Origin of the sequence: Pantoea sp. XY16, assembly GCF_025153065.1 — a bacterium.
Classification (GTDB): domain Bacteria; phylum Pseudomonadota; class Gammaproteobacteria; order Enterobacterales; family Enterobacteriaceae; genus Pantoea; species Pantoea alfalfae.
In genome coordinates, this window is record NZ_JANZNP010000016.1 from 1 (window position 1) to 115343 (window position 115343).

At 54.4% G+C, this 115343-nt stretch carries 107 protein-coding genes and 1 riboswitch (1 of these 108 running past the window's edge); of the genes, 62 read left to right on the forward strand and 45 right to left on the reverse strand.

What is annotated here, in order from left to right:
- Nucleotides 1-307: 307 nt before the first annotated feature.
- A complete protein-coding gene (gene murI / locus N1689_RS19635; RefSeq protein ID WP_161733040.1) occupies nucleotides 308-1159 on the reverse strand; it encodes a glutamate racemase in 852 nt (283 codons plus the stop codon).
- Nucleotides 1104-2981, reverse strand: coding sequence for a TonB-dependent vitamin B12 receptor BtuB (btuB, locus tag N1689_RS19640; protein WP_222924847.1), 1878 nt, complete (start codon nucleotides 2979-2981; stop codon nucleotides 1104-1106). The genes murI and btuB overlap by 56 nt, the downstream gene beginning before the upstream one ends.
- A 69-nt stretch (nucleotides 2982-3050) precedes the next feature.
- A riboswitch (cobalamin riboswitch) is annotated at nucleotides 3051-3234 on the reverse strand.
- Nucleotides 3235-3344: 110 nt separating this feature from the next.
- On the opposite strand from btuB, the gene trmA reads away from it, so the two are divergent.
- Nucleotides 3345-4448 (forward strand): tRNA (uridine(54)-C5)-methyltransferase TrmA, encoded by a 1104-nt coding sequence (gene trmA / locus N1689_RS19645; RefSeq protein ID WP_222924846.1) that lies wholly within the window; start codon nucleotides 3345-3347, stop codon nucleotides 4446-4448.
- 40 nt (nucleotides 4449-4488) lie between these two features.
- Here the strand turns inward: trmA and N1689_RS19650 are convergent, their stop codons facing one another.
- Together N1689_RS19650 and fabR are read right to left on the reverse strand one after the other, a co-directional pair.
- On the reverse strand, nucleotides 4489-4842 hold the full coding sequence (locus N1689_RS19650) for a YijD family membrane protein (protein WP_161733034.1): 354 nt from the start codon (nucleotides 4840-4842) through the stop codon (nucleotides 4489-4491).
- Between the two features lie 14 nt (nucleotides 4843-4856).
- Nucleotides 4857-5504, reverse strand: coding sequence for an HTH-type transcriptional repressor FabR (gene fabR / locus N1689_RS19655; protein WP_013359449.1), 648 nt, complete (start codon nucleotides 5502-5504; stop codon nucleotides 4857-4859).
- Nucleotides 5505-5696: 192 nt separating this feature from the next.
- Here fabR and sthA point away from each other — a divergent pair, with 192 nt between their 5' ends.
- Nucleotides 5697-7097: a Si-specific NAD(P)(+) transhydrogenase gene (gene sthA, locus N1689_RS19660; RefSeq protein ID WP_013359450.1), complete on the forward strand. Its 1401-nt coding sequence runs from the start codon at nucleotides 5697-5699 to the stop codon at nucleotides 7095-7097.
- Here the strand turns inward: sthA and oxyR are convergent.
- On the reverse strand, nucleotides 7080-7997 hold the full coding sequence (gene oxyR / locus N1689_RS19665; protein WP_260059990.1) for a DNA-binding transcriptional regulator OxyR: 918 nt from the start codon (nucleotides 7995-7997) through the stop codon (nucleotides 7080-7082). The two genes, sthA and oxyR, sit on opposite strands and share 18 nt — an antisense overlap.
- 124 nt (nucleotides 7998-8121) lie before the next feature.
- Here oxyR and N1689_RS19670 point away from each other — a divergent pair, with 124 nt between their 5' ends.
- From N1689_RS19670 to N1689_RS19680, 3 genes are all read left to right on the forward strand, one after another.
- Nucleotides 8122-8856, forward strand: coding sequence for a glutathione peroxidase (locus tag N1689_RS19670; RefSeq protein ID WP_161733032.1), 735 nt, complete (start codon nucleotides 8122-8124; stop codon nucleotides 8854-8856).
- Between the two features lie 531 nt (nucleotides 8857-9387).
- On the forward strand, nucleotides 9388-9693 hold the full coding sequence (locus N1689_RS19675; RefSeq protein ID WP_161733030.1) for a hypothetical protein: 306 nt from the start codon (nucleotides 9388-9390) through the stop codon (nucleotides 9691-9693).
- Nucleotides 9694-9787: 94 nt separating this feature from the next.
- On the forward strand, nucleotides 9788-10093 hold the full coding sequence (locus tag N1689_RS19680; protein ID WP_260059993.1) for a hypothetical protein: 306 nt from the start codon (nucleotides 9788-9790) through the stop codon (nucleotides 10091-10093).
- Nucleotides 10094-10270: 177 nt separating this feature from the next.
- Here N1689_RS19680 and argH read toward each other — a convergent pair whose 3' ends face one another.
- The 4 genes from argH to argC all read right to left on the reverse strand — a co-directional run bounded on the left by argH (nucleotide 10271) and on the right by argC (nucleotide 14772).
- Complete coding sequence (gene argH / locus N1689_RS19685) at nucleotides 10271-11644, reverse strand: argininosuccinate lyase (protein ID WP_260059995.1); 1374 nt, start codon at nucleotides 11642-11644, stop codon at nucleotides 10271-10273.
- Between the two features lie 90 nt (nucleotides 11645-11734).
- Nucleotides 11735-12952 carry an argininosuccinate synthase gene (locus N1689_RS19690; protein ID WP_253420441.1) on the reverse strand — a complete coding sequence of 406 codons (1218 nt, stop codon included), beginning with the start codon at nucleotides 12950-12952 and terminating at the stop codon, nucleotides 11735-11737.
- Nucleotides 12953-12976: 24 nt separating this feature from the next.
- The gene (gene argB, locus N1689_RS19695; RefSeq protein ID WP_161733024.1) at nucleotides 12977-13753 is read right to left on the reverse strand and encodes an acetylglutamate kinase; all 777 of its coding nucleotides are present in this window, start codon (nucleotides 13751-13753) and stop codon (nucleotides 12977-12979) included.
- A gap of 14 nt (nucleotides 13754-13767) precedes the next feature.
- Complete coding sequence (argC, locus tag N1689_RS19700) at nucleotides 13768-14772, reverse strand: N-acetyl-gamma-glutamyl-phosphate reductase (protein ID WP_161733022.1); 1005 nt, start codon at nucleotides 14770-14772, stop codon at nucleotides 13768-13770.
- A gap of 167 nt (nucleotides 14773-14939) precedes the next feature.
- Here argC and argE point away from each other — a divergent pair, with 167 nt between their 5' ends.
- Both argE and ppc read left to right on the forward strand, forming a co-directional pair.
- Complete coding sequence (gene argE / locus N1689_RS19705) at nucleotides 14940-16088, forward strand: acetylornithine deacetylase (RefSeq protein ID WP_253420448.1); 1149 nt, start codon at nucleotides 14940-14942, stop codon at nucleotides 16086-16088.
- A 352-nt stretch (nucleotides 16089-16440) separates the two neighbouring features.
- On the forward strand, nucleotides 16441-19092 hold the full coding sequence (gene ppc, locus N1689_RS19710) for a phosphoenolpyruvate carboxylase (protein ID WP_161733018.1): 2652 nt from the start codon (nucleotides 16441-16443) through the stop codon (nucleotides 19090-19092).
- 95 nt (nucleotides 19093-19187) lie between these two features.
- On the opposite strand, the gene metF is transcribed toward ppc, so the two are convergent.
- The 3 genes from metF to metB all read right to left on the reverse strand — a co-directional run bounded on the left by metF (nucleotide 19188) and on the right by metB (nucleotide 23888).
- On the reverse strand, nucleotides 19188-20087 hold the full coding sequence (gene metF, locus N1689_RS19715) for a methylenetetrahydrofolate reductase (RefSeq protein WP_161733016.1): 900 nt from the start codon (nucleotides 20085-20087) through the stop codon (nucleotides 19188-19190).
- A 202-nt stretch (nucleotides 20088-20289) separates the two neighbouring features.
- The gene (locus N1689_RS19720; protein WP_161733014.1) at nucleotides 20290-22725 is read right to left on the reverse strand and encodes a bifunctional aspartate kinase/homoserine dehydrogenase II; all 2436 of its coding nucleotides are present in this window, start codon (nucleotides 22723-22725) and stop codon (nucleotides 20290-20292) included.
- Nucleotides 22726-22727: 2 nt separating this feature from the next.
- Nucleotides 22728-23888: a cystathionine gamma-synthase gene (metB, locus tag N1689_RS19725; protein ID WP_161733011.1), complete on the reverse strand. Its 1161-nt coding sequence runs from the start codon at nucleotides 23886-23888 to the stop codon at nucleotides 22728-22730.
- A 273-nt stretch (nucleotides 23889-24161) separates the two neighbouring features.
- Here metB and metJ point away from each other — a divergent pair, with 273 nt between their 5' ends.
- The 3 genes from metJ (at nucleotide 24162) to N1689_RS19740 (ending at nucleotide 28152) form a co-directional block, all read left to right on the forward strand.
- Nucleotides 24162-24479: a met regulon transcriptional regulator MetJ gene (gene metJ / locus N1689_RS19730; RefSeq protein WP_009088019.1), complete on the forward strand. Its 318-nt coding sequence runs from the start codon at nucleotides 24162-24164 to the stop codon at nucleotides 24477-24479.
- Between the two features lie 286 nt (nucleotides 24480-24765).
- On the forward strand, nucleotides 24766-26481 hold the full coding sequence (locus tag N1689_RS19735; protein WP_260060000.1) for a ShlB/FhaC/HecB family hemolysin secretion/activation protein: 1716 nt from the start codon (nucleotides 24766-24768) through the stop codon (nucleotides 26479-26481).
- Between the two features lie 66 nt (nucleotides 26482-26547).
- Entirely contained in the window at nucleotides 26548-28152 is a 1605-nt protein-coding gene (locus N1689_RS19740) for a filamentous hemagglutinin N-terminal domain-containing protein (protein ID WP_253420455.1), read from the forward strand.
- A gap of 75 nt (nucleotides 28153-28227) precedes the next feature.
- On the opposite strand, the gene rpmE is transcribed toward N1689_RS19740, so the two are convergent.
- Nucleotides 28228-28443, reverse strand: a complete 216-nt coding sequence (gene rpmE / locus N1689_RS19745; RefSeq protein ID WP_003851227.1) for a 50S ribosomal protein L31 — start codon at nucleotides 28441-28443, stop codon at nucleotides 28228-28230.
- A 225-nt stretch (nucleotides 28444-28668) separates the two neighbouring features.
- Here rpmE and priA point away from each other — a divergent pair, with 225 nt between their 5' ends.
- The 6 genes from priA (at nucleotide 28669) to rraA (ending at nucleotide 35816) form a co-directional block, all read left to right on the forward strand.
- Nucleotides 28669-30864 (forward strand): primosomal protein N', encoded by a 2196-nt coding sequence (gene priA / locus N1689_RS19750; protein ID WP_161733005.1) that lies wholly within the window; start codon nucleotides 28669-28671, stop codon nucleotides 30862-30864.
- 164 nt (nucleotides 30865-31028) lie between these two features.
- Nucleotides 31029-32066, forward strand: coding sequence for a DNA-binding transcriptional regulator CytR (cytR, locus tag N1689_RS19755; protein WP_260060001.1), 1038 nt, complete (start codon nucleotides 31029-31031; stop codon nucleotides 32064-32066).
- 152 nt (nucleotides 32067-32218) lie between these two features.
- A complete protein-coding gene (ftsN, locus tag N1689_RS19760; RefSeq protein ID WP_260060002.1) occupies nucleotides 32219-33205 on the forward strand; it encodes a cell division protein FtsN in 987 nt (328 codons plus the stop codon).
- A gap of 88 nt (nucleotides 33206-33293) precedes the next feature.
- Complete coding sequence (gene hslV / locus N1689_RS19765; RefSeq protein WP_003851234.1) at nucleotides 33294-33824, forward strand: ATP-dependent protease subunit HslV; 531 nt, start codon at nucleotides 33294-33296, stop codon at nucleotides 33822-33824.
- 10 nt (nucleotides 33825-33834) lie between these two features.
- Entirely contained in the window at nucleotides 33835-35172 is a 1338-nt protein-coding gene (gene hslU / locus N1689_RS19770; RefSeq protein WP_260060003.1) for an HslU--HslV peptidase ATPase subunit, read from the forward strand.
- A 158-nt stretch (nucleotides 35173-35330) separates the two neighbouring features.
- Complete coding sequence (gene rraA, locus N1689_RS19775; RefSeq protein WP_009088032.1) at nucleotides 35331-35816, forward strand: ribonuclease E activity regulator RraA; 486 nt, start codon at nucleotides 35331-35333, stop codon at nucleotides 35814-35816.
- 53 nt (nucleotides 35817-35869) lie between these two features.
- On the opposite strand, the gene zapB is transcribed toward rraA, so the two are convergent.
- Nucleotides 35870-36109 (reverse strand): cell division protein ZapB, encoded by a 240-nt coding sequence (gene zapB, locus N1689_RS19780; RefSeq protein ID WP_003851242.1) that lies wholly within the window; start codon nucleotides 36107-36109, stop codon nucleotides 35870-35872.
- A 405-nt stretch (nucleotides 36110-36514) separates the two neighbouring features.
- Between zapB and N1689_RS19785 the strand changes: the two genes are divergently transcribed.
- The 3 genes from N1689_RS19785 (at nucleotide 36515) to glpX (ending at nucleotide 40018) form a co-directional block, all read left to right on the forward strand.
- Nucleotides 36515-37369 carry an MIP/aquaporin family protein gene (locus tag N1689_RS19785; protein ID WP_010258182.1) on the forward strand — a complete coding sequence of 285 codons (855 nt, stop codon included), beginning with the start codon at nucleotides 36515-36517 and terminating at the stop codon, nucleotides 37367-37369.
- Between the two features lie 30 nt (nucleotides 37370-37399).
- The gene (gene glpK, locus N1689_RS19790) at nucleotides 37400-38911 is read left to right on the forward strand and encodes a glycerol kinase GlpK (protein ID WP_033734465.1); all 1512 of its coding nucleotides are present in this window, start codon (nucleotides 37400-37402) and stop codon (nucleotides 38909-38911) included.
- A 96-nt stretch (nucleotides 38912-39007) separates the two neighbouring features.
- Nucleotides 39008-40018: a class II fructose-bisphosphatase gene (gene glpX, locus N1689_RS19795; RefSeq protein ID WP_161732999.1), complete on the forward strand. Its 1011-nt coding sequence runs from the start codon at nucleotides 39008-39010 to the stop codon at nucleotides 40016-40018.
- Here the strand turns inward: glpX and emrD are convergent.
- Complete coding sequence (gene emrD, locus N1689_RS19800) at nucleotides 40008-41201, reverse strand: multidrug efflux MFS transporter EmrD (protein WP_013359474.1); 1194 nt, start codon at nucleotides 41199-41201, stop codon at nucleotides 40008-40010. The genes glpX and emrD overlap by 11 nt on opposite strands.
- A 273-nt stretch (nucleotides 41202-41474) precedes the next feature.
- Here emrD and fpr point away from each other — a divergent pair, with 273 nt between their 5' ends.
- On the forward strand, nucleotides 41475-42221 hold the full coding sequence (gene fpr, locus N1689_RS19805; RefSeq protein WP_260060007.1) for a ferredoxin--NADP(+) reductase: 747 nt from the start codon (nucleotides 41475-41477) through the stop codon (nucleotides 42219-42221).
- Here the strand turns inward: fpr and N1689_RS19810 are convergent.
- Entirely contained in the window at nucleotides 42212-42646 is a 435-nt protein-coding gene (locus N1689_RS19810; protein WP_260060009.1) for a DUF805 domain-containing protein, read from the reverse strand. The two genes, fpr and N1689_RS19810, sit on opposite strands and share 10 nt — an antisense overlap.
- Nucleotides 42647-42744: 98 nt before the next feature.
- Here N1689_RS19810 and N1689_RS19815 point away from each other — a divergent pair, with 98 nt between their 5' ends.
- Entirely contained in the window at nucleotides 42745-43335 is a 591-nt protein-coding gene (locus tag N1689_RS19815) for a DUF1454 family protein (protein WP_161732993.1), read from the forward strand.
- 120 nt (nucleotides 43336-43455) lie between these two features.
- Nucleotides 43456-44223: a triose-phosphate isomerase gene (gene tpiA, locus N1689_RS19820; RefSeq protein ID WP_222924836.1), complete on the forward strand. Its 768-nt coding sequence runs from the start codon at nucleotides 43456-43458 to the stop codon at nucleotides 44221-44223.
- Nucleotides 44224-44251: 28 nt separating this feature from the next.
- Here the strand turns inward: tpiA and N1689_RS19825 are convergent, their stop codons facing one another.
- From N1689_RS19825 to cpxP, 6 genes are all read right to left on the reverse strand, one after another.
- Complete coding sequence (locus N1689_RS19825) at nucleotides 44252-45025, reverse strand: CDP-diacylglycerol diphosphatase (RefSeq protein ID WP_260060011.1); 774 nt, start codon at nucleotides 45023-45025, stop codon at nucleotides 44252-44254.
- A 160-nt stretch (nucleotides 45026-45185) separates the two neighbouring features.
- Nucleotides 45186-46175 (reverse strand): sulfate ABC transporter substrate-binding protein, encoded by a 990-nt coding sequence (locus N1689_RS19830; protein WP_161732987.1) that lies wholly within the window; start codon nucleotides 46173-46175, stop codon nucleotides 45186-45188.
- A gap of 142 nt (nucleotides 46176-46317) precedes the next feature.
- Nucleotides 46318-47280: a 6-phosphofructokinase gene (pfkA, locus tag N1689_RS19835; protein ID WP_003851263.1), complete on the reverse strand. Its 963-nt coding sequence runs from the start codon at nucleotides 47278-47280 to the stop codon at nucleotides 46318-46320.
- Between the two features lie 207 nt (nucleotides 47281-47487).
- Nucleotides 47488-48390: a CDF family cation-efflux transporter FieF gene (fieF, locus tag N1689_RS19840; RefSeq protein ID WP_161732985.1), complete on the reverse strand. Its 903-nt coding sequence runs from the start codon at nucleotides 48388-48390 to the stop codon at nucleotides 47488-47490.
- 237 nt (nucleotides 48391-48627) lie between these two features.
- Nucleotides 48628-48783, reverse strand: coding sequence for a general stress protein (locus tag N1689_RS19845; protein WP_010258211.1), 156 nt, complete (start codon nucleotides 48781-48783; stop codon nucleotides 48628-48630).
- 455 nt (nucleotides 48784-49238) lie between these two features.
- Nucleotides 49239-49748, reverse strand: coding sequence for a cell-envelope stress modulator CpxP (gene cpxP / locus N1689_RS19850; RefSeq protein ID WP_260060012.1), 510 nt, complete (start codon nucleotides 49746-49748; stop codon nucleotides 49239-49241).
- A gap of 148 nt (nucleotides 49749-49896) precedes the next feature.
- Between cpxP and cpxR the strand changes: the two genes are divergently transcribed.
- The 3 genes from cpxR to trmL are packed head-to-tail and all read left to right on the forward strand — an operon-like array spanning nucleotide 49897 to nucleotide 52480.
- Nucleotides 49897-50595 (forward strand): envelope stress response regulator transcription factor CpxR, encoded by a 699-nt coding sequence (gene cpxR, locus N1689_RS19855; protein WP_009088062.1) that lies wholly within the window; start codon nucleotides 49897-49899, stop codon nucleotides 50593-50595.
- Nucleotides 50592-51971 (forward strand): envelope stress sensor histidine kinase CpxA, encoded by a 1380-nt coding sequence (gene cpxA / locus N1689_RS19860; protein ID WP_013359484.1) that lies wholly within the window; start codon nucleotides 50592-50594, stop codon nucleotides 51969-51971. Before cpxR ends, cpxA begins: the two co-directional genes overlap by 4 nt.
- Before the next feature lie 35 nt (nucleotides 51972-52006).
- The gene (gene trmL, locus N1689_RS19865; protein WP_161732982.1) at nucleotides 52007-52480 is read left to right on the forward strand and encodes a tRNA (uridine(34)/cytosine(34)/5-carboxymethylaminomethyluridine(34)-2'-O)-methyltransferase TrmL; all 474 of its coding nucleotides are present in this window, start codon (nucleotides 52007-52009) and stop codon (nucleotides 52478-52480) included.
- On the opposite strand, the gene cysE is transcribed toward trmL, so the two are convergent.
- The 5 genes from cysE to N1689_RS19890 form a co-directional block, all read right to left on the reverse strand.
- Nucleotides 52477-53298, reverse strand: a complete 822-nt coding sequence (gene cysE, locus N1689_RS19870; RefSeq protein WP_090967199.1) for a serine O-acetyltransferase — start codon at nucleotides 53296-53298, stop codon at nucleotides 52477-52479. The genes trmL and cysE overlap by 4 nt on opposite strands.
- A gap of 68 nt (nucleotides 53299-53366) precedes the next feature.
- Nucleotides 53367-54383, reverse strand: a complete 1017-nt coding sequence (gene gpsA / locus N1689_RS19875) for an NAD(P)H-dependent glycerol-3-phosphate dehydrogenase (RefSeq protein WP_197061506.1) — start codon at nucleotides 54381-54383, stop codon at nucleotides 53367-53369.
- Nucleotides 54383-54853 carry a protein-export chaperone SecB gene (secB, locus tag N1689_RS19880; RefSeq protein ID WP_161732980.1) on the reverse strand — a complete coding sequence of 157 codons (471 nt, stop codon included), beginning with the start codon at nucleotides 54851-54853 and terminating at the stop codon, nucleotides 54383-54385. Before secB ends, gpsA begins: the two co-directional genes overlap by 1 nt.
- Before the next feature lie 38 nt (nucleotides 54854-54891).
- On the reverse strand, nucleotides 54892-55146 hold the full coding sequence (gene grxC, locus N1689_RS19885; protein WP_008926942.1) for a glutaredoxin 3: 255 nt from the start codon (nucleotides 55144-55146) through the stop codon (nucleotides 54892-54894).
- Between the two features lie 19 nt (nucleotides 55147-55165).
- Nucleotides 55166-55597 (reverse strand): rhodanese-like domain-containing protein, encoded by a 432-nt coding sequence (locus N1689_RS19890; RefSeq protein WP_161732978.1) that lies wholly within the window; start codon nucleotides 55595-55597, stop codon nucleotides 55166-55168.
- A gap of 252 nt (nucleotides 55598-55849) precedes the next feature.
- Between N1689_RS19890 and envC the strand changes: the two genes are divergently transcribed.
- The 4 genes from envC (at nucleotide 55850) to N1689_RS19910 (ending at nucleotide 60294) form a co-directional block, all read left to right on the forward strand.
- Entirely contained in the window at nucleotides 55850-57151 is a 1302-nt protein-coding gene (envC, locus tag N1689_RS19895) for a murein hydrolase activator EnvC (protein ID WP_161732976.1), read from the forward strand.
- Nucleotides 57152-57154: 3 nt separating this feature from the next.
- On the forward strand, nucleotides 57155-58057 hold the full coding sequence (locus tag N1689_RS19900; protein ID WP_161732975.1) for a divergent polysaccharide deacetylase family protein: 903 nt from the start codon (nucleotides 57155-57157) through the stop codon (nucleotides 58055-58057).
- Between the two features lie 103 nt (nucleotides 58058-58160).
- Entirely contained in the window at nucleotides 58161-59390 is a 1230-nt protein-coding gene (locus N1689_RS19905; RefSeq protein WP_161732973.1) for a glycosyltransferase, read from the forward strand.
- Nucleotides 59383-60294: a hypothetical protein gene (locus tag N1689_RS19910; protein ID WP_161732971.1), complete on the forward strand. Its 912-nt coding sequence runs from the start codon at nucleotides 59383-59385 to the stop codon at nucleotides 60292-60294. Before N1689_RS19905 ends, N1689_RS19910 begins: the two co-directional genes overlap by 8 nt.
- Nucleotides 60295-60325: 31 nt before the next feature.
- On the opposite strand, the gene tdh is transcribed toward N1689_RS19910, so the two are convergent.
- Nucleotides 60326-61354 (reverse strand): L-threonine 3-dehydrogenase, encoded by a 1029-nt coding sequence (gene tdh / locus N1689_RS19915; protein ID WP_161732969.1) that lies wholly within the window; start codon nucleotides 61352-61354, stop codon nucleotides 60326-60328.
- Between the two features lie 10 nt (nucleotides 61355-61364).
- Nucleotides 61365-62561 carry a glycine C-acetyltransferase gene (locus N1689_RS19920; RefSeq protein ID WP_260060037.1) on the reverse strand — a complete coding sequence of 399 codons (1197 nt, stop codon included), beginning with the start codon at nucleotides 62559-62561 and terminating at the stop codon, nucleotides 61365-61367.
- A 230-nt stretch (nucleotides 62562-62791) separates the two neighbouring features.
- Between N1689_RS19920 and rfaD the strand changes: the two genes are divergently transcribed.
- From rfaD to coaD, 11 genes are all read left to right on the forward strand, one after another.
- Nucleotides 62792-63724, forward strand: a complete 933-nt coding sequence (gene rfaD, locus N1689_RS19925; protein ID WP_161732967.1) for an ADP-glyceromanno-heptose 6-epimerase — start codon at nucleotides 62792-62794, stop codon at nucleotides 63722-63724.
- 17 nt (nucleotides 63725-63741) lie between these two features.
- Complete coding sequence (gene rfaF, locus N1689_RS19930) at nucleotides 63742-64797, forward strand: ADP-heptose--LPS heptosyltransferase RfaF (RefSeq protein WP_222924832.1); 1056 nt, start codon at nucleotides 63742-63744, stop codon at nucleotides 64795-64797.
- The gene (rfaC, locus tag N1689_RS19935) at nucleotides 64785-65762 is read left to right on the forward strand and encodes a lipopolysaccharide heptosyltransferase RfaC (protein WP_260060017.1); all 978 of its coding nucleotides are present in this window, start codon (nucleotides 64785-64787) and stop codon (nucleotides 65760-65762) included. The genes rfaF and rfaC overlap by 13 nt, the downstream gene beginning before the upstream one ends.
- Complete coding sequence (locus tag N1689_RS19940; RefSeq protein ID WP_161732961.1) at nucleotides 65759-66835, forward strand: glycosyltransferase family 9 protein; 1077 nt, start codon at nucleotides 65759-65761, stop codon at nucleotides 66833-66835. Before rfaC ends, N1689_RS19940 begins: the two co-directional genes overlap by 4 nt.
- A 9-nt stretch (nucleotides 66836-66844) precedes the next feature.
- On the forward strand, nucleotides 66845-67849 hold the full coding sequence (locus N1689_RS19945; protein ID WP_161732959.1) for a glycosyltransferase family 8 protein: 1005 nt from the start codon (nucleotides 66845-66847) through the stop codon (nucleotides 67847-67849).
- A 327-nt stretch (nucleotides 67850-68176) separates the two neighbouring features.
- On the forward strand, nucleotides 68177-69163 hold the full coding sequence (locus N1689_RS19950; protein ID WP_311202151.1) for a glycosyltransferase: 987 nt from the start codon (nucleotides 68177-68179) through the stop codon (nucleotides 69161-69163).
- 73 nt (nucleotides 69164-69236) lie between these two features.
- Nucleotides 69237-70313, forward strand: a complete 1077-nt coding sequence (rfaQ, locus tag N1689_RS19955) for a putative lipopolysaccharide heptosyltransferase III (protein WP_161732955.1) — start codon at nucleotides 69237-69239, stop codon at nucleotides 70311-70313.
- A complete protein-coding gene (locus N1689_RS19960) occupies nucleotides 70306-71439 on the forward strand; it encodes a glycosyltransferase family 4 protein (RefSeq protein ID WP_260060018.1) in 1134 nt (377 codons plus the stop codon). Before rfaQ ends, N1689_RS19960 begins: the two co-directional genes overlap by 8 nt.
- Nucleotides 71440-71531: 92 nt before the next feature.
- A complete protein-coding gene (waaA, locus tag N1689_RS19965; protein WP_013359504.1) occupies nucleotides 71532-72806 on the forward strand; it encodes a lipid IV(A) 3-deoxy-D-manno-octulosonic acid transferase in 1275 nt (424 codons plus the stop codon).
- Complete coding sequence (locus N1689_RS19970) at nucleotides 72806-73582, forward strand: glycosyltransferase family 2 protein (protein WP_253420500.1); 777 nt, start codon at nucleotides 72806-72808, stop codon at nucleotides 73580-73582. Before waaA ends, N1689_RS19970 begins: the two co-directional genes overlap by 1 nt.
- Nucleotides 73579-74058 carry a pantetheine-phosphate adenylyltransferase gene (gene coaD / locus N1689_RS19975; protein WP_161732949.1) on the forward strand — a complete coding sequence of 160 codons (480 nt, stop codon included), beginning with the start codon at nucleotides 73579-73581 and terminating at the stop codon, nucleotides 74056-74058. Before N1689_RS19970 ends, coaD begins: the two co-directional genes overlap by 4 nt.
- Here the strand turns inward: coaD and mutM are convergent.
- The 4 genes from mutM to radC form a co-directional block, all read right to left on the reverse strand.
- On the reverse strand, nucleotides 74055-74864 hold the full coding sequence (gene mutM / locus N1689_RS19980) for a bifunctional DNA-formamidopyrimidine glycosylase/DNA-(apurinic or apyrimidinic site) lyase (protein ID WP_161732947.1): 810 nt from the start codon (nucleotides 74862-74864) through the stop codon (nucleotides 74055-74057). The two genes, coaD and mutM, sit on opposite strands and share 4 nt — an antisense overlap.
- Before the next feature lie 69 nt (nucleotides 74865-74933).
- Nucleotides 74934-75101 (reverse strand): 50S ribosomal protein L33, encoded by a 168-nt coding sequence (rpmG, locus tag N1689_RS19985; RefSeq protein WP_001051798.1) that lies wholly within the window; start codon nucleotides 75099-75101, stop codon nucleotides 74934-74936.
- A gap of 19 nt (nucleotides 75102-75120) precedes the next feature.
- Nucleotides 75121-75357, reverse strand: coding sequence for a 50S ribosomal protein L28 (gene rpmB / locus N1689_RS19990; RefSeq protein ID WP_013359508.1), 237 nt, complete (start codon nucleotides 75355-75357; stop codon nucleotides 75121-75123).
- A 241-nt stretch (nucleotides 75358-75598) separates the two neighbouring features.
- Nucleotides 75599-76255, reverse strand: coding sequence for a DNA repair protein RadC (gene radC, locus N1689_RS19995; RefSeq protein ID WP_161732945.1), 657 nt, complete (start codon nucleotides 76253-76255; stop codon nucleotides 75599-75601).
- A gap of 180 nt (nucleotides 76256-76435) precedes the next feature.
- On the opposite strand from radC, the gene coaBC reads away from it, so the two are divergent.
- From coaBC to slmA, 3 genes are all read left to right on the forward strand, one after another.
- Nucleotides 76436-77656, forward strand: a complete 1221-nt coding sequence (gene coaBC, locus N1689_RS20000; protein WP_222924828.1) for a bifunctional phosphopantothenoylcysteine decarboxylase/phosphopantothenate--cysteine ligase CoaBC — start codon at nucleotides 76436-76438, stop codon at nucleotides 77654-77656.
- Complete coding sequence (gene dut, locus N1689_RS20005; protein WP_161732941.1) at nucleotides 77634-78092, forward strand: dUTP diphosphatase; 459 nt, start codon at nucleotides 77634-77636, stop codon at nucleotides 78090-78092. The genes coaBC and dut overlap by 23 nt, the downstream gene beginning before the upstream one ends.
- Nucleotides 78093-78211: 119 nt before the next feature.
- Nucleotides 78212-78808 carry a nucleoid occlusion factor SlmA gene (slmA, locus tag N1689_RS20010; protein ID WP_010258372.1) on the forward strand — a complete coding sequence of 199 codons (597 nt, stop codon included), beginning with the start codon at nucleotides 78212-78214 and terminating at the stop codon, nucleotides 78806-78808.
- 35 nt (nucleotides 78809-78843) lie between these two features.
- Here slmA and pyrE read toward each other — a convergent pair whose 3' ends face one another.
- Nucleotides 78844-79485 (reverse strand): orotate phosphoribosyltransferase, encoded by a 642-nt coding sequence (gene pyrE, locus N1689_RS20015; protein ID WP_003851333.1) that lies wholly within the window; start codon nucleotides 79483-79485, stop codon nucleotides 78844-78846.
- A gap of 49 nt (nucleotides 79486-79534) precedes the next feature.
- Complete coding sequence (gene rph / locus N1689_RS20020; protein ID WP_003851334.1) at nucleotides 79535-80251, reverse strand: ribonuclease PH; 717 nt, start codon at nucleotides 80249-80251, stop codon at nucleotides 79535-79537.
- A 151-nt stretch (nucleotides 80252-80402) separates the two neighbouring features.
- Between rph and N1689_RS20025 the strand changes: the two genes are divergently transcribed.
- Nucleotides 80403-81587 carry a NupC/NupG family nucleoside CNT transporter gene (locus N1689_RS20025; protein ID WP_260060026.1) on the forward strand — a complete coding sequence of 395 codons (1185 nt, stop codon included), beginning with the start codon at nucleotides 80403-80405 and terminating at the stop codon, nucleotides 81585-81587.
- 38 nt (nucleotides 81588-81625) lie between these two features.
- On the opposite strand, the gene N1689_RS20030 is transcribed toward N1689_RS20025, so the two are convergent.
- Complete coding sequence (locus tag N1689_RS20030; protein ID WP_161732939.1) at nucleotides 81626-82051, reverse strand: DUF3574 domain-containing protein; 426 nt, start codon at nucleotides 82049-82051, stop codon at nucleotides 81626-81628.
- 155 nt (nucleotides 82052-82206) lie between these two features.
- Between N1689_RS20030 and N1689_RS20035 the strand changes: the two genes are divergently transcribed.
- The 7 genes from N1689_RS20035 to N1689_RS20065 all read left to right on the forward strand — a co-directional run bounded on the left by N1689_RS20035 (nucleotide 82207) and on the right by N1689_RS20065 (nucleotide 88792).
- Entirely contained in the window at nucleotides 82207-83070 is an 864-nt protein-coding gene (locus N1689_RS20035; RefSeq protein WP_161732937.1) for a YicC/YloC family endoribonuclease, read from the forward strand.
- Nucleotides 83071-83494: 424 nt separating this feature from the next.
- On the forward strand, nucleotides 83495-84418 hold the full coding sequence (gene lpxP / locus N1689_RS20040) for a kdo(2)-lipid IV(A) palmitoleoyltransferase (protein WP_033734527.1): 924 nt from the start codon (nucleotides 83495-83497) through the stop codon (nucleotides 84416-84418).
- Between the two features lie 220 nt (nucleotides 84419-84638).
- Nucleotides 84639-85781 (forward strand): alanine racemase, encoded by a 1143-nt coding sequence (locus N1689_RS20045; RefSeq protein WP_260060029.1) that lies wholly within the window; start codon nucleotides 84639-84641, stop codon nucleotides 85779-85781.
- A 136-nt stretch (nucleotides 85782-85917) separates the two neighbouring features.
- Nucleotides 85918-86313 (forward strand): polyketide cyclase, encoded by a 396-nt coding sequence (locus N1689_RS20050; RefSeq protein ID WP_222924825.1) that lies wholly within the window; start codon nucleotides 85918-85920, stop codon nucleotides 86311-86313.
- Nucleotides 86314-86745: 432 nt separating this feature from the next.
- Nucleotides 86746-87012, forward strand: a complete 267-nt coding sequence (locus N1689_RS20055) for a hypothetical protein (protein WP_161732931.1) — start codon at nucleotides 86746-86748, stop codon at nucleotides 87010-87012.
- An 82-nt stretch (nucleotides 87013-87094) separates the two neighbouring features.
- Entirely contained in the window at nucleotides 87095-87739 is a 645-nt protein-coding gene (locus N1689_RS20060; protein ID WP_260060030.1) for an oligosaccharide flippase family protein, read from the forward strand.
- 435 nt (nucleotides 87740-88174) lie between these two features.
- Nucleotides 88175-88792, forward strand: coding sequence for a trimeric intracellular cation channel family protein (locus N1689_RS20065; RefSeq protein ID WP_161732927.1), 618 nt, complete (start codon nucleotides 88175-88177; stop codon nucleotides 88790-88792).
- Here the strand turns inward: N1689_RS20065 and ligB are convergent.
- On the reverse strand, nucleotides 88730-90481 hold the full coding sequence (ligB, locus tag N1689_RS20070) for an NAD-dependent DNA ligase LigB (protein ID WP_161732925.1): 1752 nt from the start codon (nucleotides 90479-90481) through the stop codon (nucleotides 88730-88732). The genes N1689_RS20065 and ligB overlap by 63 nt on opposite strands.
- A gap of 239 nt (nucleotides 90482-90720) precedes the next feature.
- Between ligB and gmk the strand changes: the two genes are divergently transcribed.
- From gmk to N1689_RS20105, 7 genes are all read left to right on the forward strand, one after another.
- The gene (gene gmk, locus N1689_RS20075; protein ID WP_161732923.1) at nucleotides 90721-91344 is read left to right on the forward strand and encodes a guanylate kinase; all 624 of its coding nucleotides are present in this window, start codon (nucleotides 90721-90723) and stop codon (nucleotides 91342-91344) included.
- 54 nt (nucleotides 91345-91398) lie between these two features.
- On the forward strand, nucleotides 91399-91674 hold the full coding sequence (gene rpoZ, locus N1689_RS20080) for a DNA-directed RNA polymerase subunit omega (RefSeq protein ID WP_003851346.1): 276 nt from the start codon (nucleotides 91399-91401) through the stop codon (nucleotides 91672-91674).
- Nucleotides 91675-91694: 20 nt separating this feature from the next.
- A complete protein-coding gene (spoT, locus tag N1689_RS20085) occupies nucleotides 91695-93803 on the forward strand; it encodes a bifunctional GTP diphosphokinase/guanosine-3',5'-bis pyrophosphate 3'-pyrophosphohydrolase (RefSeq protein ID WP_161732921.1) in 2109 nt (702 codons plus the stop codon).
- Between the two features lie 2 nt (nucleotides 93804-93805).
- Nucleotides 93806-94504: a tRNA (guanosine(18)-2'-O)-methyltransferase TrmH gene (gene trmH, locus N1689_RS20090; RefSeq protein ID WP_260060032.1), complete on the forward strand. Its 699-nt coding sequence runs from the start codon at nucleotides 93806-93808 to the stop codon at nucleotides 94502-94504.
- Nucleotides 94501-96579: an ATP-dependent DNA helicase RecG gene (gene recG / locus N1689_RS20095; RefSeq protein WP_161732917.1), complete on the forward strand. Its 2079-nt coding sequence runs from the start codon at nucleotides 94501-94503 to the stop codon at nucleotides 96577-96579. Before trmH ends, recG begins: the two co-directional genes overlap by 4 nt.
- Before the next feature lie 106 nt (nucleotides 96580-96685).
- A complete protein-coding gene (locus tag N1689_RS20100) occupies nucleotides 96686-98059 on the forward strand; it encodes an NCS2 family protein (RefSeq protein WP_161732915.1) in 1374 nt (457 codons plus the stop codon).
- 118 nt (nucleotides 98060-98177) lie between these two features.
- A complete protein-coding gene (locus tag N1689_RS20105; RefSeq protein ID WP_260060033.1) occupies nucleotides 98178-99857 on the forward strand; it encodes an AsmA family protein in 1680 nt (559 codons plus the stop codon).
- A 32-nt stretch (nucleotides 99858-99889) separates the two neighbouring features.
- Here N1689_RS20105 and fabY read toward each other — a convergent pair whose 3' ends face one another.
- The 5 genes from fabY to typA form a co-directional block, all read right to left on the reverse strand.
- Nucleotides 99890-100837 (reverse strand): fatty acid biosynthesis protein FabY, encoded by a 948-nt coding sequence (gene fabY / locus N1689_RS20110; RefSeq protein WP_013359528.1) that lies wholly within the window; start codon nucleotides 100835-100837, stop codon nucleotides 99890-99892.
- Nucleotides 100838-100893: 56 nt separating this feature from the next.
- Nucleotides 100894-101331 (reverse strand): D-aminoacyl-tRNA deacylase, encoded by a 438-nt coding sequence (dtd, locus tag N1689_RS20115; RefSeq protein ID WP_260060034.1) that lies wholly within the window; start codon nucleotides 101329-101331, stop codon nucleotides 100894-100896.
- A complete protein-coding gene (locus tag N1689_RS20120; RefSeq protein WP_161732909.1) occupies nucleotides 101328-102197 on the reverse strand; it encodes a virulence factor BrkB family protein in 870 nt (289 codons plus the stop codon). The genes dtd and N1689_RS20120 overlap by 4 nt, the downstream gene beginning before the upstream one ends.
- Before the next feature lie 3 nt (nucleotides 102198-102200).
- Nucleotides 102201-102797 carry a glucose-1-phosphatase gene (yihX, locus tag N1689_RS20125; RefSeq protein WP_161732907.1) on the reverse strand — a complete coding sequence of 199 codons (597 nt, stop codon included), beginning with the start codon at nucleotides 102795-102797 and terminating at the stop codon, nucleotides 102201-102203.
- Nucleotides 102798-102995: 198 nt separating this feature from the next.
- A complete protein-coding gene (typA, locus tag N1689_RS20130; RefSeq protein WP_033734551.1) occupies nucleotides 102996-104819 on the reverse strand; it encodes a ribosome-dependent GTPase TypA in 1824 nt (607 codons plus the stop codon).
- Between the two features lie 437 nt (nucleotides 104820-105256).
- On the opposite strand from typA, the gene glnA reads away from it, so the two are divergent.
- From glnA to glnG, 3 genes are all read left to right on the forward strand, one after another.
- A complete protein-coding gene (glnA, locus tag N1689_RS20135; protein ID WP_013359533.1) occupies nucleotides 105257-106666 on the forward strand; it encodes a glutamate--ammonia ligase in 1410 nt (469 codons plus the stop codon).
- Nucleotides 106667-106804: 138 nt separating this feature from the next.
- Complete coding sequence (glnL, locus tag N1689_RS20140; protein WP_013359534.1) at nucleotides 106805-107854, forward strand: nitrogen regulation protein NR(II); 1050 nt, start codon at nucleotides 106805-106807, stop codon at nucleotides 107852-107854.
- 7 nt (nucleotides 107855-107861) lie between these two features.
- Nucleotides 107862-109271, forward strand: a complete 1410-nt coding sequence (gene glnG / locus N1689_RS20145) for a nitrogen regulation protein NR(I) (RefSeq protein ID WP_010258440.1) — start codon at nucleotides 107862-107864, stop codon at nucleotides 109269-109271.
- Nucleotides 109272-109311: 40 nt separating this feature from the next.
- On the opposite strand, the gene hemN is transcribed toward glnG, so the two are convergent.
- Together hemN and yihI are read right to left on the reverse strand one after the other, a co-directional pair.
- Entirely contained in the window at nucleotides 109312-110685 is a 1374-nt protein-coding gene (gene hemN / locus N1689_RS20150) for an oxygen-independent coproporphyrinogen III oxidase (protein ID WP_222924818.1), read from the reverse strand.
- A gap of 233 nt (nucleotides 110686-110918) precedes the next feature.
- Nucleotides 110919-111443: a Der GTPase-activating protein YihI gene (yihI, locus tag N1689_RS20155; RefSeq protein WP_260060035.1), complete on the reverse strand. Its 525-nt coding sequence runs from the start codon at nucleotides 111441-111443 to the stop codon at nucleotides 110919-110921.
- 549 nt (nucleotides 111444-111992) lie between these two features.
- Between yihI and yihA the strand changes: the two genes are divergently transcribed.
- Entirely contained in the window at nucleotides 111993-112628 is a 636-nt protein-coding gene (gene yihA, locus N1689_RS20160) for a ribosome biogenesis GTP-binding protein YihA/YsxC (protein WP_161732902.1), read from the forward strand.
- A 417-nt stretch (nucleotides 112629-113045) separates the two neighbouring features.
- Here the strand turns inward: yihA and polA are convergent, their stop codons facing one another.
- Nucleotides 113046-115343: the 3' portion of a DNA polymerase I gene (polA, locus tag N1689_RS20165; protein WP_222924817.1), read on the reverse strand. It continues 489 nt past the right edge of the window; 2298 of the gene's 2787 nt are visible here — the last part of the coding sequence; the start codon falls outside the window, past its right edge — the gene reads right to left on this strand; it ends in the stop codon at nucleotides 113046-113048.

Consider the following 115343-nt stretch of genomic DNA (forward strand, 5'->3'; position numbering starts at 1 on the left):
ATTTTTGTGCGTCCAAAGACGCTGATATCAATCCTGCGAGTGCCCACACAGATTGTCTGATAAATTGTTAAAGAGCATGCCGCGATTTACTGCGGCGCGGGCTGCGTATATTACGCTTTCCGCATTGTCAGTCAAGCATTTATTTTCGCTTAACTCACTGGTTCGTATGATTTCGAACCTACTCAACCCGGCGCTTCGTAAGCCGTTGTGCCGTGTCAGTGGAGGCGCATTATAGGGAGTTCTCGGAGGCTGACAAGTGCTAATTTCAAATAAAATTCCGAGTGCTGATTTTTTCAGCTAAAAGCCGCTAAAGCGCCAGTTTTTCGAGCAACGGGAAGCCATAACGCTGCAAAACGGGTGATAATTGTACTGCTTCGCCATCCAGCGCCGTACAGAATGCAACATTCTGCTGCGAGGAGTGCACCTCAGGCGCTTCATGCTCAAGCAGCCAGACGGTACGTCGGGCAATTGCCGCACCGGAATCAATCAGACGCGTCCCTTCAGGCAACACCTGCTGCAGCTCTTCGCGCAGTAAAGGAAAGTGTGTACAGCCTAAAACGACCGTATCCGGTGGCTCAGCCATCCTCAGCCACGGCTGAACAATCCGGCGTACCTCATCCAGTGACACTTCCTCACCGTGGAGCTTCGCTTCTGCCAGCTCTACCAGCTCGGCCGATCCCAGCATCTCGATATTGCAGGAACCCGCAAACTGCGCCACCAGCTCATGCGTATAAGGACGGCGCACCGTAGCCCGCGTAGCCAGTAATCCCACAACGCCATTACGCGTCAGGCGCGCGGCCGGTTTAATTGCCGGCACCACTCCTACGACAGGAAATGCAAAGCGTTCACGTAAAGCGGGTAATGAAACCGTGCTGGCCGTATTACAGGCGATGATGACCAATGAGAGAGGATAGCGCTGCGTAATAGCCTCAACGATAGCGACCACCCGCTCCACGATGAAGGTTTCGCTTTTCTCACCGTAAGGGAAGCCTGCGTTATCGAAGGCATAGAGATAATGCAGGTCCGGCAACAGCTGACGGACCTCATCATAGACAGAAAGCCCACCGACGCCGGAATCAAACACCAGCACGGTAGGGCGCAAATCAGAAGTTGTAGCTGCCGCTGAGGTAATACTCTCGTCCTGGAGTCTGATAGCCATACACTGTCTCGTAATCTTTATCGAACAGGTTGGCAATTCTACCACGAACCGTGAGTTGTGAAGTGACCGGATATGAGACAGCGAGATCCCACAGGCTCACTCCCCCTAGCTTCACGCGTCGGCTGGGCGAACTGTTAAAGTCGGTATCATAACGGTCCCCCAGATAATGGTAGGTGATTGACCAGTCAAACTCATACAGCGTCCAGTCGAGCTGATACTTCACCTGCTGCTTAGCCCGGCGAACAAGCGGCTGATCGGTGCTGCCATCCCGCGCATCAACATAATCATAGGAGAGCAGATGCGCCAGCGGCCCGGTATTAAATCCGGCGGTGGCTTCAACGCCTTTAATGCGGGCCTGCTTAATGTTGTAGTAACGGAAAGTCGCCGGATCACTATCAATCAGATTATCGATGTCGTTGCGATAGCCCGACACACGCCAGTTCACCGGTCCGCTCAGCCCTTCAAAGCCGCCTTCCCACTGCTTACTTTTTTCCGGATCGAGGTCACGATTACCATAAAACGGACTGTAAACCTGCGACAGATTCGGTGCTTTAAAAGCAGTGCCATAAGAGGCGAACGCGCGATAGCCGGAGATAAACTCCCATGACACTGCCGTCTGCCAGGTGTTATGCCAGCCGAACTGATTGTTGTCATCACTGCGTACCGCACCTTCAAGGGTAACGCTGCCAAACTGCTGCTGGCCAGTCAGGTAGAGACCGGTATTTCGCTGCTCATAGCCCTCTGATAAATAGTTCGTGCCAGGCTCGGTCGTCTCTTTCTGCCAGTCGACACCGGCGCTGATCGCCCCCTGCCCCACCTGCACGGTGTTGCCCCACTGCAGATTGTACTGGGTGACATCATCAAAGGTGGATGCAGCGCCATAGCGACCATTGCGCGGATCGTAGTTAATGTCTTTGGTATGACCGTAACTGGCGATGAGCTGAGTAGAGTAAATGTCACGGTTGAAGCGTAACCCGGTGTCCCAGGTCTGGCTGTAGAGCTGACGGGTATCCGCCAGCCCGATAATATTGGAATTATTATCGTAGGTATATGAACCGTCGTAGGCGGTGCGGTTATCAAACCCGTAGCCGCGCACAAAACCACTGAGCTCATCGCTGAACTGATGCTCAAGGTTGCCATACAGAGTTTTACTCATGAAGCCGTCGCGATCGTGCTGTGCCGGACCATAGTCATTGGGGTAGCCCGCCACCACATCATACCCTTTGGTATAGGTGTAGTTGCCAGCCAGGGTAAGCTTTGTTGCGTCGCCCAGCATCTGCTGGGTTGACCCGTCATACGATTGATAGCCGCTGGACCCGACGCCCGCCGTCAGCGTGGTGCCGGGTTGCGATCGACCCGTAATGATATTCACCACGCCGCCAATCGCATCAGAACCGTAAACCGCAGACCGCGAGCCGCGAACATATTCGATGCGCTGCACCAGCGACAGAGGGATCTGGCTGAGATCAGACGAACCGCTGATGCCCGCCTGATTAAGCCGGATACCATCAATCAGGATCAGCACATGTCGGGACTCGGTTCCCCGGATAAACAGTGAACTTTGCTGCCCCAATCCACCATTCTGCGCGACATCGACACCTGGCAGACGCCGCATCACATCCGTCAGGCTTTTGGCCTGCCAGCGATCAATCTCATCACGCGTGACGACGGTGGTCGGTGCCAGCACACCTGAAACGGGTTCTGCAAAACGGTTGGCGGTAACGATTTGCGTATCATCATTTCCCTCCGCAAAACTGTTTTGCGCCCAGAGGGAAATCGCCGTTGCGCTCAGCGCGAACAGCGATGCGGTTTTTTTAGTCATTTTTAATCGCATCCATAAGACGAAGCAGGATGCCGCGGGCCGACAATCAATAGAACGCGATGATTGAACGAGTAGCGACGTTACACCGGCAGGTCTTCGGGCTGGGAACCATAAGTGATGATGACTTCCCATCCCAGAGGACAGTGTCTGCAATTGCACTCATCACGACATTCCTTACCGCTGCGCGTCAGCTCCAGATTCACACTGGATTCCCTATTAACTCGGGCTTGAGGCCGGCGTCTGCAGTCTACGGAGTGGAGATACGGAAGTCCAGACTGCTAAATATCTTCTCGCTGCAGGACTGGACATCAGCAAGTGAATGCCTACAATCGCCCGCTGGTAAGCTATTAATCAGGATTGCTCATGACACCCGAACATCTCCCCATTGAAGAGTATGACGCACAGCTGGCGGAAAAAGTCAGTCGTTTAGAGACGATGATGACGCCGTTTGCTGCGCCCGACGTGGAGGTGTTCCGTTCGCCGGTCAGCCACTATCGGATGCGCGCCGAATTTCGCCTGTGGCACGACGGCGATGATATCTATCACATCATCTTTGATCAGCAGACACGCGAGCGGATCCGTGTTGATCAGTTCCCGGCGGCCAGCCAGCTGATCAACCAGCTGATGCCAAAGATGATCGCCGCGATCCGTGATAACCGCACCCTGCGCCATAAACTGTTTCAGATCGACTATCTGTCGACCCTGAGCAATCAGATTGTGATTTCACTGCTCTATCACCGCAAGCTGGATGATGAGTGGCAGCAGGCAGCGGCGGCGCTGCGTGACCAGCTGCGCGCTGAAGGGCTGGATGTGCAGCTGATTGGCCGTGCGACCAAAACCAAAATCTGTCTGGATCGCGACTATGTAGACGAGCGTCTGCCGGTGGCGGGTCGTGAGATTATCTATCGTCAGGTCGAGAACAGTTTTACCCAGCCCAATGCGGCGATGAATATTCAGATGCTGGAGTGGGCGCTGGATGTGACGCAGGATTCACAGGGTGATCTGCTGGAGCTTTATTGCGGCAATGGTAACTTCTCACTGGCACTGGCGCGCAATTTCCGCCGCGTGCTGGCGACTGAAATCGCCAAACCCTCTGTTGCCTCGGCGCAATACAACATTGCAGTGAACCAGATTGATAACGTGCAGATTATTCGCATGGCAGCGGAAGAGTTTACGCAGGCGATGAATGGCGTACGCAGCTTTAATCGTCTGGAAGGGATTGACCTGACCAGCTACGAATGCGAGACAATTTTTGTCGATCCGCCGCGCAGCGGACTGGATGAAGAGACGGTGAAAATGGTGCAGGCGTACCCGCGCATCCTTTACATCTCCTGTAACCCGCAAACTCTGAGCGACAATCTGCAGACGCTGTCAGAAACGCATGAGGTAACGCGGCTGGCGCTGTTTGATCAGTTCCCCTATACCCACCATATGGAATGCGGCGTTTTGCTGACGCGTAAAGCGTAAACAAAAACGGGAACCCTGAGGTTCCCGTTTTCATTCATAACTACTGATTGCGCTTGCGCTTAAATCGCGTCGCAATCCAGAACACCAGCGCCACCATCAGAACGGTGGGAACAAAGTTAGATCCAATGTCCGGGTATTCCGCCCGCACCAGCGCGCTATACACCAGAATCCCCAGCAGGAAAAACGCCGCCGCCAGACCTGGCATGCCGTCCGGCATGTTGGTGTTGAGGTAACGCTGATGCAGACACCAGGCCGCCAGACCCAGCGCAATCAGCGGAAAAATCGAAAAGGGAACAAAAGCGCTGAACAGCACAGAAAACGAGCCGTTAATCGCTAAGCCGGTAATAAAAGCCAGTGCCAGAGTGCTTTTATCGCGAATACCTGGTTGGGTCATGGACGGATCCTTACTCATTGCTCTTCGGGTTTTTCCAGGGTAACCGCCAGTCGTTCCTGCTCACGGCGATACCAGTAATAAGCGCCTTTGGCGATCATACGCAGCTGCAGTACCAGCCGATCCTCAAGCTTCCGTCGCTGCTCAGCATCAACATCCAGTGCTTCTGCACCGGCGCTGAAAACAATGGTCACCATCGCTTCCGCCTGCGCTTCGGTAAAACTACGCGGCATGCGATTTTCGACCTCAAGATAATCGGCCAGTTCAGCGATAAAGTGCTGAATTTCACGCGCCACGGCGGCACGAAAAGCGGCGGAGGTACCGGAACGTTCACGCAGTAACAGGCGGAAAGCGTTGGGATTGTTGCCGATGAACTCCATAAAGGTCGCCACCGACGTTTTAATGATGCTGCCGCCTTTGGCGATACGCTGGCGCGCCTGACGCATCAGCTGTCGCAGCATCAGCCCGCTTTCATCCACCATCGTCAGACCAAGCTCATCAACATCCTTAAAATGACGATAAAAAGAGGTGGGTGCTATCCCCGCTTCACGGGCAACTTCCCGCAAACTCAGACTGGTAAAACTGCGTTCGGCGCTGAGCTGACTGAAAGCTGCTTCAATCAGTGTACGCCGTGTACGTTCTTTTTGTTGCGCTCTGACGCCCATGCTCTCTGCCTTTAGCGGTAATGAGTAGGCACTATAACAAAATTTTCAGCGTACAGATTGGCAATCTTTGTCACCGCCTGTGAACCTCACTCTTTGTCAAAATGTGATGAAAATCGCTGATAGAATTCAGAAGTGCGCGACGAGATGTTAGAATCTCGTTGTAAAAATGTATAAATAATAGGACGTATCGGTATGCAAAAGTCTTACGATTACGATGCCATTGTGATTGGCTCAGGGCCCGGCGGTGAAGGGGCGGCGATGGGGCTGGTAAAACAGGGAGCGCGCATCGCCGTGATCGAACGCTACCACAACATCGGCGGCGGTTGTACGCACTGGGGCACCATCCCTTCTAAAGCCCTTCGCCACGCCGTCAGTCGCATTATTGAATTTAACCAGAACCCACTCTACAGCGATCATACCCGACTGCTTCGCTCCTCTTTTGCCGACATTCTCAATCACACAGAAAATGTTATCAGCCAGCAGACAGCCATGCGTCAGGGCTTCTACGAGCGTAACCGCTGTGAACTTTATCAGGGTGATGCGCATTTTGTTGATGCTAATACCATTGAGATTGAGCAACCTGATGGCACGCGTGAGACGCTGACGGCAGAGAAGTTTGTTATCGCCTGCGGTTCACGACCTTACCATCCTGACGATGTCGACTTTACCCACCCCCGCGTTTATGACTCTGACTCTATCCTCAACCTGCACCACGAACCAGGTCACGTCATTATTTATGGCGCGGGTGTAATTGGCTGTGAATATGCGTCCATTTTCCGTGGCCTGAACGTCAAAGTTGATCTGATTAACACCCGCGATCGCCTGCTGGCATTCCTTGATCAGGAGATGTCTGACTCCCTCTCTTACCACTTCTGGAACAGCGGCGTAGTCATTCGTCACAACGAAGAGTTTGAGAAGATCGAAGGCGTGGAAGATGGCGTGATCATGCATCTGAAGTCCGGCAAGAAAGTGAAAGCAGACTGTCTGCTTTACGCCAATGGCCGTACCGGTAACACTGATTCGCTGTCGCTGGAAAATGTCGGTCTGGAAGCGGATGGTCGTGGCCTGCTGAAAGTGAACAGCATGTATCAGACCGCTCAGCCACACATCTATGCCGTGGGTGACGTGATTGGCTATCCCAGCCTGGCCTCTGCTGCCTACGATCAGGGCCGTATTGCCGCGCAGGCGATTATCAAAGGAGAAGCGTCAGCGCACCTGATTGAAGATATCCCGACCGGCATCTACACCATTCCGGAAATCAGCTCTGTAGGTAAAACCGAGCAGCAGCTGACGGCCATGAAGGTGCCTTACGAAGTGGGCCGCGCGCAGTTCAAACATCTGGCGCGGGCGCAGATCGTCGGCATGAACGTTGGCAGTCTGAAAATTCTGTTCCATCGCGAAACGAAAGAGATTCTGGGGATCCACTGTTTTGGTGAGCGTGCCGCCGAGATTATTCACATCGGTCAGGCGATCATGGAGCAAAAAAATGGTGGTAACACGATTGAGTACTTCGTGAATACTACCTTTAATTATCCGACCATGGCTGAAGCCTATCGCGTTGCCGCGTTAAACGGCTTAAACCGCCTGTTTTAAGGCAGCGTCGAAATAGTGCGCCATGTGGGTTTTAATCGCCTCTGCCAGCTGTTCATAACGGCTGCGCAGAGGTGACCCCGGGCGATAGACCAGCGCAATTGTACGCTGTGGCACCGGTTTGTAGCAGGGAAGATAGCAGACGCCATCGCGGACGCGTTCCGACGGGACGGCAAGCGCCGGTAACAGCGTAATCCCGCTGCCAGCCGCCACCATATTGCGCAGCGTCTCAAGACTGGTTGCGCGGAAGTGGGTATCTTCATCCGCACCCGCCTCAAAGCAGAAACCCATCGCCTGGTCACGCAGACAGTGCCCGTCTTCCAGCATCAGCAACTTCTCGCCAGCCAGATCAGACATCGGTACGCGATCGCGGTCGCACCACGGATGATCGGCATAGACTGCCAGCTTCATCGGCTCATCAAATAACGGCACTTCGATAAAAGCCTGACTCTCTTTGACCAGCGCGATAATCGCGCAGTCCAGCTTGCCGCTGTCGAGCTGAGACAACAACTGTTGCGTCTGCGCTTCGTGCAGGTACATCTCCAGTTTCGGGAATGTCTGGTGCAGCGTAGGGATAATCTGTGGCAATAAATAGGGCGCGGTGGTCGGAATGAGGCCGATATGCAGCGGACCTGACATCGCTTCCCCTTGCTGACTGGCCATCTCTTTCAGCACTTTCACTTCACGCAGTACCGTTCGCGCCTGATCCACCAGCAGCAGACCTGCCTGTGTGAACAGCACTTTGCGGCTGGTGCGCTCCAGCAGCATCACACCCAGCTCATCTTCCAGCTTACGGATCTGCCCGCTTAATGTTGGCTGACTGACATGACACGCATCCGCGGCACGGCGGAAATGACGGTGTTCAGCAAGCGAAACCAGATATTCAAGATCACGAATATTCATTATTACCCTCCAAACCACGATAGCCCGTGGCGATAGATAGAATAGCAATGAACGATTGGCCCTATCAAGGGTGGTTGGGAATAATGCGCGCATCAAATGGAACGCGGCAGGTCAGGAGCAAAAAATGTTTGCAAGTCAGGAAGGTAACGCTATTCCGTCAGTCACTTTTCACACACGTCAGGGCGATCGCTGGGTTGATGTCACCACAGAAGCGCTGTTTAAAGACAAAACGGTGATCGTTTTTTCACTGCCGGGAGCCTTTACACCCACCTGCTCCTCCAGCCATCTGCCGCGTTACAACGAATTAGCGGGTCTGTTTGCCCAACATGGGGTGGACAGCATTCTGTGCGTTTCAGTGAATGACACCTTTGTGATGAACGCCTGGAAAGCCGAACAGCGCGCAGACAACATTACTTTTATTCCCGATGGCAACGGCGAGTTCACGCGTGGCATGGAGATGCTGGTTGAGAAAGCCGATCTCGGTTTTGGCCCGCGTTCATGGCGTTACTCGATGCTGGTGCGTAACGGCATGGTCGAGAAAATGTTCGTTGAGCCGAACAAACCTGGTGACCCGTTTGAGGTCTCCGATGCTGACACCATGCTGCGCTATCTGGCGCCGGAGTGTAAAGCCCAGGAGTCGGTCTCCATATTCACTAAACCTGGCTGCACCTTCTGCACTCAGGCAAAACAGATGCTGATGGATCACGGTATTCAGTACGAAGAAATTGTGCTGGGGCAGGATGCGACAACCGTAAGTCTGCGTGCCGTATCAGGCCGGGCGACGGTGCCGCAGATCTTCATGGGCGGTCGTCACATTGGCGGCAGTGAGGATCTGCAACAATATTTGCTGTCAGCGTAAGAGAATCTGAGCGTCGGCCGGGAGAGCGGGCGCTTTGATGATGTGCCTATAAAAAAGTAGTAATTCTGAAGCTAGAGGTTGGCGGGCATTTAATATGCCCGCTTTTTTTACCTGCTAAGCAGCTGACAACCACTTTTTCAGATCTCGCAATTATTACACGGAAAATAGTCAGATTAACTGGAGGACCTATAATAATGCCAGATAATAGGTAAGAACCCGCAACTTACACATACTCAACTCTCTGGGAAATTCTCTTCAGAAAAAACCTCACCCACGAAATAAGATAAACAACGTTAATTCGTTAAAATTACCATACTGCAACCCATGTAAAAATACGCACAGTGGATATAATTTGAAATTATTCATACTGAAATCCGCATAACAAAAATAAAATAATACCAGTGCGTAAAATGGAAATTATGCTATATACCATCTCCCATCACTCGGTTATTTTTGACTTCGTCGAATACCTTTATATGTTCAGACGAAAATCCTGGTCTATTTAGAAACAACTTTTTGATGGATATAATTATGCGTACTTTATCTTATGAAGAAACAAATGCAGTGAGTGGTGCTGACCTGCAAGGTGCACTCATCGGCATGGTAGATGGTGCAGCAACAGGTATGGCGATTGGGGGTAAATGGGGGGGAGCAGGTGGCTTCGGTTTCGGCGCCATAGCCCAGCTTGTTGGCCTGATTATTCCAACTATCATGGGTGGTGTCGCAGGCTTAGTTGTCGGCGCTGCCACCGATACCGCTTCAGTGCAAAGCCTGATTGCAGATTATCGTACCGCTTTCGGTCCAGGTAACGTTGATCATGGCGGCACGATCGGTTAATCCTCGCGACTAGTGACTCCAGGGGGCGATACAGTGTCTGAGAAACTTATCACTGCGCCCTTTTTTCTTCTGCAGAATAAAAATGGAATCTCGCATGAGAATGTTATCGATTAATGAATTTCAATATGTCAGTGGTGCGGCGGTAATTACTACTGAAACCTGGGCTTATATGGATCAGGTGCTGAGTAATACCTTAGATGGCGCATCTACTGGCATGGCGATTGGTGGAAAATGGGGAGGCGCAGGCGGCATTATATTTGGCGCTACATCTCAACTAGTCGGTCTTATTGTCCCCGCAATAATGGGCGGCATATTGGGCATGGTATCCAGCATTACGATAGGTTACGAGGCGACAGGGCTGTTACTAAATGATTATCGGGAAAAATTCGGCACTGCTTAATTTTTTCAAAAAAACAAACTAAAGACTACCGGTAATAGCAACTGATGTTGGTTTTCGCCCAAAGTTTTAGTACGATCGAATAATCAGCACACCCAGTGGTTAATAATTTCGCAAAGGTAATGCCCTTTACCTGACATTATAATAACGGGCAAAGCATTAACTCTGCCCGCTTCTCAATCACGCCAGACGCTGCTTAGCATCACCGATGGCACGCGCAACCTGCTGTGGCGAGACACCGCCCTGCGCATTACGCTTATCCAGACAGGATTGTAGCGCCAGAATCGGATAAACATCCTCGCCAATCACCGAGCTGAACTGCTGCAACTGCGCCAGCGACAACGCTTCCAGCGCCACGCCCTGCCCGATGGCAGCAACCACCACTTCCCCGACGATATGGTGTGCTTCACGGAATGGCACACCTTTAGCGACCAGATAGTCAGCCAGTTCGGTGGAGTTTGCGTAACCCTGTTCCGCCGCTTCCTGGCAGCGCGGACGCTTAACCTGCAGGCCATCCAGCACCAGTACGGACATATGCAGACAGTCGAGCCAGGTGTCGAGCGCGTCAAACAGCCCCTCTTTGTCTTCCTGCATATCTTTGTTGTAGGCAAGTGGCAAACCTTTCAGCGTCATCATCATGCCGGTCAGTGCGCCCTGCACCCGACCACACTTGCCGCGAATCAGCTCCAGCGCATCCGGGTTTTTCTTCTGCGGCATCAGCGATGAGCCAGAAGTGACTTTATCTGACAGCTCAATAAAGCCCGCTTCGCCGGTATTGAAGAAGATCATATCTTCAGCAAAACGCGACAGATGCACCATGCCAATGGCCGCATCAGACAGCAGCTCCAGCACGTGATCGCGATCTGATACCGTATCCAGACTATTGCGCGTTGCAGAAGCAAAGCCCAGCCAGCCAGCCAGTTGCTGACGATCGATCTCGTAAGCGGTACCAGCCAGAGCGCCACAGCCCAGCGGGCTGACATCAAGCCGCTTCAGGGTATCCTGCAGACGGCTCTCGTCACGCGCCAGCATTTCAACGTAGGCCAGACACCAGTGCGCAAATGTCACCGGCTGCGCACGCTGCAGGTGGGTGTAGCCAGGCATCACCGCATCCTGATTCACTTCCGCGGTGACCACCAGTGCCTGCTGAAGATCACGCGTGGCTCCCAGCAGCGCCTCAATCTGCACCTTGCACCACAGTTTCAGATCGGTCGCGACCTGATCGTTACGGCTACGGCCGGTATGCAGCTTTTTACCCAGCGCACCGACTTTGTCGATCAGCTTGCCTTCAACCCAGCTGTGGATATCTTCGGCGTCGCTCTGCAGGATCTGTTCAGGATTCTCACGCACGTCATCCAGTAACGCATTCAGCGCGACTTCCAGCTGCTGCTGCTCATCCTGAGTCAGAACATTGACCGTCACCAGCGCTTTGGACCAGGCAACAGAGCCAATGATGTCCTGCTCTGCCAGGCGGTAATCGAAGCGCAGCGAGTCATTGAACTGTTTAAAACGTTGATCCGCTGCCTGAGTAAACCGTCCACCCCAAAGTGCCATGTGAAAACTCCTCTGAATCGTTAAACAAGAGGCGGCATAAATGCCGCCCCTGAATGAAAACTGTGAGGCGAGGCGCACCCCGCCTGAAAATTACTTCTTCTGCTCGTTCAGGGCGCGGATACGCGAAGAGAGCGAGAACAGACGGATAAAGCCGCCCGCATGGCGGTGATCGTAGACCTCATCTTCACCAAAGGTGGCGAACTCTTCTGAGTAGAGGCTGTTCGCGGAACGCTTCTGGGTGGCTGTCGCCTGGCCTTTATAAAGCTGCAGCACCACTTCACCGTTAACGTCTTCCGCCAGCGATTCAGCAGCAGCCTGAATTGACTTACGCAGCGGTGCGAACCAGCGGCCGTCATAAACCACGTAAGACATCTCGTGACCCAGCTGCTCACGCCATTTGAAGCTATCGCGATCCAGCACCAGCTGCTCAACCGCACGCAGCGCATTCACCATGATGGTGCCGCCCGGGGTTTCGTAGCAGCCGCGGGATTTAATGCCCACCAGACGGTTTTCAACGATATCGATACGGCCAACGCCATGCTTTGCGCCCAGCACGTTGAGTTTTTCCAGACACTGGAACGGACTCAGTTTTTCGCCGTTAACCGCCACAACCCGACCTTTTTCCACGGTTACGGTCACTTCTTCAGGCTGGTCAGGGGCGTCCAGCGGATCGACAGTCCAGACCCAGCAATCTTTATTCGGTGCATTGGCCGGGCTTTCCAGCACGCCGCCTTCGGTGGAGATGTGCCAGGCGTTTTCGTCACGGCTGTAGATTTTTTCCAGCGACGCGGTGGTCGGGATGTTGCGCTCTTTCAGGTAGTCCAGCAGCGCTTCACGTGAACGCAGGTTCCATTCACGCCACGGTGCCACCACTTTGAGCTGCGGTGCCAGCGCGGTGTAGGTGGTTTCGAAACGCACCTGGTCATTCCCTTTACCGGTTGCGCCGTGACACAGCGCATCTGCGCCCACTTTCAGCGCCAGCTCAACCTGGGCTTTAGCGATGATAGGACGCGCCATTGAGGTGCCCAGCAGATAGGTGCCTTCATACAGCGCACCGGTCTGCAGCACCGGATAGACGTAGTCGCTGATAAACTCTTCACGCAGGTCAACCACGTGGCATTCAGATGCGCCGGACTGCAGGGCTTTCTTCTCTACACCTTCCAGATCGCCGCGCTCCTGACCGATGTCCGCTACGAAAGCGACCACTTCACAGCCGCCGTAGTTCTCTTTCAGCCATGGAATAATGGCTGACGTATCAAGACCACCGGAGTAAGCCAGAACGATTTTTTTGATGTTTTGCGTTTGCATTTCGTAATCCTTGAATCAGAGTCGTTAAGCGAGAATCCGGGTGCCAATAGACACGCCGTTAAACAGGTCAGGCAGCCGCTCAGCGTGACGCCAGCTGGCAATATCCACCGGACGGCCCAGCGTACGCGCCGCATCAAGCGCAGCGTGCACTTTAACAATCATGCCGTCAGTAATAATGCCCTGGGTAATCAGCTGCTCAGCTTTGTCGGCGGTCATCTCTTCGATGCGCTGACCTTTGCCGTCGAGAATACCACTGACGTCTGACAACAGAACCAGATCGGCGCCCAGCGTTGAGGCCAGTGCGGTCGCCGCCTGGTCAGCGTTGACGTTCATCAGGTCGCCGCTGTCAGTAATGCCAATGGAGCTCACCACCGGCATATAACCGGCCGCCAGCAGGGTGTTCAGCAAGGCCGGATCTCCCGGCATTGCATGGCCAACATGGCCGAGTTCTTCATCAAACGGGGCGACATTGACGATGCCCGCATCGCCCAGGCAGAGGCCGACCGCGTTGATGCCCGATTTTTTCGCCCAGGCCAGCAGCGTTTTATTCGCGGTTCCCGCCAGCGCACCGGTAATAATGTCAATCTGATCGGCCGGGGTGACGCGCAGGCCATTTTTCTTCATCACCGGCAGCGCCAGCTTTTTCATCAGCTCATCCACCAGGCAGCCGCCGCCGTGGACGATGATCAGCGGACGCTGATGAGCGCTACGATAGTTAAGCAGTGCTTCAAACAAGCGCGCCAGCGCTTCTTCGCTGTCTAACAGCACACCGCCCAGCTTAATAATCAATGGATTAGTCATGGTTTAGTTATCCGTTAAATCAGTGACTGCGTTTCAGGGAAGCCGAACCGGATGTTCAGGCACTGTACTGCCTGCGATGCCGCCCCTTTCAGCAGATTATCTTCGGCTGCTACAACAATCAGATGTTCGTCCTGCACTTCAAAACCGATATCGCAGTAAGGCAGGCCGACAACGGCTTTCAGCGCCGGTACGCCCTTATCGTAGAGGCGCACCAGCGGCTTGTCGTCATAGGCACGATGGAAGACGGCAGCGATATCTTCGCGGCTGACACCCGCTTTCAGACGGCAGGTGATGGTCGCCAGGATACCGCGCGGGAAGCTCCCCAGGTGCGGTGTAAAGATCACTGGCGTACCGAGGTGCGCGACAATTTCCGGGTGGTGACGATGATTAAACAGACCATAAGGCTGCAGGCTCACTTCGCAGAAGCTGGTCCCGACACTGGCTTTACGTCCGGCACCGCTCACGCCGCTGGTGGCGTTAATAACCGGCCACTGCGCATCGTTTAACAGTCCCGCATCCACCAGAGGTTTCAGTGCCAGCTGAGCCGCGGTCGGGTAGCAACCGGGTACCGCCACCAGTTGCGCCTGCTGAATTTTCTCATGCTGATATTCCGCCAGGCCGTAAACGGCTTTATCGAGCCAGTCGCCATGCTGATGCGTGAAACCGTAGAAACGGGTGTAAAAATCAGCGTCGTTAACGCGGAACGCACCCGACAGGTCGAATACCACACAGCCAGCCTTGAGAAATTCCGGGGCCAGGTCGTGGCTGACTTCGTGGGCCGTCGCCAGGAACACGACATCCACTTTGTCTGCCCACTCCTCCGCGCTGCTCAGCGGCTGCAGCGGTAAATCCACCACGCCTTTCAGCTGCGGATGGAGATCGGACAGGCGCTTGCCGGCATCAGGGCTTTGCGCCGAAACCGCCAAAGCGGTTATGTTGATATGTGGATGGCGATTCAGGAAGGTGGCAAGCTCAACACCAGCATAACCACTGGCACCAACGATCAGCGTATTCAACATCAGGCTGTAACCCTTTTTACAGTCGCACGTTCCGGGTCGCGGCCTTGCCCCGTTACCCACCCTGTCATCTGCAGTGATTTAAGGTTCCCTTGCAGAGGACGTTAATGTATTTTTATTCACTATTACTGCATGAATATGGATACATCCTAACCCAAGGACCGCCAACAGTGAAGACAAAATTACCGCCTTTTATTGAACTGTACAGCCAGTTAATCGCCACACCGTCGATCAGTGCAACCGATGCCGCACTGGATCAGAGTAATGAAACTTTAATCAATTTGCTGGCCGGCTGGTTCCGCGACCTTGGCTTCAGCGTTGAAGTGCAACCGGTGCCCGGCACCCGCAATAAATTTAACATGCTGGCGCGAACCGGCAACGGAGCGGGCGGCCTGCTGTTAGCGGGTCATACGGATACCGTTCCCTTTGACGATGGCCGCTGGACGCGCGATCCCTTTACCCTGACCGAGCACGACAACAAGCTCTATGGTCTGGGCACGGCAGACATGAAAGGCTTCTTCGCCTTTATTCTCGATACGCTGCGCGATGTGGATGTCAGCACGCTGAGTAAGCCGCTCTATATCCTCGCCACAGCCGATGAAGAGACCACCATGGCGGGTGCCAAATATTTTTCGGAATCAACGCAACTGCGTCCCGACTGCGCCATCATCGGTGAACCGACCTCGCTGAAACCGGTGCGCGCGCACAAGGGCCATCTGTCCAACGTGATTCGTATTGAAGGGAAATCGGGCCATTCCAGCGATCCGGCGCGTGGCGTCAATGCCATTGAACTGATGCATGAGTCGATCACCCATCTGATGCAACTGCGTCACACGCTGCAGGAGCGTTATCACCATGACGGCTTTGCTATTCCCTATCCCACCATGAATTTCGGCCATATTCATGGCGGCGACGCCGCTAACCGTATTTGCGCCTGCTGTGAACTGCATATGGATATCCGTCCGCTGCCAGGCCTGTCGCTGAGCGATCTGGATGGGTTACTGAACGAGGCGCTGGCACCCGTGAGTGCACGCTGGCCGGGCCGTGTCACGGTGGCCGAACTGCATCCGCCGATTCCGGGCTATGAGTGTCCGGCAAACCATGAGTTAGTGAGCGTGGTAGAGAAATTGCTGGGTACGCCAACCGAGGTGGTGAACTACTGCACCGAAGCGCCGTTTATTCAACAGCTCTGCCCGACGCTGGTCCTGGGTCCAGGTTCGATTAATCAGGCACACCAGCCAGATGAATTTATCGATACGGCATTTATTAAGCCGACCCGGGCGCTTATCAGTCAGGTTGTGCAGCATTTTTGTCACTGATTGACAGTAAATGGGGCATTTCACTGTATTAACAGCAAAATGCCCCCTCATTCTGCGGGAATTAACAATAAGAATAACTTATCCCGCTTCCTTCCCGATAAATTCTGTGAATTTCCGTTAGTTAGCGCCATCTTCAGCGCACTTTAACGCATTTGACGAACGCAACATTACGTGGCTAGATAAAAGACGATGTTATGCCCACCGGGTGATTATCCAGAACGTTTCAGAATGCGGACAGGCGGCAACGGAGCCGGTTCCCTTTAGAGTATCGGGAACACGATGTTGCTGATTTTTTGCTGCCTGAAAGGTCGGGTGTAGAAGTTTTTAAAGACGATAAGGGTGTCAGGGTCCAATGAACGAACAATATTCCGCAATGCGAAGTAATGTCAGTATGCTCGGCAAACTGCTCGGGGATACGATTAAGGATGCACTGGGAGAGAACATCCTCGACCAGGTGGAAACCATCCGTAAGCTCTCCAAGTCATCCCGTGCAGGCAATGATACTCATCGTAAAGAGCTGCTCAATACGCTGCAGAACCTCTCCAACGAGGAGCTTCTGCCGGTTGCACGCGCATTCAGCCAGTTTCTGAACCTCACCAACGTGGCTGAGCAGTATCAGACCATCTCGCAGAGCGGCGAAGGTGAGAACCATCCTGAACTGCTGAAAAAGACCTTTGATACCCTGAAGCAGCAGAAAGATATCAGCGAAACCGACATTCTGGCGGCCATTGAGTCGCTGTCGCTGGAGCTGGTGCTGACTGCGCACCCGACCGAAATCACCCGCCGTACGCTGATTCACAAGCTGGTTGAAGTGAACAGCTGTCTGAAACAGCTCGACCACAGCGACGTCTCCGACTACGAGCGTAACCAGATTATGCGCCGTCTGCGTCAGCTGGTGGCACAGGCGTGGCACACCGATGAGATCCGCAAATATCGTCCGACCCCTGTCGACGAAGCCAAATGGGGCTTTGCCGTCGTGGAAAACAGCCTGTGGGAAGGCGTTCCGGCCTTCCTGCGTGAGCTGAATGAGCAGGTCGAAGAGGCCTTTGGCATTAAGCTGCCGGTCGATTTCGTGCCGGTTCAGTTCACCTCCTGGATGGGTGGCGACCGCGACGGTAACCCGAACGTCACGGCATCGATCACCCGCCATGTGATGCAGCTAAGCCGCTGGAAAGCCACAGACCTGTTCCTGCGTGATATCGGCGTATTGATTTCCGAGCTGTCGATGTCCGAGTGCAGCGAAGAGATCCGCGAGCTCAGCGGCGATCCGGAAGCGCTGGAACCTTATCGCGTAATCCTGAAACGCCTGCGCAGCCAGTTAATGTCTACCCAGTCATTCCTGGAACGCCGCCTGAAAGGTGAGCGTCTGCCGCGTCCGGCCGATTTGCTGGTCTCAAACGATCAGCTGTGGGACCCGTTGTATGCCATCTATCAGTCACTGCAACAGTGCGGCATGGGCATTATTGCCAACGGTCAGTTGCTCGATACGCTGCGCCGCGTGAAATGCTTCGGCGTGCCGCTGGTGCGTATCGATCTGCGTCAGGAAAGTACCCGCCATACAGAGGCGATTGCTGAAGTCACCCGTTACCTGGGCCTCGGCGATTATGAAAGCTGGTCCGAAGCAGACAAACAGGCCTTCCTGATCCGTGAACTGAACTCCAAACGCCCATTGCTGCCACGCAGCTGGGAACCCAGCGATGAGACGCGTGAAGTGCTGGAGACCTGTCGCGTTGCGGCTGAAGCCCCACAAGGCTCTATCGCCGCTTATGTTATTTCGATGGCGAAAACCCCGTCCGACGTGCTGGCCGTGCATCTGCTGCTGAAAGAAGCAGGTATCGGCTATGCCATGCCGGTTGCACCGCTGTTTGAAACACTGGATGACTTGAACAACGCAAACGACGTGATGAGCCAGTTACTGAGCATCGACTGGTATCGCGGCTTTATTCAGGGCAAACAGATGGTGATGATTGGCTATTCTGACTCGGCGAAAGATGCCGGTGTGATGGCCGCCAGCTGGGCGCAGTATCAGGCACAGGATGCGCTGATTAAAACCTGCGAAAAAGCCGGGATTTCACTGACGCTGTTCCACGGACGCGGCGGCAGCATTGGCCGTGGCGGCGCACCTGCCCATGCTGCGCTGCTGTCACAACCGCCAGGCAGCCTGCGCGGCGGTCTGCGTGTGACCGAACAGGGCGAGATGATCCGCTTTAAATATGGTTTACCAGCCGTGACGATCGCCAGCCTGTCGCTCTACACCGGCGCGATTCTGGAAGCGAACCTGATGCCACCACCGGAGCCAAAACGCGAATGGCGCGACATCATGGATCAGCTCTCTGCTGACTCCTGCGCAATGTATCGCGGGTATGTGCGTGAAAATGCAGACTTCGTCCCCTACTTCCGTTCGGCGACGCCGGAGCAGGAACTGGGTAAATTACCGCTCGGCTCACGTCCGGCTAAACGCCGTCCTACCGGTGGCGTGGAGTCGCTACGTGCGATCCCGTGGATTTTTGCCTGGACGCAGAACCGCCTGATGCTGCCTGCCTGGCTCGGTGCCGGTGCTGCCCTGCAGCAGGCGATGGCGGCCGGTCATCAGGATCAGCTGGAAGCGATGTGCCGCGACTGGCCGTTCTTCTCAACCCGTCTGGGCATGCTGGAGATGGTGTTCTCGAAAGCGGACCTGTGGCTGGCGGAATATTACGATCAGCGTCTGGTCGACAAATCACTCTGGCCGCTGGGCAAACAGCTACGCGATCAGCTTGATGCCGATATTAAAGCGGTACTGACCATCGCCAACGACTCGCACCTGATGGCTGACCAGCCGTGGATTGCCGAGTCGATTGCGCTGCGTAACGTCTATACCGATCCGCTCAACGTACTCCAGGCAGAACTGCTGCATCGTTCCCGTGCGCAGGAAGCGCGGGGTGAAGAACCGGATGCCCGCGTTGAGCAGGCTCTGATGGTGACGATTGCGGGTGTCGCAGCAGGCATGCGCAATACCGGTTAATCCTGATCAGGCGCGGCCCCCACTCCGCGCCGCCGGAGAGCAGCAATAGAAAAGTCGGGAATTTCCCGACTTTTTTACGGGATCAGGCAGAGCGGTTAAGCCGCCGCCGCAACCGGACGAACCCCTAACGTGTGGCAGATGGCGTAACTCATTTCGGCACGGTTCAGCGTGTAAAAATGGAAATCTTTCACCCCTTCGCGTGACAGGATTTTCACCATATCCATCGCGATATTCGCTCCCACCATTTTGCGCGTTTCCGGATCGTCATCCAGACCGGCAAACATCGCGCTCATCCAGCCCGGCACACGCACATTGGTCAGCGTGGCAAAGCGTTGCAATTGCTTAAAGTTAGAGACCGGCAGGATACCCGGCACAATTTCCACATCAATGCCGGTGGCAACACAGCGATCGCGGAAACGCAGATAGCTTTCGACGTCGAAGAAAAACTGGGTAATAGCCCGATTTGCGCCTGCATCGATTTTTCGTTTGAGATTAATCAGGTCGGCCTGGGCGCTTTTCGCTTCAGGATGGACTTCCGGATAGGCGGCGACGGAAATATCAAAATCGCCAACCTCTTTCAGCAGCGAAACCAGATCGCTGCCATACATCTCTGGCTTGCCGCTACCAGGCGGCAGATCGCCACGCAGCGCCACAATATGGCGGATGCCGTTGTTCCAGTAATCCTGAGCGATGGTGCGCAGTTCATCGCGCGTCGCATCAACACAGGTCAGATGGGGTGCGGCTTCCAGGCCGCTGCGATCTTTAATGTCTTTGATAATGCTGTGGGTGCGATCACGTTCACCTGAGTTCGCACCGTAAGTGACAGAAACGAATTTCGGTTTCAGACTGCTCAGGCGGTCAATTGAGGTCCACAGAGTCTCTTCCATTTCGCTGGTGCGCGGCGGAAAGAACTCAAACGACACATTAATTTGCCCGTTCAGTTCAGCCAGACTCTGGTTTAGCGCTTCGCGCTGATTGGCATGAAAGAAACTCATCCTGCACCCTCACTGATTAATAATCGGCCTGAAAACATCTACACGTTTAGACGTCCAGATGTTCAAAATGACGCAATCTCAGTGTGCCGTCAACGTAAAAATGGTCAACTGACGTGATCAATTTTCAATCAACATGAAGGGATTTCAACAGGAAGGAGATAACGCTTTGAAAACAGGCGCCGAAGCGCCTGATGAGGAGGGATTACAGCAGTTGTGCGAGGCGATTAATATCTGACTGAATAGCGCCGGCGGTGACATCCCGGCCTGCGCCCGGCCCGCGGATCACCAGCGGATTATCGCGATACCAGCGGCTCTCAATGGCAAAGACGTTGTCGCACGGCAGCAGCGCGGCCAGCGGGTGCTCCGGTCGCACCGCTTCAACACCTACGCGCGCCTTGCCGTTAGCATCAAAACGGGCAACGTAGCGCAGCACCAGGTCCATCTCCCGCGCGGCTTCCAGCCGCTGCAGCATCTGCTCGTTCAGCTCTTCGCCATTTTCAAAGAAGTGGTCCACAGATCCCTGCTGACAGTTGTTCGGCACCAGCGATTCAACCCGCACCTGATCCGGCTCGATGTTGTAGCCCGCCTCACGGGCAAGGATCACCAGTTTGCGCATCACATCCTGACCCGAGAGATCGGCGCGCGGATCAGGCTCGGTTAACCCCTGCTGCCACGCCTGATCCACCAGCTCGGTAAACGGCACCGTGCCATCAAACTGCAGGAACAGCCACGACAGCGTACCGGAGAAGATCCCGCTAATCGCCAGAATGGTATCGCCGCTGTCGCGCAGATCGCGCACCGTATAGTTAATCGGCAGACCAGCACCAACAGTGGCGTTATAGAGCCAGTGACGCCCGGTTTTGGTAAAGGCATCGCGAATCTGCCGCCAGGTCTGGCTGTCAGACGCACCCGCAACCTTGTTGGCGCTGATCACATGAAAACCGTGGCTGGCAAAGTCAAGATACTGCTGCGCCAGGGGTGTACTGGCAGTGACATCCAGTACCACCAGGTCATCGAACGGGTGAGCACGCATCCACAGGAACAGCGACTCTTCATCGCGCTCCACCGCCTCATCATCAAAGAAGGCGAGTGCACGACTGGCATCCAGCCCGTCATAGCTCAGCAGGCTGCGGCTGCTGTCCGCGACGCCCGCCAGCACAAATTCAAAGCCGGTGCGCGCTGACAGCGTTTCCTGATCGCGGGCAAACAGTTCCAGCCAGCGTGAACCGATATTGCCTTTGCCAAACAGCATCAGACCGATGCGCTTTTCTGCGCGGAACAGTGACTGATGCAGTCCCTGAATCAGGTGCTGGGTCGGCCCGACGCGCAGCACCGCCACCACGCTGATGTGATCTTCTGACTGCCAGATGAATTCAACAGGCTGATCTTTTAACTGCTGCCAGAAGCGATGAGTATGCAGCGGGTTACGGGTAACGCCTGCTCCCACTAGCGCTACCAGCGCCAGGCCGTCGCGCAGCTGCAGATGACCCGGTAAACCGGCGTCCTGTAGCAACGTGAAGGCGCTGTTGACCACTTCGGAGGTATAACAGAGTTGCAGCAGCTGACGATCAGGATGGACGCCAAACGCCAGCGGGCGCAGTTGCGCGCGCTTCAGCAGCAGATCGATCTCTTTGTGCAGGATAGCGAAGTCATGCTGCTCTGGCAGCTGAATCTCAATCAGGCAAACATCATCGTGGCTGGTTACGATGCGCGCCCCGGTCCCCGAAGCCAGCACACGCTCGATGCGGGTTGAGCCCTGCTCTGGCTGATAGCTGCAGCGCAGTTGCAGGTCGATATCGCTGCCAGAAACCGGCTGCAGCGTGCGGGTATGCAGCACCGGAGCAGCCAGGCGAGCCAGCTCACTGGCTTCATCCAGCCTTAACAGCGGCAGCAGACAGGCATCAGAAACTTTGCGGGGATCGGCGCTGTAAACGCCCGCGACATCGCTCCAGATGGTCACGCGTCCTACACCCGCCAGCGCGCCAATCTGCGTGGCGGAATAGTCGGAGCCGTTGCGGCCAAGCAGGACGGTTTCACCGGCATCGTTGCGGCTGATAAAGCCGGTTACCACGATGCGCTTTTGCGGATGCTGCGCCAGCAAAGTCTGCAGCAGGGGCCAGGATTTACCCTCATCCACCTGCGGCTGAGCAGCACGTTCAGCACGCAGAAACTCACGCGCATCCAGCCAGCAGGCCTGCAGATCACGCTGGCTCAGTACCGCTGACATCAGGCGTGCCGACCATATTTCACCGTGCCCGACCACGTCGGCATAGACCGCATCGGTGATCGGCGCATCCAGCAGTACGGCCAGCTTTTCCAGATCGCGGATAAATGCAGTGATTAAGGGTTCGGCGATCTCAGCAGGCAGCAGCGCACCGATTAGCTCGCTCTGGTAGCGCCGTAAAGCCTGTTGCACCTGATGCGCAGAGAGCCGATCGTTCTGGCTCAGCTTCAGCCAGCTAATCAGCTGGTTGGTGGTTGAACCTGCCGCGGAGACCACCATCAGATCGCCCGGCTGGCTGTAGTCCGCCATAATGCTGGCAACGCGCTGATAGCAGCGCGCATCGGCCAGGCTGCTGCCGCCAAACTTGTGCAACTGCCTGATGTTCGGCGTTCCCGCGCCTGCTGAAATCGTCATGCTTAATCCTCGGCTGCGATCCGGAATGCATTATCCAGATCGGCAATTAAATCTTCGTGATCTTCAATACCAACAGAAACCCGTAGCAGCGTATCGGAAATGCCTGCTGCCGCGCGTGCTTCTGCCGACATCCCCGCGTGCGTCATGGTGGCGGTATGGGAGATCAGACTCTCTACGCCGCCCAGCGATTCCGCCAGCGTAAATAACCGCAACGCTTTCAGGAAGCGACGCAGCAGCGCCTCATCACCGTCGACCTCGAAACTCAGCATGGCGCCAAAGCCACGCTGCTGACGTACAGCATGTTCGTGTCCGGCGTTTTCCGGCAGCGAAGGATGATACAACTTTTTCACCCGCTTTTGCTGCTTCAGATAGTCCACAATCGCGAGTGCGTTGCGTTGAGCAGCGGCGATGCGCGGTGACAGCGTACGAATCCCGCGAAGCAGCAGATAACTGTCAAATGCCGCGCCGGTCACGCCAATGTTATTTGCCCACCAGGCCAGGTCGGTCGCCAGTTGCGGATCTTTGGCAATCACCGCGCCCGCCACCACATCGGAGTGACCATTGAGGTATTTGGTACAGGAGTGGATCACCAGGTCCGCACCCAGCGCGAGAGGATTCTGCAGCGCCGGACTCATAAAGGTGTTGTCTACTACGCTGACGGCACCCGCCGCGCGTGCGGCGGCGCAAATCGCGCTGATATCCACGACGCGCAACAGCGGATTACTGGGACTTTCAATCAGCACCAGTTTGGGGTTTTCATCCAGCGCCGCCTGCAGCGCCACCGGGTCGCCCTGATCGACAAATTTCACCCGATACGCGCCGCGTTTGCTCAGGCTGTCAAATAACCGATAGCTGCCGCCATAACAGTCGTGTGGCGCAACCAGCAGATCGCCAGGCTTCAGGAACACCGTCGTGACCAGGTGAATAGCCGACATGCCGGTATTGGTTAATACCGCACCCGCCCCGCCTTCCAGTTCCGCCAGCGTACGCTGTACGACATCACGCGTGGGGTTACCACGACGGGAATAGTCATGTGCACGAGGCTCATTGAAATCCAGGAAGTTATAGGTTGTAGAGAGGTGGATGGGCGGGACAACGCAGCCATATTGCTCGTCATCATTCAAACCGCTGCGCACTGCGATGGTTGCCGGTTTACGCGTCATGAGCGAATTGTTCCTGAAGAGTTAAAAAAATGTAGTCCACAGAATATCACCCTCTAATTAGACGTCAATACATCTGGACATCTAAATGTCTTTGCGTATAGATTGAGCACAAACGCAATAACCGCTAAAATTATGCGTCATCGCCTGGCGTTCCCCTCTGTAATGCAGAAGCGGCGAACGAAGAAAACCCGCCATATGAGGGGTCAGGCAGGAAAAAATCAGGCATAATCCGCTGATTTCCTCACATTTAACGTTTATTAATTAAGGTAACCCATGGCTGAATGGAACGGCGAATATATCAGCCCATACGCTGAGCACGGTAAGAAGAGCGAGCAGGTCAAGAAGATTACAGTTTCTATCCCATTGAGCGTGCTGAAGATTTTAACGGATGAGCGTACCCGTCGTCAGGTGAATAACCTGCGTCACGCTACCAACAGCGAGCTGCTTTGCGAAGCCTTTTTACATGCCTTTACGGGTCAACCGCTGCCGGATGATGTCGACCTGCGTAAAGAGCGTAGTGATGAGATTCCGGAAGAAGCAAAAGCAATCATGCGCCAGATGGGTGTCGACCCGGATACCTGGGAATATTAATTCCCGGGGCCGGTTTCGCTTAACCCCGCTTCAGAGGAGCAGGCTCCGCTCAGGGAGCCGCTTTCTGATCCGATGTGAAATGACCTTCCTGCTTTCCGTAATCTGACAGACCCTTCTGAATATTGCCCGCCAGACTTATCATAAAACTCCAGCCTGTTCTCCTATTATTCCGTTATTTCTGTTGCAATAAGAATGTCTTTTTATTCCGACAATAGAATAATTACTATTGTTCACTATTATCTGCATCCGTAAAATTTTGCCAGAGCGACTATTTCACGGAAAGAAAATGAGCATTAAATATAAAATAACGTCATCTGCATCCGCTTATCTTCTTATTTTTTTCGCTGCAGTAACCTTTTCCTTTCCTGATCAGGCGAAAGCTGCACCCGCTCTCACAGAGTCAAATGGGAATATCAATGCACTGCAACAGGATCGGGTACGCAAAGCGCAACTGATGCCTGAACCGCAGCGGGCAGCGTCTGAACAACAGCGCTTCCGGGCAGAAGAGATTCCCTTTCCGCATGAAGAAAAATGTTATCTTATCGATAAGGTCTCTTTAAAGCAGGATAACAAAAAAATTCACCTCGAAAAATTAAGGTATTTTACTTCTCAGGCAGAAGGAAAATGTCTGGGTATCGCGGGTATAAAACTGCTGGCAAAAACTCTGCAAAATGAAATCATCCGGGCGGGATATATCACCACACGTGTTAATTTACCGGAGCAGAACCTGTCAGGTGGTGAATTAAAATTTGATATTAATGCCGGTAAAGTGGGAAAAATCGTTCTTAATAAATCCGGAGACGACTATATCAATTTAACCAGCACATTACCGTTCAAAGCGGGTGATGTGCTTGAACTCAGCGACCTTGAACAGGGTAGTCTTAATCTTCAGCGAGTACCGGGATCGCAGGTTAACGTCAATCTTGTGCCTGGCAGTGGCAAAGGTGAAAGCGACATTTATATCCAGCGCAGGCAGGATAAATACTGGCAGGTGGGTGCATGGCTCAATGATGCTGGCTCGGTTGCAACAGGCCGATATCAGGGTGGTGCAGCGCTCTATCTGAATAATATTACCTCACTCAGTGACACCCTTTATGTCTCTTATGGCCACGATATTGCCCCGAAGCACACGATAAAAGGTAACAGTAATAAATCGATAGGTTATTCAATCCCCTGGGGATACTGGTGGCTCGATCTCTACGCCAGTCACAGTGACTACCGACAATTTATGACCGGAAACTGGGCAAAATGGACGCTGAATAATAAGAACCATTATTACAGTGCGCAACTCAATCGGCTGATTTCACGAACCGTGCATCAGACCAGCACGGTTGGCCTGCAAATATTTGATACGGAATCGCGTTACTCTCTGGATGATTTTGACCTTGTCAGCATGCATAAAAGAAGTGCGGGCTGGAAAGCGGTGCTGCAACATCAAATCAATGTTGATAATGCAGGTCTCGCAACCACGCTAAGTTACCAAAGAAAGATGCCCTGGTTTAACAGCAGTAATACTGTTGAGCAGGAGTATGGACTCATTGATAAGCAAGGTCGGATTGTCACTTTAGATCTTGAGGGTTCCGTCAACTTTCGTGTCTATGAAAACTGGCTGAATTACTTCCCTCATATCAGCCTGCAATATTCGCCCGATAGCCTCTCGTCACTTAACCGCTTTTCGCTGGCAAACCGCTGGACGGTGCGCGGTTTCGATGGTGAATATTCTCTTCAGGACAATAAGGGAGGGTACTGGCGCAACGATCTTAGCTGGATAATCCCCGGCCAACCGATTCAGCCCTATATCGGTGTTGATGCAGGCCAGGTCTATGGCAATTACAACCAGCTGTATTATAAAGGAAAAACCGTCATAGGCAGCGTTGTCGGCCTGCGGGGAAAACTTCTGCAAACACGCTTTGATCTTTTTGCCGGTACCCCGCTAAAAAAACCACAAGCCTTTCACACTGATCCACTTACGCTGGGTTTTTCATTGCAATGGAAATATTAAAAAAGATGGACATTTTTTAATAAAAAAAACTTTAAAAAACACTCACACAGAAAAAGGATAGAAATAATGAAGAAGCATAAGTTTAACCTGTTATTCCTGGCTACCGTGGCCACATTGTGCAGCCAGCCTGCGCTGGCTGCACTCAATACTTACACTCATGCAAATGGATCGACAGTTGTTAATATTAATCAGGCTGATGCAAATGGTCTTTCTCATAATATGTATCAGAATTTTAACGTCACCAGTGATGGAATGGTCCTGAATAATAGCACGACAGATTTAGTGCGTGACAAAGGTGATCTTGCGCGAAACAGCAATCTGGATAAGTCAGCCAGCCTTATCCTGAATGAAGTTATCTCAAAAAGCTCATCTTCACTGAATGGCTATATTGAAGTCGCCGGTCAAAAAGCGGATGTCATTATCGCCAACCCGAATGGTATTACCTGCTCTGGCTGTAGCTTTATTAACACCGGACGCGCCACGCTGACCACCGGAACGCCCACCTTTACCGAGGGTGCATTGACTGGTTTCAATGTGGCGAAAGGCACGATTACGGTTAATGGTAATGGCCTGAAAGGTGCCGATTACACCGACCTTCTGGCGCAGAAAATTAATATTCAGGGACAGATCGCTACTACTCAATTACAAGCGATTGCTGGTATCTATGATTACAATATCGCTTCCGGTTCGGCGACAGCGACTGGAACGGCCAAAGCCTACGGCAACACCATTGATGTCAGCGCGCTGGGTGGGGCAACTGCGGGAATTATTCAGCTGCAGACTACTGATGCCGGAGCGGGTGTCAATAATAGCGGCATACTGAATGCGACTAATCTCTACATTGCAGCTAATGGCACATTAACCAATAGCGGCACGATTGAAACCGGACTGCTTAGCGCCACCGCAGGTGGCAGCATAACGAACAGAGGAACACTGTCTGCCAGCCAGGCTGTTCTGCAGACAACGGACGCGTTCACCAATAACGGCACCATTAAAACGACGGATTACGCCACCATCGTCAGCCTGGGAAAAATTTCTAACAACAATAATGCGCAAATTGATGCTGCTGGTGCTGTAAATATTGTTTCTCTGGCCGGTAATATTGAGAACAGAGGAACAATCACGACGCCAAAAACGTTGGCCATGCAGACCGGTTATAATACGGTTGACGGCGTCGTCACGGCTGTCGCCAACACCAGCCTGCTCAATTCAGGGGCAATTCAGGCTGGAAACCTGAGTATGAATGCCGTTAAAGAGGTCAGCCTCCTGTCTGGCGGAGACGTGACTTCACAGGGGACAGCCTATGTTTCTGCGATAAAGGTCTCTAACGCGGCGACTCTGACCGCTCAGAGTGCCTCTGTTATGGCGAATGAGGTCAGCAATCAGGGCGTCATGCAGGCAACCGGACTGTTAAACGTGTCGGGCAAAAACGGCATATCTAATAGCGGTACCATGAAGGCGGAAACGCTGACACTGGCGACAGACAAGAAAATCAGTAACTCATCCTGTTTACTCTGGGTGCTGTGCAGTAAAGGTACGATGTCAGCCGATAAAATCTCGATTACCGCACCGAAGATCGCCGCGATTGGTGATTTAGATGGTACTTATACGACGCAGGTACTTGAACTGAATAAGCCTGCGGCGACCCCGGGAACGGACACCAGCCTGTAACAGCCATAAAAAAAACCCAGCCGAAGCTGGGTTTTTTCTTGCCGCCGAACCCGCAGGTTCAGGTGCCTTTTAATCTTATTTTTTAGCGCCTGGCACGCTGAAACGCTTGTTAAAGCGGTCAACACGGCCACCAGTTGCCACTTCACGCTGCTTACCGGTATAGAACGGGTGGCATTTGCCACAAACGTCCAGGTTCAGTTCGTGAGTCAGTGTTGAACGGGTGTGGATCTCGTTGCCGCAGGTACATTTGATAGTAACTGCTTCGTATTTCGGGTGAATACCTTGTTTCATGGGAAACCTCATAGAAGGCCGTGTCGCTCTCCGTGCCAGGCGTTAACCTGCACAGCACCACACGCGGTTGAACATTATAGGGTGTACTCCGGCCAGATTTTCTCACCGAAGGGGGCATATTATACAGGTAAGTCTGGATTGCTGCAAATATATGCTGAGATACCCGCCACAGGGGGTCAGCGTGTACACTAGCTTCCCCGATGATTGAGCCGGAAAGAGAGAGTTATGCCCGTTGTTCAGGTTGCCCTGCCCGTCCCCTTGCCCCGCCTGTTTGATTATCTGCCGCCTCAGGGTGTGCAGCCGGTCATTGGCGGGCGCGTGAGTGTGCCCTTTGGCAATCGCAGAATGATCGGGATTGTGGTCGCCTTTCGTGACAGCAGCGATCTGCCGGAAGCACAGCTCAAGCGCGTGGTTGAGGTGCTGGACAGTGAGTCTCTCTATCCCCCGTCGCTGTGGCGCATCCTGAACTGGGCCGCCAGCTACTACCACTCGCCGCAGGGTGAAGTGCTGAGCCACGCGATTCCGGTGCTACTGCGCCAGGGCAAAGCGGCGCAGGACAATCCCCTGTGGCGCTGGGAAATTACCGAGCAGGGCCGTGAAACCGCGCCGGAAAGTTTAAAGCGCGCCCCGAAACAGCAGCAGGCGCTGGCAGCACTGCGTCAGCAACCGCTCTATCGGCATCAGGTCAGTGAACACGATCTTACCGAGGCAACATTACAGGCATTGCGGGCTAAAGGATTATGCGAACTGCATGAGCATCAGCCGCAGATGCACGACTGGCGCACCACTTATGCTGTAAAAGGCGAACGGCTGCGACTGAATACCGATCAGGCGATGGCCGTGGGTGCGATTCGGGCAGATGATGAACACTATGCCGCCTGGCTGCTGGCGGGCATCACCGGCTCCGGCAAAACTGAGGTTTACCTCAGCGTGCTGGAAAATGTGCTGGCACGTGGTAAACAGGCGCTGGTGCTGGTGCCGGAGATTGGCTTAACCCCACAAACGATTGCCCGTTTTCGGGAACGTTTTGATGCGCCCATCGATGTGCTGCACTCTGCATTAAATGACAGTGAACGGCTGGCGGTCTGGTTACGTGCCCGGCGCGGCGAAACGGCGATTGTGATTGGTACCCGCTCGGCGCTGTTTACGCCGCTGGCTCGTCCTGGCGTCATCATTATTGATGAAGAGCATGACAGCTCCTACAAACAGCAGGAAGGCTGGCGCTATCAGGCGCGCGATCTGGCTGTGTTCCGTGCCCATGAAGAGGATATCCCGATTGTCATGGGCTCGGCGACACCGGCTCTGGAGACGCTGCACAATGTCCGCAGCGGCAAGTATCGCCAGCTCGACCTGACAAAGCGCGCCGGCAACGCCCGACCGGCGCTGCAACAGCTTATCGATTTAAAAGGCGTGCAGCTGATCGGCGGCCTGGCACCGGGTCTGATTGGTAAAATGCGCCAGCATCTGCAGGCCGACAATCAGGTGTTGCTGTTTCTTAACCGCCGCGGCTTTTCACCCGCCCTGCTCTGTCACGACTGCGGCTGGATTGCCGAGTGTACCCGCTGTGACCGCTACTACACCCTGCATCAGCACCACCGTCAGCTACGCTGCCATCATTGCGACAGCCAGCGTCCGCTACCTAATCAGTGCCCGCAGTGTGGCTCAACCCATCTGCTGCCGGTCGGCGTCGGTACTGAGCAGCTGGAGCAGCAGCTCGGCACACTCTTCCCTGGCGTGCCGGTGTCGCGCATCGATCGCGATACCACCAGCCGCAAAGGTGCCCTGGAGCAGCATCTGGCTGACGTCCATCGTGGCGGCGCACGTATCCTGGTCGGCACCCAGATGCTGGCCAAGGGCCACCACTTCCCCGATGTCACACTGGTCTCGCTGCTGGATGTTGATGGTGCCCTGTTCTCAGCCGATTTCCGTGCGGCGGAGCGCTTTGCTCAGCTCTACACCCAGGTCGCCGGCCGTGCTGGCCGTGCCGGAAAGCAGGGTGAGGTGATGCTGCAGACTCACCATCCGGAACACCCCTTACTGCAGACACTGCTGCATCAGGGTTATTCAGCCTTTGCCCAGCAGGCGCTGCTGGAGCGACAGGCGGTTCACCTGCCACCCTGGAGCCGCCATGCGCTGTTCCGCGCGGAAGATATGGATAACCAGCAGGCAGCCGAATTTTTGCAACAACTTCGTAACCTGCTGGAGGCGAGCCCGCTGAATGACAAGGCGATGTGGTTTATGGGTCCGTTGCCCGCTTTGCAGCCCAAACGCAGTGGACGCTGGCGCTGGCAACTTCTGTTGCAGCATCCTTCCCGGCAACGTCTGCAACAGTTACTGAGCAGTTCGTTGCCGCTGGTTTCAACGCTCCCCGCTGCGCGCAAAGTGAAATGGACGCTGGATATCGACCCGACCGAGAGCTGATTTTTACTGACACTGCGAGCCAGATCGAAAAACGTCGCATAAGTCACAATTTTTATGCAAATTAAGTAACAACCAGCCGGGCAATCGTTAACAATGTTGCCCGGATTGCTTTCAGGTCAGGCAAAAACAGAATCGAACGCGCCATAACGCGTCAGGAGCATGTGTTGGAGCAGAATCAACAACCGCCCGCCGCCACGATGAAGGATGTCGCGGAGCATGCGGGCGTCTCAACCGCCACCGTATCGCGTGCGCTCATGAATCCGGAGAAGGTTTCTGCGGCGACCCGCCAGAAAGTCGAGCAGGCCGTTGCCGCCGTCGGCTATGCAGCACATGGCCCAACGCGCAACGCACGGCGTAACGAAACGCGAACCATCCTGGTTATTGTCCCTGACATCTGCGATCCCTTCTTTAGTGAAATCATTCGTGGCGTCGAAGTCACGGCAGCCGAAGAAGGCTATCTGGTCCTGATTGGTGACTGTGCTCATCAGAATCAGCAGGAGCGAACCTTTCTCAATCTGATGGTCACACGACAGATCGATGGCATGGTGCTGCTCGGGTCACAGTTGCCCTTTGATGCCAGCATTGATGAGCAACGTAACCTGCCGCCCATGGTGATGGCGAATGAGTTTGCGCCGGAAATGTCGCTGCCCACAGTTCACATCGATAACCTGACCGCCGCATTTGAAGCGGTGAATCATTTACTGCAGTTAGGCCACTCGCAGATCGCCTGTATCGCCGGGCCGGAAGAGATGCCGCTCTGTCAGTATCGGTTGCAGGGCTATGTACAGGCGATGCGTCGCAGCGGGCTGACGGTCGATCCCACCTATATTGTGCGCGGTGATTTTACGTTTGAAGCAGGCGTGGCCGCCATGAATCAGCTGATGACCCTGCCGCAACCGCCGCGCGCCCTGTTCTGCCACAGCGATATTATGGCGCTGGGGGCGATGAATCAGGCCAGACGCTGTGGACTGCGGATACCGGACGACCTCTCTGTGGTCGGATTCGATGACATTGAGCTATCACGTTACTGCGAGCCGCCGTTGACCACGGTCACGCAGCCACGTTACCAGATAGGCCGGGAGGCGATGCTTCTGCTGCTGGATGAGTTAAATGGCAAACGGGTCATCAGCGGATCGCGGCTGCTGGATGCCGGTTTAACCATTCGTGGCAGCACGGCGCGAGCAAAAAAGCGTGAAAAATAAGCGTATTTGTCTGATTTTTTCAGTAGATTCTTAAGGCGAACACTGCTGGTCAAAGTTCCGACCCTTGAGTAACATGGCGGACTCCTTGCCGGGCGCGTAAAAATCATCATTTCGCCCAACTGGCACTATTTTTGAAGGGTATAAGAACGAGAGTGGCACAAAAAGATTACGTAGGCCGCGGGCGTTCAACAGGGACGCGTCGCAAAAAAAGCCCCAGCCGTGGCAAGAAGAGCAAAGGCGGTTCGGGAACATCTAAATTGATGATTGTACTGGCGGTCGCAGTGTTGGTGACCTTTGCCGGTGGTTTATGGTTCCTGGCGCATCACAAGAAAGAAGACGTGCCGGTCATTACGGATCATAAAGCCAACGGCAATGGCTTGCCGCCGAAGCCAGAAGAGCGCTGGAAATATATTAAAGAGCTGGAGAACCGTCAGGTCACCGTGCCGACGCCTATCGAACCCTCTTCAGGTGGCGAAGTGAAGTCGCAGACACAGCTGACCGATGAGCAGCGCCAGTTGCTGGAGCAGATGCAGGCAGATATGCGTCAGCAGCCGACGCAGCTCAACGAAGTGCCGTGGAACGAACAAACCCCGGCGCAACGTCAGCAGACGCTGCAGCATCAGCAGCAGTTGCAACAGCTGCAACGCCAGCAGCAGGTTCAGCAACAACAGCAGCAGCAACATCAGCAACAACAACAGGTTCAGCAACAGCGCCAGCAGTTGCAGGCCCAGCAGCAACAGCAACGCCAGCAGCAGTTGCAGCAACAACAGCAGCAATTACAACAACAGCAACGTCAGCAGCAGCAGCAAAACGTACAGCGCCAGACGCAGCCTGCACCGATCACGCGGGAGCCGGACATACAGTCAAAACCGCAGGAGACCGCGAAGGCGAAAACAGCGGAGAAAGCCTCTTCGCAGCGCTGGATGGTGCAGTGTGGTTCGTTCAAAGGCACTGACCAGGCTGAATCGGTGCGTGCAGGCTTAGCCTTTGAAGGTTTTGAAAGCCGTATTACGACCGGTGGCGGCTGGAATCGTGTGGTTATCGGTCCGTATAAAGACCGCGCCTCCGCTGACAGCACCCTGAAACGCCTGCGCAGTTCCGGACACTCCAGCTGTATTCCACTCTCCGTCGGGGGTTGAAACCCGTCAAACCCGCCCCATATCTGTTGCATGATACTCCGCGCCCCGTGCGCGGAGTCCTTTTCCGACTGCAACAAGGGGTCTGCCCGTGACAACAATAGTAAGTGTACGACGCAACGGCCAGGTAGTGATTGGCGGTGATGGCCAGGCTACGCTCGGCAATACCGTGATGAAAGGCAACGTTAAAAAGGTGCGTCGTTTATACAACGATAAGGTGATTGCCGGATTTGCTGGCGGCACCGCAGACGCCTTTACCCTGTTTGAACTTTTCGAACGTAAACTGGAAATGCATCAGGGCCACCTGGTAAAAGCCGCGGTGGAACTGGCGAAAGACTGGCGTACCGACCGCATGCTGCGTCGCCTTGAAGCTTTACTGGCCGTCGCAGATGAGTCAGCCTCTCTGATCATCAGCGGTAACGGTGACGTCATCCAGCCTGAAAACGATCTGATCGCCATCGGCTCCGGTGGGCCTTTCGCCCAGGCAGCAGCACGTGCGCTGCTGGAGAATACCGAAATGGGCGCACGCGACATCGTCGAAAAGTCGCTGAATATCGCGGGTGATATCTGCATCTACACTAACCACAACGTTAATTTCGAAGAATTAACGTCTAAGGCGTAAGGGTATAAATATGTCTGAGATGACTCCACGCGAAATCGTCACCGAGCTGAACCGCTTTATCATCGGCCAGGACAGCGCCAAGCGCGCCGTGGCTATTGCACTTCGCAACCGCTGGCGCCGCATGCAGCTCGACGAAGAGTTGCGCCATGAAGTGACACCAAAAAACATCCTGATGATCGGTCCGACCGGTGTCGGTAAAACTGAGATCGCGCGTCGTCTGGCTAAGCTGGCCAATGCACCGTTCATCAAAGTCGAAGCGACTAAATTTACCGAAGTGGGATATGTCGGTAAGGAAGTAGATTCTATCATTCGTGACCTGACCGATTCGGCCATTAAGATGGTGCGCAGTCAGGCGATTGAAAAGAACAAATACCGTGCCGAAGAGATGGCCGAAGAGCGCATTCTCGATGTGCTGATTCCGCCTGCGAAAAACAACTGGGGCCAGGCAGAGCAGAGCGCTGAGCCGTCTGCGGCGCGCCAGTCGTTCCGCAAAAAGCTGCGCGAAGGCCAGCTGGACGATAAAGAGATTGAGATCGATCTGGCCGCCAGCGCGCCTGGTGTTGAGATCATGGCGCCTCCTGGCATGGAAGAGATGACCAGCCAGCTGCAGTCGATGTTCCAGAACCTCGGCGGTCAGAAGCAGAAAGCGCGCAAGCTGAAGATCAAAGAAGCGATGAAGCTGCTGATCGAAGAAGAAGCGGCAAAGCTGGTTAATCCGGAAGAGCTTAAGCAGGACGCGATTGATGCGGTTGAGCAGCACGGTATCGTGTTTATCGATGAGATCGACAAAATCTGTAAGCGCGGCGGCCAGAATGCCGGCGGCCCGGATGTTTCTCGCGAAGGTGTTCAGCGCGACCTGCTGCCGCTGGTTGAAGGCTGTACCGTTTCGACCAAGCATGGCATGGTGAAAACCGACCACATTCTGTTTATCGCTTCAGGCGCGTTCCAGGTTGCCAGCCCTTCTGACCTGATTCCGGAACTGCAGGGTCGTCTGCCCATCCGTGTAGAGCTGCAGGCACTGACCGTGAATGATTTCCAGCGCATCCTGACCGAGCCGAATGCCTCCATCACCGTGCAGTATAAAGCGCTGATGAATACCGAGGGCGTGAACATTGAGTTCACCGAAGAGGGTATCCGCCGAATCGCTGAAGCCGCATGGCAGGTCAACGAAACCACCGAAAACATCGGTGCGCGCCGTCTGCATACGGTGCTGGAACGTCTGATGGAAGATATATCGTATGACGCCAGCGATCGTCACGGTGAATCCGTGACCATCGATGCTGATTATGTCGGCAAACATCTGGATGAACTGGTGGCTGACGAAGACCTTAGCCGCTTCATTCTCTGATTCACTGAATCAGCGTATTTCAGAAGCCCAGCCCATCCGGCTGGGCTTTTTTATGCATGTTCTTGATCGAACGATGCTTTTTTCATACTGATGATTTTGCCAACAATCTGCATATAGCGATATACTTACCCTTCCTGTGGCAAACAGACGAAACCCTTATGAAATACGATACATCTGAACTCTGCGATATCTACCATGAAGAAGTGAATGTTGTTGAACCGCTTTTTTCAAACTTTGGTGGGCGCACTTCATTCGGTGGTCAGATTACCACAGTGAAATGCTTTGAAGACAACGGCTTACTCTACGATCTGCTGGAAGAGAATGGCCGGGGTCGCGTCCTGGTAATCGATGGCGGCGGCTCCGTGCGTCGTGCGCTGGTCGATGCGCAGCTGGCACGCCTGGCGGCAACCAACGAGTGGGAAGGCCTGGTGATTTACGGTTCGGTACGCCAGGTTGATGAGCTGGAGGAGCTGGAGATTGGCATTCAGGCCATTGCCGCGATTCCGGCAGGCGCTGCGGGTGAAGGGATTGGTGAAAGCGATGTGCGCGTCAATTTCGGCGGCGTCACCTTCTTCTCCGGCGACCATCTTTATGCCGATAATACCGGTATCATTCTGTCAGAGGATGCGCTGGACCTCGAATAGGCCGGACATGAAAACGGGTGCCTGAGCACCCGTTTTTCACATCAGCTGAGGCTTCAAACCTCTTCCATTTTTCCCAGCAAGGCACGCAGACGTTCCTGCCATACGTGTTGCTCTTCTTTCAGGTGCTGATTTTCACGCATCAGCGCATCGTGGTTGCCCGCGACTTGTTGCGCATCGTTACGCAGTGAGTTGTTCTGCTCTTTCAGCTCTTCGATTTCCATCTGCAACAGGGTGATGGTATCAATCGCCTGCTGTACTTTCGCTTCCAGTTTCTCAAACACTTCAAATGACATCTTTCTGACCTCTCCTAAATTCCTGCAAGGCGTTGATGATGCCAGCTTAAGCCAGCAACGTTGTCCCGATTGTATGTAGCCTCACCCCGCAAGTCCAGCAACGCGGCCTTTGCGGGCGTAGTCTGTAACACTTTTCAGCCAATCCCTGAATTTACGCTGCGCTTACTGCAGCTGCGTTCTGGCACTGGCCCGTTATCACTGCAATGAGGCGCGAATAATGGGTTAAGAAAGCCAGAATACGCGAAAACGCGCATTTTTATGACACAGTACACAAAAAACGATTTCGCTATTTCTCGTTTATGTTCGTTAACGATAAATTCACATCAGCCCTACATAAAAGCTGGGTGCCTCATGGACTGAGAACAAAAACTGATAAAATTTAACCTCGCTTCAGGAACCACTATTATGAGTCAGACAACTAACACGCTCAAAGGTCAGTGTATTGCCGAATTTCTGGGGACAGGCTTGATTATTTTCTTCGGCGCAGGCTGTGTGGCTGCTCTGAAACTCGCCGGTGCCGCCTTCGGTCAGTGGGAGATCTGCATCATCTGGGGTCTTGGCGTTTCCATGGCCGCCTACCTCACCGCAGGCATTTCGGGCGCGCACCTGAATCCGGCAATTACCGTTGCACTCTGCCTGTTTGCTAATTTTGAAGGACGTAAAGTTCTGCCTTATATCGTATCGCAGATTGCCGGTGCCTTTTGTGCCGCGGCGCTGGTATACGGTCTCTACTACAGCCTGTTTTTTGATTATGAGCAGAGCCACCAGATGGTGCGCGGCACGGTTGAAAGTCTCGACCTGGCAGGCATCTTCTCAACCTACCCTAATCCACATATCGGTGTCGGCCAGGCCTTCCTGGTTGAGATGGTCATCACTGCAGTATTAATGGCGGTGATTATGGGTCTGACGGATGACGGCAACGGCATTCCGCGTGGCCCACTGGCTCCACTGCTGATTGGCCTGCTGGTTGCGGTTATCGGTGGCTCCATGGGTCCTCTGACCGGCTTCGCCCTTAACCCGGCACGTGATTTCGGACCGAAGATCTTCGCATGGCTGGCAGGCTGGGGTAACGTTGCCTTTACCGGTGGTCGTGACATCCCTTACTTCCTCGTGCCGATTTTTGGCCCGCTGGTCGGTGCCTGCCTGGGTGCAGTAGGTTATCGCACACTGATTGGTCGCTACCTGCCAGGTACCGCCCAGGAACCTGCAAGCGTTCCAGCAGACAAACCAGTTGCACGCGCTCAGCAGCGTAAAGCGTAAGTTTCACCTTTTATCATCAGGACTGAATTTATGACTACCACAGATAAAAAATATATTGTCGCGCTCGATCAGGGAACAACCAGCTCACGCGCCGTCGTTCTCGACCACGACTCTAATATCGTTGCGGTATCGCAGCGCGAATTTACTCAGATCTACCCGAAAGCGGGCTGGGTTGAGCATGATCCAATGGATATCTGGGCTTCACAAAGCTCTACGCTGGTTGAAGTGCTGGCCCATGCCGATATCCGTTCTGATGAGATTGCGGCAATTGGTATCACTAACCAGCGCGAAACCGCCATCGTGTGGGAAAAAGAGACCGGTAAACCTATCTATAACGCCATCGTCTGGCAGGATCCCCGCACCGCCGACTACTGTAACAAACTGAAGAAAGAGGGTCTGGAAGAGTACATCCAGCACACCACCGGGCTGGTAATTAACCCCTACTTCTCCGGAACGAAAGTGAAGTGGATCCTGGACCATGTTGAAGGCTCACGTGAGCGTGCGAAACGTGGCGAGCTGCTGTTCGGTACCGTTGATACCTGGCTGGTCTGGAAAATGACTCAGGGCCGCGTTCACATTACTGACTATACCAACGCCTCACGTACCATGATGTTTAACATTCACAAGCTCGAGTGGGATCAGCGCATGCTGGATATCCTGGATATCCCACGTGAAATGCTGCCGGAAGTGAAGTCCTCGTCTGAAGTCTACGGTCAGACCAACATCGGTGGTAAAGGCGGTACACGTATTCCTATCGCCGGTATTGCCGGTGACCAGCAGGCCGCGCTGTATGGCCAGCTGTGTGTACAGCCTGGCATGGCGAAAAACACCTACGGCACCGGCTGCTTTATGCTGATGAACACCGGTACTGAAGCGGTGACCTCGACCCATGGCCTGCTGACCACTATCGCCTGTGGCCCGCGCGGTGAAGTGAACTATGCGCTGGAAGGTGCCGTATTTATCGGGGGTGCCTCTATTCAGTGGCTGCGCGATGAGATGAAGCTGATCAGTGAAGCGGCTGACTCTGAATACTTCGCGATGAAAGTGAAAGATACCAATGGCGTTTACATGGTGCCTGCTTTCACCGGCCTGGGCGCACCTTACTGGGACCCGTATGCCCGTGGCGCAATCTTCGGTCTGACGCGCGGCGCGAACGCTAACCACATCATCCGTGCGACGCTGGAGTCGATCGCTTATCAGACGCGTGACGTGCTGGAAGCGATGCAGAATGATGCCAACACCCGCCTGCAGGCGCTGCGTGTGGATGGTGGTGCGGTATCCAACAACTTCCTGATGCAGTTCCAGGCTGACATCCTCGGCACCCGTGTTGAGCGTCCGGAAGTGCGTGAAGTAACGGCGCTGGGTTCTGCCTATCTGGCGGGTCTGGCTGTCGGCTTCTGGCAGGATCTGGATGAAGTGCGCGCTAAAGCGGTTATTGAGCGTGAGTTCCGTCCAAGCCTGGAAACGACCGAGCGTAACTTCCGCTATGCCGGCTGGAAAAAAGCGGTTGCCCGCGCACAGGCGTGGGAAGACCAGGAGTAATCTCTGTGCCCGCGACGCTGGCCGTTGCGGGCCTTTTCCCCGCCCTGCTGCCCCGCTGTGTTACACTGCCTGCCGGTTTTTTGTCAGGTAGATGCCATGAAACGAGAACTTGCCATTGAATTTTCCCGCGTAACCGAAGCTGCCGCCCTGGCAGGCTATCACTGGTTAGGACGCGGCGACAAAAATGCAGCTGACGGCGCGGCTGTCCATGCCATGCGTCATGTCCTGAACTCCATTGAAATTGACGGTCAGATTGTGATCGGTGAAGGCGAAATCGATGAAGCGCCGATGCTCTATATCGGTGAAAAAGTTGGTACCGGTCGCGGTGATGCGGTCGATATTGCCGTCGATCCGATTGAAGGCACCCGCATGACGGCACTTGGCCAGGCTAACGCGCTGGCCGTGATGGCCGTCGGCGATAAAGGCAGCTTTCTGCACGCCCCTGACATGTACATGGAGAAACTGATTGTCGGTCCGGCAGCGCATGGCGCTATCGATCTCGACCTGCCGCTGGAAACCAACCTGCGTAATATCGCGATAGCGATGAACAAGCCGCTGTCGCAGCTGACCGTATCGATTCTGGCAAAGCCACGTCACGATGCGGTGATCGGCCAGTTGCAGCAGCTGGGCGTACGGGTCTTTACCTTCCCGGATGGCGATGTCGCCGCCTCGATTCTGACCTGCATGCCGGACAGCGAAGTGGATGTGATGTACGGCATTGGCGGCGCACCGGAAGGCGTGGTCTCTGCGGCGGTGATCCGTGCACTGGACGGCGATATGCAGGGCCGCTTGCTGGCACGTCATCATGTGAAAGGCGACAGCGCTGAAAACCGTCGGCTTGGCGAGCAGGAGCTGCAGCGCTGTGCAGAGATGGGAATTGAAGCGGGTAAAAAGCTGACGCTGGGCGAGATGGCCCGTAACGACAACGTGGTATTTGCCGCCACCGGCATTACCAGTGGCGAACTCCTGAAAGGCATTACGCGTCAGGGCAATATTGCTACCAGCGAAACGCTGCTGATTCGCGGTAAATCACGCACCATTCGCCGCATCCAGTCGATTCACTATCTCGACCGTAAAGATCCGGCGCTCCATCCGTTTATCCTGTAACCGGCTGATTGCCGCGCTCCGGCTGACGTGAGAGCGGCAACCAGCAGAGCAGCATCACCAGCGCGGTAAAAAACATCAGCATGCCAAGGCTGAACTGATCGCGCTGCGGCATCATGGCTGAGAGCCACGCCACCAGGCCCGATCCCAGATTCTGCATGCCGCCAATCAGTGCGCCCGCGCTTCCCGCCAGCCACGCATACGGCTCCATCGCGCCTGAGGTCGCCAGCGGAAACAGCATACCGGCACCAAAGAAGAACAGCGCGGCGGGCACCAGCAGCGTCCAGATATTCATTACGCCGAACCATGCCGGGATCCACATCAGGATGCCCGCCAGCAGACAGCTATTCACGCCCCACCACATCAGGCTGTGCCATGAACCCTGCTCGCGCCCGGCAAACCACGCACCAAAGAACGCTGCCGGAATCGGCAGGATGAAAAGGATGCTGACGGTCAGGCTGTGCAGGCCGAGCACGCCGCCCAGCAGAACGCCACAGCTCGACTCAAAGACCGCAATCCCGGCCAGCGCGCCAATCAGCAGCACAATATAGCGGACGAAATTCGCGTCGCTGAGCAGGCGGGCGTAACGTTTAAAGAAAGGGGTCACTTCCGCACTCTGCGGCCGGGTCTCCGGCAACCAGCGCGCCATGGAACCGGTCACCGCAAGACAGAGCAGCAGCAGAAAGGCGAAACAGGCGTGCCAGCCAAAGAGCTGGGTCAGCAGTGCGCCAATCACCGGTGCCAGCAGCGGGCTGACCAGAATGCCCATATTAAGCAGGCTGTTAGCGCGACGCAGCGCGTGCCCCTCGTAGAGATCACGTGGCATGGTACGGGCCATCACGCCTGCCACGCCGGTTCCCAGTCCCTGGATTGCGCTACCCAGCACCAGCATATCGAGAGAGGTCGCCATCAGAGCCGTGATTGCGCCGATCATAAAGATCATCATGCCCGCCAGGATCACCGGACGACGGCCCACACTGTCTGACAGCGGACCGTAGATCAGCTGGGATCCGCCATAGGTCATCAGATAGGCCGCCATCACCCGCTGCAGCGCGCCATCCCGCACATTCAGGGCGTCCGCCATCACCGACATCGCCGGGACGTAGATAGTCTGTGCCATCTGCCCGACAGCCACCAGCACAATGAGCATCACCAGCAGTGGGCGATTTTCCAGTTTACTAATCATGATTATGCAAAATTTCTTTCTGTGAAAGGAGGTTAAAACAGCGGTTCACCCGCCAGTCATCTTGTTATGGCGGGCAAAATATCAGGATTGGATGACAAAGCGAGAGGTAAGCGAAAAGGTCCGGGCTTGCGCCTGTCAAGTTTATGCGCCAGCCTGTAAAGACAAAGCAACAGTTTGTCGATTAGAGCCTTTGCCAGGGCGCAGGCTGGCAATCTCGCTGGCTAGTCGCGAAAATAGTGACCTGCCTGAATAATCAACAACCCGGGAGTGATTATGGCTGAGTGGATCAATGGTGAAGTAAAGGAAGTCAAAAACTGGACGGATGCATTGTTCAGTCTCCGGGTAAAAGCGCCCATCGATCCTTTTATCGCCGGGCAATTTGCCAAGCTGGCGCTGGAAATCGACGGTGAGCGGGTGCAGCGCGCTTACTCCTACGTCAATGCGCCAAAAGATGACCTGCTGGAGTTTTACCTGGTCACGGTGCCAGAGGGCAAGCTGAGTCCGCATCTGCAGGCACTTCAGCCGGGCGATCAGGTGATGGTTACCAAAGAAGCCGCGGGATTCTTTGTGCTGGATGAAGTCCCGGAATGCAAAACCTTATGGATGCTGGCAACCGGCACCGCGATTGGTCCCTACCTGTCGATGCTCCAGCAGGGCGAAGGGCTGGATCGCTTTGAAAACATCGTGCTGGTGCATGCCGCACGCTATGCGGCCGACCTGAGCTTTTTGCCACTGATGCAGCAGCTGCAACAACATTATCAAGGTAAGCTGCACATCCAGACGGTGGTGAGTCGCGAAGCGATCGCCGGTTCGCTGACGGGCCGGGTCCCGGCGCTGATCGAAAACGGTGAGCTGGAGCGCGCCACCGGGTTAAGCCTGGATGCCGACAGCAGCCACGTGATGCTGTGCGGCAACCCGCAGATGGTGCGCGATACCCAGCAGTTACTGAAAGAGACGCGCGAGATGCGCAAACACCTGAAGCGTAAGCCGGGCCATATCACCAGTGAACATTACTGGTGAGTCGTTTGCCGGTATCGCACCGGCTGCGTCGCGGTACCAAACCGGTTAGCGCCGGGGGTACCGCGAAAGACGCCGAGATCCAGCAGCAGACCAGCGATTAATGCAAGCGGAATGGCGCGGCCCAGCAGCCAGGGCAGAACCCCACCCAGCATGCTCCAGTTTCCCGCCACCAGCAGCCAGGCAACAATCACCAGAAATCCCCAGTAGCCGCGTCGATTGCGATCGTGCAGCCGTTTAACCATAACCGCGCTGGCGGGCCATAGCAGGCAGACCACGCCAAAGGCCGCCATCTGGCTATCAATCCAGTCGTTTGCTGCTAAGACGAATAACAGTGTCGTGGTCAGCAACCAGACGGCCTGCCAGATCCAGAAATCACGTCGTCCCAGTCGGCCGCGCCAGGAAAAACACCATTGTTGTAACGTCATGCATTATCATCCAGAGAGAAGAGAACCGCCGCGCTTTTGACCTCGCGGATAAAAACCGTTTTAATTTGCGCCTGAGTTTACGGGTTAGGATCGACAAAATGAAGAATTTGCCTGGCGCACTGCTGTTATCGTTTGCGCTGACGGTTCCGGTCTTTGCCGCCGATCCGCCACCGCCAGAACGGCCCGATGCGTTGCCCACCGCGCCTTATCTGCTGGCGGGCGCTCCCACCTTTGATATGACTATCGGCCAGTTTCGCGAAAAATATAATCTGGCCAATGCAGCATTGATGCTGCCGGAGTATCGCGCTATTGATAACCGGGGTGATAAAAGCAACCTGACGCGCGCCGCCAGCAAAATCAATGAAACGCTCTATGCCTCTACCGCGCTGGAACCCGGCACCGGTAAAATCAAGACGCTGCAGATCACCTGGCTGCCACTGCCTGGCCCGGACCAGAGCGCCTCACAGCAAAAAGCGCTGGCTTATATGACCGCCATGCTGCGCTTTTTTGTACCAGGATTAAGCGCTGAGGAAGGGCGTAAAAAGCTGGAGAGCCTGCTGAAGGAAGGTAAGGATTTACCCTACTTTGCGCAGGTCGACGGCGCGCTGCGTTTTGTGGTCGCTGACAACGGCGACAAAGGACTGACCTTCGCGATTGAACCGGTCAAACTGGCGCTCGCGAGCCCCTGATGATGTGGCTGAAAATGACGAAAAGCAAAGCCATCACTACATTTGATCTCTATACTGTCTGGCAGACAACGCTGCCGGCTGGCAGCGATTTTTCATGTATCGCGTTATGCGGAGGATAGAATGCGACATCCACTGGTTATGGGTAACTGGAAGTTGAATGGCAGCAAGCAGATCACAGCTGAACTGATCGCGGGTCTGCGTAAGGAACTCTCTGGCGTTGAGGGTTGTGGCGTCGCCATTGCACCGCCAGCGCTCTATCTCGAGCAGGCAAAACACGCCATCTCCGGTAGCCACATCGCACTGGGTGCGCAGAACGTGGACGTTAACCTTTCTGGCGCATTTACCGGTGAAGTTTCCGCAGAGATGCTGAAAGATATCGGCGCGAAATATATCATTATCGGTCATTCAGAACGCCGCACTTACCACAAAGAGAGCGACGAGTTTATCGCGAAGAAATACGCGGTACTGAAGTCAGTGGGCCTGGTTCCGGTGCTGTGCATTGGTGAAACTGAAGCAGAAAACGAAGCGGGTAAAACCGAAGAAGTCTGTGCGCGTCAGCTGAATGCCGTTCTGGAAACCCAGGGCGCTGAAGCGTTCAAAGATGCGGTTATCGCGTATGAGCCCGTCTGGGCCATCGGTACCGGCAAATCTGCGACCCCTGCTCAGGCTCAGGCCGTGCACAAATTCATCCGTGATCATATCGCGAAGAAAGATGCAGCTATCGCTGAACAGGTCATCATTCAGTACGGCGGCTCTGTTAACGACAAGAATGCTGCTGAGCTGTTCACCCAGCCTGACATCGATGGTGCACTGGTTGGCGGTGCGTCACTGAAAGCAGATGCTTTCGCGGTAATCGTTAAAGCTGCGGCGGCTGCAAAAAACGCTTAAGCATTAACATTCCGGGCAGAGGCGGCGCTTAAGCCGCCTTTTTTATGGGCGCGATCAGCTCACAGGCGTGATCCTGCAACTCCTCCGCCGACCCACTGTTCAGCAGCAGCCAGTTTCGCTGAATCGCCATCAAGACCAGTCGCCCATCGCTTAATTCAGCCAGTGCCAGCCCATATTTCCCCATCTCTGTGCGTGCCTCTGGCCGTTCATCGGCCAGTCGGATAAATGCACTCTGCTGAGTCAGCTCATCGGCCGTCAGGGCTCGCAGCCAGTAGCGGTGCTTACGCAGCATGATGTCCTGCCACTGACCGCTAAGCTGCGGCGTCAGCTCGTCGAGCTTTTGACGCACATCGGCCCGCAGACAGGAGAGATGAATATGGAGCTGATTCTGCGTGCGGCCATATTGTGAATTGATCGCCAGTGACAGGACCCGATCATCAATGGGTGAGCCGCGTCGCTGTGCAAGCAGGGTTCGTTCATGCCACGCAAGGGCAAAGTAGTCAGGCGTCGCGGGTTGCAGTAACTGCGGGCTTTCGATACCGGTGATTTTGTCGAGCGGAATCAGCAGATACTGCAACGGCCCGTTCATATCTTTCAGCATGGCATAGCGATGCGGCTGGTCAACACGCTGGCAGGGCGCAGGGTCTCTGCTGCTCTGCTGATGAGGCACACATTTCTGGCTGACAATCTGCCAGAGTGCATCACTGTTCTTTTTGAAATGCAGTGCGGCAGCCAGTATTCCCGCAATGAGCAGCACCAGCAGAACCGCAACCAGGCTGGTTGCACGACGATTTGTCGGCATAACAACGCTTCCCGAATGGTTTAGCAGCCTGCATCCTCGCCTGGCGGGAAAAAAATGTCACGGGGAATTCGGGCAGATAACCCAGCGGCTGGGCAGAGAAGAGAAAAGACGTGAGGGTGGCGGATAAGCGGTCAGCGCAGAGCGCGCTGACCGCAATACGTTATGGTTTCATGACCTGGTCATAGCTGCCGCCATCGGCGAAGTGGGCTTTCTGAGCCTGCGCCCAGCCACCAAACTTGTCCTGAATGGTGAACAGCTTCACGGGTGCAAAGGTGCTGGCAAATTTCTTCGCGATTTCAGCATCACGCGGGCGATAGTAGTTCTGTGCAGCGATGGTCTGGCCTTCTGGCGAGTAGAGATATTTCAGATAAGCGTCAGCGACTTTACGCGTGCCCTTTTCATCCACCACTTTATCGACCACCGACACGGTCGGTTCAGCCAGAATCGATTCGCTCGGGGTAACAATCTCGAACTTGTCTTTACCCAGTTTGTTAACCGCCAGATAAGCTTCGTTTTCCCAGGCGATCAGCACATCGCCAATCCCGCGCTCAACGAAGGTGTTGGTGGCGCCGCGTGCACCCGAATCCTGCACTTCAACGTTTTTGAACAGCGCTCTTACGTAAGCCAGCGCTTTAGCCTGATCACCGTTGTTATGATCCAGTGCCCAGCCCCAGGCCGCCAGATAGTTCCAGCGGGCGCCGCCGGACGTTTTCGGGTTAGGCGTAATCACAGATACGCCTGGCTTCGTCAGGTCGCTCCAGTCATGGATACCCTTCGGGTTATCTTTACGAACCAGGAAGACGATGGTCGAGGTGTAAGGCGCAGAGTTGTCCGGCAGACGTTTGATCCAGTCCTTATCAATACGACCGCGTTCGGCAATGGCATCAACATCGGATTGCAACGCCAGTGTGACCACATCCGCCCGGATGCCGTTAATCACGGAGGTCGCCTGCTTTCCGGAACCGCCATGCGACTGGCGGACCACGACATTGTCGCCGGTTTCCTGTTTGTAGTGCGCACTGAACGCTTTGTTGTACTGTTCGTACAGTTCACGCGTTGGATCGTAGGATACGTTTAACAGCTGAATGTCTTTCGCCAGAACGCTGGTTGAGGCCAGCAACAGGGTAACGCCAATACTCCACTTGTTCATTACGCACTCTCCCAATGTCGTTATGGGCTAAGCGTGACATAAACCATTACAGAGCTAAAAGAATTAAAAATAAGCTGTTATAACCGAGGGGAATATGCAAGGAGAATGCTGGGGCATGCCGTGCAGCACACCCCGCCTGTAATTAATAGAGTTTTTTCGCCGTGTCGAGCCAGTCACGCTTGAAGGGACGTTTCATGTTTTCAATTGCGTCGACGATGTCGTGATGCACCATCTTCTCGTTCTGAATACCCACACAACGGCCACCGTAACCTTGCATCAGCAGTTCAATGGAGTAAGCGCCCATGCGTGAGGCCAGGATACGGTCATACGCACAAGGTGCACCGCCACGCTGAATATGGCCCAGAACGGTCGAACGGGTTTCACGTTTGGTTTCTGTTTCAATGAAACGGGCCAGATCGTCGATATCGCAGATGTGTTCGGTAATCGCTACGATAGCGTGCTTTTTACCTTTGGCGATGCCCGCTTTGATTTCCGCAACCAGCTCTTCGCGGGTATACGGGAACTCTGGCAGGACGATGAACTCGCAGCCACCGGCAATCGCCGCCGCCAGGGTCAGATCGCCACAGTAGCGGCCCATCACTTCAACAATCGAAATACGCTGATGCGAAGAAGAGGTGTCACGCAGGCGGTCAATCGCTTCAACCACGGTTTCCAGCGCAGTGAAATAACCGATGGTGTAATCCGTTCCGGCCACGTCGTTATCGATGGTGCCTGGCAGACCGATGCATGGGAAGCCCATTTCAGTCAGGCGCTTAGCACCCATGTAGGAGCCGTCACCACCAATCACAACCAGCGCATCAATACCGCGCTTTTTCATGTTCTCAATGGCAACCTGGCGCACATCTTCATTACGGAACTCAGGGAAACGCGCTGAGCCCAGGAACGTGCCACCACGGTTAATCATGTCGGAGACGCTGTAGCGATCAAGATTAATCATGCGATCTTCGTACAATCCCAGATAACCGTCATAGATCCCAAAAACTTCCAGTCCTTCACTCAGCGCGGAACGTACCACTCCACGAATAGCTGCGTTCATGCCTGGGGCGTCACCGCCACTGGTCAATACACCAATTTTTTTGATCATGACAACCTCTGGATTGTTCAAAACTAAGGGTTAATCCTGCCTGTCGATCGCTGCTGAAGATCATTTTACGATTAGCGCGACATGTGATGGCAGATAGTATATCAAAGGCTTGCTGCTGAATTGATTCAGGTCAGACAACTTTTCACTATTTTTTGCAGCAATGTTAGCGTTACGTCATTCCTTTCGTATCGATTTGATTCATTTACGTTAAAAACCTAAAGAATCTTCTCTCTCGAACGGTACCACAGAACAGGGATCCTGATGGATAATTACGTCTGACCCAGGAAATTCTTTGCGTAATGCCTTCTCAACCTGATCGGCTACCCGGTGCGCCTGCACCAGTGGCAACTGGTCTTCCAGTTCCAGATGTAGCTGAATAAATTTAGTGGGGCCGGACTGGCGGGTTCGCAGATCGTGGACGCCCTGCACCTGTGGCCAGTTTGTCGCCAGTGTCAGAATCTGCTGCCGCTCCTCTTCAGGTAGCGCGCGATCCAGTAATGACTGCACCGCCTCATAGCCCATGCGCAACGCACTGTAGAGAATGAAAATGCCAATCCCCAACGCGAACAGGGCATCAGCCCGGACAAAGCCATAGCTGCTCAGGACCAGCGCGATCAGAATGGCACCATTCATGATGACGTCCGACTGATAGTGCAGCATGTCAGCCCTGATGGCCTGACTGCGGGTTTTACGCACCACCCAGCGTTGAAAGGCGACCAGCACCAGCGTTGAGCTCAGTGCCAAAACGGTCACCACAACGCCAACGCCGGGCGCCCGCATCTCACTGGGCGAGGCAAGATGCTGCAGGCCAGTCAGAAACAGAAACAGCGCCGAGCCGGAGATAAACATACTTTGCGCCAGCGCCGCCAGCGATTCCGCTTTGCCGTGCCCGAAAGTATGATCTTCGTCAGCCGGTTGCAGCGCATATCTCACCACCAGCAGATTGGTCAGGGATGCGGCGATATCCACCAGCGAGTCTACCAGTGAAGCCAGCAAACTCACCGAACCGGTGTACCACCAGGCAAAAATTTTCACGATTAACAGCACAGAAGCAAGAATGGTGGCGGCCAGCGCAGCACGCTTTACCAGTCGGCCATAAGAGGATCGCATGCCAGATTCCCTTTGCAGCATCAGCAATGATGCGTACTCAAATAAAAGAATGGCTAAAGTTTAACACCAGGAGGCGGGCAGTGCTTAGCGGGTCATTCAACGACTTAGTCTCTTTTGCAAAAGCGTGGCAGGCATAAAAAAACAAGCCCCGACCTCGGGGAGGACGGGGCAAAGTGTCATACACATCAGTGTCAGACCACAGTCATGTGCTGGTCTGGGCTGAGAAAGACGCGGCGATTACTTTTTGCCGCCCTTTTTCCCTGCTTCTGATGCTTTTTCACGATCGTTTTTGAAGTTTCCGCCGCCGCTGCTCTGGCCGCCTTTCTTACCGGCTTCAGACGCTTTTTGCGGATTATCTGCGAAATTACCTGAACCACCACGATGCTCTGCCATAACTTACTCCGTTAATAGATTCATTCAGGACTACATAATGTGGTTGTTGCTCCCTGAGACTTCGCAAAGACACTTAACTTCCCTGCAGTGACAGGATTAAGTGTAGAGGGTGCGCCTGAACCGGCAAGCGTAACGCGGGAAAAGCAACGCGTTGAAAGTTAAGATAAAAGCTTATATGAGAAGGCCGTAAATCTATTAGTTTCAGTGGCTTAAATTATTTTGACAGCCTTAAGATGCTTACCGGTACGCTTAAATTTACGTGATGGCCTGAATAGTCAATAATCATCGAGCCTGACAAACTAACGTTAAACAAGCGCTAATAAAATGGGGGTTTTGTTGCGTGGTGATGATTCCGGTCAAATTAAAAAAAGTGAAAAAAAGATAAAAAAAACCCCCACCATCATGGCGGGGGAAGACAGGGATGTGTCTATGGCAAGGAAAACAGGGATACTATGTTACTGGTTACTGCTGGTACTACTCACTGCCTGCAGCGATGACGCTGACTGCAGATTCGAAAACTGTCGCAGCTCATTAAGTCGCCGCTGGTAATTCTTCTGCAACGTGGCCTGCTGGTCCGGCGTTAGCAGTTGAAACATTTGATTCTGTACGCGCGCCATCTCAACCTGCTGTTCAACCTGAACTCTGGCGATGACTTCCGCCTTTGCGCGGATGGCCGCTTCGTTAAACTGGTCTGCAGTCACCAGGTCATGTAATGCTGCGATATCGTCAATATGAACGACCGGGCGCTCATGTCGGGCCTGTTGCATCAGGTCTCGCATCTGCTGACGCTGCACTTCAGTCAGCTCGATACCATCGAACATGTGGCTTTGCGGATTTTGCGTCATACTGCCTGTCGGCAATCCGCCATGATGCATCTCGTCAATCGTCGTCGCATCTTTAGCACCTGCGCTGGCGACACTCAGAGCCATCGCTGAGGCAAGGACGACGGCGGTGAATTTGCGCATCGTGTACTCCAGTTCGTTCCGTTTTGCGATTCAACGAGAGCCAGTGTACGGCGACAGCTGCAAACATCCGTCAGGGGGTGTAAAACTACGTAAAGCGATAGATAGGTGCGCCAGGAACACGGTATTTTGCCTGCGGAGGGCTACAAAAATGAATAAAATCCTGTTGGTAGATGACGACCGCGAATTAACTTCGCTTTTAAAAGAACTGTTAGAAATGGAAGGGTTTGAAGTGGTGGTGGCCAGCGATGGTGAACAAGCACTGAACCTGCTCGATAATTCTATTGATTTGCTTTTACTGGATGTCATGATGCCGAAGAAAAACGGTATCGACACCCTGAAAGAACTGCGTCAGCAACATCAAACCCCCGTCATCATGCTCACGGCGCGCGGCAGCGAGCTGGATCGCGTACTGGGCCTCGAACTCGGTGCAGATGACTATCTGCCTAAACCGTTTAACGATCGCGAACTGGTGGCGCGTATCCGCGCTATTCTGCGCCGCTCAAACTGGAGTGAACAGCAGCAGCAACACGACAATAGCTCGCCCACACTGGAAGTGGACTGCCTGCGGCTCAATCCTGGCCGTCAGGAAGCGAGTTTTGATGATGTCACGCTGGATCTCACCGGCACGGAGTTCACCCTGCTTTATCTGCTGGCGCAGCATCTGGGCCAGGTCGTCTCGCGTGAACATCTGAGTCAGGAAGTGCTGGGCAAGCGCCTGACACCTTTTGACCGCGCCATCGATATGCATATCTCGAATCTGCGCCGCAAGCTGCCTGAACGCCGTGACGGTCATCCCTGGTTTAAAACCTTACGTGGCCGCGGCTACCTGATGGTTTCGGCATCATGATTGGAAGTCTGACCACCCGTATCTTCGCCATCTTCTGGTTAACGCTGGCGCTGGTGTTGATGCTGGTGCTGATGGTGCCCAAGCTCGATTCACGACAGATGACCTCGCTGCTGGAAAGTGAACAGCGGCAGGGCATCATGATTGAGCAACACGTCGAAGCAGAGCTGTCACAGGATCCCCCTAACGATCTGATGTGGTGGCGTCGTCTGTTTCGCGCCGTAGAAAAGTGGGCACCGCCGGGTCAGCGGCTGCTGTTAGTGACCAGTGAAGGTCGGGTGATTGGCGCGCAACATAACGAAATGCAGGTTATCCGCAACTTTATCGGCCAGTCTGATAACGCCGATCATCCACAGAAAAAGAAATATGGTCGAGTTGAGCTGGTAGGGCCTTTCGCCGTACGGGATGGCGAAGATAACTACCAGCTTTACATGATCCGTCCCGCCAACAGTTCCCAGCTGGATTTCGTCAATCTGCTGTTTGACCGTCCGTTGCTGTTGCTTATTGTCACCATGCTCATCAGCTCACCGCTGCTGCTGTGGCTGGCGTGGAGTCTGGCACGTCCGGCGCGTAAGCTGAAATATGCCGCCGATGAAGTGGCAAGCGGGAATCTGCGTCAGCATCCGGAACTGGAGTCAGGCCCACAGGAGTTTCTGGCGGCGGGTTCCAGCTTTAACCAGATGGTGAGTGCGCTGGAGCGAATGATGACCGGTCAGCAACGTCTGCTATCGGATATCAGTCATGAGCTTCGTACCCCGCTTACTCGTCTGCAACTGGCTACCGCGCTGCTGCGTCGGCGTCAGGGCGAAGGGAAAGAGCTGGAGCGGATTGAGATGGAAGCACAGCGTCTGGATGGCATGATCAACGACCTGCTGGTGTTGTCACGCACCCAGCATAAAAATGCACTGGTCAGCGAAGCGATGAAGGCGAATCAGTTGTGGAATGGGGTGCTGGAAGATGCCCGTTTTGAGGCTGAGCAGATGGGCAAGAAGATGGATATCCCCTACCCGCCTGGCCCATGGCCGCTCTACGGCAACCCTCATGCGCTGGAGAGTGCACTGGAAAACATCGTGCGCAATGCGCTGCGCTACTCACACACCCATATCAGCGTCAGCTTCTCCGTCGATATTTCCGGTATCACGGTACACGTTGATGATGACGGCCCTGGCGTGAGTCCGGAAGATCGTGAACAGATTTTCCGACCCTTCTACCGTACCGATGAAGCGCGCGATCGCGAATCAGGCGGCACGGGTCTTGGCCTGGCCATTGTTGAAACGGCAGTGCAGCAGCATCGCGGCTGGGTTAAAGCCGATGACAGTCCACTGGGCGGCCTGCGTCTGACCCTCTGGTTGCCGCTCTACTCCTCCGGTCGTCAATAATTTGCTATGCTTCGGCCCCTGTCATCGGGGGCCTTATGCTTAACATTGTCTTGTTTGAACCAGAAATTCCGCCAAATACCGGCAATATCATTCGCCTGTGCGCCAATACGGGCTTCCAGCTTCATCTGATTCAGCCGCTCGGCTTCGCCTGGGATGACAAGCGTTTACGTCGCGCCGGACTGGATTACCACGAATTCACGGCCATAAAATTCCATGCTGACTATCAGGCATTTATCGCCACGGAGTCGCCTGAACGTCTGTTTGCGCTGACGACCAAAGGTACACCCACACACAGTGCCGTCGCCTATCAGGCTGGCGATTATCTGCTGTTTGGACCTGAGAGCCGTGGACTGCCAGCGGAAATTCTGGCGGCGTTACCGGCGCAGCAGAAAATCCGCATCCCAATGAGAGCGGAAAGCCGCAGCATGAATTTATCGAATGCCGTTTCAGTAGTGGTCTATGAAGCGTGGCGCCAGCTGGATTACGCGGGCGCACTGATTAAAGATTAGATGCCGTCGCCAAACTGAAAACCGGCCAGGCTGCCATTGAAGTGCTGATCCATATCCATTGACGGCTTTTCACTGCCTGGCTTGCCGACGATACGCGCGGGTACGCCTGCTGCCGTGGTGTGTGGCGGCACAGGCTGTAACACCACAGAACCCGCGCCAATTTTTGCTCCCCTGCCGACTTCAATATTCCCCAGCACTTTCGCACCGGCACCAATCATTACCCCTTCACGGATTTTCGGATGGCGGTCGCCGCTGGTTTTGCCGGTACCGCCCAGCGTCACCGATTGCAGGATCGAGACATCATTCTCAACCACGGCGGTTTCGCCAATCACAATGCCAGTGGCATGGTCGAGCATAATGCCGTGACCAATGTTGGCGGCGGGATGAATATCAACGGCAAAAGAGACGGAGATTTCATTCTGCAGATAAACCGCCAGCGCACGCCGGCCTTCATTCCACAGCCAGTGACCAATGCGGTAGGCCTGAAGTGCATGAAATCCTTTGAGATAGAGCAGCGGCGTGGAGTATTTATCGACCGCCGGGTCGCGCTGGCGCACCGCCTGAATATCGTAAGCCGCAGACATAATCATCGACGGATCTTCACGGTAGGCTTCTTCAACGATTTCACGAATGGCGATGGCGGGCATAATCGGGTTAGCCAGCTTGTTGGCCAGCATATAACTCAAAGCGCTACCAAGATTTTCATGCTTGAGCAATGTCGCGTGGAAGAAACTGGCCAGCATCGGCTCACAATCAGCCAGGGCACGCGCTTCTGCTTTGATATTATTCCAGACCAGTTCTAACTCATCAGACGACATTGCTGTTTTCTCCCGATAAAAAAAGCGCCTGAATGGGCGCTACAGGTGATGATGCTACGCGTCCTGCGTTAGCTGATGCTGTTTTCGTCCTTCCTTGTTCGTCCCAGCAGGCTCAATGCTGCATCTCTCGCCGGTTTTTCGCAATACAACACCTGATAAATCTGCTCGGTGATCGGCATTTCCACACCAAAACGTGCAGCCAATGCTTTGACTTCTTTGGTGTTTCTGTACCCTTCTACAACTTGTCCGATAATGCGTTGCGCGCTATCTACATCCTCGCCCTGGCCCAGCATCATGCCAAACCGACGATTTCGCGACTGATTATCGGTACAGGTCAGCACCAGATCGCCCAGACCTGCCATACCCATAAAGGTGGTGGGATCGGCACCCAGCGCTGCGCCCAGCCGACTCATTTCAGCCAGACCACGGGTGATCAGTGCAGTACGCGCATTCGCGCCAAAACCAATCCCGTCAGACATCCCGGCACCAATAGCGATGACGTTTTTTACCGCGCCGCCCAGCTGTACGCCGATGAAATCTGGATTGTTATAAACGCGGAAGCTTTTACCGCAGTGCAGCTTCTGCTGCAGGTCGTCAGCAAACTGCGCATCCGTTGCAGCCAGCGCGATGGCCGTCGGTAATCCTGCCGCCAGCTCTTTTGCAAAGGTCGGCCCGGAGATCACGGCCAGCGGAATAGCATCACCTACGATTTCACGTGCCACGTCCTGCAGCAGACGGCCCGTCTCTTTTTCCAGCCCTTTGGTCGCCCAGACAATACGCGAGTCGGGCCGCAGATGAGGTTTAATCTGCTGCAGCACATCGCCGAACACATGACTCGGCACCACGATTAATAAATCACGGCTGGCGGCAATGGTTTTGGTCAGATCAGGCTCAAGGGAAAGGTTGTCGGGGAACGGTACATCAGGCAGGAAAGCAGTGTTGCAGCGGTCAGTCTGAAGTTGCGCCAGATGCGCCGGGTTATGTCCCCACAACAGCACCGGATGGCCGTTACGGGCCAGCGTAATCGCCAAAGCGGTGCCATAGGAACCGGCACCGATGACGCTAATCGAAGCGTGAGTTGTCATCAGGCATCCTGATGTGGTTCAGCACCTTCTTCACCTTGTTGCTGCTGCAGGTAGTTCATGAACAGCGCATCAAAGTTAACCGGTGCCAGGTTCAGCTGCGGGAAGGTACCACGTGATACCAGGCTGGTAATACATTCGCGTGCGTATGGGAACAGAATGTTCGGGCAGTATGCACCCAGGCAATGTGCCATCTGCGTTCCTTCGATACCGCTGATGGTGAAAATACCGGCCTGCTGAACTTCACACAGGAAAGCGGTCTCTTCACCCACAGTTGCGGTTACAGTCACACGAAGTACCACTTCGTAAACGTCGTCAGCCAGCTGAGAAGATGCAGTATCCAGGTCCAGCTTAACGTCCGGTTCCCACTCTTTCTGGAAAACCTGCGGGGCATTTGGCGCTTCAAAAGAGATATCTTTAGTAAATACGCGCTGAATCTGGAACTGCATTTCGTTGGTGTTGTGTTCTGACATGTGACCAAATCCTATATATGAGGTTGTCCGGCGTAAAATTACGCCTGCAGTAAGGGATCTAAACCTTCGCGATTATCGAGTGCGAATAAGTCATCGCAGCCGCCAATGTGCTGCGCATCAATAAAAATCTGAGGCACGGTGGTACGACCGCTACGCTTGATCATCTCTTCGCGCTTCGCCATATCACCATCGATGGGAATTTCCTGAAACGAAACGCCTTTTTGCGTTAACAGCGCCTTCGCACGATGGCAGTAAGGACAGGTGGCCTTGGTATACATTTCAACATTTGCCATGATCAGCACCTCTGTAAGATTATTTACCGCGAACTAACGGCAGATTTTCGCCGCTCCAGCCACTGATACCCTCTTTCAGCACTGAAACCTGCTCAAAGCCTGCCGCGCTGAGATGTGCAGCAGAATCGCCTGCGCTTTGTCCGGTTGCACACACCACAATTATGGGCTGCGCCTTATGCTTTGCCAGTTCGTCGATGTTGCCTTTTTTAATCTCAGCGGCTGCCACATTCAGCGCACCTGAAATATGCCCCCTGCGGAAATCGTCGCGCGAACGCACGTCTACTACTACCGCGTCCTCTTTATTAATCAGGCGGGTGGCTTCACCGCGGCTGATCGTTTTTACCTTAGAGAACATTCCTTTAACGGTAGTCACAATCACCATAACGAGTAAAACGACCCATGCCAGACTCAGGATGGGGTGATTGCTTGCAAACTGCATAATTTCTTGCATGAGGGGTAACGACTCCAGACCGGGCTAATAAGCTAAAACAAGGGTTCTGAGTATACCTGCGCCACTTCGCATGTACAGATGCTATGCGGCCAGAGTATCGATTTGTGCTCCATTTTCCAAAAAAAGTGGCTGAAAGGCAAAAATGGCGTAAGGGTTAATCCATGTCATGGCGAAAGTGGACATAACTGGAAAAGCAAATGCCCGCTGGCAGCACTGGTAAGCGGCGGTTCATCGTGGAATAATCATTGGCCTATGAAGGGAAAAACAACCGTTTCGCACACAAGGACCCGTCCCAACGGCGATAACCTGCCGTTGTTCACACACCTGTCCAGCTTCTCCCTTAGTCTGCTTTGTGCGGGAGCACTGTTGTTGCCTGCCGCTGTTCACAGCGCAGAGGACAGTAAATCTCAGTTGCAATCCATTCAGCAAAACATTGCTGCAAAAGAGAAAAGCGTTAAAGCGCAGAAACTGCAGCGCAGCAAACTGCTGGATCAGTTGCAGAGCCAGGAAAAAATCATCGCGCTGGCGAGCCGTCAGCTGCGTGACACCCGCAACAGCCTCACCGCGCTGAATGATGAGATCAGGCAGCTCGCTACCTCCATCGCTCGCCTGGAGAAACAGCAAACTCAGCAGGAAAGCCTGCTTTCTGAGCAACTTGATGCGGCATTTCGTCAGGGTCAGCACAGTGGCGTACAGCTTTTGATGGGCGGTGAAGAGAGCCAGCGCAGTGAGCGTATTCTGGCCTATTTCGGCTATCTGAACGCTGCCCGTCAGAAAAGTATCGAATCGCTGCAAAAGACACGTCAGGATTTGGATCAGCAACGTGCCTCGCTGGAGCAGAAGCAACAGCAGCAGAAAGAGTTATTAGCGCAGCAGCAGGGCCAGCAGCAGAAGCTGCAACAGGCGAGCGACGCGCGTAAAAAGACCCTGACGTCACTGGAAAGCGCGCTGGAAAAAGATCAGGCCGATCTGGTCGAGATGCGTCAGAACGAAAGCCGTCTGCAGGATAAGATCGCCCGCGCGGAGCGCGAGGCGCGTGAGCGCGCAGCACGTGAAGCCCGTGAGGCGGAAAAAGTGCGTCAGCGTCAGGCGCAGGCGAAAGCCAAAGGCTCCAGCTATCAGCCAACCCAGAGCGAACGTGAACTGGTCGCCCGCACCGGTGGACTCGGTCGTGCAGGCGGACAGGCGTTGTGGCCGGTGCGCGGACGTATTGAACATCGCTTTGGTGAACAGCTCCAGGGTGAACTGCGCTGGAAAGGACTGGTGATTGATGCGCGGGAAGGCACCGAGGTGAAAGCTATCGCCGATGGTCGTGTGCTGATGGCCGACTGGTTGCAGGGCTACGGACTGGTGGTTGTGCTGGAGCACGGCAAAGGTGATATGAGCCTGTATGGCTATAACCAAAGTGCGCTGGTGAGCGTGGGTACGCAGGTGAAGGCAGGACAGCCTATCGCACTGGTGGGCACCAGTGGTGGCCGCGGTACCCCGTCGCTCTATTTTGAAATCCGACGTCAGGGACAGGCCGTCAATCCACTCCCGTGGTTAGGAAAATAAGTTTTGCTGCAACGTCGAAAAATCTCCATTCTGTTGAGCGCCTTACTGTTCAGCTACGCTGCACAGGCTGGCAAACTGGCTATTGTCATCGATGATGTCGGCTATCGCCCTGCCGAAGAGAACAAAGTCCTGCAGATGCCGCAGGCTATTTCAGTAGCGGTCTTGCCCAACGCACCCCATGCGCATGAAATGGCGACTAAAGCACATCAGAGTGGTCATGAAGTACTGATCCATCTGCCGATGGCACCGCTCAGTAAACAGCCGCTGGAAAAAGATACCTTAACGCCAGAGATGAGCAGCGAAGAGGTTACCCGCATCATGCGTAATGCGGTTAACAACGTGCCTTATGCCGTCGGTCTGAATAACCATATGGGCAGCAGAATGACCTCAAGCCTGCCCGGCATGCAGAAAGTGATGCAGGCGCTGAACCACTACAATCTTTACTTCCTGGATAGCATGACCATCGCTAACAGTCAGGCGATACCTGCCGCGCAGGGTACTCAGGTCAGGGTGTTAAAACGTCGGGTCTTTCTTGATGACAGCCAGGATATTAACGCCATCCGCCAGCAGTTCAATCGGGCGGTGAAGCTGGCGCAGCGCGACGGTTATGCGATTGCCATTGGTCATCCCCATCCGACTACCGTTCGGGTGCTGCAACAGATGTTACCCACGCTGCCAGCCGACATAACGCTGGTTCGTCCCAGCCAGCTGTTGAACGAATCACTCCGCAGCGGCTCACCGACGCCAGTGGCTCCGCCAAAACCGGTACCACCACGCTTCCAGCCTGCCAGCCTGTGTAAAGTGAAACAGCCACTGGCACCGGTTCCGGCGACCCGAGCCTTAGCCGTAATCGCTGAAAGTGTGAATCACAGCCCACTGTTTACCACGCTAAAAAATCTGTTCTGATTTGCTATGAATGCTAAGTCTCCGGCTTAGCGTTCATTTATACGCAGAAATTACTATAATCCAGGGTCGGACAATAACGGGCTGTGCGGAAACAGTGATAGGGATGACGATAAATAAACAAAAAATCCTGCTGCTGGATAACGGCAGAGAGTGGGGTGGCGGCACCAACAGTATGCTGGAGCTGCTGAAACGTATCGATCGTCAAAAATTTGATATCACCTGTTGCTTCTACCACAACTACAGCCGTGGTAACGACGAAACCATTGAGGCCACGCTAAATGCGCTGGCCATTCCGGTCTTTTTTATTCCGCAAATCAAACAGCCACGCTGGGCTAAATTTGTTAAAGAAGCCGTGCGCGCGCTGCTGTTTTTCAATAAAAAGCTCAAGAAGCGCGCTATTGATGAGATTGATACGCGCTGGCGAATTATGCCCAATGCCAGCAAAATCAATTCACTGCTACAGTTGGGTAATTTCGACACGCTCTACATGAATAACCAGCCCAGCACCAATGTGGAAGGTTATCTGGCCGCGCGCAGCCTTGACGTTGCAGTGGTTCAACACTGCCGTATCGATCCGGTTCTGGAACCGCGGCTGGTGAGCATGGTGAATCAGGATTGCCAGGCTGTGATTGCCGTATCGCAGGGCGTCAGGAATACCCTGCGTCGTCATGGTATCGATGCAGAACGCTGTTTTACCGTCAGTAATGCTATCGACGTTCACCAGACTCTGCCCGACCGCCTTGAAGTCCGCCAGCGTTTTAAACTCTCCCCTTCGACCTTTGTATTTGGCACTATCGGCTCCCTGATATTGCGCAAATCTAATCACCATATCCTGCAGGCGCTGGGCCGTTTTAAACGCGCCAATCCCGATGCAGACTGGCGGATGGTGATTGTCGGCGCGGGTCCGGAACTTCAGCATCTGCTGCAGCTTGCTACAGCAGAGAACATCCAGCATCACGTGATTTTTACGGGCTTTCAGAATAATGCTCTCGATTACCTCACGGCTTTTGATGCGTTTATTCTGGCCTCACGCAGTGAAGGTTTACCCCGGGTTGTGCTGGAGGCGATGCTGGTGAATACCGCCGTTGTGGGATCCCGTGTGGTCGGCACTGCCGAATTGATCAGTCATGACGTAACCGGACTGCTGTTTGATTACGGCAACGTGGTACAACTGACCCAGCACCTGACCGCACTGTGGCAGGATACGGAATTGCGTCAACGCCTGACCAATGCGGCAGCGAAACGCGTACGTGAACAGTACGCCATTGAAACTTATATCAGCGGCGTCGAGAATATTCTGCAAAGCGTCGTCAAAAAGAAACCTCATGCTTAATTTTTTAAATCCCCGTTACCGCCATATCAGGGCGCGCCATAACCTGCCTTATTCGCAAAAAGAGGTTCAGGGCACTGTACCGGTCACGTCTGTCGTGATCCCCTGCACAGGCGCGGACTATATTGAAGAAGCCCTGCTCAGTGCCGATTTTGCGGCACGTTTCGCGACGGGGACAAAAGAGGTCGTGATTGTCAGCGATCAGCCAGCGCACGCCTTTGGCAGCCTGCCGGCTAAAACCCGCGTGGCGACGCTGGATGTTCCGAATCGGGAAGAAAATTATCGCTATAAGCAAATCTATCGCAGTCGTTTGATCAAGTTGCAGGCGCCTTTACAGGCAGAAGGCGACGGTATTCTGATGATCGATTCCGACCTCAATCTGCTTAAGATGCCGCAGATCATGATGAAGCCAGGCCATCTCTATTCCAGCTTTCGTCAGGGGAAAATGATTGCCAAGCTGGACGGTGCGCCGGAAGCAGCGATCCCCGCCTACTATCCGCACAGTATCCGGCCTTATCTGGTGGACCATGTGAATGGCGCTTACCTGGCTGCCACCCGTGAAGTCTGGCAGCGCATTTCGCCGCTGTGGCTGACGCTGTTTAATGATACCTGGAATTTAATGAACGACAGCCAGCCGCCTACTGACCAGTTGCCGCTCGCAGTGTTGCTCGACATGCTGGATATTAAAACCGTCAATCTGGGGGAATGGGCTAACTGGCCGGTCTCAAAAAAAATCGGCGGTCAGTCGGCAGTCATCCCGCCGGATGTGGTTGGGGCGCATGGCGGATTCCCGTTGTCGGAATGGCAAAAATACCTGGCCGACCCGCAGCAGCCGCTGAACTTTAAAGGTCAGGATTACACGCGCAAAGTGCGCTACCTGACCGACGAAGAGAAGAAGCAAAGCTAATCAGGCGGCCGCCACGTCGGCGGCCGTTGCTTTAATCCCAGCTCAGTATCACTTTCCCCGAGCGTCCTGAACGCATCTCATCGAAGCCCTGCTGGAAATCGTCGATACCGTAGCGATGCGTAATGACCGGCGTTAAATCGAGGCCGGACTGAATCAGCGCCGCCATTTTGTACCAGGTTTCAAACATCTCACGGCCATAGATGCCTTTGATGAAAAGCCCCTTAAAGATCACCTGGTTCCAGTCAATTGCCATTTCACCCGGCGGAATCCCCAGCAGCGCGATACGCCCACCGTGATTCATCACCTCCAGCAATGAACGGAAAGCAGGAGGTGCGCCCGACATCTCCATCCCGACATCAAATCCTTCCGTCATACCCAGCGCATGCATCACTTCCCGCAGGTCTTCATTCGCCACATTGACCGCGCGCGTGACGCCCATTTTCCGCGCCAGTGCCAGGCGATACTCATTGATGTCAGTAATTACCACGTTGCGCGCGCCGACATGCCGACAGACCGCGGCGGCCATGATGCCGATAGGACCCGCGCCGGAGATCAGCACATCCTCGCCGACCAGATCGAACGAGAGTGCGGTGTGCACTGCATTGCCGAACGGATCAAAGATTGCCGCCAGTTCATCGGAAATGTTGTCGGGAATTTTAAATGCATTAAAGGCGGGGATGACCAGATACTCCGCAAAGCAGCCCTGACGGTTAACGCCCACGCCCATCGTGTTGCGGCATAAATGAGTGCGTCCGGCGCGGCAGTTGCGGCAGTGTCCACAGGTAATGTGCCCTTCGCCCGAAACCCGGTCTCCAATCGTAAAGCCTTTCACTTCCTGTCCAATCGCGACCACCTCACCCACATACTCATGCCCGACAATCATCGGCACCGGAATGGTTTTGCGCGACCAGTCATCCCAGTTGTAGATATGGACATCGGTGCCGCAGATGGCGGTTTTACGAATCTTAATCAGCAGATCGTTGTGACCCGGCTCCGGAACCGGGGCATCAGTCACCATCCAGATGCCCGCTTCCTTCTTCAGTTTGGCGAGTGCTTTCATGACGGACTCCTCAGGCGATGACGCCCAGTTGTTTGCCGATGCGGGTAAAGGCCGCCACCGCACGTTCCAGTTGCTGCTGGGTGTGCGCCGCAGAGATCTGGGTGCGGATGCGTGCCTGACCTTTTGGCACCACCGGATAGAAGAAGCCGGTCACGTAGATGCCTTCCTGTTGCAGCTGGCGGGCAAACTCCTGGGCGACGCTGGCTTCACCCAGCATCACCGGGATAATGGCGTGATCGGCACCGGCCAGCGTAAAGCCCGCCGCCGTCATCTGCTCACGGAAGTAACGGGCGTTGTCCCACAAACGCTGACGCAGTCCGTCGCCTTCACTGAGCAGATCCAGCACCCGCAGCGAGGCAGCCACGATGGCTGGCGCCAGCGAGTTAGAGAATAGATAGGGACGGGAACGCTGGCGTAACCACTCCACGACTTCGGCTTTTGCTGCGGTATAGCCACCGGACGCGCCACCCAGCGCTTTACCCAGCGTGCCGGTAATGATGTCGACCCGGCCCATGACGCCGCAATATTCATGGGTACCGCGTCCGGTGTTCCCGACAAAGCCCACCGCATGGGAATCATCCACCATCACCAGCGCGGAGAATTCATCAGCCAGATCGCAAATGGCAGACAGATTCGCAATCACCCCATCCATTGAGAAGACGCCATCGGTGGCAATCAGAATATGTCGGGCACCTTTATCGCGTGCTTCCTGCAAACAGGCACGCAACTGCGCCATATCGTTATTGCCGTAGCGATAACGCTGCGCTTTGCACAGCCGGACGCCGTCGATAATTGAGGCATGATTCAGCGCATCCGAGATAACGGCATCCTGCGCATCGAGCAGGGTTTCAAACAGGCCACCGTTTGCATCGAAACAGGAGGAGTAGAGAATGGCATCCTCCATGCCGACAAACTCTGCCAGCCGCTTTTCCAGCTGCTTATGGCTGTCCTGCGTGCCGCAGATAAAGCGTACTGACGCCATGCCGAAACCATGCGAATCCATCCCCTCTTTCGCCGCCTGAATCAGCGCCGGATGGTTCGCTAAACCTAAGTAGTTATTGGCGCAGAAGTTAATCACTGCCGGCTCGCTGCCAACCGCGATCTCCGTCTGCTGCGCAGAGGTAATGATCCGCTCCTGTTTAAACAGTCCTTCCTGACGTGCATCATCAAGTTGCTGACGAAGTTGTTGATAAAATTGCGCAGGCATCATTGCTCTCCTCAGATGGCAAAAATCTGGCATATCTTACTGAACAGGCCGCTTCTTCACGATAAATCGCCCAACAGAATGTCATTTTTGCAGCATAGTTCACGCCGCGACGATGTACGCACAACGCGTTACAGAGTCATCTGGCTGTCTGCACTCTGATGAAATGTTATGATGTGAGGTATTCGTGTGTGAAACCTCCTGTTTCACCCCACAACGTTGAAGGTAACAACATGATTATCGTAACTGGCGGCGCAGGAATGATTGGCAGCAACATCGTCAAAGCGCTGAACGATCGCGGTCACACCGACATTCTGGTGGTGGATAATCTGAAGGATGGCACCAAGTTTGCCAATTTAGTCGACCTGGATATCGTCGATTACATGGACAAAGAAGAGTTCCTGATGAGCGTGATCGCAGGCGACGATTTAGGCCCGATCGAAGCGGTCTTCCATCAGGGCGCCTGCTCCTCCACCACTGAGTGGGATGGCAAGTACATGATGGAGAACAACTATCAGTACTCCAAAGAGCTGCTGCATTTCTGTCTTGAGCGCGAGATCCCGTTCCTTTACGCCTCTTCCGCAGCCACCTACGGCGGACGCAACGAGAGTTTCATCGAAGAGCGTCAGTATGAGCAGCCGCTGAATGTCTATGGCTACTCCAAGATGTTGTTCGACCACTACGTCCGCCAGATGCTGCCGGAAGCGAACTCGCCGGTGTGCGGCTTCCGCTATTTCAACGTCTACGGACCGCGCGAAGGCCACAAAGGCAGCATGGCCAGCGTTGCTTTCCATCTGAACACACAGATCAGCAACGATGAAAATCCAAAATTGTTTGAAGGCAGCGATGGCTTTAAGCGTGATTTCATTCACGTTGATGACGTGGCAGAAGTGAACCTGTGGTGCTGGGAAAATGGCGTCTCCGGGATTTATAACTGTGGTACAGGCCGCGCCGAATCCTTCCAGGAAGTGGCTGATGCGGTTCTGAAATTCCATCAGAAAGGTCAGATCGAGTACATCCCGTTCCCGGAGAAACTCAAAGGACGCTACCAGGCCTATACGCAGGCCGATCTCACTAAATTGCGTGCTGCCGGTTACGACAAGCCATTTAAAACGGTGGCGCAGGGCGTCGCTGAATATATGGTCTGGCTGAACCGCAACGCATAAAGGAAGCTGCTCCGGCGATGAAAATTCTGGTAATCGGCCCGTCGTGGGTCGGCGATATGATGATGTCGCAAAGTCTCTATCGCACACTCAAGGCCGAACATCCGGATGCAGTGATTGATGTGATGGCACCCGCGTGGTGCCGTCCATTACTGTCACGCATGCCGGAGGTAAATCAGGCGCTGGCGATGCCGCTCGGGCATGGCGCACTGGAGATTGGTGAGCGTCGCCGGCTGGGAAAAGTACTGCGCGCCAGTCACTACGACCGTGCTTATGTGCTGCCTAACTCCTTTAAGTCGGCACTGGTCCCCTTCTTTGCCGGAATAAAACGCCGCGTCGGCTGGCGCGGTGAAATGCGCTATGGCCTGCTGAACGATTTGCGGGTGCTGGATAAAGCCGCGTTTCCACTCATGGTTGAGCGCTACGTTGCGCTGGGCTATGACACCCCTGTTGCCTCGGCGGCGCAGCTGCCACAGCCGCTGTTGTGGCCAAAACTGCAGGTTGAAGAGCAGGAAAAGATTGAGACCGCCGCACAGTTTCAGCTCGCGGCGACCCGTCCGATCATCGGTTTTTGTCCGGGCGCTGAATTTGGCCCCGCCAAGCGCTGGCCGCACTATCACTACGCCACGCTGGCCCGTCAGCTGATTGCTGACGGCTTCCAGATTGTGCTGTTTGGCTCCGCCAAAGATCGCCCGACCGGCGACGAGATTATTGCTACGCTGCCCGAAGAGGCGCGTGGCCACTGTCGTAATCTGGCCGGTGAAACCCAGCTGGAACAGGCAGTGATTCTGCTGGCGCAATGCCGCGCCGTGGTCAGCAACGACTCCGGCCTGATGCATATCGCTGCGGCGCTGGACCGTCCGCTGGTGGCACTCTATGGGCCGAGCAGCCCTGACTTTACGCCGCCGCTGGCGCGTCAGGCACGTATTATTCGCCTGATTACCGGCTATCACAAAGTGCGAAAAGGCGATGCCGGACAGGGCTATCACCAGAGCCTGATCGATATTCAGCCTGAGCGCGTACATCAGACGCTGAGCGAACTGCTCGCGCCACAGGAGGTGCCATGCACGTCCTGATTGTTAAAACCTCTTCAATGGGTGATGTGCTGCATTCACTGCCGGCACTGACCGATGCGATGCATGCTATCCCCGGCATCCGTTTCGACTGGGTGGTGGAAGAGAACTTCGCGCAGATCCCTGGCTGGCATCCTGCGGTCGATAAAGTGCTACCGGTCGCAATCCGCCGCTGGCGCAAACACTGGTTTGGCAGTCAGCAGCGTGAAGAGCGTGTGCTGTTTAAGCGCGCGTTACAGTCGCGTGAGTACGACGTCGTCATTGATGCGCAGGGGCTAATCAAAAGTGCCGCACTGGTTACCCGCTTATCGAAAGGGGTGAAGCATGGGCAGGACAGCCGCAGCGCGCGTGAGCCGTTTGCCAGCTGGTGGTATGACGTCCGCCATGAAATCAGTAAGCACCAACATGCGGTTGAGCGGACGCGCGAACTGTTCGCTAAAAGCCTGGGCTATGAAAAACCGCAAAACCAGGGTGACTACGCGATTGCCGGACACTTTCTGCATCATCTGCCCGCTGACGCACATCATTACCTGGTCTTTCTGCATGCCACGACGCGTGACAACAAGCACTGGCCGGAATCACACTGGCGAGAGCTGATTGAGCAGATGCAGCCCAGCGGGCTGCGGGTGAAATTGCCCTGGGGGGCTGAACATGAGCATCAGCGTGCGCAGCGCCTTGCAGAAGGATTTGAGCATGTCGATGTACTGCCTAAGCTGATGCTGGAAGCGATAGCACAACAGCTGGCGGGCGCACAGGCGGTGGTCTCAGTGGATACCGGATTAAGCCATCTGACGGCGGCACTGGATCGCCCCAACCTCACGCTGTATGGTCCGACCGATCCCGGATTGATTGGCGGTTACGGGCAGAACCAACAGGCACTGAGCGCCCCGAATCATAATCTGGCGGAGCTGACTGCTGACACGGTGGCAGAGAAACTGCGTGCCGTTATTACGGAAAACATGCCATGAACTATGTGCTGATCTACCTGCTGTTGCTGCCTTTCCGGGCCATAATGCGGCTGTTTTATCGGCCAACGGGACGCAGCCTGATCATTCAGACGGCGAAGATTGGTGATTTCATCAATATCACCCCGATGCTGCGTGCGCTGGGTCAGTCTGAGCTGCTGATCAGCAAAGCAGTGGAGCCGCTGGCGCGTCACGATGACACGGTCAGCCGCTATTTCCTGATTGAAGAGGCGAAGCGCAGCTTTTTTGCCAAACTGAAGCTCGCGTTCACGCTGATGAATCGCTATGACAACGTCTATCTGGTGCAGCCAAACAGCGTAAACCTGTTCTTTGCCGCGTTATGCAACGCACCGAACAAGCAGTTTCTGCGCACCTATGTGCGTAAGTCCTACCATAAGACCTTCTATCGCAGCGCCAGCGGTATTGTCGACCACACCAAAACGGATTTAACGCTCGACAGCTACCTGAAGCTGATTAATCGGGACTACCGCTACACCGATTTCCCCAAGCATGCGACCTCACCGCTCTGGCAGCCGCCTGCGCCGCCCGCCGCGCTGCTTAATCCGCGCAGCGGCATTAAAATTGGCATCAGTATTTCTGCCGGTAATCGGGCTAAAACCATTCCTGCCAGCATCTGGCAGCAGCTGATGGCGTCGCTGGCTGACCTGCCCTGCACCTTTTATGTGTTTGGCCCACCGGCTGAGCAGCCGTGGCTGGATGAGTTACTGAGCCTGACCGGCCCGAAAGAGAATATCGTCAGTCTGATTGGTGAGCTAAAACTGGAAGAGGTTCCGTGGGCCATTGCACAGATGGATTTCTACATCTCCTCTGACTCTGGCAATGCTTATATTGCGGATGCGCAGCAGATACCGGTGATCATGCTTTATGGCCCGTGTGAAGTCCGGGAACAGCGTCCGGTCAATAACGTTTTGTTTATCGGACCGGATAATATTGCTGCGTCGACGTTCGTTTTTGCCACCCGTTTTCAGTTTGATCAGCCTGCTGAAAAATTATTCGGGCTGGATCACGATAAACTGACTAGAATACAAACGTTTATTACTCATAATCTGGAATAGTGAAGCGTAATGGCAATTACCCCTCTTGCTGAGGCCGTTCAGCAAAGTCAGCTGCTGGTTAACACGCTTGCTGACACGGATGATAATCCGGTTCATGTTGCGTTTGGCATCAACTACGCCTACGCGCGTGGCCTGGGCATTACGTTGTTTTCACTTCTCAGCCATCATCCTGATACCGCTTTCCACGCTCATGTTTTTTCAGACTCGCTTTGCGAAGAGGATGTGGAAAAACTGCGATCGCTGGCCACGGGCCATCGTCTGGCGATCACGCTGCATATCTTTAACCGTGCCTGGGTTGATCAGTTGCCTGCTGTGGGCCGCTATCCTAAAAGCATCCACTACCGCTTTCTGATCCCTGAAACTGTGGCAAGCTATAGCGATCGGGTGATCTATATTGATGCGGATACCCTGGTGGTGGGCGATTACTCTCCTCTGTTCGCCCTGGATATCACGGATTATACGCTGGCGGCCTGTAACGACACACCACGGGCGCGGCAGAACCAGTGCGCAAGGCTGGGACTGAAGCATCACCACTATTTTAACTCCGGCTTTATGCTGATCAATATTCCACGCTGGCTCGAAAGGCAGACCACCGCGCGCATTACCGACGTGCTGGTGACGCGAGGCGCAGCGTTTGGTTTCCCGGATCAGGATGCGCTGAATATTGTGCTGGAGAGTGAGATTCTGATCCTGCCGGACCGCTATAACCATATTTACGACATCATCGCCAATAAAGTCTGGGATCACTCGGGCGTGCCTGAAGAGACGGTGATGATTCACTACACCGGTAAATGCAAACCCTGGCATGCATGGGCTGGCAGCGATCTTTCCGAGCGCTACTATAGCTATTACCAGCGCTCACCCTGGGCTTCACAACCGCTTGATACGCCAAAACATTATAAAGAGATGAAGCGATTCGCCCGCGTAAAATGGCATCAGAAACAGTATGGCGAAAGCCTGAACTGGATGATGAAGTATGTCAGTCTCAAGTTTTTTAAAAAGAGCGAGCAGTAGCGCGCTCAGGTTTATCAGATTGATGCGGGCGCTGTTATTTCAGCGCCTGACTTTCCCGTCATTTATCCCGCTGGCTGTTTGCCATGACCTCTGTAATAACGACGCTGACAGCAGGCCGACATAATAATCTGTTTACCTGCACGACCACGTTGCGTAAAAAAAGCGCATATATCGCATTATTACTGGCGGACGTGGTTTTTAGTAAAGCAGGAAAGCCACACCGTCTTATAATCGTGAACTTCCTGATTCCACTCTGCTGATTTGGAAATGATTTATGACGAGGCAACGCCCTTTCGCAATGGATTCAACGCGGGTGCAGATAGCGTGATGAGTACTTCTCCTTTGCTGAGTATCATTACGCCGATGTTCAATGCGGGCAGCATGTTTGATGAGTTCATGCAGTCACTGCTGGCGCAGACGCTGACCTCGCTGGAGATCATCATTGTCGATGACGGTTCAACCGATGGCTCAGGTGAGCGCGCTGACCAGTATGCACAGCAGCACTCTCATATTCGTGTGATTCATCAGGAAAACGGCGGCGTGTCGCGCGCCCGTAACGCTGGTCTGGCGATAGCCCACGGGAAATATGTCACCTTTCCGGATGCAGATGACACCATGCAGCCCGATATGTATCAGACGCTGGTGACGATGGCAGAAGCGGACAATCTGGATGCTGCCCAGTGCAACGCCGAGTGGTTCTTTAAACACAGTCAGCGGGTAAAACCGCTGATTCCGCTGGATCGCCTGCGCAGCACACCGGTACTGAGCGGTGCCGACTGGCTCAATACCGCGCTGAAAACGCATCGTTATATGCATGTGGTCTGGCTGGGCATCTATCGCCGGGAACTGATTGAGCAGCATCACTTACAGTTTGAGCCGGGCCTGCATCATCAGGATATTCCCTGGACCACCGAGTTTATGCTGCTGGCAAAACGCGTGCGGTATACTGAAGCAGTGCTCTATCGCTACTATATGCACGATGCTTCAATCAGCAACCGCAAACGTACCGGCGAGCGTAACGTTGAATATCAGCGTCACTACCTGAAGATTGCGCGGCTGCTTGAAGAGCTTAACACCCGCTATCGTGACCGCGTGAAAATCTACCCGTCGTTTCACTATCAGGTAACCCATGAAGCGCTGAGCGTTTGTCACAGTGTGAGGCGTGAGCCTGATGCCCGCGCACGTCAGGCGATCATTGCCGATCTGTTCACGACCGGGACGCACCTGCGCATGCTACGGAATGCCCGGGGAATTAAGCAGTGGTATCAGCTGCTGTTATGGCTGGCACGGCTCTATCGCTGGCGTGATAAATAACCTTTGAGGCTGGCTTTATCCTAAAAAGGGTTTGCCCTACAATCGGTTCACTGAATTCTGAGAACTCTTGTTTATGGCCAGCCTGACTCCAGCAAACATCTCTCCAAAAAATATATTACTGATTAAGCTGCGCCACCATGGTGACATGCTGCTCACAACGCCCGCCATTAATGCGCTTCGTCAGCGTTACCCGCAGGCCAGCATCGACGTATTGCTCTATCAGGAAACGCGTCCGATGCTGGAAGCGCATCCGGCCATCCGCCATTTGCACGTCATCGATCGCAAATGGAAACAGGAGGGAACCTGGCGCAAGCTGGGCCATGAGCGTGCATTGATTCGCGCCGTACGTGACGCGCATTATGATCTGGTGATTAACCTGGCCGATCAGTGGCGCGCGGCCCTGATTACGCGGTTGTCCGGGGCACCCGTCCGTATCGGTTTTGCGTTCAAAAAACGCGATAACGCCCTGTGGCGCTGGTGCCACAACCGACTGGTCCCCACACACAATCACAGCAAACTGCATACCGTTGAACAGAACATGTCGGCGCTGGCCCCCCTCGGCATCAGCAGCGATGGCGCACGTGTCTCCATGCACTACAGCGACGCTGATCGGCAAATCGTGCTGGCCCGACTGGCAGAACATCATATTGCCGCGCCCTATATTGTGGTGCAGCCGACTTCGCGCTGGGGCTTTAAATGCTGGGAAGAAGAGAGCGTTGCGGCCACACTTGAGCAGCTGGCGCAACCGGGCCGCAAAGTGGTGCTGACCGCCGGGCCGGACAAACAGGAGCTGGCAATGATTAACCGCATTCGCGCGCGCTGTGCGTCGCCTGACGTGGTTTCGCTGGCGGGTCAGTTCACGCTACCGCAGCTGGCGGCATTGATCGATCATGCCCGACTGTTTATTGGTGTCGACTCTGCGCCAATGCATATGGCTGCCGCGCTTGAAACACCCTGTATCGCACTTTTTGGTCCGACCAAGCTACAGCACTGGCGGCCCTGGGGTGATAACAATCATGTTATCTGGGCGGGTGATTATGGCCCGCTGCCCTCACCCGATTCCATCGACACCAAAACTGACCAGCGTTATCTCTCGGCCATTCCGGTAAAGGATGTGGTCGCGGCAGCGAGGAGCTACCTGAATGAGTAAGTTACGGCTGGCGATTGTCCGGCAGAAATATCGTCCGGATGGCGGTGCTGAACGTTTTATCTCACGCGCCCTGGAAGCGCTGGGCAGCGAAAGGCTCGATCTCAACATCATTACCCGCAGCTGGCAGGGCACGCCCAATCCAGACTGGCATCTGCATATCTGTAATCCGGCAAAGCTGGGCCGGGTCTCACGTGAGCGCGGTTTTGCCCGGGCAGCACGCGCCTGCTGGGAGCGCGAAAAGTTCGATATTGTACAAAGCCATGAGCGCATCGCCGGCTGTGACATTTTCCGTGCGGGTGATGGCGTGCATCGCGTGTGGCTGGAACAGCGCGCCCGCATCGTCTCATCATCGCAACGGCTGAGTGCTGTGCTCAGTCCTTACCATCGCTATGTTCTGCAGGCGGAAGCGGAGATGTTTAACTCTCCAACGCTGAAAGCGGTGATCTGTAATTCAGAGATGGTTAAGCGCGATATCCTGCGCTGTTTCTCGCTCGACGCCGGAAAAATCCACGTTATTCATAATGCTATCGACGCCAGCCGTTTCCAGCCCGCCACGGAAGCTGCACGTCGCGCCACCCGTCAGCAGCTGGCGCTGCCCGATGCCGCTACCGTACTGATTTATGTCGGCTCCGGCTTTGAACGCAAGGGGTTGAAAGCGGCGATACAGGCGCTGGCTGCCAGCGATCGTTATCTGATTGTGGTGGGTCAGGATAAACAATTACAACGTTACCAGCAGCTGGCAAACCAGCTTCACTGCCTGGACCGCCTGCGCTTTGTCGGCGTACAGCAGGATGTGCAGCCGTTCTATCACGCGGCGGATGGCCTGCTGCTGCCCACGCTCTATGATCCCTTTCCGAATGTGGTGCTGGAGGCAATGGCCTGCGGTTTACCAGTAATCACCAGCACCGGTTGCGGTGGCGCGGAATTTATTACCGCTGGTCAGGAGGGCTTCGTCTGTGATGCCCTGGATATCGATGGATTGAATCAGGCGGTTAATGCAATACCGCCGCTTTCTGTCGATTCACGAATGGGTGACGCAGCGCGGCGCAAAATTGAACCTTATGGTCCACAACAGCTGGCGCAGGCGCTGACTTCGCTTTATCAGCAGGTACTGAGTAGCAACTGACAATCCGGGATGAGTGCATGCGGGGTTTCTGATAACATGCCGCCATCTCATTTTAATCTGTTTTTAGACGCGAACCTGCCGTAACGGTAACTATGACGACCATTTACACCGCATTGCTCTACTTCATTCAGCCACTGATCTGGCTGCGCCTGTGGCTGCGCGGTCGTAAAGCGCCTGCCTATCGCAAACGCTGGGCAGAACGCTATGGCTATTGTGTCGGCAAAGTGAAGCCCGACGGCATTGTGCTGCACTCGGTTTCTGTGGGTGAAACGCTGGCCGCGATTCCGCTGGTGCGCGCACTGCGTCATCGTTACCCCACCCTGCCGATTACCGTCACGACCATGACGCCGACCGGCTCTGAGCGGGCGCAATCTGCTTTTGGCAAAGATGTGCATCACGTCTATCTGCCTTATGATCTGCCAGGTTCGATTAATCGTTTTCTGGATACGGTTAATCCACGGCTGGTGATCATCATGGAAACGGAGCTGTGGCCAAATATTATCCGCATTCTGCACCAGCGTAACATTCCGTTGGTGATCGCCAATGCCCGCCTCTCGGCCCGCTCCGCCAAAGGCTATCGCAAGCTGGGGAAATTCATGCGCCAGCTGTTGCAGAGCATCACGCTGATTGCGGCACAGAATACGGAAGATGGCGACCGCTTCCTGAGTCTGGGCCTGAAACGTTCACAGCTGGCGATTACCGGCAGCCTGAAGTTTGATATTTCTGTGACGCCAGAGCTGGCCGCCAGAGCGGTAACGCTGCGTCGCCAGTGGGCGCCGCGTCGCCCGGTGTGGATCGCCACCAGCACGCACGAAGGCGAAGAGGCCATCGTGCTGGATACCCATCGTCGCCTGCTGCAGACGTTTCCGGATCTGCTGCTGATTCTGGTTCCCCGCCATCCTGAACGCTTTAACGATGCGCGCGAACTGACGCAGGAACGCGGCTTCAGCTTTATCCTGCGCAGCAGCGGTGAGATCCCTTCGGGTTCCACGCAGGTGGTCATCGGCGACTCAATGGGTGAACTGATGCTGCTTTACGGCATCGCCGATCTGGCGTTTGTCGGCGGCAGCCTGGTTGAGCGGGGCGGACATAACCCGCTGGAACCCGCTGCCCATGCGCTTCCGGTGCTGATGGGGCCTCACATCTGGAACTTCAAAGATATCTGCAGTAAGTTGCAGGAAGGCCAGGGTCTGATTACCGTCACCGACGTAATTTCACTGGAAAAAGAGGTCACCAACCTGTTACAGGATGATGATTATCGCCGTTATTACGGACGCCATGCGGTAGACGTACTGCACCAGAACCAGGGTGCGCTTCAGCGTCTGCTACAGTTACTCGAACCGCATCTGCCACCACGGGCCCACTAATGTCAGCACGCCAGCGTCTTTCCGTGGTAATGATCGCCAAAAATGAAGCGGAGCTGTTACCGGATTGTCTGGCCTCAGTCAGCTGGGCCGACGAAATTATTGTGCTGGATTCTGGCAGCAGTGACGACACTGTTGAGATCGCCACGCAGGCCGGGGCGCAGGTCTATCGCAGTGATGACTGGCAAGGCTATGGCATTCAGCGCCAGCGTGCGCAGCACTATGCCACCGGCGATATGATTCTGATGATCGATGCGGATGAGCGCGTTTCACCCGAACTGCGCGCCGCGATTGAGCAGGTTCTGGTCGCCCCACCCAGCCGCACGATTTACAGCCTGGGCCGCAGTAATCTGTTCCTCGGCCGCTTTATGCGCCACAGTGGCTGGTATCCTGACCGCGTGATGCGCCTCTATCCACGCACCTTCCGTTACAATGACAATCTGGTGCATGAATCACTGCAGAGTGACGGTGCGCCGGTGGTGGCGTTGCCTGGCGATCTGGAACATCTGACCTGCCGCGATTTAATCGCCTTTCAGCGTAAGCAACTGGCCTATGCAGAAGCCTGGGCCACGGAACGTCATCAGCGCGGTAAGCGTTGCGGCCTCTTTTCTGTGTTCAGCCATACGCTGGGCGCGTTTGTGAAAACGTTGCTGCTGCGTGCCGGTTTTCTCGACGGCAAACAGGGCTGGATTCTGGCGGTAGTCAACGCGCAATATACCTTCAATAAATATTCAGCCCTCTGGGCGCTGAATCACGCTTCGGCAAAAGGGCGAGTATGACCACTAAAGCCATCTATCCCGGTACGTTTGATCCTGTAACGCTCGGTCATCTCGACATCGTGACGCGGGCAGCGCAGATGTTTGATCAGCTGATTCTGGCCATTGCTGCCAGCCCCAGTAAAAAACCGATGTTCAGCCTGGATGAACGCGTGGCGCTGGCCGGTCAGGTGGTTGCCCATCTGCCGAACGTTGAGGTGGTCGGCTTCAGCGACCTGATGGCGAATTTCGCCCGTGACCAGCAGGCGAATGTGCTGGTCCGTGGCTTGCGTGCGGTGTCAGACTTTGAATATGAAATGCAGCTGGCGCAGATGAATCGTCACCTGCTGCCCACGCTGGAGAGTGTCTTCCTGATGCCGTCTGAAGGCTTCTCGTTCATCTCCTCTTCGCTGGTCAAAGAGGTGGCGCGTCACGGCGGCGATGTTTCCGCCTTTCTGCCCGCGCCGGTGCATCAGGCACTGCTGGCTAAACTGGCTTAATGCTGGCAGCTCGGGCACCAGTAGGTGCTGCGCTGCCCATGCCTGCCGCTGACAATCGGCGTACCGCATGCCCGGCAGGGTTCACCTGCCCGGCCATAAACCTGCAGTTGCTGGGCAAAATAGCCAGGCTTGCCGTCGGTCTGTAAGAAGTCGCGCAGCGTAGTACCGCCCTGCTCAATTGAACGTAACAGCACCGCTTTAATAGTGTTGACCAGCAGCTCCGCTTCAGCCTGCGACAGACTTACTGCGGCACGATCGGGAAGGATCCCGGCGGTAAACAGTGACTCGCTGGCGTAAATGTTGCCCACGCCCACCACCACTTTGTTATCCATCAGCCATTGCTTGATGAGCGTCCGCTTGCCGCGTGACTTATCGAACAGGTAAGCCCCGTCAAATGCCTCGCTGAGCGGCTCCGGCCCGAGATGTGCCAGCACGCTGCTGCCCGCCAGATCGCTGCTCCAGAGCCAGGCACCAAAGCGACGCGGGTCGGTGTAGCGCAGTACTTTGCCGTTGCTCATCACTAAATCAACATGGTCATGCTTCGCTGCTGGCAGCTCTTCTGACAGCACGCGCAGGCTGCCCGACATGCCAAGGTGGATAATGATCCAGCCATGCGGCAGTTCCAGCAGCAGATATTTTGCCCGACGCTGCACGCTGAGCACCGGCTGATCGCTCAGCGCCAGGATCTCCTGCGAAACAGGCCAGCGCAGACGTGAATTACGCACCACGGCGTGAAGAATGGTTTCACCAACCAAATGCGGCTCGATACCGCGGCGGCTGGTCTCAACCTCTGGCAACTCTGGCATACCCTCTCCTCAGCGTTTTACACAAACAAAAAACCCGGCCGGAGCCGGGTTTTTAGCAGAACACTAAAATTACTTAATTTTAGCTTCTTTGTAGATCACATGCTGACGTACAACCGGATCGAACTTTTTCAGTTCCAGCTTCTCTGGTTTAGTACGTTTGTTCTTCGTGGTGGTATAGAAGTGACCTGTACCAGCAGAGGAAACCAGCTTGATCTTCTCACGAATACCTTTAGCCATGATTCAGTTCCTTAGTACCTTAGTACTTCTCACCACGGGCACGCATGTCGGATAAAACCGTATCAATGCCCTTTTTATCAATAATGCGCATACCTTTAACAGATACACGCAGAGTAACGAAGCGCTTCTCGCTCTCAACCCAAAAACGGTGTGAGTGCAGGTTCGGAAGGAAACGGCGTTTCGTCGCGTTCATTGCGTGGGAACGGTTGTTACCCGTTACCGGACGCTTTCCAGTTACCTGGCAGACTCGTGACATGTCTATATCTCCAAAAATCAAATCAGCTCGAGCTTTAAAAATTAGGTTTTGGCCGCCTCGTCAGGCTTGCAGCCCGCCAGGCGAGTTCCATGGAACCCGCTAAGCTGGCCTAACCGCCAAACCCGAGATTCTCAAAGGTGGCGTAGTATACGCCGCTCAGCCCAAGTGCTCAAGTCCCGAACAGATAAAGATCCCGAATGATCGGGCAAAAAGCCGCCACCTGGCGTGAAATTTCCCGCTGTCAGAGCCATCCCCGCTCCGCAAAGGAGACATATTCGCCATGACCAATCACCAGATGATCGAGCAGACGGATGTCGAGTAGCTGACAGGCTTCGCTGACTTTATGGGTTACTTCACGGTCTGCACGGCTCGGCTCCGCCATGCCCGACGGGTGATTATGCGCCAGTATCAGGGCGGCGGCATTGAGCTTCAGCGCTTCCCGGACAATCTCGCGGGGGTGAACTTCCACGCTGTTAATGGAACCCGAGAACATATTTTGTGCACGCAGCACCCGATGCTGATTATCCAGAAACAGTGCCATAAAGATCTCACGCTCCTGATGGGCTAACAGACTTTGCAGATACTGGCGCGTGATTTGTGGATTTTCCATGACGCTTTCGCGCGCCAGCTTACTGGCGAAAAAGCGCTTCGCCAGTTCGGCAATCGCGTGCAGTTGCGCCAGCTTGGCATCGCCGACACCTTTAATTTTGCAAAATGCCGCTTTGTCTGACGTCATGAGCTGATAAAGCGAGCCAAATCCCTCCAGCATCTGCCCGGCCAGTTCAAGGACGTTCTGCCCCGGCGAGCCAGTGCGGAGAAAGATGGCCAGCAGTTCGGTATCGCTGAGCGAATGCGCGCCCAGTTTCTGCAGTTTTTCCCGTGGTCCCTTGATTTTCATCTTTGCTCTCCCTGAGATGAACCTCAGAGTGGCCCATCCTGAAGCATGCCGCTATCAGTGGCGTATCAATCTTCGAGACGGCTCGCAAACGCAGTTGGTGAAAAGGCGCATCCACGCTTTTGTGATAAAGTCCGTGCATTCGCCGCCGCGAGCGGCAGAGAGCTTAGTGAGGCCAACATCATGATGGGATTAGCCGGCAAAAAAATTCTTCTTGGCGTAAGTGGCGGTATTGCCGCTTATAAAGCACCTGAGCTGGTACGTCGCCTGCGCGATCGCGGCGCTGATGTTCGCGTAATGATGACGGAGGGGGCAAAGGCCTTTATTACTCCGCTCAGCCTGCAGGCCGTCTCCGGCTATCCGGTGTTTGACGATCTGCTTGATCCGGCAGCGGAAGCCGCAATGGGTCATATTGAACTGGCAAAGTGGGCCGACCTGATTGTACTGGCACCGGCCACTGCCGACCTGATTGCCCGTATAGCTGCCGGTATGGCAAACGATCTGGTGACCACTGCTGTATTAGCGACGGCCTCACCCGTGGCGGTGGTGCCCGCTATGAATCAGCAGATGTATCGTGCGGCGGTGACCCGGCATAATCTGCAGACGCTGCATGAGCGTGGCGTGCTGATCTGGGGGCCAGACAGCGGCAGCCAGGCCTGCGGCGACGTCGGGCCGGGCCGGATGCTTGATCCGCTGGCGATTGTTGACCATGCGGTGCAGTGGGCTGCACCCGTCAACGATCTGCAACATCTCAACATTATGATAACCGCCGGTCCGACACGTGAGGCGCTGGATCCGGTGCGCTACATCACGAATCACAGCTCCGGCAAAATGGGTTTTGCGATTGCCGCTGCCGCTGCCAGACGCGGCGCACAGGTCACGCTGGTCAGTGGTCCGGTCAGCCTGGCGGCACCAGCGGGTGTGCAACGCGTTGACGTTACCAGCGCGCTGGAGATGCAGGCCGCCGTCATGAGCGAGATAGCTAAACAACATATTTTCATTGCAAGCGCAGCCGTGGCAGACTACCGGGCAGCCGATATTGCGACCGATAAAATCAAGAAACAGGGCGGCGATGATAACGTCACGCTGAACCTGGTAAAGAATCCCGATATTGTTGCCGGGGTCGCCGCACTTCAGGAAAACCGGCCATTTGTGGTTGGATTTGCTGCTGAAACACAGAATGTGGAAGAATACGCCCGGCAAAAACGGGTGCGCAAGAATCTGGACCTGATCTGCGCTAACGATGTCGCTAAAGCCGGACAGGGATTTAATAGCGACACCAATGCTCTTCACCTTTTTTGGCAGGATGGAGAAAAACGCTTACCGCTCAGCGATAAGTCTCTCCTTGGCCAACAATTAATAGACGAGATTGTCAGCCGTTATGATGAAAAAAATAGACGTTAAAATCCTGGACCCGCGCGTCGGCAAAGAGTTTCCACTGCCGACCTACGCGACTTCAGGTTCCGCTGGGTTAGATTTACGCGCCTGCATTGATGATGTTCTCGACATCGCACCAGGCACCACAACGCTGGTCCCGACCGGCCTGGCGATTCATATTGCCGACCCCGATCTGGCCGCTGTGATCCTGCCGCGCTCAGGTCTTGGCCATAAACACGGCATCGTGCTGGGCAACCTGGTCGGGCTGATTGACTCCGACTATCAGGGACAGCTGATGGTCTCGGTCTGGAATCGCGGCCAGGAAAGTTTCTCTCTGCAACCCGGCGATCGCATGGCACAACTGGTCTTTGTACCGGTGGTACAGGCGGAATTTAACCTGGTCGACGATTTCGACGCCAGCCTGCGCGGCGAAGGCGGCTTCGGCCATTCAGGTCGCCAGTAACCCGCATTACCGACTTTCACTTACGCCCGTTATTTTTCCTCATCGCCATGGGACGCGTTCCTGTGGCAGATGCGTAGGTGTTGCCTGTTTTTAGGTGAATTTCAGGGGTCTTTAAGGTCATGGCAGAAAAAAAAGTCGCGAAGCGAAACCGTCGCGAAGAGATTTTGCAGGCGCTGGCACAGATGCTGGAGTCGGGTGATGGCAGTCAGCGCATTACCACCGCCAAACTGGCAGCCACGGTAGGCGTTTCCGAAGCGGCGTTGTATCGTCACTTCCCCAGTAAGACACGCATGTTCGATAGCCTGATTGAGTTTATCGAAGACAGTCTGATTACCCGCATCAATCTGATCCTCAAAGATGAAAAAGAGACCATGACGCGTCTGCGTCTGATCGTGCAACTGATTCTGGGATTTGGTGAGCGTAATCCGGGACTGACGCGCATCCTGACCGGCCATGCATTGATGTTTGAGCAGGACCGACTGCAGGGACGCATCAATCAGCTATTTGAGCGGATTGAAGTGCAGCTGCGACAGGTGATGCGGGAACGGAAAATGCGCGAGGGCGAAGCCTTTCAGGCTGATGAGGCGCTGCTGGCAAGCCAGCTGCTGGCATTCTGTGAAGGTTTACTGTCGCGCTATGTCCGTTCTGAGTTTCGTTTCAGTCCTACCGCAGACTTTGAGGCTCGCTGGCCGCTGATTGCCGCGCAGCTGGCGTAAAGCGTAAAAGAAGGCGGGCATTGCGCCCGCCTCTGTTAAATCCCGTACGCTTTCTGATAGGCACGAACCTGAGCCAGATGATCGGCCATCTCCGGCTTCTCTTCCAGCCAGCTAATCAGATCGGCCAGTGTGATAATCGCGGTCACTTTGCAGCCGTAATCACGTTCCACTTCCTGAATCGCCGACATTTCTCCGCGTCCACGCTCCTGACGATCAAGCGAGACCAGCACGCCTGCCAGAGTAGCGTTGTGCGCGCCGATAATATCCATCGACTCACGAATTGCGGTGCCTGCGGTGATCACATCGTCCACCAGCATCACTTTGCCCTGCAGCGGACTGCCCACCAGCAGGCCACCTTCGCCGTGATCTTTGGCTTCTTTGCGGTTGAAGCAGTAAGGCACATCGCGGTCATGATGATCCGCCAGCGCCACCGCCGTGGTGGTCGCAATCGGAATGCCTTTATAGGCCGGACCGAACAGCAGATCGAAGTCGACAGCGCCATCCACCAGCGCCTGCGCGTAGAAGCGTCCCAGCAGCGCTAAATCCCGTCCGCTGTTGAACAGACCGGCATTAAAGAAATAGGGGCTTTTACGCCCTGACTTCAAAGTGAACTCACCGAACTTCAGCACCTGCTTGTTCAGGGCGAATTCAATAAACTGACGCTGCCAGGCTTTCATTTCTCACTCCTCAAATAAAGAAAAGGCGACCCTGAGGTCGCCTGTTACATCAATTTTCCAGCGCTGCTTTCTGCGCCTGAATCAATTCCTCAATGCCGCCGCGTGCCAGCGCCAGTAACGTCAGCAGCTCTTCATGGCTGAACGGTTCGCCCTCGGCAGTGCCCTGCACCTCGATCATGCGACCATCTTCCATCATCACGACGTTCATGTCGGTTTCTGCCGCGGAGTCCTCAACGTACTCCAGATCGCACAGTGCTTCGCCTTTAACGATACCTACTGAAATCGCCGCGACCATGCCCTTCATCGGATTGGCTTTCAGCTTGCCGCTGGCTACCAGCTTGTTCAGCGCATCAGCCAGCGCCACGCAGGCACCGGTGATTGAGGCGGTGCGAGTGCCGCCATCGGCCTGAATTACGTCACAGTCGAGCGTAATGGTAAATTCACCCAGCGCTTTAAGATCAACCGCGGCGCGCAGTGAACGGGCGATCAGACGCTGAATCTCCAGCGTACGTCCGCCCTGCTTGCCTTTTGCAGCTTCACGCGCCATACGGCTGTGGGTCGAACGCGGCAGCATGCCATATTCAGCCGTGACCCAGCCCTGGCCCTGGCCTTTGAGGAAACGCGGAACCCCTTCGTCTACGGAGGCAGTGCAAAGCACTTTCGTTTCGCCGAATTCCACCAGAACGGAACCCTCTGCGTGTTTGGTGTAATTGCGGGTCAATGTGACTGGACGCACCTGTTGTGCGCTACGGCCTGCTGGACGCATGGGTATTCTCCGGCTTGCTAATGATTGGCTGCGCATTATACGGACTTCCTTGCCCGCTGTCTCTTGCGCCGGTCTGACGCAGGCATCAGATGAAATTCCCTGCCAGCTGTGGCTAAATGCGCTTTCCTTTCTCTCTGATAAAAAAAGACATATGGCCGCCATTCTTCATTTCCTGCTGGCGCTGGTGGTGATTTTTGCCCTTGCGCTGCTGGTCAGTCATGACCGTAAACAGATTCGCCTGCGCTTTATTGTTCAACTGATTGTGGCAGAAGCCGCGCTGGGTTGGTTCTTCCTTCACTCTGCCGGGGGGCTGGCGCTGGTCGGCTCGTTTGCGGGATTCTTTGAGACGCTGCTGGGCTTTGCCGCACAGGGTACAGAATTCGTGTTTGGCGGAATGAGCAAACAGGGGCTGGCATTTATCTTCCTTGGCGTACTCTGCCCGATTGTCTTTATTTCCGCACTGATCGGCATATTGCAGCACTGGCGCATCCTGCCGCTGCTGATCCGTATTTTCGGGACGCTGCTGTCGAAAATTAATGGCATGGGCAAACTGGAGTCGTTTAACGCCGTCAGCACGCTGATTCTGGGTCAGTCGGAAAACTTCATCGCCTATAAAGGGATTCTGGGTGATATCCCGCCGCGTCGGCTCTACACCATGGCAGCGACCGCTATGTCCACCGTTTCGCTGTCGATTGTCGGTGCTTATATGTCGATGATTGAACCGAAGTATGTGGTTGCCGCACTGCTGCTTAACATGTTCAGCACCTTTATTATCCTGTCGATCATCAACCCGATAAAAAGCCAGGATGAGCAGCCTATCGCGCTGGAAAAGCTGCATGAAGAGCAGAGCTTCTTTGAAATGCTGGGCGAGTACATCCTGGCTGGTTTCAAAGTGGCGATGATCATTCTGGCGATGCTGATTGGCTTTATTGCCCTGATTGCTGCCGTGAATGCCGTGTTTGCGGCGGTCTTTGGCTATAGCTTCCAGCAACTGCTCGGCTACCTGTTCTATCCTCTGGCATGGCTGATCGGCATTCCCAAAGCGGATGCCCTGCAGGCGGCCAGCATCATGGCGACCAAGCTGGTGGCAAATGAGTTTGTGGCGATGATTGAGCTGCAGAAAGTCGCGGCGGGCATGAGTGCGCGCGGGCTGGGTATTCTGTCTGTGTTCCTGGTCTCCTTTGCTAACTTTGCCTCGATCGGCATTGTGGCGGGTGCCATAAAAGGTCTGAACGAAAAACAGGGGAATGTGGTTTCCCGGTTTGGCTGGAAGCTGGTCTATGGCTCCACGCTGGTGAGCCTGCTCTCTGCAGCTTTTGCCGGTCTGTTTATCTGACTATTCAGCGGGCGGCCTCGCTGCCGCCCGCGTTCATTCTAGAATCCGACGCAGACGGGTGCATCTACCCGCATCACCGACTCCTGAGCAAAGCGTTTCTTATAGAGTGTGCGTAGCGCCTCAATATCCTGATTGGTGGCAGGATCGATACCGTGGATCAGCATCAGCGCTTTACTGTTCTCCCGTGCCAGTTTGCCGTTCTCGCCCAGCCATTGCCCTTTAGCGTCATAAATCGACAGTCCCGCTTTGAAGCGTGGCGTGACCTCATTGTCCACAAAGTTCATCCAGTCGAGTGAACTCACCCTGCCGCCATCTGGCTTGCTCAGTCCAAACCACAGCGTGGTCTGCATCATCATGTCGCCACCCGCACAGATGGGTTGCGGTTTCGTGGGCGGCGCATGGCGCGTCTGGCAACCCGCCAGCAACAGAGCCATCACAACAGGAAGGGCAATAACGCGTGACATAGATCGGTCATCCTCACAAGGGGTCAGTGGTCATCATAAGTGGCTCTCGCAGAAAGCGGAAATGGTTCGTTATTTTCCGGTGAGACGCTTATGCCTGTTATGCCGTGGCTCGCCTCGCTATACTTCACCCATCTTTCCGCAAATGAGTACCGCTTATGATCCGCAGTATGACCGCTTATGCCCGCAGCGAAGCCAAAGGCGAATGGGGCAGCGCCGCCTGGGAGCTGCGTTCTGTTAACCAGCGTTATCTGGAAACCTACATCCGTCTGCCGGAACAGTTTCGTGGGCTGGAGCCGGTTATCCGCGAACGCATTCGCCAGCGTCTGACGCGCGGTAAAATTGAGTGCAACCTGCGTTTTGATGCCGACCCCAGCGCGCAGGGCGAGCTGATGCTCAATGAAACGCTGGCGAAACAGCTGGTGCAGGCGGCCAACTGGGTGAAAATGCAGAGCGATGAAGGCGCGATTAATCCGCTGGATATCCTGCGCTGGCCCGGTGTGATGTCTGCACAGGAGCAGGATCTGGATGCCATTAACACGCAGTTGTTGAAGGCGCTGGATAGTGCGCTGGATGATTTTATTGCGGCACGCGAAAGCGAAGGCACCGCACTGAAAGCGATGATTGAGCAGCGTCTGGAAGGAGTTTCGCAGGAAGTCAGCAAAGTGCGGGCGCAGATGCCTGAAGTCATCAAATGGCAGCGTGAGCGTCTGGTCGCCAAACTGGAAGATGCTGAAGTCCAGCTGGAAAACAATCGCCTGGAGCAGGAACTGGTGATGATGGCGCAGCGTGTTGACGTCTCCGAAGAGCTGGATCGCCTGGATGCGCACGTTAAAGAAACCTACAACATCCTGAAAAAGAAAGAAGCGGTTGGCCGTCGGCTCGATTTCATGATGCAGGAGTTCAATCGTGAATCGAATACGCTGGCATCGAAGTCGATCAACGCCGACATCACCACTTCTGCTATCGAACTGAAAGTGCTGATTGAACAGATGCGCGAGCAGATTCAAAATATTGAGTAAGATCTTTTCCTCAGGTCTGAGATGAAGCGTCAGCGATGGCGCTTTGTTCATTCTCTGAGTAATGACCTCTCTTCTGCATCAGCGTGCAGGGTGTTCTAAGCGTGTGGCTGGCCTCATTATTACGTAAAGATGGATAAATAATCATTTCCGGACTCTTCTGTAATGCGTGTCTGTCACGTTTTCCTTATCAGGCCTGTCTTTTTTAATCTTCTGAATTTAATATCTTTTTTCTGTTGCGAACCCTTTTTTCGCACCCGAAACGCTGGCTCCATGAAACAGGTCAATCCTGTAGAGTCAGTAGTTTCCCTTTCTTTGAAGGCACTTTTTGATAAAGTGCTGGTCGAAATCAGTACAGCTGTAGCGCCTGGAGACTTTATGGAAGTGTTCTTTATGCGATGCATCCATTTATCTCATGAAGGTTTTAATGAAAAACACCGGAAAATTTAGCAGCTCGCTGCTGCATCCGCGTTATTGGTTTACCTGGTTTGGTCTTGGTGTACTCTGGCTTCTGGTCCAGCTTCCCTATCCTGTTCTTATGCGTCTCGGTGCCGGTGCGGGCAAAATTTCCCGCCATTTTCTGCAGCGCCGTGAGCGAATCACCCGTCGTAACATTGAGCTCTGTTTTCCTGGCATCAGTGAAGAAAAAACAGAACATATGATCGCCGGTAATTTTGCGTCGTTAGGCATGGCGCTGGCTGAAACCGGTATTGCCTGGTTCTGGTCTGACCGTGCGGTTAAACGTCTGTTTAAAGTGTCAGGTATGGATAATCTCCACGCTGCGCAGAATGAAAAGCGCGGTGTGATGCTGATTGGTGTGCATTTCATGTCACTGGAGCTGGGCGGCCGCATCAGCGGTCTCTGTCAGCCGATGATGGCGATGTACCGTCCGCACAACAATCAGGCAATGGAATATGTGCAGACCAAAGGCCGGATGCGCTCGAACAAAGCGATGATCGACCGCCGCGATCTGCGCGGCATGGTTAATGCTCTGAAACAGGGTGAATCGGTCTGGTTTGCACCAGACCAGGATTACGGCCCGAAAGGCAGCACCTTTGCGCCGCTGTTTGCGGTAGAAAAAGCGGCCACCACCAACGGCACTTTTGTGCTGTCGCGTCTGGCGAAGCCGGCGATGGTGCCGATTATGCTGATTCGTAATGCAGATAATGATGGCTATCATCTGATCATTGAGCCGATGCTGGAAAATTATCCTCACACGGACGAAGCTGCTGCTGCAGCCTATATGAATAAAGTGATCGAGAATCAGATTCTGCGCGCACCGGAACAATACCTCTGGCTGCATCGCCGATTCAAAACCCGACCGCCGGGTGAACAGTCACTCTACGTCTGAGTAACCGCATAAAGCAGGCACCGCGCCTGCTTTTTTATTCTGCTAATCCACGCCTGCTTAGTATCCTCTCCGGTTTGTCCGTGTACAGCATGCTCTATCCCGGGTTAACACCCACTTTAATTTTTGCTGTTCAGCGCCTCCTCCACAGCCACCAGGCTGGTATCAGAAAGTTAATTAAGGAATGATGAATCCTCTTACCTCGTTAAAGCCGGATAATCTTATGGATATCAACGATACACAGCAGTGGCAGAGACCGCTGATTGATGACCGCCTTACGCCCTATATTGAAGTCGATGCAGAACGCCTGGAGCAGAATCTGCAGCATATGCAGCGCAAAGCCAGTGCGGCAGGCGTCGCATTGCGTCCGCATATCAAAACACATAAAAGCGTCTGGATTGCTCAGCGTCAGCTTGAATATGGTGCTCAGGGTGTCACGGTCTCTAAACCCAGCGAAGGTATCAGCTTTATTCAGGGGGGCGTTCGCGATCTGCTTTTAGCCTATCCGGTTGTGCAACCGCAAAGCGTGGCTGAGTTGCTGCGTCTCGCCGTGCTTCATCAGGCAAAACTTACCCTGATTGCGGACAGGCTGCAGGGTGTGGCAGCGATTGCGGATGCGTGGCAGCAACAACCAGACTGCGAGCTGGCGGTGGCGATTAAGGTGGATGTTGGATTACACCGGATTGGTGTTAGTCCTGATAGTGATGACGCCGTGCTGATTGCTCAGGCGCTGCGGGACAGAGGCGTACGCTTTGCCGGATTAGTGTCGCATGCCGGCCACGCTTATGGTGCCGGTAATGCTGCGGCTATTGTTGATGTTGCCAGGCAGGAAACGGTATTGATGCAGCAGCTTCAGGCAAAACTGCAGGCTGCGGGATTTACCGACTGCCCGCTCTCTGTGGGGTCAACGCCTACGGCCCTGGCAGCCGAGGTTGCGCCCTGCATCAGTGAAATCCGGCCCGGCAACTATGCAGTGCTGGACCTTACCGCCTGTCGCCTCGGGCTAAGTTACGTCGATCAGCTGGCAATGAGCGTCATTACACGTGTGGTAGCGGTAAACGAGCATTTCGCAATTGTGGATGCCGGATCGAAAATGCTGAGTTCAGATAAAGGGCCACACGGCACCAATGCCAGCGGCTTTGGTGTTGCAGCCGACGAAGCGGGCCACACGTATGAGGTGACAAAGTTATCTGAGGAGCATGGTTTTCTGCTTTATCAGGATCGCCGTCCTGAAGTCGGCATGCTGCTTCGTATCTTTCCGAATCACAGCTGCGCAGTGATGGCACAGTCGGATGGCTTTGTTCTGCGTCGCGCCAGTGGGCATAGCGAAGAGCACGCAGTTTCTGCACGCGGCAATTTTATCTGAGTCAGCGGCAGACAGCCTCATCCGTTGTCTGCCGTTTGTACGAAACCCTCTCAACACCACACTTCTGCTGTTACAACGTATTAACGAGCCTGACCCCATGCTTTAATGCTTTTTTAGCTTATCCTCCGGAGGTTATATGCTCTCCTCGCGCACGCTGAGCCTGACAATTCCGCGTCACTGGTTAGATCTTTATGAAACCATCTGGAAGCCGGAATTTTTTCCAAAGTGGGCGTCCGGGCTGACGAATAGTGCATTAGAACCTGATGGCAATCGCTGGCGTGCTAAAGGCCCTCAGGGAAATGTAAAGCTCCGGTTCTCGCCACATAATCCGTTTGGCGTAATGGATCACTGGCTTGATAGTGGGTCAGGAAAGGAAATCTATGTGCCGATGCGCGTGATAGCCAACGAGCAGGGTGCCGAGGTGATGGTGACGGTTTACCGCCAGCCATTTACTTCAGATGAGAGATTTAAGCAGGATATTGAATGGGTTAGCAACGATCTTGAGAAGCTTAACCAGCTTCTGACACAGTAAATCAATGACTTAGCTCGATTTTTTCTCTGTACTTATCACTGGCTGTTTATGAAAAAAAACAGAAAAACTTCCGATGATAAAGCATAAAGCGTTTATCTGATTGCATGCCTCTTTTACACATTTATCACCAACCCTGCTTAAGCATTGTTGCCAGGAAAATTCCTGGCAACATCCCCCGACAGGCTGGCGATCTTCCCTGATTACAGGCCTCTTCATCTTCTGCACGAACACTTTCTCTCTGACGTATACATTAATCATCAACAATCGTTTATTACTGCCCTGCTGGGGATTTAATATTTATCATGCATAGAGTGAAACCATTTATTTCTGCGGTCGCGTAATCAGACTTTTCTTATGGTGTTAAATTAAATAAAACAATGTATAAATCATTCCACACACAGCAATACCCATAATGATAAAGCAGGAAAAGTCATGGACCGCTCTGCGTATCCTTTGTTATCAGAAAAAGAATTCGTTGAGATTGCCGCAAGGATGCTGGCAGGAGAATATAAAACTACAACAGGATTTATTCGTGATCTGGCGGAATTCTTATTAGCTGCAGGGGATTCCGCCATGACACGAAACAGAGAATTTACCAGGGATATCTATTTTTTATCCGAGCACCATTTGATTGAATCCATAATAACATGGCAAGCCTGGAAAGGTATTTCAGGACTCCGGCCAGAAAAATTGCACTAACTAACGGTGTGACAGCAACTTCTCATTGCTGTTACACAACGATTTAATTCTCACAGAGTCAATGAACTCTAACGAGTATATTATGGCAATACGTGAAAGCAGTCTTAATAGCGCAAAATGGTCTCTGCTCTCTTCAATCAAAATTATTGGCATCGGCGTACTGCAGCTCTCGTTGCTGGCGCAAATCCTGCAGGCGAATGAACTAAACCTGCTGGCGATCGCCGTGATAGCTTTACTGGCTATCGATACGCTGGCCGATCGCGGCTTCTCAAATAAGCTGATCCGCCGCTGTATGCTCTCTATCAACGACCTCTCCACGATTTACTGGGGTAATATGTTGATGGGTGTCGTAGTGTTTGGTCTGTTATTTACGGGCAGTCACCTGCTGAACAGTCTGTTTGGTCAACCTGAACTGGCGTTAATGATGCAGATGGTCTCAGTGGTGTTTATTATCATCCCACAGGGTCAGCATTACCGTGCGATATTACAGCGCGAAAAACAATATACCCGTATCGCCTTTGCTGAAACCTCAGCAGTATTAGCCGGCCTTGCCGTCACTTTATTTACCGTCTGGCTGACCCCTTCAGTACTGTGTGCGATCTGGGGTTACCTGGCGATGGCATCCATTCGCATGCTGATTTACTGCTACTATGGTCGTTCATGGTTCCAGCCAGAATACCATTTTAGCCTGAAAGCCTTTTCTAAAATTCGTGCAAGAAACAAATAATAAAATAAGTCTGTTTGGTGGGCTCTGAGCATCTGAAACGATGCGTTGGCGTGCTGTTAACCAGCACGCCTTTTCTTTTCATTAAGCCTGTTGCTTTATTTCTCTAATTCTTTCTTTATCTGCCGCATCCAGCCTTTCTACCTCCTTTATAAACTGACTTACCTCCAGCCGTTGTCTGGCGTTCATGGTCGGTTAATATCCGCTAGTCCGGAACCGTAAAACAGCGGGCCGCAACGCACAAACCTTCTGCAGACTGTGTCTTCTCAGATTTACACAGGCACTCACCGCAGGCTCTGCGCAGAAAAGTCTTTCTATACGGACGCCTTGGCTGGCTGGTATACACTGCGCTTATCCCGGACGCCGATCGCCTGAAAATCTCTGTCGCCGTCTTTCAGGCAAGGATATCGCCTTGCCCCCGTTTTACCGGAGTCTGCTATGTTACTGACCGTTCTCTACATCATTGGTATTACTGCTGAAGCCATGACGGGGGCGCTGGCGGCGGGCCGCCGCAAAATGGATCTGTTCGGTGTTATTATTATCGCCTCAGTGACTGCCATCGGCGGTGGTTCGGTGCGCGACATCCTGCTGGGTCACTATCCGCTGGGCTGGGTAAAAAATCCCGAATACATCATGATTGTGGCGGCAGCAGCGGTCATCACCACGTTCCTGGCACCCCTGATGACACACCTGCGCAAAGTGTTCCTGGTGCTTGATGCACTGGGACTGGTGGTTTTTTCCATTATCGGCGCGCAGGTTGCGCTTGATTCCGGACATGCCATGATTATTGCCGCCATAAGCGCGGTCATTACCGGCGTCTTCGGTGGCGTGCTGCGTGACATGTTCTGTAATCGCATTCCGCTGGTGTTTCAGAAGGAACTTTACGCTGGTATCGCCTTCGCCTCAGGCTGGCTCTATATCCTGCTGCTGAAAACTACGCTGGCACATGAAGCGGTGATAATCATTACCCTGCTGTTCGGCTTCTTTGCCCGTTTACTGGCGCTGCGCTTCCGCCTCGGTTTGCCGATTTTCAACTATCCCCATCCCGAGCATTAAGGAAGAAGGTATGCCTTGCTGCTGCAGGAACGCGATCAGCCTCTGCACACGGGCATCATGGAACTGCGCAACCAGGCGCTTTGCCAGCGCAGCCCCAACACCCGGTAACGCCTGCCAGCCCGCAATATCCCGCTGCATTAAGCTCTCCCACTGCTGATCGGGCAGTGACTTCAGGGCCTTCCGCGGCAGTGAAATACCTAAGGCATCCACCCAGCGACGAAACGGCTGCTGACGGGTGAGATTAAAACGATGCCAGAGCTGACCCGCCCGTTCCGGAGAGAAGCCCGTTGCGGCAGTGATCTGTTCCGGTGTTAACGTCAGCCAGCCGAACAGATGCGTCATACTGCCGGTTTCCAGTAAGCGCAGCCAGGTGCTGCGCTCAACGCCCGGAATATTCAGCACCGTTTTCTGACTGAGCCAGCGTAATTTTGCCAGTAACTGCTTCTGGCACTCCGCACTGAAGGTGTAACAGCTTAGCGGCGTGTAATGCGACGCGTCGGGAGGCTGAGGATAGTCGCGCTCTGCCACGCGCCAGATCACCCGCTCCAGCCGGGGGATCCCCTGACCCGCCAGACTCAGCGTAATCACATCACCCGCCACAATATCGCTCTCCTGCCAGCGACGCAGGGATCCGACATTGACCCGCCTGACAGTCTTGTCATCCAGCTGCACTGGCTGCAGATTAAGGACGGCAGCTATTTTCCCGGTTCGGCCAACCGGAAAATCAACGGAGAGCACTTCAGCGCTGACTTCAGGAGGCTGATACTTCCAGGCAACAGCCCAGGTGCCCTCTCCCGGCAGCCAGTTTTTTCCCGCAGGACGAAGGCTCTGATGAACCACCACGCCATCAGTGACAAAAGGTAGCGCAGCATGGAACCAGCGCTCCCGCCAGGTGGCGACCTCCTCTTCATCTTTGACGCGGTAACTCCATTTTGCGGCAACGCCCAGTCCCCAGCGGCTGAGTTGCTCAAGCCGTTCTGTCATTTTGGCGGGACCATCTGGCCAGGCCCAGATGAAAACATTGAGCGAATTCAGCAGAGGAATCCGTTGCTTGCTCATCATGGCCCCGGCCACCTGTGAGCGCGCATTTTTACCACCATCAACGGCCTGTTGATGACCGGTCATCGTCAGGAATAGCTCACCCTGCAACACCACCTCGTCGAGACGGGTGTCGATATTCAGCGGAATCGCCGGGATCCAGGCGGCTTTAGCCAGCCACTCCTCACCACGTAATCCATCGCCACGGCTTAACAGGGAGACCAGCCTGCCGTGGCGATATACCAGTGAAACGGCGATGCCATCAACTTTGGGCTGCACCCAGAGATCGCCACGCCCCTGCATCCAGTAAGCCAGCGCCAGCTTGTCGCGCATCTTTTTTACACCTGTGTGGGCGACCGGATGCAATGACTTGCCATTACCCGGCAGTTGCGGGGTGTAAACCGGCTGATAAGGGCTAAAGCAGTGCTGCCACTGAATCAGTCGCTGCTGAAGAGCGTCATAATCCGCATCCACCACCGGACTCTGCCCCTGACGATAGTAAGCGTCATCCCAGTGTTGTAGTTGCTGTTGCAGGCGGCGGATCTCTTCAGTCGCCCGAATCGGTGTCCAGACCGGACAAACGGCGCTATGCGCAGGCCATATGACGATCCACAAAACAGCCGCCAACAGCGGCCAGCCGAATCCTTTCATATTCTCTCCCCTGACGTTTTGCGGTATTCAATATCAATGCCCTGGCGTCAGCCAGAGACGATGTCCGGTTGCGGAAGAGATGCCGTAACAATAAAGGATTAATTGCAGCGGCCTGACAGACATTTGCGCGAAGATACGCAAAAGTTGGCTGTTGCCGCTGCGCAAACGCTGCGTGGCAGCGGGAAGCTGTGTATACTGTGCAGGAAATCGACTCCGCTTTTAATCAATTCAAGAAAACCATGGCTCAAGGCACGCTCTATATTGTTTCTGCACCCAGCGGCGCAGGTAAATCCAGCCTGATTCAGGCACTGTTAAAGACCCAGCCGTTGTATGATACGCAGGTCTCTGTTTCGCACACGACACGCGGCATGCGTCCGGGTGAAGCCCATGGCGAACATTACTTTTTCGTTGAGAAACATGAATTTGAGCAGATGATCGCGGAAGATGCCTTCCTCGAACACGCTAAAGTTTTCGACAACTATTACGGTACGTCGCGCCATGCTATTGAGCAGGTGCTGGCAACCGGCGTTGATGTGTTTCTCGACATCGACTGGCAGGGTGCGCAGCAAATTCGCGCCAGAATGCCAGGCGCACGCAGCATCTTCGTTTTACCGCCGTCGAAAGAAGAGCTCGATCGCCGTCTGCGCGGTCGTGGTCAGGATAGCGAAGAGGTCATCACGCGTCGCATGGCGCAGGCGGTAGCGGAAATGAGCCACTACGCCGAGTATGACTATTTAATTGTGAATGATGATTTCGATCTGGCGCTGTCCGATCTGAAAACCATTATTCGCGCCGAACGTCTGCGTATGGCGCGCCAGAAGGCGCGTCACGATGCTTTAATCAGCAAACTGTTGGCAGTCTGAATACAGTTTCAGTATGATGCGCAGTCATTTCTTCATCTGTGGAGTAGCACACCTATGGCACGCGTAACCGTTCAGGACGCAGTAGAAAAAGTTGGTAATCGTTTTGACCTGGTGTTGGTCGCTGCACGTCGTGCACGTCAGATGCAGGTTGGCGGCAAAGATCCGCTGGTTCCGGAAGAGAACGATAAGCCTACCGTTATCGCTCTGCGCGAAATCGAAGAAGGTCTGGTCACCAATCAGATTTTAGATGTGCGTGATCGTCAGGAACAGCAAGAGCAGGAAGCCGCTGAGTTACAGGCCGTTACCGCTATCGCTGAAGGTCGTCGTTAACAGCCACCTGCAGGTCACCCTTGTATCTGTTTGAAAGTCTCAATCAACTGATTGAAAAATACTTGCCAGAGGAGCAGATCAAGCGCCTCCAGCAAGCCTACCTTGTCGCACGTGATGCCCACGAGGGACAGACACGCTCCAGCGGTGAGCCTTATATCACCCATCCGGTTGCCGTGGCCTGTATTCTGGCGGAAATGAAGCTCGACCATGAAACCCTCATGGCCGCGCTGCTGCATGACGTGATCGAAGATACGCCTGCCACTTACCAGGACATGGAACAGCTGTTTGGTAAAAGCGTGGCGGAGCTGGTCGAAGGCGTTTCCAAGCTGGATAAGCTGAAATTCCGCGACAAGAAAGAAGCGCAGGCAGAGAACTTCCGCAAGATGATTATGGCGATGGTGCAGGATATCCGCGTCATTCTCATCAAGCTGGCTGACCGCACCCACAATATGCGCACCCTCGGGTCGTTACGCCCGGACAAACGTCGCCGCATCGCGCTGGAAACGTTAGAGATTTACAGTCCGCTTGCGCATCGCCTGGGTATTCACCATCTTAAAACGGAGCTGGAAGAGCTCGGTTTTGAGGCTCTCTACCCGAACCGTTATCGGGTAATTAAAGAGGTGGTGAAAGCCGCGCGCGGTAATCGTAAAGAGATGATCCAGAAGATTCTTTCTGAGATTGATGGCCGTTTACAGGAAGCGGGCATTCCCTGCCGCGTCAGCGGTCGTGAAAAGCATCTTTACTCGATCTACCGCAAAATGACGCTGAAAGAGCAGCGTTTTCACTCCATCATGGATATCTATGCCTTTCGCGTCATCGTGAAAGATCTGGATACCTGCTATCGCGTTCTTGGCCAGATGCACAGCTTGTATAAGCCGCGTCCGGGCCGCGTGAAAGATTACATCGCCATCCCCAAGGCCAACGGCTATCAATCGCTCCATACCTCCATGATCGGTCCGCACGGCGTGCCGGTTGAAGTGCAGATTCGCACCGAGGATATGGATCAGATGGCAGAAATGGGGGTCGCTGCGCACTGGGCCTATAAACAGGCGGGCGAAAGTGGCACCACCGCACAGATTCGCGCTCAGCGCTGGCTGCAAAGCCTGCTGGAGCTGCAGCAGAGTGCGGGCAGTTCGTTTGAGTTTATCGAAAGCGTGAAGTCCGATCTCTTTCCCGATGAGATCTACGTCTTTACGCCTGAAGGCCGCATTGTTGAGCTGCCAACCGGCGCGACGCCGGTGGACTTCGCCTATGCGGTTCACACCGACATTGGCCATGCCTGCGTCGGCGCACGCGTTGACCGCCAGCCTTATCCGCTGTCGCAAACCCTGACCAGCGGCCAGACGATTGAGATCATCACCGCGCCAGGCGCCCGTCCCAACGCCGCCTGGCTCAACTTTGTCGTCAGCTCCAAAGCCCGCGCCAAAATTCGCCAGCTGCTGAAAAACCTCAAGCGTGAAGACTCGGTTAATCTGGGCCGCCGCCTGCTCAGCCATGCGCTGGGCGGCAGTCGTAAGCTGGCTGAGATCCCGGCTGAGAATATCCGTCAGGAACTGGACCGTATGAAGCTGACCTCGCTTGACGATCTGCTGGCGGAAATTGGTCTGGGCAATGCGATGAGCGTGGTCGTGGCGAAGAACCTGCTGCAGGCGGACAGCAAGACCATCAGCAGTAACAGCAAGCGCGGTAAGCTGCCGATCAAAGGCGCTGATGGCGTGTTGATTACGTTCGCCAAATGCTGCCGACCAATTCCCGGTGACCCGATTGTTGCTCATGTCAGCCCTGGCAAAGGACTGGTGGTGCATCATGAGTCCTGTCGAAATATTCGCGGTTACCAGAAAGAGCCGGAAAAATTCATGCCGGTCGAGTGGGATAAAGTCACTGAGCAGGAGTTCGTGGCGGAAATCAAAGTCGACATGTTTAACCATCAGGGCGCACTGGCGAACCTGACGGCAGCAATCAATACGGCCGGTTCCAATATTCAGAGCCTGAATACCGAAGAGCGTGATGGCCGCGTCTACAGCGCCTTTATCCGCCTGACCGCACGCGACCGTGTCCATCTGGCGAATATCATGCGTAAAATTCGCGTGATGCCGGATGTGATCAAAGTCCACCGTAACCGTAATTAGGCATGAACGATCAACGTTTTGCCCGGATTCAGGCGATGCTGGCACTGCGCCAGCACGACCTTACGGTCTGTATGGAGCAGGTGCATAAGCCGCACAATGTGTCGGCGGTGATCCGCACGGCCGACGCTGTCGGTATCCACGAAGTACATGCTGTCTGGCCCAGCCAGCGGATGCGCACCCAGGCTTCCGCGTCTGCCGGAAGCAACAGCTGGGTGAAAGTGGTCACCCATCCCACCATTGGCGATGCCGTAACACGGCTTAAACAGCAGAAGATGCAGGTTCTGGCGACCCATCTTTCTGACGATGCCGTAGATTTCCGTGAGATCGATTATACCCTTCCCACCTGCATCCTGATGGGACAGGAAAAAACCGGCATCACTGAAGAAGCACTGGCGCTGGCTGACCGGAAGATCGTAATTCCTATGGTGGGAATGGTGCAGTCGCTGAATGTCTCGGTTGCCTGTGCGCTGATCCTCTATGAAGCACAACGGCAGCGGCAGAATGCCGGTCTTTACCTGCGCGATTACAGCCTGCTGGATGATGATGAGCAGCAACGCCTGCTGTTCGAAGGCGGATACCCGGTGCTGGCGCGGGTCGCAAAGCAGAAAGGTTTACCCTATCCGCGCATCAATGCTCAGGGCGAAGTGGACGCCGATCCCAACTGGTGGGCAACCATGCAGTCGACCGGTAAAAAAAGATGAAGGGCCGTCTGCTGGATGCCATCCCGCTCAGTACCCTGACCGGCGTCGGTGCCAGCCAGGCAGCAAAACTGGCCAAAATTGACCTGCACACCATTCAGGATCTCCTGCTTCATCTCCCGCTACGCTACGAAGATCGCACCCAGCTTTATGCCATTGACGATCTGCTGCCCGGTATCTGGGCCACCGTAGAAGGCGAAGTGCTGCATACCGACATCACCTTTGGTCGCCGCCGGATGATGGTGTGCCAGATCAGCGATGGTAGTGGTGTCCTGACGATGCGCTTCTTCAACTTCAATGCCGGGATGAAGAACAACCTGTCGCCAGGCCGGCGCGTCACCGCCTATGGCGAGATTAAACGCGGTCAGCGCGGTGCCGAGATTATTCATCCCGAATACCGCATCCAGGGCGAACAGAGCAATGTAGCGCTGGAAGAGACCTTAACACCAGTTTATCCCACCACTGAAGGTATCCGACAGGCTACACTGCGTAATCTTACCGATCAGGCGTTGACGCTGCTGGAGAGCTGCCCGATTGCCGAGTTGCTGCCGAAGGAACTGAGCGGCGGCTTGATCAGCCTGCCTGATGCACTGCGCACACTGCATCGTCCGCCGCCCGATCTCCGGCTCAGTGAGCTGGAAAGTGGCCGTCATCCGGCGCAGCGCAGGTTGATTCTGGAAGAGCTGCTGGCGCACAACCTCAGCATGCTGGCGGTACGCGCCGGTGCTCAGCGCTATTACGCGTTACCGATGCCGCCGCGACACAACCTTAGCGATCAGCTGCTGGCCGCGCTGCCCTTCTCACCGACCAATGCGCAGAAACGCGTGGTGGCGGAGATAGAGAAAGATCTGGCCAATGATTTTCCGATGATGCGGCTGGTGCAGGGCGATGTCGGCTCGGGCAAGACACTGGTTGCTGCGCTCTCTGCGCTGAACGTTATCGCCCATGGCAAGCAGGTTGCGCTGATGGCGCCGACCGAACTGCTGGCTGAACAGCACGCCAGTAACTTCCGTCAGTGGTTTGCGCCGCTGGGGATAGAAGTGGGCTGGCTGGCCGGAAAACAGAAAGGCAAAGCCCGCCAGGCCCAGCAGGAAGCGATAGCCAGTGGTCAGGTGGCGATGGTCGTGGGCACACACGCGCTGTTTCAGGAGCAGGTACAGTTTAATGGTCTGGCGCTGGTGATTATTGATGAGCAGCACCGATTCGGCGTCCACCAGCGACTGGCCTTATGGGAAAAAGGCGAGGAACAGGGTTTCCATCCGCATCAGCTGATCATGACCGCCACCCCCATTCCGCGCACCCTGGCGATGACGGCTTATGCCGATCTTGATACCTCAACTATCGATGAGCTGCCGCCGGGACGAACACCGGTGACCACCGTCGCTATCCCCGATACGCGACGCGATGAGATTGTGGCGCGGGTTGAGCATGCCTGCCGCGAGGGCCGTCAGGCCTACTGGGTCTGCACCCTGATTGAAGAGTCCGAATTGCTGGAAGCGCAGGCGGCAGAAGCCAGCTGGGAATCCCTGAAAACGGCGCTTCCCGACTTAAACATCGGACTGGTACATGGCCGGATGAAGCCCGCGGAAAAGCAGGCGGTGATGCAGGCCTTTAAAGCGAATGAGCTGCAGCTGCTGGTGGCGACGACAGTCATCGAGGTCGGCGTTGACGTGCCGAATGCCAGCCTGATGATTATCGAAAACCCGGAGCGGTTAGGGCTGGCGCAGCTGCATCAGCTGCGTGGTCGTGTAGGTCGTGGTGCTGTAGCATCGCACTGTGTGCTGCTCTATAAAGCGCCACTGAGCAAGACGGCGCAAAAGCGTCTTCAGGTGCTGCGCGACAGCAATGATGGCTTTGTCATTGCCCAGTTCGATCTGGAGATTCGCGGGCCGGGTGAACTACTGGGCACGCGTCAGACCGGCAACGCCGAATTCAAAGTAGCCGACCTGCTACGTGATGCCGCGATGGTGCCGGAAGTGCAGCGCGTGGCGCGCCACATCCACCAGCACTATCCCGAGCAGGCCAGCGCCCTGATTGAACGCTGGCTGCCAGAGACCACCCGCTATACCAATGTCTGAGTGCGTTCCATTCTGGTACGGCCTTTTTTATCTTCACCGGGCAAACGATTGCTTTTAGCCTGCGGATGATTACAATCGCCACACTATTTTTTGGGAAGAACAGAAGATGTCCACCACTCCTCAGCCAGACCAGCCTTCCGCCACGAAAAGTGAACTGATTTATCGCCTTGAAGATCGTCCACCCCTGCCGCAAACGCTGTTTGCCGCCGGTCAGCACCTGCTGGCCATGTTTGTCGCGGTTATTACGCCTGCGATTCTGATTTGTCAGGCGCTGGGCCTGCCTGCAGAAGATACCCGGCACGTGATCAGCATGTCGCTGTTTGCATCGGGCGTGGCATCACTGCTGCAAATCAAAACCTGGGGACCAGTAGGTTCGGGCCTGCTGTCGATTCAGGGCACCAGCTTCAACTTCGTGACGCCTCTGATTATGGGCGGGATGGCGCTGAAAAATGGCGGCGCTGACGTGCCCACCATGATGGCGGCACTGTTTGGCACGCTGATGGTAGCCTCCTGTACCGAAATGGTGCTGTCGCGCGTATTGCATCTGGCGCGCCGGATCATTACGCCGCTGGTTTCCGGTATCGTGGTGATGATTATTGGCCTGTCGCTGATTCAGGTCGGCCTAACCTCCATTGGCGGTGGTTTCAGTGCGATGAATGACCATACCTTTGGCGCGCCGAAAAATCTGATGCTGGCCGGAGCCGTGCTGCTGGTGATCGTGCTGCTGAACCGACAGAAGAATCCCTACCTGCGCGTCGCCTCTCTGGTGATTGCCATGGCGGTAGGCTATCTGCTGGCCTGGACGATGGGTATGCTGCCTGCGGCAGGTATTCCCGCTGATCAGCCGCTAATCATGGTACCCACCCCGCTCTACTATGGGCTGGGCTTCGACTGGAATCTGCTTATCCCGCTGATGCTGGTATTTATGGTTACCTCTCTGGAGACCATCGGCGATATCACCGCCACCTCGGATGTTTCAGAACAGCCGGTGAGCGGCCCACTCTATATGAAACGTCTGAAAGGTGGCGTGCTGGCGAATGGTCTTAACTCCTTTGTCTCCGCGCTGTTTAATACCTTCCCTAACTCCTGTTTCGGCCAGAACAATGGCGTCATTCAGTTAACCGGCGTAGCCAGCCGCTACGTGGGCTTTGTTGTCGCGCTGATGCTGATTGTGCTGGGGTTGTTCCCGGCGGTCAGTGGTCTGGTTCAGCTCATTCCTGAACCGGTGCTCGGCGGTGCAACCATTGTGATGTTCGGCACCATCGCCGCCTCGGGTGTTCGCATCGTGTCACGCGAGCCGCTTAACCGTCGTGCCATCATGATCATCGCACTATCGCTGGCGGTGGGCCTTGGCGTTTCCCAGCAGCCGCTGATCCTGCAGTTTGCGCCTGACTGGCTGAAAACCCTGCTCTCTTCCGGCATTGCGGCGGGCGGCATTACCGCCATTGTGCTCAACCTGATTTTCCCGCAAGAGAAGTAAGTCCACAGGCAGGCTTCGGCCTGCCTGCTAATTATTCGGATTTACATCCAGGCTGTTGAGCTGTAACGGTAATTCAGGCATAACAACCTCTCACCGGATTTAACTCGGGAAGGATGCTATGAAATTTCTTGGAAAGTTTTTCCTCACCTTACTTTTGCTGCTGCTTTTCACCCTTGTGGTGATCTATGTATTGCTGCAGACACAGTGGGGTGCAGGCTGGTTTAGCCGTTGGGTGAGCGACAAAACCGAATGGCATCTCTCCCTGAGTAAAATTGAACACAATTTCTCTTCTCCCTCTCATATCATTCTGGATGACTTCAGCTTTGGTCATGATGGGCAGCCTGCGGTTCTGGTAGCGAAACGGGTCGATCTCGGTCTGGCTCTGATTCAGTTTAGCGATCCACTGCATTTCAGTAGCCTTGAATTGCGCGACGGGGAAGTGAATCTGGCCAATCTGACGCCAGGCAGTGCGCTACCCATTCAGGCCGATCGCCTGCAGCTCAATAACATGCGTATCGACAGCCCCAACAGCACGTTACCGCTGTTTGCTCAGCAGGTTAATGGCGGCATTCTGCCGTGGAAACCCACATCCCTCAATATGCTGGGTCGCGATGCCCGTTTCCAGATGAGTGCAGGCAGCATGACGCTGAATAAGGTGCCCGCTGAAAACGTCCTGATTCAGGGCAGTGTTTCCCAGAACCGGATGCGCTTTGATAATATTGGTGCCGACCTGGCGCGTGGATCCATGACCGGCAGCGGTGAGCGCGATGCCCAGGGCAACTGGAAAATCAATCAGCTACGACTGAATGATATTCGTCTGCAGACTGCCAGCAGCCTGAAAGATTTCCTGCATCGCCTGCAGGTGGTTCCCTCGATTGCCATTACGCGCCTCGACATGACCGATGCCCGCCTGCAGGGGCCTGACTGGGCGGTGACAGATCTTGACCTGACGCTGAGAAACGTTAACTGGCAGGGCGATGACTGGCAGAGTAATGATGGTTCGCTGGCGCTGAATGCCAGCAATTTTATCAACGGTGGATTCGAGCTTAATGACCCTATCGTTAACCTGGATTTCTCGCCGCAGGGTCTGGCGCTAACGCAGTTCAGTTCACGCTGGGCGAACGGGGTGATTCGGGCTGACGGTGACTGGTCACGCAGTGATAAACGCCTGACGCTGAAAAATCTGGCTATTGCCGGACTGGAATATACCCTGCCGCAGGACTGGCGTGACCGCTGGCAGGCGGCACTGCCCGCGTGGCTGGATAGCGTAGCGGTGACGCGTTTCACCTCTAATCGTAACCTGATTATCGACATCAATCCGGCGTTTCCCTTCCAGCTGACCTCACTGGACGGATCCGGCGAGAACCTGCTGCTGGCGCAGCAGCATCAGTGGGGGATCTGGTCGGGTAAGCTTAGCCTGAATGCGGCAGAGTCGACTTTTAACCGTACCGATCTGCGTCACCCATCCATTACGCTGAATGCAGACACGCAGCAGATTCAGGTGACCGAGCTGAGTGCGTTCAGTAACAAGGGACTGCTTGAAGGGACGGCTACCGTCGGCCAGCAGCCAGCGCGCCCGCTGACGCTGCAATTGACGGGGCGTGCAGTGCCGGTGAATGTGTTGCAGAACTGGGGATGGCCCGCCTTGCCGTTAACCGGTGACAGCAATATGCAGTTGCAATTGAGTGGCGCTTTAGCCGCAGGCCAGCCATTACGCCCAACGGTCAATGGCACGCTGTCGGTGACAACGGATAGTCAGCAGGTGCAGCAGACCATGCAGGCTGGCGAGGTTCGTTAATAACTTAAGGGCCGCAGATGCGGCCCTTAAGGTTAGTTGATACGTGCGCCGGAACCGCCCTCTTCCAGCGGCCCATCCGGATCGGCGGGCAGGACGATATAAACTCCCTCAAACACCGCGCCACATTCATCATCGCCAAACAGCTCCACTTCAAGCTGAACGCGTGCTTTACGTCCGCGAGCCAGACGGTCAAGGTCGCCGCTTAGTGAGCCGAGATCGGCAATCGCGCCAGGTCGTCCGCTGATAGGGCGGCTATAGCGGATGTGCGCATCTGCCAGAATAATGGTGCCGCCGAGATGGCGTTCGCGCAGCAGCAGCCAGATCAATCCCCAGCCGGTCAGCGTGGCCAGCGAGAAAAGGCTGCCAGCGAACAGAGTGTGATGTGGATTCTGGTTGCCCGCTTCAGGCATGGTGGTGATAAATTTCTGCCCGGTAAACTGCAGGATACGCACACCCATCTTCTCGCTGAGCGGAATATGATCATACCAGGCCTGTTGTAGCTGACCGCACCAGTCGGCGCGATGCAGGATATCATCGAGCGTAACAACCGGCTTGATCATCAGAAAGTGGCGTACCGGCGTCGTCTGCGGCGCGGTAATCTCACCCTGATTGATGTAGCCGAGCTTGGCGAAGAAAGCGACCGCATCTTCACGGGCACTGCAGGTTACCCGCTTCGCGCCTTCCTGACGCGCTACCGACTCCAGGGTCATGGCCATCAGCGTACCCAGCCCTTTCCCCTGCACAGACGGATGAACAGCCATGAAGCGGATAGCGGCCTCATTATCGGCGTTGATGTAGAGACGGCCAATGGCGACCGGATTTCCCTGCTCATCAACCACCATCTGATGATGTGCCAGGGCATCCCAGGCGTCACGTTCCGACCCCTGAGGCTGACGCAGTGGTTTACGCAACATCTCCCAGCGGAACTGATAATAGATATCCAGCTCTTCCGCCGTCTGTGGCACGCGAAGGTGATACATGTAATGTTTCTCCCGCTCGGCCAGGTGGCCTGTTTCCTGCCGCTCCGCTTGCGATCTCAAACCTGTAACCAGAACGTCACAGGACCATCATTCACCAGCGAGACCTGCATATCCGCAGCAAAACGGCCATTTGCCGTGGTCATGCCCAGTTGACGACAGCAGTCGCTGAAGTATTCATACAGGCGTTCGGCCTCAGCAGGCTCCGCACCGCCTGAAAAGGAGGGGCGCATCCCTTTTTGCGTATCTGCGGCCAGCGTAAACTGCGATACCACCAGCACGCTTCCGCCCGCCTGGCGGACACTCAGGTTCATTTTGCCCTGTTCATCACTAAAGATGCGATAGCCCAGTACGCGTTCTGCGAGACGTTCCGCACGCGCGTTGTCATCACCCTTTTCCACGCCCAGCAAAACCAGTAAACCGGCACCGATTTCGCCGATAACGTTCTGATCGACGCTGACGCTGGCGCGCTGCACGCGTTGGATCAATGCAATCATGTTTCCTCGCGTTGTTCTTCTTTGTGCTGCTGTTTTAACTGCCGATAGTCGGCTAACGCGACGGTAATTTCAGCGCCTAACAACACAATACACCAGGTCCAGTAGACCCAGAGAAACAGAATCGGGATCACGGCCAGTACGCCGTAGATCAGCTGATAAGAGGGGAACATAGTAACATAGAGCGCAAAGCCCTTTTTACCCAGCTCAAACAGCGCACCTGCAACCAGCGCGCCAATCAGCGCATCGCGTGGCGGTACCCGCTGGGTAGGCACAATGCTGTAGAGCAACCAGAAGGCGAGCCACGACAGCAGAAGCGGGAAAATGCGCAGCATCTGATCGACCAGGCTGGTGACGCCGGTCGCATTAATCCAGCGCAGTGACAGCAGATAGGAGCTGATCGCCAGGCTGGCACCCGCCAGCAGCGGGCCGAGCGTCAGAATCATCCAGTAGACCGCAAAGGAGTAAACCATTGGCCGCTTCTTGTTGCTGCGCCAGATGGTATTTAACGCGGTATCAACCGAATGCATCAGCAGCAAGGCCGTCACGATCAGGCCGACAGCCCCGACCGCCGTCATCCGGTTTACGTTAGCCACAAACTGCTCAAGATAGCGTTGCAACGTGTTGCCTGCAGCCGGCATCAGATTGTTAAAGACAAACTGTTTCAACTGCACGCTGATATCAGAGAAGACCGGGAACGCCGCAAACAGGGCAAACACCACCGCAATCAGCGGAACCAGCGCCAGCAATGAGACATAAGCCAGATTACCGGCCTGAGTCGTCATGCCATCCTCATCAATGCGTTTCCATAACAGCCTGAGCCACAACCAGAACGCATGCAGCCCGGGACGAAATTTACCTGACATCATGGGTTAAGATTGACCTGCAAACCAGTCAGGTACCGTTTTACTGTCAGTAACCAGTACACTTTCAATGCCCAGGGCGCGCGCCGCCTCAATGTTATCCGGGTTATCGTCGAAAAACACCGTTTGATCGGCAGTCACACCCTCCGCGTCCAGCACATGCTGATAAATCCGGGCTTCCGGTTTACGCATACCCAGCTCCTGCGAGAGATAGAGTTTGTCTGCTGCCTGCTGTACGTCGGGATACTGCGTCGGCCAGAATTCGCAATGCAGCTTATTCGTGTTAGAGAGGATCACCACCCGATGACCTTCAAGTCGCAGCCGGTTCATCAGCGCCAGGGTTTCAGGACGTACGTCCACGAAGACCGCCTGCCAGCCAGCAGTAAACTGTTCATAACTCAGCGCGATTTCCAGCTTTTCACACAGTGCAAGCGCGAAGTTTTCGTCGCTGAGCTCACCACGTTCGTGTTGTTCAAACGCTTCGTCCATCTGGAAATGGCTTTGCAGCGAGGCCAGTGGCACACGGCTAAGGTCACTCCAGACACCCAGCACGCGGTTAAAGTCGATATCAATAATCACATTGCCCAAATCAAAGATATACAGCATGGTGTGTCTCCTTCTGTTCCCTGGAGTATTCACTCTAGCGGCAAAAGTGCAGGCTGAACAGGCACGCGTGGAGAGAAAAGCGTAAACGCCAGAAGATGGATAAAACGCACCCAAATATTTACTGGCCCGACTGAAGAAGCCGGAATTTCAGGCAAAAAAAAGCCCCGCATGCGGGGCTTTTATCAGTTAAAGGCGCATTTATGCGTCTTTAGGACCACGTGAAGCACGTTTACGGTCGTTTTCCGTCAGGTGACGTTTACGGATACGCACTGACAGCGGTGTTACTTCAACCAGTTCGTCATCATCGATGAACTCGATCGCCTGTTCCAGCGTCATTTTCTGCGGTGGAACCAGTGTCGTTGCTTCATCAGTACCGGAAGCACGCATGTTGGTCAGCTTCTTACCGGTCAGACAGTTTACGGTCAGGTCGTTAGAACGGCTGTGAATACCGATGATCTGGCCTTCATAGACTTCTGCACCGTGACCCAGGAACAGCTTACCGCGATCCTGCAGACCGAACAGAGCGAACGCTACGGCTTTACCCTGACCGTTAGAGATCAGTACGCCGTTCTGACGCTGGCCCACTTCGCCTGGACGGATATCGTCGTAGTGGCTGAAGGTAGAGTAGAGCAGACCGGTACCGGACGTCATGGTCATGAATTCGTTACGGAAGCCAATCAGGCCACGGCTTGGGATCACGTAGTCGAGACGTACGCGGCCTTTGCCATCCGGATCCATGTTTTTCAGATCGCCTTTACGCTCACCCATGGCTTGCATAACGGAACCCTGATGCGTTTCTTCGATATCCAGCGTGACGTTCTCAAATGGCTCCTGTTTACGGCCTTCGAATTCGCGGAAGATAACTTTCGGACGGGATACCGCCAGTTCGAAACCTTCACGACGCATGTTTTCGATCAGAACTGACAGGTGCAGCTCACCACGACCTGATACGCGGAAGGCGTCAGAATCTTCAGTTTCTTCAACACGCAGTGCCACGTTGTGAACCAGTTCTTTGTTCAGACGCTCAAGGATCTGACGTGAAGTCACGTATTTACCTTCTTTACCGCAGAACGGTGAGGTGTTGACGTTAAAGAACATGGTTACGGTTGGTTCATCGACGCTCAGGGCTGGCAGCGCTTCCACATTCTGCGTGTCACAGATAGTGTCAGAGATGTTCAGCTCGCCCAGACCGGTGATAGCAATGATATCGCCCGCTTCTGCCAGGTCGCTGTCGATACGCTCAAGACCCAGATGAGTCAGGACTTTACCGACTTTAGCGTTACGGGTTTTGCCTTCGCTATCGATGATAGTGACTTGCTGGTTAGGCTTAACTTTACCGCGCTTGATACGGCCGATGCCGATCACGCCCAGGTAGTTGTTGTAGTCCAGCTGAGAGATTTGCATCTGCAGTGGGGCATCAGCCTCAACCTGCGGAGGCGCAACGTGGTCAACGATCGCCTGATACAGCGGGGTCATATCGTCAGCCATGTCGGTGTGCTCAAGACCCGCAATACCATTCAGCGCAGAGGCGAAAATGATAGGGAAGTCGAGCTGCTCGTCAGTGGCATCCAGGTTTACGAACAGGTCAAATACCTGATCCACAACCCAGTCCGGACGCGCACCCGGGCGGTCTACTTTGTTGATAACCACAATCGGCTTCAGACCATGCGCGAACGCTTTTTTGGTCACGAAGCGGGTTTGCGGCATAGGGCCATCCATCGCATCTACAACCAGCAGCACCGAGTCCACCATGGACATGACGCGCTCAACTTCACCACCGAAGTCGGCGTGTCCTGGGGTATCAACGATGTTGATACGGTAGTCATTCCACTTAATGGCGGTGTTTTTTGCGAGGATGGTAATCCCACGCTCTTTCTCCAAATCATTGGAGTCCATCACGCGCTCGGTTGCTTCGGTACGGGCATCAAAAGTACCGGATTGTTGCAGCAGTTTGTCAACCAGGGTGGTCTTTCCATGGTCAACGTGCGCGATGATGGCGATGTTACGCAAATTTTCGATCACAGCTTTGCCTCAGGCATTAGAAATAGCGCGGTATTGTACACGGATTAAGCGGAAGACTGAACAGGATCACACTTTTCACTGAAAGTTTATTGCATCGACGCAAATTTGCCCTGTTCCCGGTGCAGAAAATGCACTAAGTTGGTCCCGTGCACCAAAATAGTGCCATCAAATCACTGTTAAGCACCATAATGGTGCGATAAGACCATCGTGGTGCAGGCGCTTTATGACAAAAAGGTGCATCACAAGGCGATTTAAGCAACATCAAAAAAGTTGGCACAGAATTCGCTTTGTCTGATACAAGCGTAAACGCCAGTCAGATGTCGGTTGAAGAGCGTGCCGGAAGAGATGAGTCAGGGAGTGGTTTTCCCAAACGCATTCCGGAAACGACGTTTCCTCGCCATGTAGATAATGAAAGACCATTTCCAGGAGAGTTGAGTATGTCCGCTGAACACGTTCTCTCGATGATGAACGAGCATGAAGTTAAGTTTGTTGACCTGCGTTTTACCGATACCAAAGGTAAAGAACAGCACGTTACGATCCCTGCTCACCAGGTTAACGCTGACTTCTTCGAAGAAGGCAAAATGTTCGATGGTTCGTCTATTGGCGGTTGGAAAGGCATTAACGAATCAGACATGGTGCTGATGCCTGACGCCACCACGGCAGTCATGGATCCTTTCTTCGAAGATTCTACGCTGATCATCCGTTGTGACATTCTTGAGCCAGGCACCATGCAGGGCTACGATCGCGATCCACGCTCTATCGCCAAGCGCGCTGAAGATTACCTGCGCTCTTCCGGCATCGCGGACACCGTGCTGTTTGGACCAGAACCCGAATTCTTCCTGTTCGATGACATCCGTTTCGGTTCATCAACGTCCGGCTCACATGTGGCTATCGACGATATCGAAGCGGCATGGAACACAGGTAAAGAGTACGAAGGCGGTAACAAAGGTCACCGTCCAGGTCTGAAAGGCGGCTACTTCCCGGTTCCACCGGTTGACTCATCCCAGGACATCCGTTCTGCCATGTGTCTGACCATGGAGCAGATGGGCCTGGTTGTTGAAGCGCATCACCACGAAGTGGCGACCGCAGGTCAGAACGAAGTGGCAACCCGCTTCAATACCATGACCAAAAAAGCGGACGAAATTCAGATCTACAAATATGTCGTTCACAACGTTGCGCACGCTTACGGCAAAACGGCGACCTTCATGCCGAAGCCAATGTTTGGCGACAACGGTTCAGGCATGCACTGCCACATGTCACTCTCTAAAGGCGGCCAGAACCTGTTTGCCGGCGATAAGTACGGCGGCCTGTCTGAAATGGCGCTGTTCTATATCGGCGGTATCATCAAGCACGCGAAAGCGATCAACGCCCTGGCGAACCCGACAACCAACTCTTACAAGCGTCTGGTCCCGGGTTATGAAGCACCGGTTATGCTGGCTTACTCTGCCCGTAACCGTTCTGCCTCAATCCGTATCCCGGTTGTTGCCAGCCCGAAAGCCCGTCGTATTGAAGCGCGCTTCCCGGATCCAGCAGCTAACCCATACCTGGCGTTCACCGCGCTGCTGATGGCTGGCCTGGATGGCATCATCAACAAAATCCATCCTGGTGACGCGATGGATAAGAACCTGTATGACCTGCCACCGGAAGAAGAAGCTGAGATTCCAAAAGTTGCAGGCTCTCTGGAAGAAGCGCTGAATGCACTGAACGAAGACCGCGAGTTCCTGACCCGTGGCGGTGTATTCACAGACGAATCGATCGATGCTTACATCGAACTGCGTAAAGCCGAGATGGATCGCGTTCGCATGACGCCACACCCGGTTGAGTTCGAGCTTTACTACAGCGTTTAACTGGTCAGACGTTTTTGTTGCCGTGGAAACTTTTAGCCCATCTTCGGATGGGCTTTTTTCTCCGCGAATTCACCGTTCATTCGCCCTCTTTTCGGTTTAAAGACTAAAATGCACCTGACTGGTGCAGAGGAACGTTGTATGGCAACTGGCTCTCTGCCCGATGCAGGGCAGATTCTCAACGCGTTAATCAACAGTATTTTGTTAGTGGATAACGATCTGGTTATTCATTACGCCAATCCGGCGGCGCAGCAATTACTGGCGCAAAGCTCACGCAAATTGTTCGGCACACCATTACCGGAATTAACCGGCTACTTTTCGCTGAATATTGAGGTGATGCGCGAGAGTCTTGAGGCTGGCCAGGGATTTACTGACAGTGAGGTCACGCTGGTGGTAGATGGTCGCGCACATATTATGTCGCTGACCGCCCAGCGGTTACCCGATGGCTTAATTTTGATGGAAATGGCGCCGATGGATAATCAGCGTCGCCTCAGTCAGGAGCAGTTACAGCATGCGCAGCAGGTGGCTGCTCGCGACCTGGTTCGCGGTCTGGCCCATGAGATTAAAAATCCGCTGGGCGGATTACGCGGCGCGGCACAGCTTCTATCCCGCGCCCTGCCCGATCCGTCACTAAATGAATACACCAAAGTGATTATTGAACAGGCCGACCGGTTGCGAAATCTGGTGGATCGTCTGTTAGGACCGCAGCAGCCAGGCATGCACATCACGCAGAGCATTCATCAGGTGGCCGAACGGGTGGTCAATCTGGTGTCGATGGAGCTGCCGGAGAATGTTTCGCTGGTACGGGATTACGACCCCAGCCTGCCGGAACTGCCGCATGACCCTGACCAGATAGAACAGGTGCTGCTTAACGTGGTTCGCAACGCACTTCAGGCGCTGGGCGACGACGGTGGCACCATTGTTATCCGCACCCGCACCGCTTTTCAGTTGACGCTGCACGGCACGCGTTATCGCCTGGTGGCACGTATTGATATTGAAGATGATGGCCCCGGCATTCCGGCCCAGCTGCAGGATACGCTGTTTTATCCGATGGTCAGCGGACGTGAAGGCGGAACCGGTTTAGGCCTCTCCATCGCCCGTAGCCTGATTGATCAACATTCAGGAAAAATAGAATTTAACAGTTGGCCGGGACACACCGAATTTTCGGTTTACCTGCCTATTCGCCAGTGAGGTTTCTATGCAACGAGGGATAGTCTGGATCGTCGATGACGATAGCTCCATCCGCTGGGTGCTTGAACGCGCGCTCACTGGAGCCGGTTTGAGCTGCGCGACGTTTGACAGCGCAAGCGAGGTGCTGGATGCCCTCTCAACCAAGACCCCGGACGTTTTACTGTCAGATATTCGCATGCCCGGTATGGATGGCCTGGCGCTGCTGAAACAGATTAAACAGCGTCATCCGATGCTTCCGGTCATCATAATGACGGCGCATTCGGATCTGGACGCAGCCGTCAGCGCTTATCAGCAGGGTGCCTTTGATTACCTGCCTAAACCGTTTGATATCGATGAAGCCGTTGCGCTGGTCGAGCGTGCTATCAGTCACTATCAGGAGCAGCAGCAGCCGCGTAATCAGCCTGTCAGCGGACCCACCACCGATATCATTGGTGAAGCGCCGGCGATGCAGGATGTGTTTCGTATCATCGGCCGGTTATCGCGCTCGTCGATCAGTGTGCTGATCAACGGCGAATCCGGTACCGGTAAAGAGCTGGTAGCTCATGCGCTGCATCGCCACAGTCCGCGTACCAAAGCGCCTTTTATTGCGCTGAACATGGCGGCGATTCCCAAAGATTTGATTGAGTCCGAACTGTTCGGTCACGAGAAAGGTGCCTTTACCGGCGCAAACCAGATCCGTCAGGGCCGTTTTGAGCAGGCGGATGGCGGCACGCTGTTTCTGGATGAGATCGGTGATATGCCGCTGGATGTGCAGACCCGTCTGCTGCGCGTGCTGGCCGATGGTCAGTTCTATCGCGTTGGTGGCTATGCACCGGTCAAAGTGGATGTGCGTATTATCGCGGCGACCCACCAGAATCTGGAATTACGCGTACAGGAAGGCAAGTTCCGTGAGGATCTTTTTCACCGCCTGAATGTGATTCGCGTGCATCTGCCACCGCTGCGTGAGCGTCGTGAGGACATCCCGCGTCTGGCACGTTACTTCCTGCAGGTGGCGGCCCGAGAGCTGGGAGTGGAAGCGAAGATTCTGCATCCGGAAACCGAGACCGCCTTAACCCGGCTTCACTGGTCCGGTAACGTCCGTCAGCTGGAGAACACCTGTCGCTGGCTGACCGTGATGGCGGCGGGCCAGGAAGTACTGATTCAGGATCTGCCCGGGGAACTGTTTGAATCCAGTACCCCGGAAAATCCGGTGCAGTCGCTGCCTGACAGCTGGGCAACCCTGCTGGCACAGTGGGCCGACCGCGCCCTGCGTTCCGGTCATCAGAATCTGCTGTCAGAAGCCCAGCCAGAGATGGAGCGTACGCTGCTCACTACTGCGCTGCGTCATACGCAAGGCCATAAGCAGGAAGCAGCACGTCTGCTGGGCTGGGGACGAAACACGCTGACGCGCAAGCTGAAAGAGCTTGGCATGGAATAAGCGGTTCAGTACGGGCTGGAGTGGTTGCCAGCCCGTTTCTTCAGATAACGCGTGAGAACTGCTGCTGACGCGCTTTCTGACGCAGATAACGATCAAAACACATGCAGATATTACGAATCAGTAAGCGGCCAATCCCCGTCACCTCCAGCCCGCCAGCCGTTTGTACTACCAGCCCGTCGGCAATTAACGGTTTCAGCAACGCCAGATCCTCAGCAAAATAGTCGCTGAAGCAGATTCCCCATTGCGCTTCTGTCGCGGCAAAATCCAGCGAGAAGTTACAGATCAGCGTTTTAATCACGTCACGACGCAGGCAATCATCGTCGGTTAAGGCGATGCCGCGCCACAGGCCATTCCCCTGCTGTTCAACACTCTTGTACCAGGTGTTGAGGTCTTTCTGGTTCTGCGCATAACTGTCGCCAATCATGCTGATGGCTGAAACGCCAAGCCCCAGCAAATCGCTGTCGCCCTGTGTCGTGTATCCCTGGAAATTGCGATGCAGCTGCCCTTTTCGCTGCGCGATGGCCAGCTCATCCTGCGGCTTTGCAAAGTGATCCATCCCGATAAACTGGTAGCCCTGCTGAGTCAGCGTCGCGATGGTCTGCTGTAAGATATCCAGCTTTTGCTGAGCAGATGGCAGTTCGTCCTCTTTGATTTTACGCTGTGCCGCGAACATCGCTGGCAGATGCGCATAGTTAAACACGCTAAGGCGATCGGGATTGAGTGCCAGTACCCGCTCCAGCGTCCAGGCAAAGCTGGCTGGCGTCTGCAGGGGCAAGCCATAGATCAGGTCGATGCTGACAGAGCTGAAGCCCTGTTCACGGGCGCGCGCCATCAGGCCAAAAATTACCTCTTCGTCCTGCACCCGGTTAACCCGTTCCTGCACCGATTTATTGAAGTCCTGTACTCCCATGCTCAGACGATTGAATCCCAGCGATCGCAGGTGATCAATCACATCCAGCTCTATTTCCCGGGGATCAACTTCGATCGACATTTCGGCCTCATCAGCCACGCTGAAATGCTGCTTGAGCAAACCCACCAGCCGCGAAATCTGCGCATTGTCGAGAAAGGTTGGCGTGCCGCCGCCCCAGTGAAGCTGCGTGACCTGACGCTGACGAAATAGCGGCGCACGCTGAATAATCTCCTGCTCAAGCACATCCAGATAACGGTCCGCTTTGTGGCGCTGACGGGTCACAATCTTATTACAGCCGCAGAAGTAGCAGAGACGATGGCAGAAGGGAATATGGACGTAGAGCGAGAGCGGACGATCAGGGTAGCGCGTCACGGCTCGCTGAAAATCGCCTTGTGCATAGTGCTCGCTGAACTCCAGCGCGGTGGGATAAGAGGTGTAACGCGGGCCGGCATAATTGTACTTTTCAATTAACGCCTGATCCCACTCAATCTGCTGCGATGGCATGCTCACTCCTTCCGGTGACGTCGTCTGAGAGAAGGTCGCGAAGAAGAGGAGATGAAAGGTGAGCGGGTCGAGACCCGACGTAAACGTTGCTTCAGCCGCGACAGGCGTCGTAGTTTAAACAATAACCACAGCAGATAACATGTCGCCAGCAGCGCGAAAATTGATCCAGGCCAAAACATTGTTGTTTACCTGATAAGTACGGCATGCGGAAATCGCATGCCGATCAAATCTGCTTAGTTGCCCTTCAGCAGACGGTACATATCTTCTTCAGCCTGCTCATCGTCGGCATCATCCATCACAATGCCTAACTGCTCCATCAGTTCGTCGATACGGTCCAGCGAAGCATCCAGCCAGCCCTGATCTTCTGCCGACAGCGTTTCGCCATTTTCCAGACGATCCAGCAGCGCATCCAGACGCTCGTCATTTTCCAGCTTCGCCAGCTCTTCTTCGGGTGTCAGACGCACTTTCTTCTCAGATGCCGGTTTTGCCACGCTTTTCTTTGGTTTAACGGCTGCGGTTTTCCCCTCAGCAACCAGAGCTACCGGTTTTTTACTTCCGATACGCGGATCTTTTACGCTGCTCTCCTGACGTCCGCCGTTGCTTTCGGACGCAGCCGGATTAGCACGGCTGCCAGATGCGTGTCCGCGATGCTTTTTATCACGTTTGCGATCGCGTGCTTCATGGTTGATATCGTCACGCGATTTGCGTTTGGCTTTGACGGCAGGTTTGCCGTTAGCAGCTCGTGCAGGTTGCTTCATAGTATTCAGTCCCGGCTTTTTTATTCAGTATAGAATTGCGGCGAAATCTAGCAGAAACCAGGCAAAGAAAAAAGGCGACAGCTCAAGCTGTCGCCTTATTTCATACCTTCGTAAGAAGGAATCATGTTTTAAGTCCTTTTCGGCTCGTAACATCCCGGTTAATCCCGCGCCTGCTCAACTCCTGAGCTTTTCCTTATCCCTGTCTGGCCGTATCCCTGACCGTTTCCATTCCACCGCTCGTTGCCTTCCTGACATCCCTGAGCGCATCATCCTGATGTGTGCTGCCGTTCACTGCACAATAATGTAGACCAACTGGTAAAAGCCTCAAGTCGATGGCAAAAATAGTTAGTTCAAAAAAAGAACAATAACAGTCAAAACCATGAATTTTAATGCTTTTTATTTTTAGTAATTAAAGTAAAAAGCGAAATAACCCGCAGCCTGAATGGCAAATCTCTTACACACTTTGTTATCGAGATGTGATTGAGCACTTTCGCGCCATAACGCGTATAATCGCCGCCATTGCCTTAATGCGTTTTCTGGAGTGTTACCTTGTCTGAATTGAATTATCACGTTACCCACTTTGTCATGAGCGCGCCGGATATCCGTCATCTGCCTGCCGATACCGGAATTGAAGTGGCTTTTGCTGGCCGTTCGAACGCGGGAAAATCGAGTGCGCTGAATACGTTAACCAATCAGAAGGGTCTGGCACGTACCAGTAAAACGCCGGGACGTACGCAGCTGATTAACCTTTTCGAAGTGAAAGAGGGTAAGCGTCTGGTCGACCTGCCCGGTTACGGTTATGCCGAAGTGCCGGAAGAGATGAAGCTCAAGTGGCAACGTGCGTTAGGGGAATACCTGCAAAAACGTCAGGCATTGAAAGGACTGGTCGTGTTGATGGATATCCGTCACCCGCTGAAAGACCTTGATCGACAGATGATTCAGTGGTCAGTGGAAAGCGGTATTCCAGTGCTGTTACTTCTGACTAAAGCAGACAAACTGGCCTCAGGTGCCCGTAAAGCGCAGCTCAATGTCGTGCGTGAAGCTGCACTCGAATTCGCTGGTGATGTGCAGGTAGAGCTCTTCTCCTCGCTGAAGAAAATCGGCGTGGATAAGGTTCGTCAGAAGCTGGACAGCTGGTTTAATACGCTTGAACCGGCGGTTGAGGATCCGGACGGGGAAGAGTAACTGGCAACCCGGTGCCGCTGAAGCTGGCGGTGCAAAAAGCCCAATAAAAAACGCCCCAGTCACAGAATGACTGGGGCGGCTAAATTCAGCCAAATCCGATTACGTGAAGTAAAAGGTCTGAAAGATAGAACATCTTACCTCTGTACCCTACGCGACGAACTTTACCTGATTTTCTGTGCGTGACAAAGGCTTTTTTGTTGCTTACTTACATCAGGCAGGGCTTTTTTTACCATACACATCACAAAAATAGCATTGCGATGTAGTTAAATAACGAAAAAAGTGTTTAGCCGATAAGCAGTTATAAAAACGCTTAATCTCAGTACCAGCGCTGGCCGGTCTAAACCAGGGAATTAAACGATTTACTTATACCTGAATAAGGGTCGATTCCGCTCTGTGGAACCGACCTGAAGCCGTGAATCAGTGGGCTTCATCCCAGTTGTCACCCACACCGACTTCAACCAGTAAAGGCACGTCGAGCTGCACGCTACCTTCCATCAACGCACGGATTTTCTGGCTGGCTGCTTCAACGGCCTCCGCTTTCACTTCGAACACCAGTTCATCGTGAACCTGCATGATCATTCTGACACTATTGTCGTTTTGCTGTTCCAGCCACTCATCAACAGCAATCATCGCCCGCTTGATAATATCCGCTGCCGTTCCCTGCATTGGCGCATTGATCGCGGCACGTTCTGCAGCTTTCCGGCGAATCGCGTTGCTGGATTTAATATCGGGCAGCCACAGCCGACGGCCTTCAATCGTTTCGACATAGCCTTTACTTGCCGCCAGCTGGCGGGTGTTCTCCATATAGCGCAGTACGCCCGGATAGCGTTCAAAGTAGAGATCCATATACTTTTTCGCTTCGCCTGCGCCAATGTTCAGCTGGCGCGACAGACCAAATGCGCTCATGCCATAGATCAGACCAAAGTTGATCGCTTTCGCACTACGGCGCTGTTCTGCACTGACCTTATCCAGTGGTACACCAAACACTTCGGATGCCGTGGCACGGTGAATATCTTCGCCCTGGGCAAAAGCGTCCAGTAATCCTTTATCCTGAGAAAGATGCGCCATGATACGCAGTTCGATTTGCGAATAGTCTGCCGCCACAATGCGATAGCCTTTGGCCGCCACAAAGGCCTGACGGATTCGGCGTCCTTCGTCATTACGTACCGGAATGTTTTGAAGATTCGGGTCGGCAGATGACAAGCGACCGGTGGCGGTAACGGCCTGATGATAAGAGGTATGTACGCGCCCGCTCAGCGGGTTGATCATCAGCGGTAATTTATCCGTATAGGTCGACTTAAGTTTGGATAAGCCGCGATGCTCCAGAATCACTTTGGGCAGCGGATAGTCGAGTGCCAGCTCAGCTAACACTTCTTCGCTGGTTGACGGTGCCCCACCCGGTGTTTTCTTAGTGGGCTTGATACCCTGTTTTTCAAACAGAATCACCTGAAGCTGTTTGGTGGATGAGAGGTTAAAGGGTTCTCCCGCCAGCTCATGCGCTTTTAATTCAAGCTCAGCGAGTCGGGCAGTCAGCTCTTTCGAGTGTTGCGCCAGAATAGCCTGATCGATTAACACGCCATTGCGCTCAATCCTGGAAATTACCGTCAGTAACGGCATCTCAATCTGCTCGAAGACTTTTCTCGGGCCCGCTTCTTTCTCCAGCTCTGGCCACATTTTCAGATGCAATTGCAGGGTCACATCGGCATCTTCGGCAGCATAATGGGATGCCTGCTCCAATGCGATTTGATTGAACGTCAGCTGATTTTTGCCTTTACCAGCGATCTCCTGGAAGGTGACCGTTTTGTGGTTAAGCCAGCGAGCAGCCAGGCTATCCATGTCATGTTTGCCCACCACGCTGTTAAGAATATAGGACTCAAGCATGGTGTCGAATTTGATACCGGCCAGTTCAATGTCGTAATTCTTCAGCACGCCACGATCGTATTTCAGGTTCTGGCCCACTTTCCAGGCGCTGTCATCTTCCAGCAGGGGCTTGAGCTGTGCCAGAACGGCCGCGCGATCCAGCTGATCAGGCGCATCGAGATAGTCGTGTGCAACCGGCAGATAGGCGGCTTCGCCGGGCGCAACCGCAAAGCTGATGCCCACGATGTTAGCGCTCAGGGTATCCAGCGCGTCGGTCTCCAGATCAAAGGCAAAAACCTCGCTGTTTTTCAGCTTCTCCAGCCAGCTGTCGAAAAGATCCTGATCCAGAATGGTGACATAATTCTCGGTCGGTAATACGCTGCTGGTTTCAGCCACAGGAACCGGCTCATCGGAGAGCGATTTCTGCGCCTGAGTATTGCTCTTCTTGCCCTGCAGCCATTTCCCATCCTGCAGGTCGCTCAGCCAGCGTTTGAATTCGTACCGGCTGAACAGTGCCTGCAATGCTTCGACATCGGGTTCAGTGACCGTAAGCTCTTCACAGGGCAGCGCCAGCTCAACGTCGGTTTTAATTGTCGCCAGCTGATAAGAGAGAAAGGCTACATCACGATTCTGCTCAAGTTTAGTCGCCATGGTTTTGGCACCACGAAAGCCGAGATCGGCTACCTTGTCCAGATTGTCATAAATGGTCTGCATGCTGCCCAGGCCCTGCAGCAGAGCCTGTGCCGTTTTCTCACCCACGCCGGGAACGCCAGGGATGTTATCTGAGCTGTCGCCCATCATGGCCAGAAAATCGATGATCAAAGCTGGCGGCACACCATATTTCTGCTCAACCTC

Bases quoted from the DNA above. Each gene is read 5' to 3' on its own strand.
- murI (WP_161733040.1), bottom strand. From the start codon at position 1,159: ATGGCTATCAGACTCCAGGACGAGAGTATTACCTCAGCGGCAGCTACA.
- btuB (WP_222924847.1), bottom strand. From the start codon at position 2,981: ATGACTAAAAAAACCGCATCGCTGTTCGCGCTGAGCGCAACGGCGATT.
- trmA (WP_222924846.1), top strand. From the start codon at position 3,345: ATGACACCCGAACATCTCCCCATTGAAGAGTATGACGCACAGCTGGCG.
- N1689_RS19650 (WP_161733034.1), bottom strand. From the start codon at position 4,842: ATGACCCAACCAGGTATTCGCGATAAAAGCACTCTGGCACTGGCTTTT.
- fabR (WP_013359449.1), bottom strand. From the start codon at position 5,504: ATGGGCGTCAGAGCGCAACAAAAAGAACGTACACGGCGTACACTGATT.
- sthA (WP_013359450.1), top strand. From the start codon at position 5,697: ATGCAAAAGTCTTACGATTACGATGCCATTGTGATTGGCTCAGGGCCC.
- oxyR (WP_260059990.1), bottom strand. From the start codon at position 7,997: ATGAATATTCGTGATCTTGAATATCTGGTTTCGCTTGCTGAACACCGT.
- N1689_RS19670 (WP_161733032.1), top strand. From the start codon at position 8,122: ATGTTTGCAAGTCAGGAAGGTAACGCTATTCCGTCAGTCACTTTTCAC.
- N1689_RS19675 (WP_161733030.1), top strand. From the start codon at position 9,388: ATGCGTACTTTATCTTATGAAGAAACAAATGCAGTGAGTGGTGCTGAC.
- N1689_RS19680 (WP_260059993.1), top strand. From the start codon at position 9,788: ATGAGAATGTTATCGATTAATGAATTTCAATATGTCAGTGGTGCGGCG.
- argH (WP_260059995.1), bottom strand. From the start codon at position 11,644: ATGGCACTTTGGGGTGGACGGTTTACTCAGGCAGCGGATCAACGTTTT.
- N1689_RS19690 (WP_253420441.1), bottom strand. From the start codon at position 12,952: ATGCAAACGCAAAACATCAAAAAAATCGTTCTGGCTTACTCCGGTGGT.
- argB (WP_161733024.1), bottom strand. From the start codon at position 13,753: ATGACTAATCCATTGATTATTAAGCTGGGCGGTGTGCTGTTAGACAGC.
- argC (WP_161733022.1), bottom strand. From the start codon at position 14,772: ATGTTGAATACGCTGATCGTTGGTGCCAGTGGTTATGCTGGTGTTGAG.
- ppc (WP_161733018.1), top strand. From the start codon at position 16,441: ATGAACGAACAATATTCCGCAATGCGAAGTAATGTCAGTATGCTCGGC.
- metF (WP_161733016.1), bottom strand. From the start codon at position 20,087: ATGAGTTTCTTTCATGCCAATCAGCGCGAAGCGCTAAACCAGAGTCTG.
- N1689_RS19720 (WP_161733014.1), bottom strand. From the start codon at position 22,725: ATGACGATTTCAGCAGGCGCGGGAACGCCGAACATCAGGCAGTTGCAC.
- metB (WP_161733011.1), bottom strand. From the start codon at position 23,888: ATGACGCGTAAACCGGCAACCATCGCAGTGCGCAGCGGTTTGAATGAT.
- metJ (WP_009088019.1), top strand. From the start codon at position 24,162: ATGGCTGAATGGAACGGCGAATATATCAGCCCATACGCTGAGCACGGT.
- N1689_RS19735 (WP_260060000.1), top strand. From the start codon at position 24,766: ATGAGCATTAAATATAAAATAACGTCATCTGCATCCGCTTATCTTCTT.
- N1689_RS19740 (WP_253420455.1), top strand. From the start codon at position 26,548: ATGAAGAAGCATAAGTTTAACCTGTTATTCCTGGCTACCGTGGCCACA.
- rpmE (WP_003851227.1), bottom strand. From the start codon at position 28,443: ATGAAACAAGGTATTCACCCGAAATACGAAGCAGTTACTATCAAATGT.
- priA (WP_161733005.1), top strand. From the start codon at position 28,669: ATGCCCGTTGTTCAGGTTGCCCTGCCCGTCCCCTTGCCCCGCCTGTTT.
- hslU (WP_260060003.1), top strand. From the start codon at position 33,835: ATGTCTGAGATGACTCCACGCGAAATCGTCACCGAGCTGAACCGCTTT.
- rraA (WP_009088032.1), top strand. From the start codon at position 35,331: ATGAAATACGATACATCTGAACTCTGCGATATCTACCATGAAGAAGTG.
- zapB (WP_003851242.1), bottom strand. From the start codon at position 36,109: ATGTCATTTGAAGTGTTTGAGAAACTGGAAGCGAAAGTACAGCAGGCG.
- N1689_RS19785 (WP_010258182.1), top strand. From the start codon at position 36,515: ATGAGTCAGACAACTAACACGCTCAAAGGTCAGTGTATTGCCGAATTT.
- glpK (WP_033734465.1), top strand. From the start codon at position 37,400: ATGACTACCACAGATAAAAAATATATTGTCGCGCTCGATCAGGGAACA.
- glpX (WP_161732999.1), top strand. From the start codon at position 39,008: ATGAAACGAGAACTTGCCATTGAATTTTCCCGCGTAACCGAAGCTGCC.
- emrD (WP_013359474.1), bottom strand. From the start codon at position 41,201: ATGATTAGTAAACTGGAAAATCGCCCACTGCTGGTGATGCTCATTGTG.
- fpr (WP_260060007.1), top strand. From the start codon at position 41,475: ATGGCTGAGTGGATCAATGGTGAAGTAAAGGAAGTCAAAAACTGGACG.
- N1689_RS19810 (WP_260060009.1), bottom strand. From the start codon at position 42,646: ATGACGTTACAACAATGGTGTTTTTCCTGGCGCGGCCGACTGGGACGA.
- N1689_RS19815 (WP_161732993.1), top strand. From the start codon at position 42,745: ATGAAGAATTTGCCTGGCGCACTGCTGTTATCGTTTGCGCTGACGGTT.
- tpiA (WP_222924836.1), top strand. From the start codon at position 43,456: ATGCGACATCCACTGGTTATGGGTAACTGGAAGTTGAATGGCAGCAAG.
- N1689_RS19825 (WP_260060011.1), bottom strand. From the start codon at position 45,025: ATGCCGACAAATCGTCGTGCAACCAGCCTGGTTGCGGTTCTGCTGGTG.
- N1689_RS19830 (WP_161732987.1), bottom strand. From the start codon at position 46,175: ATGAACAAGTGGAGTATTGGCGTTACCCTGTTGCTGGCCTCAACCAGC.
- pfkA (WP_003851263.1), bottom strand. From the start codon at position 47,280: ATGATCAAAAAAATTGGTGTATTGACCAGTGGCGGTGACGCCCCAGGC.
- fieF (WP_161732985.1), bottom strand. From the start codon at position 48,390: ATGCGATCCTCTTATGGCCGACTGGTAAAGCGTGCTGCGCTGGCCGCC.
- N1689_RS19845 (WP_010258211.1), bottom strand. From the start codon at position 48,783: ATGGCAGAGCATCGTGGTGGTTCAGGTAATTTCGCAGATAATCCGCAA.
- cpxP (WP_260060012.1), bottom strand. From the start codon at position 49,748: ATGCGCAAATTCACCGCCGTCGTCCTTGCCTCAGCGATGGCTCTGAGT.
- cpxR (WP_009088062.1), top strand. From the start codon at position 49,897: ATGAATAAAATCCTGTTGGTAGATGACGACCGCGAATTAACTTCGCTT.
- cpxA (WP_013359484.1), top strand. From the start codon at position 50,592: ATGATTGGAAGTCTGACCACCCGTATCTTCGCCATCTTCTGGTTAACG.
- trmL (WP_161732982.1), top strand. From the start codon at position 52,007: ATGCTTAACATTGTCTTGTTTGAACCAGAAATTCCGCCAAATACCGGC.
- cysE (WP_090967199.1), bottom strand. From the start codon at position 53,298: ATGTCGTCTGATGAGTTAGAACTGGTCTGGAATAATATCAAAGCAGAA.
- gpsA (WP_197061506.1), bottom strand. From the start codon at position 54,383: ATGACAACTCACGCTTCGATTAGCGTCATCGGTGCCGGTTCCTATGGC.
- secB (WP_161732980.1), bottom strand. From the start codon at position 54,853: ATGTCAGAACACAACACCAACGAAATGCAGTTCCAGATTCAGCGCGTA.
- grxC (WP_008926942.1), bottom strand. From the start codon at position 55,146: ATGGCAAATGTTGAAATGTATACCAAGGCCACCTGTCCTTACTGCCAT.
- N1689_RS19890 (WP_161732978.1), bottom strand. From the start codon at position 55,597: ATGCAAGAAATTATGCAGTTTGCAAGCAATCACCCCATCCTGAGTCTG.
- envC (WP_161732976.1), top strand. From the start codon at position 55,850: ATGAAGGGAAAAACAACCGTTTCGCACACAAGGACCCGTCCCAACGGC.
- N1689_RS19905 (WP_161732973.1), top strand. From the start codon at position 58,161: ATGACGATAAATAAACAAAAAATCCTGCTGCTGGATAACGGCAGAGAG.
- N1689_RS19910 (WP_161732971.1), top strand. From the start codon at position 59,383: ATGCTTAATTTTTTAAATCCCCGTTACCGCCATATCAGGGCGCGCCAT.
- tdh (WP_161732969.1), bottom strand. From the start codon at position 61,354: ATGAAAGCACTCGCCAAACTGAAGAAGGAAGCGGGCATCTGGATGGTG.
- N1689_RS19920 (WP_260060037.1), bottom strand. From the start codon at position 62,561: ATGCCTGCGCAATTTTATCAACAACTTCGTCAGCAACTTGATGATGCA.
- rfaD (WP_161732967.1), top strand. From the start codon at position 62,792: ATGATTATCGTAACTGGCGGCGCAGGAATGATTGGCAGCAACATCGTC.
- rfaF (WP_222924832.1), top strand. From the start codon at position 63,742: ATGAAAATTCTGGTAATCGGCCCGTCGTGGGTCGGCGATATGATGATG.
- rfaC (WP_260060017.1), top strand. From the start codon at position 64,785: ATGCACGTCCTGATTGTTAAAACCTCTTCAATGGGTGATGTGCTGCAT.
- N1689_RS19940 (WP_161732961.1), top strand. From the start codon at position 65,759: ATGAACTATGTGCTGATCTACCTGCTGTTGCTGCCTTTCCGGGCCATA.
- N1689_RS19945 (WP_161732959.1), top strand. From the start codon at position 66,845: ATGGCAATTACCCCTCTTGCTGAGGCCGTTCAGCAAAGTCAGCTGCTG.
- N1689_RS19950 (WP_311202151.1), top strand. From the start codon at position 68,177: ATGAGTACTTCTCCTTTGCTGAGTATCATTACGCCGATGTTCAATGCG.
- rfaQ (WP_161732955.1), top strand. From the start codon at position 69,237: ATGGCCAGCCTGACTCCAGCAAACATCTCTCCAAAAAATATATTACTG.
- N1689_RS19960 (WP_260060018.1), top strand. From the start codon at position 70,306: ATGAGTAAGTTACGGCTGGCGATTGTCCGGCAGAAATATCGTCCGGAT.
- waaA (WP_013359504.1), top strand. From the start codon at position 71,532: ATGACGACCATTTACACCGCATTGCTCTACTTCATTCAGCCACTGATC.
- N1689_RS19970 (WP_253420500.1), top strand. From the start codon at position 72,806: ATGTCAGCACGCCAGCGTCTTTCCGTGGTAATGATCGCCAAAAATGAA.
- coaD (WP_161732949.1), top strand. From the start codon at position 73,579: ATGACCACTAAAGCCATCTATCCCGGTACGTTTGATCCTGTAACGCTC.
- mutM (WP_161732947.1), bottom strand. From the start codon at position 74,864: ATGCCAGAGTTGCCAGAGGTTGAGACCAGCCGCCGCGGTATCGAGCCG.
- rpmG (WP_001051798.1), bottom strand. From the start codon at position 75,101: ATGGCTAAAGGTATTCGTGAGAAGATCAAGCTGGTTTCCTCTGCTGGT.
- rpmB (WP_013359508.1), bottom strand. From the start codon at position 75,357: ATGTCACGAGTCTGCCAGGTAACTGGAAAGCGTCCGGTAACGGGTAAC.
- radC (WP_161732945.1), bottom strand. From the start codon at position 76,255: ATGAAAATCAAGGGACCACGGGAAAAACTGCAGAAACTGGGCGCGCAT.
- coaBC (WP_222924828.1), top strand. From the start codon at position 76,436: ATGATGGGATTAGCCGGCAAAAAAATTCTTCTTGGCGTAAGTGGCGGT.
- dut (WP_161732941.1), top strand. From the start codon at position 77,634: ATGATGAAAAAAATAGACGTTAAAATCCTGGACCCGCGCGTCGGCAAA.
- slmA (WP_010258372.1), top strand. From the start codon at position 78,212: ATGGCAGAAAAAAAAGTCGCGAAGCGAAACCGTCGCGAAGAGATTTTG.
- pyrE (WP_003851333.1), bottom strand. From the start codon at position 79,485: ATGAAAGCCTGGCAGCGTCAGTTTATTGAATTCGCCCTGAACAAGCAG.
- rph (WP_003851334.1), bottom strand. From the start codon at position 80,251: ATGCGTCCAGCAGGCCGTAGCGCACAACAGGTGCGTCCAGTCACATTG.
- N1689_RS20025 (WP_260060026.1), top strand. From the start codon at position 80,403: ATGGCCGCCATTCTTCATTTCCTGCTGGCGCTGGTGGTGATTTTTGCC.
- N1689_RS20030 (WP_161732939.1), bottom strand. From the start codon at position 82,051: ATGTCACGCGTTATTGCCCTTCCTGTTGTGATGGCTCTGTTGCTGGCG.
- N1689_RS20035 (WP_161732937.1), top strand. From the start codon at position 82,207: ATGATCCGCAGTATGACCGCTTATGCCCGCAGCGAAGCCAAAGGCGAA.
- lpxP (WP_033734527.1), top strand. From the start codon at position 83,495: ATGAAAAACACCGGAAAATTTAGCAGCTCGCTGCTGCATCCGCGTTAT.
- N1689_RS20045 (WP_260060029.1), top strand. From the start codon at position 84,639: ATGGATATCAACGATACACAGCAGTGGCAGAGACCGCTGATTGATGAC.
- N1689_RS20050 (WP_222924825.1), top strand. From the start codon at position 85,918: ATGCTCTCCTCGCGCACGCTGAGCCTGACAATTCCGCGTCACTGGTTA.
- N1689_RS20055 (WP_161732931.1), top strand. From the start codon at position 86,746: ATGGACCGCTCTGCGTATCCTTTGTTATCAGAAAAAGAATTCGTTGAG.
- N1689_RS20060 (WP_260060030.1), top strand. From the start codon at position 87,095: ATGGCAATACGTGAAAGCAGTCTTAATAGCGCAAAATGGTCTCTGCTC.
- N1689_RS20065 (WP_161732927.1), top strand. From the start codon at position 88,175: ATGTTACTGACCGTTCTCTACATCATTGGTATTACTGCTGAAGCCATG.
- ligB (WP_161732925.1), bottom strand. From the start codon at position 90,481: ATGAAAGGATTCGGCTGGCCGCTGTTGGCGGCTGTTTTGTGGATCGTC.
- gmk (WP_161732923.1), top strand. From the start codon at position 90,721: ATGGCTCAAGGCACGCTCTATATTGTTTCTGCACCCAGCGGCGCAGGT.
- rpoZ (WP_003851346.1), top strand. From the start codon at position 91,399: ATGGCACGCGTAACCGTTCAGGACGCAGTAGAAAAAGTTGGTAATCGT.
- trmH (WP_260060032.1), top strand. From the start codon at position 93,806: ATGAACGATCAACGTTTTGCCCGGATTCAGGCGATGCTGGCACTGCGC.
- recG (WP_161732917.1), top strand. From the start codon at position 94,501: ATGAAGGGCCGTCTGCTGGATGCCATCCCGCTCAGTACCCTGACCGGC.
- N1689_RS20100 (WP_161732915.1), top strand. From the start codon at position 96,686: ATGTCCACCACTCCTCAGCCAGACCAGCCTTCCGCCACGAAAAGTGAA.
- N1689_RS20105 (WP_260060033.1), top strand. From the start codon at position 98,178: ATGAAATTTCTTGGAAAGTTTTTCCTCACCTTACTTTTGCTGCTGCTT.
- fabY (WP_013359528.1), bottom strand. From the start codon at position 100,837: ATGTATCACCTTCGCGTGCCACAGACGGCGGAAGAGCTGGATATCTAT.
- dtd (WP_260060034.1), bottom strand. From the start codon at position 101,331: ATGATTGCATTGATCCAACGCGTGCAGCGCGCCAGCGTCAGCGTCGAT.
- N1689_RS20120 (WP_161732909.1), bottom strand. From the start codon at position 102,197: ATGATGTCAGGTAAATTTCGTCCCGGGCTGCATGCGTTCTGGTTGTGG.
- yihX (WP_161732907.1), bottom strand. From the start codon at position 102,797: ATGCTGTATATCTTTGATTTGGGCAATGTGATTATTGATATCGACTTT.
- glnA (WP_013359533.1), top strand. From the start codon at position 105,257: ATGTCCGCTGAACACGTTCTCTCGATGATGAACGAGCATGAAGTTAAG.
- glnL (WP_013359534.1), top strand. From the start codon at position 106,805: ATGGCAACTGGCTCTCTGCCCGATGCAGGGCAGATTCTCAACGCGTTA.
- glnG (WP_010258440.1), top strand. From the start codon at position 107,862: ATGCAACGAGGGATAGTCTGGATCGTCGATGACGATAGCTCCATCCGC.
- hemN (WP_222924818.1), bottom strand. From the start codon at position 110,685: ATGCCATCGCAGCAGATTGAGTGGGATCAGGCGTTAATTGAAAAGTAC.
- yihI (WP_260060035.1), bottom strand. From the start codon at position 111,443: ATGAAGCAACCTGCACGAGCTGCTAACGGCAAACCTGCCGTCAAAGCC.